The organism is Acidithiobacillus acidisediminis (genome assembly GCF_023277115.1).
Lineage (GTDB): Bacteria > Pseudomonadota > Gammaproteobacteria > Acidithiobacillales > Acidithiobacillaceae > Igneacidithiobacillus > Igneacidithiobacillus acidisediminis.
The window spans coordinates 1,986,146-2,098,817 of sequence record NZ_JALQCS010000001.1; the positions used below are offsets into that span (position 1 = coordinate 1,986,146).

Sequence of the window (112,672 nt, forward strand, 5' to 3'; positions counted from 1 at the left end):
TATACCGAAGGGCAGAGGGAAGCCATACAGATGGCCCTCAGTGGTCGCGAACGACACCAAGGCATCGTGGGTGCGGCCGGCGCCGGGAAAACCACCAGCATGGCCGTCATCGTGGAACAGTATCGGCAAGCGGGATACCAGGTAATCGGGCTCGCTCCTTCGGCCAAAGCTGCGGCAGAGCTGCGATCGGCGGGCTGCGAAACCCAGACTCTCGAGTCCTTTCTGCGGAGTAAGCCCGCAGAGAGCCCTGGGAAGGTCCTCTATGTCGTTGATGAGGCGGGCATGGTGTCCCGCAAGGATCTCCTACGATTTTATCGGCGTGCGGAGCGGGACGGGGGGCGGACACTGGTTGTGGGCGATCCCAAACAACTGCAAGCCGTGCAGGCCGGCAACCCCTTCGAGCAGTTGTTACAGTGTAACGAATTCCGGCAGGCCACTATCAGCCAGATCAACCGGCAGAAGGATAAGGCGCTACTGGCGATCGCCGAGGCTTTCGCCAGCGGAGACGCCCAGAAAGGATTGCAGCTTGCTGAACCGTATATCCGCGAATTTGCAATGCCCACGCCTGAGCAAGGTCAAAAGAAGCTCGACAAAAGCGTCAAGCAGGAAGTGTTGGCGAAGGCTGCAGCAGAAGCCTACTTGCGGCTGTCTCCCGAAGACCGGAACCAGACCTTAGTCCTTGCTGCCACGAATGGCACCCGGCAGGCCGCTAATGCACAGATCCGAAGGGGCCTCATCGAACGGGCAGAATTGGGCCGAGACTCCGTAATGCTCACCGCACTGGACAAGGTCAGCCTGAGCACAGCCCATCAGGGCCAGGCGGCATTCTACCAGTCGGGACAGGTGGTAGAGCTGGGCCGAGAGGAGAAAGGAGTCGGAGCGCGGGGTACCCGTTGGAAGATCGTGGGGACAGAGAATGGAAAGCTGCAAGTCGTCCCACTGCACGAAGAAGGGAAAGTGCCGGCAAACCTCACGCCTTCGACAAAGCTGCAACTGTACAATACGCGGCAAATGGAACTGCGCGACGGTGACAAAGTCCTGTTCCGAAAAAATGACAAGAGTCGGGATATCGATCTCCGAAACGGTGATGATGCTGTAATCGCAATTTCCGATGGCAAATTATTTGCCAACATGGGTGACGGTAAATGGGTGGAATTGAAGTCCAGTGAAGTAATGGATTACGGATACTGCCGAACGGTTCATGCCTCGCAGGGGGCTACAGTAGATCGCGCCATTATCATTGCCGAACAGACTAAAGCCGGCGCAAACCTTGGCTATGTCGCTCTGAGCCGGGAAAAGCATCATCTGGAGATTATCACCGACAACAAGACGAAGCTTGCAGAAAGTTGGGGTAAATATGTCCTACAGGAATCTGCTCGGGATGCGGAAATGCGCGGTACAACACAGGCCGCCAGACAGCAGGCTAGCAAAGTCCTATCTTTCCAAGCCAGCCGCACTCGGGAGGAAGAACAAATTCATCGCGGCGTCGTGGACAAAGAGAAATCGCGCATCGTATCGAACGCCGAAAAAAATCGTAGCCGCGCTCCAGACCAAGGCATGGGCATCTAGCCATTCCACTGCCAAGCCAATGCGAACGTGACTGCGAAGTGAGGGTGAGCGCAGCGAGCTAGGACGGAGCCTGGAGCGGGAATCTGCAAGACGCAGGTTCAGGGGAGCTAGCCGCCAGCCCCGTTCGCGCTCTTCGATGACCCCCACAAGTCCAGCGAGAGGGACGGGTGCAGGGATTCGCGCATTGCGATGTCCCCGCCTCGGTACCCATCGCCCATCCCATGCCGATGACCAAGCCGAGGGTGCTGAGAGCAGAAATCGCGCCGGATTCGTGATTTCGGGACGCAGCACAAATGCAAGCGGAGCGTCCCCCCAAAGGGGTGCGTTTGTGCGGATAAAAGCCCAACCCGAAGGGTGGGCGTATACACACGACATTACATCGGCACCTGCATTATTTGCACGGCAAAACGTGCAATTCCCTCTCCATCGCGAGCCATTCCCGTGTTCCTGCGTGTCAACCAAAAACCAAGCCGTGTTTTCGGTTGACATCCCGCTAGCCATAGGCAAGAGGCGTAAATCAGGCACGGGTCTCAATGTCTCTTACAGGAGGGTCGATTTATGGCACGAACGTTCACGGCAAAGGTGCTTCCATACCTCGAAGCCATCGAGACGGCACATCGGGCCGGTGAATCGTGGAAGGATATTTGTGTACTGCTGGAAGCGGTCATTGACGCCCGGTTTGGGTCGCCGGTTTGCCTCAGCAACGCAGTTCGGCGGGCACGAAAAGGGGTAAACGATGGCCGCCTCTGGACGGAGCAGCGACCGTTGTCCGGTATGGCACCAAAGGCAGTGGACTTACCCGCAACTATCAAAACAACTAGTTCCAACGAAGCACGAAAATCCATCTCGATCGATTTAGATAAACTGTAACAGGAGATTGCAATGAAGCATCTGGTGATTAGTCATGGGGATAAAGGCGGCGTTGGGAAAAGTATCTTTTCCATGCTTGCCGTGGAGTTTGGGTTATTTTCGGGGAGGAATGTCGCAATCGTCGAAGGTGATACCAAAATCGGAGATGTGAAGGCACGGTACGAGAATGTTGTCTCCGTCTTGTCGGTTAATTTGGACAAAAGCGGCAAGGATGCCGAGAACGCGATAGCCACCTTGTTCGGCCATCTGGAAGCGCTGGAAAGTGATTATGTCGTGATGAATGCGCCCGCCAATGCGCACAAGGCACTGGACTCCTACGCGGAGCTCATTGTGCCGGTTGCGCGGGAGTTAGGATTTCAAATCTGCGTGGCGTGGATGATTGGGCGGGAATCCAGCAGCGCGACCCTTGCGAACGAGTCTGCGATTTGCCAAATGGCGGATCGAAAAATGGCCGTCGTCAATCGGCATGAGTCAGATTACGACCTGGATTATTACTGGTTCACCGTTCCGCAATTCAAGGATGCCTGGATAGCGTCTGGAGGTCTGACCGGCGAAATCCCTGAGCTGGCCTCGCGGGTAGGGGCGAAGATCAAGGAACATCAAGGCCGGTCGTTTGCCTCGCTGGCCGGCAGGGAAAGCCCATTGTTCATAGTAGAGCGCCAGATCATCAAGAACTGGCTACGGAAATCCTGGGAAGAATCCATGATCCCATTGGTAGAGGAGAAGTGAATCATGAAAATTGTGACCGAAAAAGAAACGCCGACCACGGAGCCCATGCCTCAAGCTGTTAATCAGCGTGCAAAAGTGAACAGGTGCAGGTAGGAATCAGCGTCGAAAACTGAACACCTGCTACCCTCTCGGGATTTGGCCCGGGAGGTACCTGGAGTGCTTTGCATGGAAACGATTGCCAAGATTCGCCTGCTGTACCACGTTAAGAAGAAGTCCATCAGCGAGATAGCCCGGCAGTTTCGCTTGTCGCGGAACACGGTCTACAAGTACCTGCACCACGATGGAGATGTCCCCAAGTACACCCGCCGGTCCTCGGCGAAGCCCCAACTCGGGCCTCATGAGGCCATTCTGCAGAAGTGGGTGGAGACCGAATCGCATCTGCCCCGCAAGCAGCGTCGGACGGCGCGCCGACTCTTTGAGGATCTGCGCAAGGAGGGCTATACCGGGGCCTACGATAGCGTCCAGCGCTGGGTGAAGCACTGGAAGGTCGTTGAGCATCCGGGCGTGCAGAAGGCCTATATCCCTCTAGTCTTTCGCCCTGGCGAGGCCTATCAGTTCGACTGGAGCACCGAGACGGTCGTTTTGGGCGGCGTGACGCACACCGTGAAGGTGGCGCAATTTCGGCTCACCCATAGCCGGATGTCTTTCGTTCGGGCCTATCCCAGGGAGACCCAGGAAATGGTCTTTGCCGCCCACCAGGAGGCCTTTGCCGCCTTTGGCGGGGTGCCCGAGCGGGGGATTTACGACAACCCCAAGACCATTGTCGACATGGTCTACCGCAAGCTCGTTGAGGGACAAGATCGGGAGTTCAATCCCCGGTTCCTGGCGATGATGAACCACTATCTCATCGACCCCACCGCCTGCACGGTGGCGGCCGGCTGGGAGAAGGGGCAGGTCGAGAACCAGGTGGATACGCTGCGCAAGTGGTTCTTCACCCCCACGCCGCGCTTCGATGACATCGACCAGCTCAATGCCTGGCTCTGGCAACAGTGCGTGGAACGCGCGCAGAGCGAGGCTCACCCCGAGCAGAAGGACCGCAGCATCTGGGAAGTCTTCCAGGAGGAGCAGTCCTCCCTGCGCGCCTTTCGGGCAACCTTCGATGGATACGTCGAGGTGCGGGCGCGGGTGTCCAAGACCTGCCTGGTGACGGTGGATCGGAACCAGTACAGCGTGCCGGCCCAATACGCGGGCCAGTACCTGCAGGTACGCCGCTATGTGGACCGTATCCTGGTCCTGCACGAAGGCCAGGCGGTGGCCAGCCATCGGCGGCATATGGGGCGCGGCCAGGTCTTCACGGATGTCATCCACTACCTGGATGTCCTGGAGCGCAAGCCCGGTGCCCTGCGCAACGGGCGCCCCTTCCAGGAGCTGCCTCGCGCCATCACCTCAGTGCGTCAACGGCTGCAAAGCAAGCCCTTGGGGGATCGGGAGTTCGTCACCGTACTCCTGATGGCACGGGAATACGGCATCGACAATCTGGAAACCGCCTGCGCCATGGCCCTGGAGCAGGGTGCCGTGAATGCCGCGGTGGTACTGAACCTTATGCATCGTTTGGCGAATCCGCTGCCCCCGGCCCCGGTGTGTACGCCGGAGGCTCTGCGTTTGCAGGATGAGCCCCGTGCGGACTGTGCCCGCTACGACTTGCTGCGGGGGAATGCCTATGTCCACTGAGCTGCTGCAATCCCTGCGTGCTCTGCATCTCTATGGCATGGCCCTGGCGGTGGAGGATTGGATGGACCAGCGCCTACCTCAGGATCCCGAGACGTGGTTGGGGCAACTCCTCGCCGCGGAAAGCCAGGAACGCAGCAATCGTAGCCTCCTCTACCAGATGCGTACCGCACGTTTCCCCGCCCAGCGCGGCCTGGAAGACTTCGACTTTACCGAGAGTCCCGTGGACCAGAAGGCGCTACAACGACTTGCCGAGGGCCACAATCTGGGCGCCGCCCACAACATCATCTTCGTCGGTGGTACTGGGACCGGGAAAACCCATCTCGCACTGGCTCTCGGACACGCTGCCATCTACCAGGGCCATCGTGTGCGCTGGTTCAACGTCGTCGATCTGGTCAATCAATTGGAGCAGGAAAAGACCCGTGGCCAGAGTGGCCGCCTGGTCAAAACCCTGCTGAACATGAACCTCGTCGTCCTCGATGAGCTGGGCTACTTACCCTTCTCCGAGTCCGGTGGCGCCTTGCTCTTTCACCTGATCAGCAAGCTCTACGAGCACACCGCGCTGATCGTCACCACGAACCTCTCCTTCGGGGAATGGGTCCAGGTCTTCGGCGACGCCAAGATGACCACCGCCATGCTCGATCGCCTCACCCACCACTGCGACATCATCGAGACAGGGAACGACTCCTACCGCTACAAACAGCGCCGCTCTCTCCCCCTCTGAAACTGTTCAAAATTGGACGCTGACACCTGTTCAAATTTCGACGCTGATTGACATCCAGATGGTTACAGGCTCAGATCTGGTTTTCTTCGGGTTCGTTTTGGAGGGGATGGCTCTTTAGCGTGAGAACCGAACTCCTTTTGTAACTGCTTGAGAACGCCATTTACAGCGGTCTCAAAGTATTTTCCATGCCCAAAGCTCTCAAACGTCCGGTCATACAGAGTTTTTGGTACAAATCTCTTCATTTGATCCTGGAAGTCATGTCCGCTTGCAATGACGGGGATTGCAGCGATAGCTTTCTCCAAAAGCTTTTGGTAGTTCCGCAGACCATAGTCTTCGGCTTTCTTTTCCACTAGCCGTGCATCCATTTGGGCTCCGTGCCCAACCAGCCAGGCAATGTCCCAAATGTCCCTGTGCCTGATACGTGTGGGGGTGAGTTCTATCTCCCCGCCATCCGACCTGGAAATGGATGCTGGCAAGGCAATCAGCTTGTCAGCCAGAATCTCATTCTTTGATTCGACAGGCACCAATGGCTGGCTGCGACCTTCCAGAACAGAATAGTTAGCCCGCAATGGAAGAATATCTCGTGTGTAAGCAGGGATATTGGCGATTTCCATCTTGATCTTCTGTTTCGGGATATCTGGCCTTTCTGGACTGGTTTGAATGGCAACCATCCACTTTTCAACACGTACCAGGTTTGACGATGGCGTCCCACGGGCATCAGAAAAAGAACGAGGCTCGCGCACGGATACATCCAGACCAAATCTCTTACCAATAGTATCGATGATGCACTCTTTGATCGCCACCATGCCTTTGGCGGAAAAATCTTTACCACCAGCGAAGTCCAAATCCTCACTGAACCGCTCCGAACCATAACATAATCGTAATGATGTTCCGCCCTGGAAGACCAGCGACTTGAGCAAGCCTGCACCGTCCATTGCGCTAAAGATTTCATAATGCAGCAACTCCTTTTCAACTACTGGACGAAGGAATCCCAGCCCATCAGCCTGCATGGCCATATTTACATAGCGCAAAAAATCTTCATCATTCATCCTGAACTTCCTCCCAATCAATCAATCCCGTATTGCGTCCAACACGAAGTAAGTCCTTTACAGCAAAAGTTTTCTTAGCAATGCGCAGAGGACGCCCAGGAACAATTATTGTCCGATCCAGAAGGTCGGGAATGCTGCGCTTGGTGTGGGTGAATTCAATTGTGCCAAACGGCGTGGTATGTTCGCCCTTGGCTCCTGTGGTCATGACAGTCAGACGATCCATGGGAATCTGGGAAATTACGCCATACTCAGACAAGATACTTTCTAGTGAAACGTAATTAAAATCACTAGGGCGCAACTTCTTCGCAATGTGCTCGATCAACCATCCCCTGTACCGAGGAATGGCCGGCGCAAAAACATACACGCCCCTGGCAGAGCGCGCCAGAAGACCGTCTCGGCACATGCGCTGAAGCCCTTTCTCAAGCGTTTTCTCATCCTCAGGGAAGATCTTCTCCAGGTCACCCTTGGAGAAGGCGACAATCCCTTTTTGCTCAAAATGGGCAAGCCTCTGTAATAGGTCAATACGATTCATGTCATTAAAAACCAGACTATATATTAGGGTTTATATTGACATAATACCAGATTCCCCAAGTATGTCTATCCAATCTTGCGCAAGTGAACCCACCTCTCACGAGAAACAGCGTTGTCCAACCGCACCGACGGCAGCCGAAACCTGCGATGAAACAGCCGCAATTCCGTCACCGAACACCGGGACTTCCTCACCAACCAGTCTGCGCCAGGCCGGTCCGGACGATCCGGATCAACGACCCCCGTGCCCTGGGGGAAGAGCACGACACCGCCGCCAGCAGCAAGGGTGCGCAGAATGACACGCATGGCCATGGGCGAGCGAGTATCCAGCGGAACCATGTGACGCCCGCCCGTCAGACAACCATAGAGCGCCAGTAGCGGACGAAATACCCGATGGCGGGCATAGTCTGGATCAACCGCAAATAGATAGCCGCGGTGCCCCCCCACCATCTGCAGATAGCGGGCCACAACTGGACCGTCCAGCAAGGACACATGCGGACGCACAAGAATCAGATGGCCTGACATCGATGTCTCCCAAGAGTAGAGGAGGGGATGTCAGGGTATAGATCGGGGGAGGGTTAAATGAGATCTGAACGGGAGAAGGGGATTACAGGTCGATATCCTGTTTTTTTCCTGGCAAGTTTGCCCGCCTAACAAAGACCTATGGTGGCCTGAAGAATCTCTTGCAAAGTCGGAAAACGCTTGTGACGCAGGTTTCCATACAAAGGAATGTCTGTCTGAATGGGCGCTTCCTGCTCCGGCTCCTGCAGGGGGATTAGCTGAATCTGCAGCCCCAAAATTTCGGCAATTTCACCGACTGTGCTTACCGACAGTCCAGCCCCCTGCTCATAGGAGATCAAAGTAGCACGAGAGACGCCGACACGCTCTGCAAGTTCCGCCTGGGTGATTCCCAACGCCCGTCGGGTTCTGCGGATTTCTGCGCCGAAGCTCTTTGCATCCATGTGGCACCTCCTGAATCGGAAGACTCAATGTGCCTCAGACAAGCCTTAATGTCGAGAATATTTGACATGCACAGTTTGGCAGATTGCAGAGCTAGAGGACTGGACGGCGATGGTTGTTGCACCAAGTCCCGGAAGCAACACGAGTGACGGAGCCTGCGACGGCGCGAGGGTTGCGCTGGGACGATACCGGGCGGACGTACTCCTTCTTTATCTTGCATTCATTCTTCTCTCTGATACCATCGGCATCAATACGAATTCATTTTTTTTGCATGTATGTCGTATAGACTAATGCGACTGGGTTGCATAGGTGATTACCAAAATCCAGTGTTCATGAACAACTGGATTGGATTTGGAACGAGCCTAAAACTACAAGCGCAGTCCTCACTCATTCTCGCTATCCCAACTACGAAAGCGCTGCACTGACAGTAAACTCGCAGGAGTTTCTGGGCCTTTGCGTAGAGGATAGCCACGCGTGGTAGCCTTATGTGCTTGGCGTCAAGGTGAGCGCTGCCAACGCCTAGCACAGCAATCTCCTCGTTAGCGCACGGGCCTTCCACGGGAATCCCTATGATAGCCAAACCCTGCACGAGCAACTGGAACAGAGTGCTATCCTGATCCAGGATGTCAGCACCCCGCCAGAGCAGGTCTTCGTCGCTCTGGGCTATCGGGTCGGGGATGCGAACAATCCTGCCGCTCATATAATCCACGAAGGCAAGCAAGCACAAAGCCTCAGCGGCCATAGGTGTAGGTGTTGCAGTACGGCATTTTCTGCCATCTCCTAAGTTTCAGGAATCGCCTTCTGCTCATCTCATTCTCCTTGTAGAACTACCGCAAGCCTAATCTCCGCCGTTGCCAAAGCGCATACAATGCAGGAATCACCAATAGTGCCAGGAGCGTTGCGCTGAACATGCCGCCAATCATCGGCGCGGCAATCCGTTTCATCATGTCGGCACCTGTGCCATGGCTCAGCATAATGGGCAAAAGTCCTATCACGACCAAGGTAAATGTCATCGCTAATGGTCGCAGACGTAGCATTGAGCCCTCAATAATCGCAAGTTGAAGATCGTGCCAATTGTTTAACGAATTTCGCATCTGATGCTTTACCAGTGCCTGATCCAGGTACAGTAGCATCACCACACCGAATTCCACTGCGACGCCCGCGAGAGCGATAAATCCAACGGCGACTGCAACCGATAGTTTATAGTGTAGCGCATAAACCAACCAGAGACCTCCCACCAGCGCAAATGGTAATGTCACTAATATGATAGATACCTCGGCCCAGCGACGAAAATTGAGATAGAGAAGCAGCACAATCACCAATAGTACGGCGGGAATCACCAACATCAGACGTTGCTCCGCCTTTTGCATGCTGCGATATTCTCCGACCCAGGAAAGTGTGTATCCGGCGGGAAGATGAACCTGAGAAGCAATTGCCCGTTGTGCCTGACGCACATAACTGCCGATACTCGTCCCTGGCTTTAGATCAATGGTGATCCAGGTATTCAGGCGACTATTGTCGCTAGTCAACATGGAAGGGCCATTTTCCAACGTGATCCGAGCCACCTGCGCCAATGGAATTTGCGCCCCACCGGGCGTTGCAATGCGGCTCTCGAGGAGAGTCGCAAGGGATTGCCGTAGTCGCCGAGGATAGCGCAAGTTCACTGGAAACCGCTCTACCCCCTGCACCGCCGTAGTAATGACCTGCCCTCCTACGGCAGTAGAAACCAAGCGATTCACATCTGCTATGGAGATCCCGTAGCGCGCTGCGGCGCGTCGGTCCGTATGCACGACGATGTAGCGACCACCAGTGACACGAGTTGCATATGCGGAATCTGTATGCGGGACGCCCAGTAAGACCTTTTGTACTTCCTGACCCAATCGGTTCAGCGTGCCAAGGTCTGTGCCGGTAATTTTTATCCCCAGCGGAGTTTGCAAGCCCGTGGTCAACATATCGACTCGGCCCTTGATCGGCTGGGTCCAGTTGTTTGTGAGGCCAGGAATTTGCAGGGCGGTATTCATCAAGTTCTGCAAATGATGCTGGGTCATACCGGGCGGCCAATGATCCGGGCGCCTTAGCGTTACCACCGTATCAAACATGGAGATGGGTGACTGATCGGTCGCAGTTTGCGCTCGACCCGCCTCCCCAAATACGCTCTTTACCTCAGGGAATGTCTTGAGAATCCGGTCGGTGAGTTGTAGCAGCGCGCCCGCTTCGCCATAGGAGATCGCCGGGTTTTGCGCGACGGGCATATACAGCAAGGTGCCCTCATCGAGGGGAGGCATCAACTGGGTACCAAGACGCTGCCACGGATAGACCAAGCTGGCGGCCAGCAGGGCAGACACTAACAGGACCAGCCAGGGGAACTTCAGGACGCCGCGAATCATAGGCTGATACAGAGCTACCAGCCATCGGTTAATTGGGTTTTTTCGCTCTGCGGGGATATGGCCGCGAATAAACCATCCCATGAGGATGGGAACCAAGGTGATGGAAAGTATGGCCGCTGCGGCAATGGAAAAGGTTTTAGTATAGGCGAGCGGTGCGAAGAGTTTTCCCTCCTGTCCCGTTAGGGCAAATATGGGAAGGAAGGAAATCGTAATGATCAACAGTGAAAAAAACAGCGCAGGCCCCACCTCCAAGGCAGCCATTTGCGCACTATGCCATGGGTTCGCCTCAGCCTGCCGTTCCAGATGCTTATGCATATTCTCAATCATGACGACTGGCGCGTCGACCATCACTCCAATGGCAATGGCAATTCCGCCCAGCGACATGATATTCGCCGGAATATCGAGCCAATACATAATGACGAATGCAACCAGTATACCCACGGGCAGTGCGATGAGCGCCACCAAGGCAGAGCGAACCCGAACCAAAAACAGTAGGGCGACCAAAGAGACGGCAATCATCTCTTCGAGCAATTTGCCGGTCAGAGTGCCAATACTTCGTTGGATGAGCGGACGCTGGCTGTACGTGGTAACTACCTGCACTCCCTTGGGCAGGGCGGGGCGAATTTCTTGCAGCTTTTGTTGAATGCGCTGAATCAGGGCATTGGCATTGCCATTTTGATTCATCATGACGATACCACCGACTACCTGACCCTGCCCATTGAGATCGGCGATACCGCTCGGCAATACCGGGCCCAGTTGAACGCGGGCCACCTGACCGATGGTGATCGGAACGTCATTGGCGACGGTCAAGGGAGCCTGTCGTAGATCCTGTAATGAATGGATATAGCCCGAGGTACGCACAATGTAACGGGCCCCGCCCATGTCCACGACCGAACCGCTGGTCTCACCATTGGCAGCGCGAATTGCGGCTTCCACTTGCTCCAGCGTCAATCCATATGCCAACAACCTATTAGGATCCACGACGACTTGATACTCTTGAGTCATACCTCCTACAGTGGCCACCTGAGCGACTCCAGGGATACCTTGCAAAGCAAATTTCAGAAACCAGTTCTGCAGTGTCGTGAGTTGGGCGAGATTCAGGGTGCCCGAGGGATCCGTCAGAGCATATTCATAAACCCAATCGACACCGGAGCTGTCCGGACCCAAGGCTGGGGATACGCCGGGGGGTAGCTGCGCCTGCGCCTGATCCAGATATTGCAACACTAGGTTTCGCGCCTGGAAAATATTCGTCCCATTCTTGAACAGTACATAAACGTAGGAGTCACCAAACATCGAGTATCCACGCACCGCTTGTGCACCGGGCACCTCTTGCAGCGTGGTTTCGAGCGGATAGGTCACCTGATCCTGGACAATCTGGGGAGCTTGTCCAGGGTAGCTGGTTTTCACAATGACCTGGGTTGGAGAGATATCGGGAATGGCTTCCAGGGGAATGTATTGCAGGGCCAGAATCCCGGCAACGGTGACGAATAGCATAGCCAGCAACACCATAAATGGGTTGTTCATACACCAACGTATCGTGGCTTTAATCATGGGTGCTGCCCCCCATTGCCATCCCTTTCATGCTGGACGCCGCAGGCGTTGCCGGTTGCGCAGCTGTTTTGCTGGGCATTGTAGACGCAGTGTTGACCGTCGCGGCGACGTTACTACCTAACATCCGTGCCTGAACGGACTGAAATTGCGACTCCGAGTAGAGCAGGAACTGGGCATTCTCGACCACTCGCTCACCGGCCTGCAGTCCTTTGGATATTGCGGTCCATCCGTCGGCTTCCGGTCCAAGCTGTACTTGCACAGGCCGAAAATGGCCGCCCGGCTCATGCAGCATCACAAAATCCCCTTCCTGGCTGCGGACTATCGCGCTGCTCGGGATTGCGAGCATGCGCTGGGCTTGTGCGAGTAGGGTGGCATCGGCATACATTCCAGGGCGCAAGGTGCCGCCTGGATTCGGGAAACTGAGGCGCGCTGTCACAGTGCGACTTTGGCTATTGACGGTGGGGTAGAGAAAGCTCACCCGGCCACTCCACGTTTTTCCTGGGTAATCCGGAAGCTGTAGGGTCACCTCGTCGCCTAGGTGTACCCGGGAGAGTTGATATCCATAGAGCGCTACATTGACCCAGATACGTTGGAGGTTAGCCACCTGCATGAGGCTGCTCTGTGGGGTGATATACCCTCCTTGCCGGGCTGACAGGCTGTCGATCACCCCGGAAACGGGCGCATAGACAGGGATCACCTTTTCCGCGGCGCCGGTCTGCCGAAGTTGTTGAATTTGCGCATTGGAAAGTCCCAACAACTGCAACTTGGTCTGCGCCGCAGAAACCAGACCATTCCCCAGGTCGATTCCGGCGGCCTTTTGCGCTACGAGATAGTCCTGCTCGGCGCTGTAAAGTTCTGGCGAATAAATCTCGGCAATCTTCTGACCACGAGATACAGGATCGCCAACGGCTTTGACCGGCAGTTGTTCGACCCACCCGGAAAAGTGTGGATTGATGGCATACAGGCGGTTTTCATCAATGGCCACCGTTCCTACGGTATGGATGGCTTGCCCCATCTGTCGTTCCTGGACTGTAACCAGGCGCACCCCCAAGGTTTGAACCATTCGGGAATCGACGGCGAGGCCTGATGTTGAAGATTGAGCGGTATGGGCAGGCTGAGAATATATTGGAATATATTTCATCCCCATGTTGTCTTTCATCGGATGACTTGAATGAATGGCAGGATTCATGGGATTGGCCCAATACAGGATATGCCTAGGGCTTGGTGTGGTGGTCGCGCGCGGAGAGTGCGAACCTACCGTTGGCGCTGGCCACCACAGAGTCACGGCCGCTCCAATTCCTACACCGATAAGCAATAGCGCGGAGCCCACCAAAACTTGGCGCGTTTTCATTCGCTTCCTCCTTGCACATGTGTTGCCAGGAAATTCAATTCGGCTTGGCTGGCATAGGCATTCTGGCGCAACTCGATCGCCTCGGTCTGGGTCGCGAGAACGCGATCCTGTGCCTGCAAAACCGCCCGAAAGCTGGTATGGCTGGAAGTAAAATCAGCCAAGGTCGCTTGATAGGCCAATTGTGCTTCCGGTACCAGTTTTCGCCGCGTCCGGTGATATTGGTTTTGGTAGGAGATGTATGCTGCAAAAACTCCACGCACCTGGCGTTCCAGTGATAAACGCTCCTCATCGTACTGGTCCTGTGCTGCAATCGACTGTGCCTGCGCTGCCGCAACGGTTTGATCTTGGCGATCTGCTGGGAAAATCGGCAGACTGAGGTTGACGCCCACCGATAACCAATTCGGGCTCCCTGGCGCAAAATCCTGTCCATAAGCGGTACTCAGGGTAATTTCCGGGAGATAGGCCGTGCGTGCTACGCGCACTGCCTCTTGCGCTGCGGCAGATTGCTCCGCAGCAGCACGTAGTAATGGCTGTGCCGCGATCTGCGTTATCAGCTGGGCCAAGGATGGGGGTGAGGGTAATTGTGGCCAGCTTGAAGAAATGTGCGGCGGACTTGGAAGGGCCAAGGTTTCGGCAAGTCGCGCTCTATCTTCTTGATATTCTGCGAATAGTTGAGTTTCATCATTTTGTAACTTCTCCAGAGCAAGCTGCGCTTCTATGACTGAAGCTTCCGTGCCGCGACCCGCACGATAGGCAGCCAGGGCGGTTTGTATGGTTCTTTTAGCCAAGGATTGCTGTGTATGTAGCACGGCAATTTCTCTTTTGATTGCGACTGTCTGCAGCCAGCTACGTTCTAGCAATAGAATCAATGCGGCAGAGCGTCCAGCCAACGTATCCTTCGAAGCCTGTACTTCTAGGTGGAGTTGGCGTCTTTTCCGGGTCAACTGGCCGAATGGGGGAAAAGTTTGGCTCAAACCGATGCTCAACATGCTCATTTGCATGGTATTCATGGAAAAATTATTGGTCGGAAGATTGACTGCGCCAAAGCTCAGGTGCGGATCGGGCAATTGCGCGACTGCCACAGACTGGTGTTGCAGGGTAATAATCTTTTGATTGAGGGCGCCCAAACTGGGGTTTTGTTGCAAGGCAAGTGCCTGAGCTTCCCGAAGCGTCAGGGTGTCAGCAACCGCTGCACATGGCAACAAAACACTCGCACCGAATACCAGAGCGCCGAAATCACGCCATAAGTGATGTCTTTTGAATGCTAAACACAGCATAGGAAACCTCCTGAACCAAAAAGCAGAGGGCCCGCCTAGTTTTCCAGGCAGGTAGCGCTTTGATTGAGGAGGTTTAAATCAAAAGAAGAATGTTTTGTAAGGGAGGAGCCTCTGCGGGACGAAAGAACGGCTTGCACAGAGTTGACACATTGCCGACTTCCATTGGAGTAAGAAGGAAAATTATGATGGCGATCAAGCTTGCTGGGGGAACCAATACATGCGCCAATTGCAGACCCTCTGGAGCATGAGCAGAGGCGAACAATGCAGTACAAGCAGGATTCATCGCAGGGTTTCCAGCGGCATGGTTTGATACCATTGCCGCTTCCATGCTAGCCCCGGATATCATCTCCATCGCCATGCCAGCCTCATTGATACGAGGGCAGTAATCAGGGAAGATTTCTACAAAAATGGAAAGGCACAACAGCAGAATACTGAAACTTGCAATCCAGCGCCGATACCCATACCAAGTTCCCGGCGCACAGCGATAACCCCGATGCCACCGGTTTTTGGCACCGGAGAGACGATCTTGGACTGAAGTGCTGTGCATTGCCGCCCCCGAGATTCACTCTTTTCGACTGGCAGGATATCCAAGTAAGTATGTACCCATGATCTTCGAGGGCTGTCAAGCAACTGCAGCTGCAACGGGCGGTGAAAGGCCCCAACGACCTGCAGGTAGACTACAATGGTCACCCACTTTACCTCTATACTCCGGATGTTCGACCTGGGGAAGCGCTTGGCAACGGTCTGTTTGGCGGGACTTGGCGGGTAGCAAAACCCAATTTGTCAGTCCAAGCCATCAATACCGGGGCCAACACCAAACCTGTAGCCAAGAAAAGCAGTGGTTGGTGATAAGGGGTACACGCCAAATACCAGAACGGTGATGGGGCGGTAGCGGCAGAGTTAAGCCACAAGGGGCGACAGTTGAGGGTCTCTGCAAAAGTGTCCGCCAGCGATTGGTTATTAACCAGGCCCTTAAATATCCAACATAGCGTAACGAGCGGCAGGGTGATGGAAATAGCGAGAGACCTTCTCCGGCAGGAGACAGAGACCATTCATGAAGGCCATGGCCTTTGCCAAGAGGGTGGTTTTGTCTGTGCTCATAGGCCCGTTGCGTAGGGCCGTTTTGAAATCCCGGTTGAGGTATTCATCCGGGTTGGACTCTGGCGCATAAGGCGGCAGAAACACGAGCTCAATGCGGTCCTTCTTATCGGCCAGCCAGGCCGTTACCACCTTGGCGTGATGCACCCGTAAGTTGTCGACGATCAGGAAGATCTTCTGTTCGGCATGGCGGATCAGCTTTTCCAGGAAGGCGATGAAACGCTCGGTGTTGATGCTGCCCTCCACCATCTCAAAGGCAAGTTCTCCGCGCGGTGAGATCGCCGATATCATGGACAGACTGGTCCATCGTGCTGGATGTTCGAGGAGCGGCGTCTGGCCTTGGGGCGCATATCCACGCACCCAATGGGCGTCCTCTTTGACGGCCGTTTCGTCGCCCCAGTACAGCACTGCACCCTCGCGCAGGGCGCGCGCTCGGACTTGGGGATAATCCACTTCCAGCCATTGGCGCACTGCTTCTGGGTTCTGCTCCATCGCTCGCTTGACCGGACGCTGGGGCGTAAAACCCCAGCGCTTGAGGTACTTGCCTACCAGGCGCACCTGCAGATCTATCCCAAAGCGATCCCGGATCAATTGCCGGATGGCCGGCCGGGTCCAGAGGGCAAAAGGCATTTGCAACTGCCGCGGATCCCGTTGCACGATCTGATCCCGAACCCAGGCTTCCGCAGCCAACGTCAATCTGCGACAGGCCCCTACAGGACGCCCTCGCGGCCGTTCATCAAGGCTTTTGCCCCCCTCTCGTTTGGCTTGCGCCAACCACCCGCGAATGGTCGAGGGATGGGCGCCAGAGACCTTGGCCAGGTCTTCCACCCGCATACCAGACTGCTGGCGTAGCCGCAGCACCATCTGCCGAAGCAGATTCCGCCCCTCTACCGTCAACTTGCGCACATCTATCCGTTCCATACTCGCTATTCTACCATAGATAAGTCGGATATTTATGGGCCTGGTTAATAGAGAATTTTCCGGATCTACGGCGGCTGAGCGCAGAAGAGCGGCAGTACCTCACTGTCGCGGCGAGCTCTTTGGTCCTTCCTCCGGATCAGATTCTTTTTACGGCGGGAAGTTTATGCCAGCAATACCTTTTGGTGGTTGATGGCTGCGTCCGAGTGCAACAGATTTCGCGCTCAGGTCGGGAAATACTGCTCTATCGTATTGGTCCAGGCGAGTCCTGCATCCTCACCACGGCCTGTCTGTTCAGCGAACGTCCTTATCCGGCCATGGGCATTACAGAAGGACCTGTAGTTGCGGTGACCCTGAGTCAGGCGGAATTCTCTCAGCTCGTCGGATGCTCTGAAGGGTTCCGGCGTTTCGTATTTCGGAGTTATGGCGAGCGCCTTGCAGAGCTGCTGATGCTGATCGAGACTGTCGTATTCACTCGGCTGGATGTTCGCTTGGCGCGCAGGCTCCTGGAGCTCGCGCCCCATCAAGCCGAACTCTGTGTCACCCACCAGAAGCTTGCGCTGGAATTGGGGTCGGCGCGGGAAGTCATCAGTCGAGCGCTAAAGAACTTCGCCGATCAAGGGTGGATTGAGCAACATCCGCGCCAGATTGTGATTCGGGACCGTGCGGCACTAAAGCGTGTAATCCAGAGTGCTGACTGAACGCCCAGTGACAAAGTCACCGAATTTCCTGTAGGTGCGCGCTAGACTCAGCGAACCGAAACGGATCATGGGAGAGATAGCGTGAATATTTCAGCATTGACAAATGAGGGCGGTCTGGATCGCGCAATTCGCGTCATCGTGGGTGCTATCCTTCTGGCACTGGTATTTGTTGGCCCGCATACGCCCTGGGGGTGGATTGGTTTGGTTCCCCTGCTAACGGGATTGATCGGCTGGTGCCCGGCGTACTCCCTGCTGGGCATGAGGACTTGCCCTCTGCGGCATAGATGAATAGGTGGAGATGATGATGCCCTTGCCCCAGCCAAACAAATGCGCCGGCGCAAGAGACAGGTAACTGAACGGAGGGTCTGTCGATGGACCGAAGGCAATGGCTGAAATCCTTTTTCTCGGCCTTGGCCCTGATGGGCTATGTGCGGGCCGATCCCGCCGCAGCTTCCAGCATGATGGATGGGATGATGTCTGGGGGTGGCATGATGGGTAATGGCGACATGGGCGCCATGATGTCCCCAGAGAATCGTGGTGCCATGCGCACCGGCATGGAGCTTTTCGAGGTCCATGCGCAGGTGCACCGCAAGGTCACCTTTTTGCCCGATGGGGTTCATGCCGTCAGTATTTCCGGAAATCCTAAGGTAGCAGCGCTGCTGCAGGCCCATGTTTCACAGATGTATGCGCGCTTGGCGGAAGATCATCCTTTCCCCTATCCGGCCAGACGCAGTGTGCCCGTCATGTTTGCCCATCCCACGCACTACCGCAGACATCTTGAACTGTTAAAGGATGGCGTGGCTGTGACGGAGACCTCTCGTCTCCCCTGGATGGTTGATGTGACTCACGCACATGCGCGAGAAATCACTCGTTTTGTAAAGGAGGGCATGCCAGCCATGATGCGGGAGATGATGCAGTAATCTCACCACCGCGCGGACGCCGTTTATGCGGATGGCTACTTATGTGGCGGTTCCAGGGAAGTGCTGAGCACAGATCATCACCCAACAGACCCAAGCAGGAGACAGGGCCGAGCATTGCCGGGTCATTCATTGTCAACACTTATTCTCGGCGCCACACCTGCCAGAAATGGAGGAGAACCTCGATTCCTGTATGGGTGGGCAGGGCACAGTGCCATAGGAACAATACACACAGCAGTCCCCCGCTTTGGGCGTAAGCAGGGCCCCGCAACCTTTGCACTGATAGAAGTATTGGCAGGAATCTGTGGGCATTTTTTCTGTCTCGCTATGCCCACAGACTGGGCAAGTAATCATCGACTGCAAGTAAATTTTTGACATAGAAAACGTCTCCCCGAAAACCGTGGGTCTTTCACTTCGAAGACCCTTGGTCAAGTTGATTACCGCACAATCGCCTGGGGGTGCTCCTTGATCAGGCTTACATAGACAGGATTCATCACCTGCTTGGGGAAGAATGCCTTCCACGTATTGACCGAAAGCAACTGCTTTGGGGGCGGCGCGAACACGAAATCCTGGTGACGGACCATCACGTGACAAGCGATGCAGGTGCCTACCTTTCCATAAGCCACCAACGTTCCATTTGGCTTGTAGGCCGCCATCACCCAGTTTCGATCTGACGCATCATACCCGGGGAGTTTGAGCATCGCAGTCACGCCTGTTAATTTTCTCTCCTGGTTGTAGTTATCTTTCACCAACAGGCTATCCTGCGCATAACGGGTCACCTTAATGATGCCACCGGCCATGCGAATGGAGTGAACTGCCGCAGCATTGGCGAGGTCCGTGGTAAAGGCGTCTACCGTTCTGGAACCCACTTGGAATGGATGACTTTCTGGCATGATGGCATGGTTCTTTTGCAGCGTTTGTACCTGCTGCCAAAGCGCTTGTGGCGTAGGAGCACGCACCCCCGCCAGGGCCACGCCTATCCCAACGGCCATTATCCCCGCTGGCACGGACAATAGAACAAAGGTCTTCATGGAAATTTCCTCCCGTACGATTCGTCACGATGATTGCCTCTGCAGTCCATCTACCAAAGCCAGGAAGAGGAGCCGAAAAGGGCGCCGAATCGGACTGGATTCAGTGCCCAGCACAGATCAGAAATATACCAACTCATCCGCCGCACTGATCCACGCCGACAGACCCTTCATGGAGCCCCCGTGCACCCCGGACGGCAGCACCGATAACCCGTGCCGTTTGAGCGAGTTTCCGCAACACTGCACTTCTAGCCCTAAGTCTAGCAGTTCTCGAAATAACGCCTGCGTAGCGCTTGCACTAGCCTCCTGCTCAGCAGCCAGCAGCGTTACACCATCTCCCACCAGAAACAGGCGGACTGCCTTATCCTCAGCCAACATGGCACCGGCGAGACGAATGGCGGTATTGGCTCGCGGATTGGCCTCTGCAATACCACTGTGTAACACGATAAGCGCTGTACTCATCCCTTGACGCACTCCTGTCTCGCTTTTGGATGGGTTTCCTGTACGGCCAGGGCAATCCAGAACCCGGATGCGGCAATGATCGCTGCCGTCAACCAAATCGTCGGCAAGGCGGCATCCGCCCACTGTGCTGCCGCACCCAGGAGCAGGCCGCCAATGGCGTAGCCGGTATCGCGCCAGTAGCGATAGATCCCCAAGGTTTTGCCACGCGTTGCCGCCGGTGCCCGATCCGCCATCGCGGCAATCAGGTTGGGATAGAGCAGTGCCATGCCCATACCCATGACTGCAGCAGCTAGCATCCAGGCGGCAAAATGGTGGACCAGGGCAACGCCGATCAATCCCAAGGTCAGCAAGAAGAAACCGGACAGGATGGGGGCCTTGCGTCCTACGGAATCCGCCAAATGCCCAGTCCAGAACTGGCACAAGCCCCAGATCATGGCATAGATGCCCGTAATCCAGCCGATGTGCACCAGTCCTTGACCCCGAAAATGCAAGTACACCGGGAACATGACCCAGACCAAGGTATCGGCAATCTTGTTGGCCACCCCTCCTTGGCACAGTGCCCGAGATGTCCTGTCCTGAAAGGAAACGTGGACAAAACTCTGCCAGCGTCCTTCTGGTGCTGTGCTGAGTGTGCTTTGGGCCAGCGAATCGCTAGGGCGCTGCCTTTGCCCTTCAGCCTGTGCCCACGGTAGCGTATCGCGCACCCAGGGCAGAAGGAGTAAGGCCAACACCATGACCAGCAAGGCAAAGCCCAGGAGTGCCCAGCGCGGGCCCCAAGCCAGGGCCAGATATCCCGTGCCCAATCCCGCCAAGCCCACGGCGATGTAACCCATGGCTTCATTGATGCCCACGGCAAGACCGCGCTGGCGATTTCCCGCCAGATCGATCTGACTGGTGACCGTCATCGTCCACGTAAACGCCTGATTGATGCCCAAAAAGACGTTGGCGGCAACGATCCACCACCAGTTGGGGGCAAAGAAAATGAGCAGCGGAATGGGGATTCCGGCCAGCCAGCCCCAAAGCAGCACCCGCTTGCGACCTACCCGATCGGAGAGGTCCCCGGCGACAAAATTGAGGGCGCCTTTGACCAAGCCAAAGGAAACGACAAAACTGGCCAAAAAGAAAAAGGCGTGACTCTCCAATCCGAAGAGATGTCGCATGGTGGGCAAAACGTTTCGCTCCATGCCAATGATAAGTCCCACAAAAAACACCTGCACCGTCTGCAAGGCAAATTGTGGGAGATTCTGGCCAATACCGTGCAGATGTACCGCTGTGGACAAACGAAGCTGGGTGCTCACGCCGAACCTTTTTGTGGGAGCCGTACCAGCTCTGCCCGTTGCTGGGTGGTGATTTCCATCTGTTCGAGGATCAACCCGCGCACCAGCTGGCAGGTTTCCAGCACCTTGGGACTGGTCAAGCGATAATGGCAAAACGTCCCACATTTTTCACAATGGACCAGACCGCGAGCCTTCAAGACATTGAGGTGCTGGGAAAGATTGGTTTTCGAGAGCTCCGTCAATGCTGCCAACTCTCCGGCCGTATGTTGTGCCTGGCCCAGAAGATGAATGATTTCCAACCGCTTGGGATGCGAGAGAGCAGCAAAAACTTCGGCGAAGAGGGCAAAGCGCACGGTCCCTAGGCTCATGCCGCACGTCCCATATTCGCTGCGACGATCTGCGCCATCTGCGCCGGTCGCGCCGGGGTGCTGGCCACCAGTTCGCGCACAAAGCTGGCCTCGTCCATCTGTAAATAAGGATCCCAACGTTTCTCGAAAGCGAGCGTGGAGCTCCCTTTGCCCGACAGGCCGGCACCACAGACACTCCCGGCGCTGTGTCCAGGATAGATCTCTAGGGTATCTGGCAAGGGAAGGATTTTCGCCTGCAGGCTCGCATACAGCAATGTCGCCATCTCTTCCGGTGTCCCGCCCAGATCCGGTCGGCCAACAGCCCCCACGAAGAGGGTGTCTCCCGTGAGCAAAAACCACGGCTCCGGTCCGCGCCGCAGGTCCGTCACCAATAAACAGATGCTGTCGCGCGTGTGTCCTGGAGTGTGCAGGATCTGGGTCTGCACATTCCCCGTTTCCAGCACCTCGCCGTCCCGCAAGGGATAAATCGAATAAGAGACCAAGTCAACATCACTCTCATGCAAGCCATAGCGCGCACCGGCCTGCTGCGCCAGTTGTCGTCCACCGGACAGGTGATCCGCATGGATGTGGGTGTCAATGACATAAGAGATCCGCACGCCTTTTTGCATTGCCTGATCCAAATACCAACCCTCGTCGCCGGCAAGCACATCAACGGCTACGGCGAATCCTTTGCCACCACAACCATAGAAATACGACTGCGTGCCATCACTGCTGCTGCGTTGCTGAAAAAACATGATTCACCAATTCAGTAGTTGCAATAATTATGAATTGTAGGTATCTGCTTTTCCCCGTCAAGGGTTTTCAACTACCAACAGATCCGTGACACAATCCTACTGGTTGGGGTTGGTAGAATCATCCTGGGCAAACAAAGGATTGTACCGAGATACCCAGTCTGGAATCTGCTCGGCAGGCATGGGGCGCGCAATGGCGTAACCCTGAAAACACTGGCATTGGAGTTGGTGCAGCAAAGCCGCATGCTCTAGCGTTTCCACCCCCTCGGCAATCACGTCCAGTCCGAGCAACCGCGCGCTGGTCACTACCCCAGACACGATCGCATAGTCTTTGGGATCGTGGAGGATGTCCCGGACAAAACTTTGGTCGATCTTAATGGTATGGGCCGGGAGCTTCTGCAGATAGGTCAGGGAAGCGCTGCCCGTACCAAAATCATCGAGGGCCACCCGCACCCCAAGCTGATGGCAGGCCAATAGCACCTCTTGCGCCTTGCGAAAGTCCTGCAATGGGGCCGTTTCCGTGACCTCGATCTCTACCGCATCTGCGGGAAGATCTGGGTGCGCAGCCAAGGCGGTTTGCAGATCAGAAAAAAAAGCGGGATCCAGGAGATGGTGCGGACTGATGTTGATCGAGACGCGCAGAGGGATGTCTTGCTGATGCCACGACTGATTTTGGCGCAAGGCCGTTGCCAGGACGAATTGCCCGATCCGCCGCGCCAAGCGCGGGGAATCCAGAGCGCTGGCAAAGGCAGCAGGAGGCAAGAGGCCGCGCTCGGGGTGGTGCATCCGCAACAGGGCCTCTACCCCCACCGGACCGCCCTGCGCCTCCACAATGGGCTGATAGTGCAATACCAAACACCCCTGTTCCAGCGCTTCCTCGGTCATTCGACAAATCTCCATACTGCGATCCTGAAACTGATCCATGTGCGCATTCTGTTGATCGTGGGCGGTCATTCTGCTGATCGTGGGCACCCCCCGAAGAGCGAACTTTCTGGCCGGTGCTATTGTATGCCTGGGTGCCCACGATGGGTCAACTTTGGGTGGTCGTGGTGCCCAGGGATGTACGTTACCGTTACCGTGTAAATGGTGTAATGGTCACGACGATTCGGTTGGCTGGTTTTCGTGACGGTCACGGTGACGGCGTAAAGACTCTCCCTTGAGCTCCAGCCGGTGTGCGCTTTGCAGGAGACGGTCGAGGACGGCATCGGCGACGGTGGGCTCGCCGAGATATTCGTGCCAGTGGGACACCGGCAGCTGACTGGTGATCAAGGTGGCGCGCTGGCCGACGCGATCATCGATGATTTCCAGCAGGTCACGGGCATCCTCTCCACCCATGGGGGCGAGGCCCCAATCGTCGAGCAGTAAGAGGTCGACCTTGGCCAGGGTGTTCAGATAGCGGCCGAAGCTCCCGTCACCGTGACGGATACGCAGATCTTCCAGCAGGCGTGGCAAGCGCAGATAGCGCACACTCAAGCCCTGCCGACAGGCTTGATGACCGAAGGCACAAGCAAGCCAGGTCTTGCCGGTTCCGGTGGCCCCGGTGAGGAGGAGGTTCTGCCCCTGGCGTATCCAGGTATTCTGGATCAGGGCGGCGATGCGCGATCGATCCAGTCCCCGAGAACTGCGGTAGTCGATATCCTCGGCGCAGGCATCGTGCTTGAGGTGGGCGAGTTTCAGCAACCGCGTCAGGCGGCGTTGATCCCGGGCACAGAGTTCGCGGTCGAGGAGCAGGCCGAGGCGCTCTTCGAAGGAGAGCTCCTGGTATTGCGGCAGCCGGGTTTGCTCGTCGAGGGCATCGGCCATGGCATCGAGGTGTAACTGCCGCAGGGTGTTCAGGGTCGGTGGTAAGAACATGAGAAACTCCTGGATATTCAATGGTAGTACTGGGAACCGCGGAGGTTGTTGTGCGCGGGCAGAGCCGTGCTTTTGGCCGTCGACTCCGGGACGTGATCCATGCCCTTTTGGAGAATCGACCGGACACTGCGGGTGGTCGGGGCACCAAGGTGCAAGGCCCGACGACAGGCCGCTTCCAGACGGGGCTTGTCATAGCGACGGGCGAGGTGGAGCAAGCCCAAACAGGAGCGATAGCCCTGCTCGGGGTGCGGCTTACTCTCCAGCTGCCAGCGCACGACGTCGCGGGTTGCCGGGCCAATGGACAGTGCCCAACGCAGCAGACGCCCCGGGCTCCATTCCCGGTGGCGCTGATGGGCCTTGGGCAGGTGCTCCGTGCAGGTACTGAAGCGGCCCGGCTGCAACCCACGCAGATGACTGGCCACCCGTTGTTGCTGGTGGAAGATCTCTACCGTTTCGGCACTTATCCGCAGGTCCACCCGTTGCCCGATCAGCCGGTAGGGGACCGAGTAATAGTGCCCCTCGCAAGCGACGTGATAGTCGATACTGACCTTGGCCGTCTTCCATGTGGCAAAGACATAGGGTTGTACGGGCAAGGGCTGCAGTGCCGGCCGGTCCAGCGCCTCGAAGAGGCTCCTGCGACTGCCAGGCAGACGCTTGAAGGGGCGCTGGTTCAGGTCTTCGAGCAGACGATGAATCTCGCGGTTGAGCTCCCGCAGAGAGAAGAACTGGAAGTGCCGCAGGCGCGCGAGAATCCAACGCTCCACCACTTGCACCCCCACCTCGACCTTGGCCTTGTCTTTGGGCTTGTAGGGCCGAGTGGGGAGCACGACCGAGCCATAGTGGGTCGCGAGATCCTGATAGCTGCGGTTGATCTGCGGCTCGTAGCGAGACGCCTTGGTCACGGCCGCCTTGAGGTTGTCGGGGACGAGCAGAACCGGTGCCCCGCCCAGGTAGTTCAGGGCACGAACGTGGGCGCCCAGGAAGTCCCCCAGGCTCTGGCTCCAGGTCGCCTCGCAGTAGGTATAGCTGGAAGCCCCCAGCACCGCCACAAAGATCTGTGCCTGCCGGATCTCCCCGGTACTCGGATCGATGACCGGCACGGTAGGGCCAGCATAGTCCACGAAGAGCTTTTCCCCGGCAACATGGGTCTGGCGCATGCTGAGTTTGAGGCGCCCTCGCCAGCGCCGGTACAGGGTGCAGAACTGCGCGTATTGATACACCCGTTGCCCGGCATGTGCCCCGACGTATTCCTCCCAGAGCAGCTGCAGGGTCATGCCCTTGCGCCGCAGTTCCGTGTGCATCTGGGCAAAATCCGGCAAGACCTTGCTTGATGCCACTGCGGGTTTCCGCTCGGGAAAGAGCCGTCCTTCCAGAGCCGCCTCGCCCTGATCCGCAGGCAGCGGCCAGGACACCGCAGCCTGTTCCGCCCGCTGCAGATATTTGCCGACAGCCCCTTTGGAGAGCCCGCAGGCACGGGCAATTTGCCGCTGGCTCAGGCCAGCCGCGTGTAAACGAAGTACCTCCATGATTGCTTTCATCGTCATCCTCGGTGTCGGCATCCTCAACCTCCCGTAAAAAGAGTGCAGGATGCTCGCTAAGCCAATGAATGACCAAAAAGTTCTGAAATCGCCAAGGGAAAAACACGACACCATTCTGGCATCGTGGGCACCCATTCTGAAAACACCGCAAAACTGCCCACGATCAAAACAGAATCAGTGCCCACGATCGATCAGAATGACCGCCCACCATCGTTCAGAATCGCTGCCCACGATGGTCCAGAATACGCACCATGTCCTCGTGAAAGAAGCGATAGCTGTCTCTGCCCGCATCTTTAGCGGCATACAAAGCGAGATCCGCATGTCGCAATAACTCCGCTGAGACGGTATCGTCTGCGGGGTAATAGGTCAGCCCCAGGCTCGCGGAAAGCAGGACGTTCATCCCCTCTACCTCCAGCGGCGTGCGGAGTGTGTCGAGCACCGCCTGTGCACGGGCTTTCGCCACAGCAATCGACTCGATGCCGGGAAAGAGCACAGCAAACTCATCTCCTCCTAAACGCGCAACGACATCCAGGCTACCCCACGCCAATTGCTGCAATCGTTGTGCCACCTCCTGCAGCAGCGCATCACCGAATCCATGCCCATAGCGATCATTGAGCTGCTTGAAGGCGTCCAGATCCAGGATTCCTACCATCAGGCTTCCTGGATACAAGGTCTGATCGTGATATTGTTCCAGACGCGCGAGGAACAACCGACGATTGGGCAGGTTGGTCAACATATCGTGGGTCGCCTGGTAGGCCAGTTGCTCTTGTAGGCGTCGGTGCTCAGTAACGTCCCGCAAGACCCATACCATCCCGATCTCTCCCCCTTCTCGGTCATGCATGGGCGCTGCGCTGCGTTCAATCCATCGCGGCTCCCCCGTGGCCGAGTTCACTTGGACGGGCGACTGTGTTGTTTGGAGTTCGCGCTGGGGAGACTCCGTTGCTGGGTGCGGCGATCCCTCGTTCTCTACGCTCTCATCCCGCGTCAGAAACTGGTTCAACGTCTGTCCACAGTCTTCGGGACAGTACAGATTCAAGAGACGTTCGGCTGCTGGATTCGCGTCACGGATCTGCCCGTTGTAGTCCGTTACGACAACGGCGTCGCCAATGCTGCGCAAGGTCACCTCGGCGCGCTCTCGATTTTCCCACAGCGCCTGGGCTGCGCCTTCCCGTTCCCGATCGATTGAGCGGAGATAGCGATACCCCAAAATACTGAGACCAAGCAATACCAACAGTCCCCAAAAGGTCCCTTGAAACAGGTCCCACCAGCGGGCCCAGAGTGTCATATAGCCAATCCCGACGCCTGCTACCAGGGGGTATCCGGGCACACGAACCATGGCACCCATACGCCATTGATCAGCCGCCTTGGCCAAGCCGACGAAGGTCCCCGATTGTAGGTTGGGATGGGATTGAAGATAGCGGACCGCAATACCGGATTGTGGTACCGCAAAACTCGTCGCGGTTGGTACCGGGAACCGGGCCTCCAGAAAACCGTTGGTTTGCAATAAATAGAGAGAACCCTCGGTGCGAATTGGCAAGTGTTGCCAAGAAGGCAGTCGACCTTGCGCCAGAGGAAGTAAAATGAGGAGCGCTGGATATCTTCCAATGCTGGGTTGTCGCATCGGGATCGTCCAGATCCCGGCATCCCCCGGCTTTGTGTGGATTTCTACGGGTGGCCCGACACAAAAGCGCGCGCTCTGTAGACAAGCACGTAGGGCGTGTCTCTGCCCCGCTGACAAGGGAATCCCAGTAGGAGATGAAGACCTTGCCGGAGACAACTCTTGCCACAGCGCGGTCAGGGCCTTTCCCTGTTTGCCGGTGGTGAAGATCCCACCATCGGCAGTGGCGATGCCGACGGCAGCCACCTGCGGCTGCATCTGCAGATACCAGTGCAACAGCGGATACGCTTGGGAGGAGGCTCCTCTGCCCGCAATCCCCTCCAACTGGTGATCTAACAGCTGCAATGAAATCTGCAAGCCATGCAGGGTGGCGTGGGTACTCGTCGCTACGGCCACGCTGAGCGTCTGCAGGTGTTCGGATTCGTTGCCAACCACCTCCTCCCAGGTCTGCCATCCCCAATAGAACCCGGCAGCGAGCACCAGTCCAACGAAGACCATCCAGAGATGAAACAAACGTCGGGGGTGAAACAAGATCGACGGCGCTGTTGTTCTAGATGCCGATTTTGCCAAACTCGTCCCCTACCGCGCTAGGAGCGTGGACATTTCCACAGCCGGTATAGGCGGAGAAAACCAGTATCCCTGGGCTTTGCGGATCCCGAGGTCCCGCAACAAGTCGGCCGCCTGTTCATTCTCTACTCCTTTCGCCACCACCTCTAGTGACAGGCCACTCGCCACATCCATCATGGTGCGAACGTGATGGACCTGCGCGGTGTTTTGCACCAAGTCCCGCATTACGTCTTGATCCAGCTTAATCCCGGCGCAGGCCAGCTCCGACAAGTAGCCTAACGCCGTAATGCCACTGCGGTAATCATCCAGCGTAAAATGAACGCCCAAGCGGCGGCAGCGCTGAATGACCGCGGCCGTGGCCGGGATGTCGCGTAAGGCGACCCGCTCGACAACCTGCAGCCACACTCGCGCCGGAGAAATCTTTGGGTGACGCGCCAACTCCGCTTGTACAAAAGCGGAGAAACTGGCCTCCTCGAGCTGCACTGCCGACAGATTGATGTGAATATCTAGGAGATTTTCCGGATTCTGCCAGGATTCTGCCTGCGCTAGCGCGGTGTCCAAGACCCACCGCCCAACCTCCAGAATCATCCGGGAGCGTTCCAGGTTGGGCAAAAAATGTTCCGGACCCAGCAATCCTCGCTCCGGATGTCGCCAGTACAAGAGCGCCTCTGCACCCGTTACGGTATGATCGGTCAGCTCGACGATCGGCTGCCAAAAGAGCTCGAATTCCTGTCGCTGCTGCGCTAGGCACAGCTCTTGATAGAGCGGCTCTTGTGGCTGTTGGGTATCGATTAGGTCGCGCCCATACAGCTTCCAGGTATTGCCTCCTAACTCTTTGGCGGCGTACATGGCCAGATCGGCCTGGCGAGTCAAGTCTTCGGCCCCGCCCTCCGAGAAGGGATAAATCACCGCCCCCATACTGGCACTGACCTGCAATTGGGTTTGCTCCGCTGTTATGGTGCACTGCGCAGCCTGTACAATCCGGGCGGCGACAGCTTCCACTTCTTCGACGTTGGCAATGTCTTCCACGAGCACCACAAACTCATCGCCCGCATAGCGAATCACGCAGTCCTCTGTCCGCACGACGGCGCACAACTGCCCGGCAATGGTGCACAACACGTCGTCACCGCGGTGATGCCCCAACTGGTCATTCACCGGCTTGAATCCATCGAGATCGAGAAAAAAGATGGCTAATAGGCGGTGATGCCGGTCGCAGCGCGCCATGGCGGCACGCAAACGCTCCTGCAAGGCCCGACGATTGAGCAAATTGGTCAGCAAATCTCGGACCGCCAACCCTTCCATCCGCTGCTCTAGGCGTTCGCGGTACAGATTGGCGCCCAACAGATCGGCGAGGAGCCGCAGATGGTCCCAGGAGTCCTCCGGAATCCGCAGCGGCCCAGGCTGCTGAAACCAGGAAATCACCAAAATGCCTGGGGTCTCTTCCGCAGTACGGGCTAAGGGGATCGCCAGACTGGACTGGAGGCCAGCCAACACAAATTCCGCCATCGCCCAGGGGCTGTGTGGATAATCAGGAAGATAGATCGGCTCCTCCCGCGCAAGCGCGGCCCCCGACACCCCTTCTGTCGCGGGAAATTCCCAGTGCTCGAGGTCTCGATACCGCACAGACAAGCCATGGAAGAGCCGATACTGAAGCTTTCCCTCTTCATGCACAATCAATCCCGCACCATCGGCCTCGGCAATGGCACAGGCCAGTTGCGCGGCCTTCTCAAAAAAGGCTGCGAAGTCAAATTCCTGCAACAAATCCCGCAGCTGACGTACGACGGTATGATGCCGCTCTCTTTCTAGCCCAAACTGCTGCGCGGATTGGCAAGCATCCAATACGCGTAGAGCAACCGAGGAGGGGAGAGGGCGGATTCTTGTCTGGGGCGCCCAATCGCTTGCTTCGAGCAAGCAGGTTCGCAACAGGGTAAATGCTTGTGATAGAACTCGACGGGGAACTCCAGACCGCGCTAGTTGTGCACCAAGCGCAATCTGCTCTTCCCAAAACGCCAGATCATAGGACCCCGAACAGAGCCGGCGTAACCACGCTATCGTGTAGGGACATACCGCCTCCCGCTGCTCGGTACCGGCAGGGCTGTTGCAGAACAGGAAAAGTGATGCCAATTGTTGCCTGATTGGGGAAAAGGAACGGGATAAGCTCTTGCGCAGGCGGCAAAGATCCCACTTGTCGGCCAGGGTGAGGGTTGACTCAGGATAGAGCCAATGCAGTTCCTCTGGGAGATCACCCATCTTCATCTCCTGTTTCAGCATGGGGGAAGAGGGTCTCTCCTTTCTCCGTTCCGGGACGCGGCCTAGCGCCATCAACAATCACCTGGAGATAGGCCTCCAACAACAAAGCATCCACGATCTGTTCTGGCGGCATTCGCCAGCGCTTCGACAGCTCCGCCAGACAATGGCGCCGCCAACGCTGGTCCTTTGCTTCGTCGAGGGAAAAAATCTTGCGCACAGCTACAGAATGCTCCCAGAAAAACGGTCCCGGGCGGAGGTGATCACTTTTTTGATCTGTTCTCCCTTCTTACACAGGTACAGATGTTCCGCCTTGCGTTTCTGCGCTTCCGTGAGTGTAAAGTGGATGCCGTACAGGTAAGGGTAGAGCGGGTGCAGGATCGACTCTCGTCGAACCACGGTGGCCACCGTTTCACAGGTGCCACACTCCGGGATCTCGAACTCTACCAAAACGGTCTCTCCAGGCTCCAGAAGCTCTCTATCCAGGAACATCGACGCGCCGCTGGGACTAAAATCATGCAACTTCCCATACAGGGTGCGACCATCCCTCGCTCGCATCAGGATATTCCCTTCGATCGGCACCCGTCGTTGTTTGCGTGCCGATCTCGCAAGGACGCGGGTGGGGATCTCGAAGGAGTGTATTCCCTGGACGCTATGTTTCCAGCCGGCGAAGAAGCCCAGGATATTGGGACGTGCCAAAAGAAAGATCAGGGGTTTGCGCAATGGAGGTTCTTCTCCGAGCGACGGATTCACCGTCTCCAAGAGAAATTCACGCCCCTCCCAGCCACGAAAGTGACACAGCGTGCCAGCGTCGCCAGATTCGGGGGTGTAAAAAATTGCGCTCTGTCCTTCCGCCGCTCCCAGGTCTTCAGGATTCGGCAGTAACAACTCCTGGTACCCCACCAAGAAAACCAAGGGGAGAAAGTCGACCAAGGCTAAGTCTCCCCGCTGGGGGAGCAGCAAGGCCAGTTCGGTGTCATCTTCGCTGAGTGGCATACCCTGCATCCAGGTTTTTGTTCTATCCGAGTTACATCATTGTATCATTTTCGATACATATCATCCTCTCTTTCTCGCCACAATACAAGAAATCCAAATACCCCATCCCCCTCACGCCTAGGCGAGAAGGGCCTAGAGAAACAGTTGTCGGGCGGATTCCTCATGCACAGGTGAGCGATAGAGTCAGCGATTAGAGAAGCATGAGTTCATTACATCAGGTAGCCGCATGCCGGATCCGCAATTGCAATCGCGTTTTGTCTCGGAAGTAATTTGCCTCCAGCTCATAAGCTACGTGGACAATTTGCCCAGCTTCCACAGGCATCACGCCGTCATGGACTGCGCCAAACCAGATGGCATCAAATTGATCTGGCCCAATGCCCATTAACAATTTCAGGTGGCTTCCGTCCCCGACGGCGCGGATTCCGATGATCTGAACCACCCCGGATTTTGAGGAGGCTCCTTTTTCCAAGAGAATGGAGCCATGATGAACAAAGCTAAAGCACCCAAATATTCCCCTGAAGTTCGCGAACGCGCGGTGCGCATGGTGCAGGAACACCGCGGCGAGTATTCTTCGCCCTGGGCGGCAGTGGAGTCTATTGCTCCTAAGATCGGCTGTTCGCCCCATACCTTGCATGAATGGGTTAAACGGCATGAAGTCGATACCGGATTGCGCGACGGCGTCACCAGCGCGGTCGCTTCCTCGAACAATCGCTGTTCTGTCTTCCAGAACAAACTAGGCTGACCCTCCTTCAGGCCCCCGAAGCCCCGAGAGATGTGAACCGCCACTCCACTGTTCATTGGTCGAGGCTCCTTCATCGGTTTAGGGAGCCTCTGAACTGGCACAAAAATTGTGGGGGTTTGCACGGCTTTTGACACATGGAGCCATTTCGGTGACGAAAATCGTCATTTTTTGTCCCCGGATGGGCAAACAGGGAAATCGCGGCCTTTGCACTGGCCCATTTTCCCTCTTTGGACGGATTACGCCTGTAGCCAGCATAACTCTCGTCGCTTCATGTAGAGGTTGACCAGGGCAAACAGCGTGGTCAGCTGGGCGCCATTCTTGGCCAGTCCACGATAGCGGGTCTTGCGGTAGCCGAACTGGCACTTCAGTACCCGAAAGGCGTGCTCCCCCAGGGCCCGTATCCGCGCCACGCTCCGATTATAACATTATAGAGCGGCCAATCCGGTCTTTTGCCCCGGATATCGACGCAAGGCCACAGCATCCTGGGTTCCTTGCTTGGCCAGGCACTCATGGACCGACGGATAGTCATACCCCCGATCGGCAAGGACTACCGCTTCCTCTCCCGTCAGCAATCGGTCCAGCACTTGGTGGTCCGGGACCTTCGCCGCCGTGACCTCCACCGCCTCGACGACGCCTTGCAGATCGGTCGCCACATGGGCCTTCATCCCGAAGTACCACTGGTTACCCTTCTTCGTCGAGCTCATCTCTGGATCCCGGTTCTGGTCCCGATTTTTGGTGGAACTCGGCGCATGGATGAGGGTGGCGTCTACCATCTTGCCTTCGGCAAGCAGCAGACCTTTCTCTCGCAGGACCCCTTGCACCTCGGCGAAGATGGCCGAAGCCAGATCCTGGCGTTCCAGCAGGCGCCGGAATTTGAGAATGGTCGTTTCATCGGGAACCCAGTCTCGGCCCAGATCGATGCCTACGAATTGTCGCAGCAGCGGGATTTCATAGAGTGCTTCCTCCATGCCGGGATCGGAATAGGCGTACCATTGCTGTAGGAAGTGAATGCGCAGCATCCGCTCCAATGGCATCGGTTTGCGCCCACGGCCACCGCGAGGATAGTGCGGCTCAATCAGGGCCACCAGCCGTGCCCAGGGAACGACGGCGTCCATCTCCGCCAGAAAGCGCTCCCGCTTGGTCTGCTTCCGGCGACGGGAAAGATCCTGCTGTTCCGCAAAGGTCATCTGCCCAGACATGTCACTTTCCTCCGCATCCCTGACGCCAATCAGTATACCAGAGCCCTAGATCAGAAACTCCTTAGGGAACCTCTGAACTGGCCCTAAAAATCGTCGGGTTTTGCATAGCGTTTGACACACAGATCGACTTTCGGCGACGAAAATCGTCATTTTCGCCCCCAGAGGGGCAAAAGGGCACCCTGCGGCCTCTGCGCTGGCCCATTTTCCCCTCTTTGGACGGATTACGCCTCTAGCCAGCATAGCTCTCGTCGCTTCATGTAGAGGTTGACCAGGGCAAACAGTGTGGTCAGTTGAGCGCCATTCTTGGTCAGTCCTCGATAGCGGGTCTTGCGGAAGCCAAACTGGCACTTCAAGACGCGAAAGGCATGTTCCCCCCGTGCGCGAAGGCGTGCCACGCTACGATTGAAGCGCTGCAGGGCTTGTAGCCCCTTTTGCTGACCCGGATAACGCCGCCGGGCGACGGCATCCTGAATGCCGTGCCCTTTCAGAAATTCGTGAACCTGGGGATAGTCGTAGCCTCGATCCGCCAGAACGACTGGCTCGTCGCCGGTGAGTAGGTCTTCCAACACTTGATGGTCCGGGACATTGGCAGCCGTGACCTCAACGCTCTGGACCAGGCCTTGGGTGTCCGTCGCCACATGGGCCTTCATGCCGAAATACCACTGATTCCCTTTCTTGGTTTGATGCATCTCCGGGTCCCGTTTGTGGTCACGGTTTTTGGTGGAGCTGGGGGCATGAATGAGGGTGGCATCCACCATCTTGCCTTCCTGGAGAATGAGGTGCGCGGCGTCCAGCAGTTCTTGGACCTCGGCAAAAATCTGTTGCGCCAAGCCGTGCTTTTCCAGCAGGCGACGAAAACGCAGAATGGTGGACTCGTCGGGGATCAGGTCACGGCCAGTGTCGATGCCGGCAAAGGAGCGCAGCAAGGGAATTTCGTGCAGGGCTTCTTCCATGCCAGGGTCGGAGTAGGCATACCACTGCTGCAAGAAATGGATGCGCAGCATCTGTTCTAGGGGCATGGGTTTGCGCCCCCCACGGGGACCGGCCTTGGGATAGCAGGGCTCAATGAGGGCAACCAGCCGTTGCCAAGGAACTACTTGATCCATTTCCCGGAGGAAACGCTCTCGTTTGGTCTCCTTGTGCCGGCGTTCCAACCCTGCGTTTTCCGCAAACGTCATCTGCCCTGCCATGTGTATTGCCTCCGGTCCCTTGCTGCTATGGCTCAGATTATATCAGATTGAGTTGTGCAGAGATTCCTTAGTGGAACATACTATTCCATAACCAGCTAATGTCAATTATATTATTACCAATATCTGAACATTTTTTTGCATCAGTTTCCTTCATTCTGCTCGGACGAAGACTGCCTGCCTGAACTGGTTTCTCAAGTCGTTATTGAAGGTTCATATTGCAGACCCATAAATCCAGAGATGGCACCATTGGTGCCAAGCATGCAACAAGGAACCAACTATGAAATCCGCCAGTGATAAGCGGCAAGCGAAAGTGAAATTTAGAAAAAAAGAAGACTTGGTTAAGTTGCCAAAAATACCAAACAAGCTGATGGATGATATCGGAATATTTCTTGAAAGTGAGATTAACGGAAAAATTCAATAGAAAATAAAATATCTGCAATATATACTGCAATGCAGAGATTTGCGGATGAATTATTTTCATCTTTCTCAGTTTGCCAAAAGGGGTGCAGTCATTGTTGCAAATATGATGTTGTGGTTGGTCGCCTAGAGGCTAAATATATCTCTCTAAAAACCAATAAGAATATTGATATTGGTAATTCTATTACAACTAATCATAACTCGGATTGTCCATTCTTGCTGAAAAAAGGTGAATGTGGAATATATGAATATCGACCAATAGTATGTCGTACTTTACATACCCTTGATGATCCTTCGTATTGCTCTACACCAGATATTCCCCACCAACTGTATGGGGTATCTGGTGGTTTGGGCGTTGGTTTCTATGAAAATGTGCAGCGTGCGTTTTTTATGCTTACTGATAGTGTCTGTGCGCCGCGCGGAAAACGCGATATACGTGATTGGTTCCCGGATTAGTCTTGGAAATGGTTCGCCACCATAAAGTAGTTGTTAGACTTTTTCGCCTCTATGTTCGCCTTATCGGCAGGATGGAATGTAAAAAACGGCTTGCCTTGTTCTTGAATAGTTATCATCCCATATCTGGTCTTTCCAATTACAGCCTTGTGGTTTTTAAGACCTTTCATAGAAAACTGCTTCATTTTCAATTCTCCCTTGCCCGGCCAGGATGCAATTAACCAAAAAAGCCAGCACGGGGCTGGCTAATAGCCGCAAAACAACCGCTACAACACAGGGGTATAGATCAGCGTCTGGCAGGATAGCTTACAGCCATCGTTCTGCCCGGCGCCGGTGGCGGTCAACACCCTCCACCACTGCGCAGGTGATGAACGGGATCTCGTCGTCCGGGTCGTCCCCCAAATACTGAGGGTCAGGGCCTGCAGGGGGAAGGGCGCTTGCACCAGATCCGGACTGTCCGCGATGGGTGCCTGCACTGTTTCCAGATTCAGGATCATGGCGCCCACCAATGAGATTCAGGCGGTCGCACACAATTTCAGTGGTGTATCGATCCTGTCCATCCCGGTCGGTCCATTTCCGGGTCTGAATCCGGCCCTCAACATAGGCTTGACTTCCCTTTCTGAGGTACTCCCCGGCAATCTCTGCCAAGCGGCCCCAAAGTACAACACGGTGCCACTCTGTGCGCTCCTGGCGATTCCCATCACGATCCTTGAAGGACTCGCTCGTTGCAATGGAAAGCGTCGCCACGGCCTTCCCATCTGGCATATATCGCATCTCTGGGTTTTGCCCGAGATACCCCAACAAGATCATCTTATTGACACCCGACATATCCGCGTTCCCTCCTGAATATCAGTCCATTGTGGTATAGATCAACTATGGGTCAGCCAAGCCGTGGCAGGGGATAACCCACTTGCCGGAAAAACGATCCCACCGCTTCTTCCAGCCCGCCAAATTCATGGATGCCATCGGGAGTTTCCTCCTGCTCGCAATACCGAATTCGGGCAATGAATGGCACCATCACATCGCGGGCCTCCACGCAGTGAACCAGAAGATCGTCTGCGAAGAAATGCGGGCGACACTGTGATAGCCCTCCCTTCTTTGTGGCACGCACGGCGATCATCTGCGCGCCGGATAGACCCCAGCGGTCCAAACACCATCGCCGCTGCTGCTCGGCATACTCATTCGGCAGGCAGGTCAACACCGTCACCGAATGACCCATGTCCAAAAGCATCCGGGCAACAGTGATCCCTTCCTGAATCGGGGGTACCCGGCGCCAACCCTCTGTGACATCCCACGCGGCCCACGCTTTGGCGACAGATGCCGTGGGTAAGCCATATCGGGCGCCCAGGTCGTAAACAGGATCAACGACTTCCATGCGGCGATCCAGCACCCTCTCAGTACAGCCGCGCCAGGCGCGGTCAAAATTCAACAATACGCCATCGGCATCCAACACAAAACGGTATTTCCTCAACACGCCGTAGCGTCCTCAAAATCAAAAAGAGATACCTGCCGACGGGTCCCCCTTCCGGCATTCCATTCGGTCAACCTGGGGTTCAGCCACAATCTCTCAATGCGGGATCGGTCAATACCGTCCCTTACCTGTGTAGACCGGTTTGCTCGGCAAACCACATCAAAATCCACGAAGGACCAACCTTTTTCTGTTTCCAGTAAATCCCGATATAACTCCGATGGATAACCAGAAACCGCCACATAGCCATCTGAGTGCTTCAATGTGGACAACAACTGCTCATGATCCAGAGCATCCATTTCATGCTCGTACCCACCATCACTCCTGGTCTCCAGGACATAAGGCGGATCGCAATAGATCACTGCATATTCAGAGTCGTATCGCTGAATCACACGGACAGCATCATCATGCTCGATCACCGTATTGCGCAGGCGATCCCGGACCTGCAACAGTTCCCCGTCAATGACGGCGGACAGTGCTCGCGCCCGGTTGTCTGCAATCCTTGCAAAGGCCCAGGACGGAGTACGCCCCGTGGATTGTCCAGAGAATGCAGATCGAGCGACATAGAAAAAACGTGCAGCCCGTTCAATTTCTGGCAGGGTTTCCGGTATTGCTTTGCGCCAGGCATAAAAGATTTCGCGGGAGTAGGGGGTATTCTGCAGGTACTGGACCAGCTCGTCGGCATGATCCCGCAGCATGCGGAAGAAGAGGATCACTTCCCGGTTGCGATCGTTGATCACTTCAACGCCGGCAGGGTGCTGGGCAAAATAGACGGCGCCACCGCCGAAAAAAGGCTCGACATAGGTCCTCTCCCTGTGTGGCTGGGGGAGCCTCGCTAGTATCTCCCCAGCCAACCGGGTTTTACCTCCAATCCATGGGAAAATTGGGTCCATGATCATGCCCCGCAGGCCATCGCATAGTGTTCGATTTCCTGTTCCGCGATCTCGTCCGAGACATAACGCTTGCAGGCGCTTAGGAGCTGCAAAATTTGCACAGAATCGGTCTTTCTGGGACGCAGGATCTGCTTGCGGATGTCGCTGAGCGGTCGATGTCCCATGAGGTCGCTCAGGATTTGTGCTTGCTCTTCCAGTCCAGGATCTTTGAGCACGCGCAACAAGGCATGAATGGCACGGAACTCATGGGCCTCGATCAGTGCGGGGATCAGGTCTCTGGCGGACATTTCCTTCTCACCAATCTGGAACAGGTAATCCAGAAACGACTGCTCCTGATCCGTAAACACTGGACGATCCACTTCATAGTCATCGTAATAGGCAAGATCCATCAAGTCTGCTGAGGACAGGTGCTGAGAGCGATCCTGATCCTCGCCTTCCTCTTCCAGGAGGGAAAGGCGAATTTCTGAGCGCATGCCATACAGTCGTGCTGTCAATTCCCGTATTTTGTTTTCCGCAGCGACTCTTTCCTTTCCTGTCTTGTGTTTCAGGAGACTCTTTTGCTGGCGGATGTAGGTCTCCAGCAAAAATCCTGACGGAGCGGAATCATTGCTGCCACGGTCTTCCTCTGCAGTGCATCGCTTGTGGTAAACAAAGTGCTCCATGGCTTCTCGCGACAAAAACCGGGTGTTGGCCGCAACAAATGCCAGAATGGATGGATTGGGAATAACCGGTCCACCATTTTGCCCAGAGAAATTGTGGGTTTCGGTCAGGTGCTCAAGGGCTTTCGATGCCACAGACCAGGACAGGTCATCGAGATCCCCGGAAGAGGGTATAAACCAACTGGTGGACCGAATTCGGTGTTTTACAACCACCGATCCCTTCCTGATGGCTGCGTCCAGAATCTGGTTCATGACGTGAGTTTGGATCGGGGTCAGATCTATGGCTCGTGACCAGCGGACCAGGCGTATGGCAACCTGCGTGCTGCAGTCGTAGCCCAGATACTCGAAACGGTTGCCTTGCAGTTTTTCCAGAAAGCATCTTGGGCTCTCGAAAAAGGCTCCAAGGTCCACCAGATGACGACGCAGGTTATCGCGGATGATGTTACTCATTTTGGTTCTCCCTGTGATGTTTCATAATTGCGCCCCGACACGCCTCTATCCCGTTGCGCTACCCATGCGCCGCCCAGAATTTCCTTGAGCTTGCTGCACCATTCGTCAACGACTGCAGGGCTGGTATCACAGGCTTGTGGTGGAAATGCTTTGGGTAGGTCATGCGCAAAGGTTTTGCCGGATCGAATGGCCCGCAAGACCTGGTCGTAGTGGTAGGCAAAAAGGGACTGGCTTTTTTCTGCCGAAGTGATGATCAACGCCAATGCCGTCGCCTGGCGTACCGCCTCAATCACGGCTGCAGGTGTCGCCCGAATTTCCCTGCCATACTGAACGGCGCTGGCGTATGCCATGGCAGCACGATAGGCCATTACCCCCTGAAGTTCCTTGCCATGGTTCGCCATCAGGCAAGCATGGCGAAATTCTGGAAGGGATGGCGGCCACGGGTCGCTACGATCGATAGCACACCACCGGAATCCCGCGGCAAGTTGTTCGCCCGTCAGGTCGGCAAGGGCTGCGGACCAAGACAAGACAGGCTCCAGCCCGTACATGCTGGTCCATTTGTGCCCGTAAATCTCAGTCATGCGAGACCAGATTTGCGCCATGCGCTGCGGATATGTCGATGGTTCTGTCTTCTCTGGTTTGCCGCTCGACCCAGGTATTGCTTGCGTCGCGGACCTGCTCGACAAGCGAGAGCTTAGAACGTGGAGAGTTTTGCTGACGGGTTCCATTGGCAGACTCCATGGCGGTTGTCGGTTGCGGAATTGGTAGAAGTTCGTCGGTCCATCGGTCCTGGTTCAGGTACGTTGCCGGATTCGGGATGTATCCCCTTTGCCAGGCAGGGTCTCTGCTCAGTCGGTCGCTCAGGTCGTGCAAAATGTCATCGGCTAGAACGTCCAACCTTTTGGTTTTCCAACGCCTCATGGCTTCTGGCTTGGCCACTTTCTTCGGGTAAGCGTCCCAGAATTCGGCAAAGCGGGATGCATGCTTCCCAGCTTGCGCCAAAACCCCAGGCGGTGACTGGTCCCCCAGACGAGGTGGATGCCGAGTGTAAGATGGTGGGTCAGACTGTTTCGGAGACGGAGACGGAGACGGAGACGGAGACGGAGACGGAGACGGAGACGGAGACGGAGACGGAGACGGAGACGGGGCAGTGCTCAAGTCTGCCGCGAGCACTGCTGAATTGTGCTGGCAGCACTGCTCGTTTGTGCTGACAGCACTGCTGTGGGCAGAAATGAGCATAACTGATTGTTCTTCCGAGCATTGCTCTTCTATGATTTCCGCACATCTCTTGTCTGCTGATGGCTCTGCCGATGTTTGCTGCGGCTGCTGCTCGATGTGCTTTTCGGCATTGCCCGTCGAAGGTGTTAGCACCGCTGTTTGATGTCCAGAGCACTGCTGGATCATTTGTTCGGCTTTTGCTCGCCCGTATCTTTTTACGAGCGCGGCAAATCGTGCCTGCTGCGATCGATTTTCCGATCCGGCAGCCCATGGGTTGTGGTCCTGCCAGTCGTGGATGAGGTAATGGCCGGGCTCGATTTCATCCAATAGCCGAAGTTGGATCAGCGCCTCGAAAAAAATCCCAGGATCTAGAGGCCAATCGATAGCCAACTCAATGTCGTCAGCATCCATGCCGGCGAGATCGCCATCAGGGCGATTGGCTGCGGCCCAGAGGATCAGCGCGATAAATGACAAGGGACCTTGCGGACCAAATTTCCGGTTCAGCTTTTTGGATTTTGGGTGTTGCAGAATCCCTGTGTTCAGGCGTGCGTCATTGGACATGGTTTTTCAGCCTCATCAGCCAGCAGAATAGGCGCCAGACATGACCGCGCGGCCAAAACACAGTTCGGATGCCCCCGTTTTCTGGCATAGAAGTGGGTCTCATCCGATTCTTCCCCGTGCCAACATCCGCACCTGGGCGGCAGACACAAAGTCATCGATCGATACGTGACCATCACGCTTGAGCAATTGGGAACCCCTTCCCGCCTTTCGGTAGTAATCTGTTGGGCGGCTTCGCGCGAAGCCTGAAGGGCGAGATCCGGGCGGTGGGAAGGTGAGCGATTTTTCATACCTCACCCACGGACAGGATTTTGGCCATCTCGTCGTCGACCAGGACCCGCGACATCCTTTGGCGCAGGAACTGGAGGACTTCAGAACGGATGGTGACTGCATCCTCATCAACAACCTTGAACCCGTTCAGGTAGATCAGGGCAAGGGCATCTTTGAGCGCTTCGTTTTTGCTTTGAGAGACCCCTAGAGCTTTCGCTAATGCAAGTTGGCTGCCTGGCTCTTGCATGGACTGCAAGATGCGCCCATGCGCCTTGCGTGCCATTTCAATCGGGGACCCCGATAGTATGGTCATGGTTTTATCGCGCATATAGGAGCGCCCCCTGCCTACCATTGTCGATCCCGATGTCATCACGCGGCCCCTTGGTCTGGATGTTCCTGTTTCTGCTCTGGCGGCCAGATGTCCGGACGCAAGTCCGACCTAGTCACGAGCCCGCCGGTCGCGGCCTCGATGCGGATGGCACTTAGCACGCTTGGCTGTTTCCTCCCGGTCACCCAACCGCTTACTGCTGGCTGTGTCACTCCGGCAATAAGCGCTAGGGCTTTCTGGGAGCCTGCGAAAGATAGCGCTCTCGAAATTTGGTCGTGAATGCTCATGCGTCAAAAATATAGCTTAGGTTATCGGGCAGATCAATAACCTAGGGGTGTTGATATCTTATAACCGGAGTTATACACTGTGCCCATGAACTTTTCTGAGCGATTAAAGAAGGCGAGGGAGCATGCGGGGCTGTCGCAGCGCTCTTTGTCTGAGTCCGTGGGGATGTCGCAACCCGGATACCAGAAGTTAGAAAATGGGGCTTCTGGGTCAAGATTTGCTGCGCAAATTGCGTTCGCCTGCGGTGTAAGCCCAGAATGGCTGGTGACCGGGAAAGGGGGGATGCTTGACGGGGTTCTGCCTGGCCCAGACATTAGAGCTTGGTATCCAATTCTCGGTTCGGTGCCTTGCGGGGCGCCGGATCAGATTATAGAACGGGCACGGCAGGACCCTGCTGTTCAATGGGCTCCAAGTCCAAAGATGGTTTCATGCTTGGCGTTCTATCTTCGCGTTTCTGGTAACAGCATGTCTCCAACCCTTAGCGAGGGCGATATCGTCTTGATAGATCCTGAAGCGCAGCCTAGGCATAGAGATATTGTCGTGGTTCGGAATGGTGACAATGAGGCGACCATGAAGCGATTGCTTCAAGATGGCGATGAATGGTTGCTGGTTCCAGATAATCCGCAATTCCCAACCAAAGCGTTGGGGGCGTGCGAAATTGTTGGTGTTGCAGTGCATTCATATCGGGACTTGCGATGACTATGGCGGTTCATAAGTCCCATGCCTGAAAACTTGGGATGTTGACTAAACGATAACTAAAGTTATACTTCCTCCATCGCCACTCAGCATGGAGCTAGGCATGAACAACCCGCAGACAACATTCAACTCACTAATCCGAGTGATGGGTTCCCCTCTTGCCCCTCGGGAGATTCTTGACCGGACATCGCCTATCCGTGTGGCAGTTCACTACCACGATGGCGCCACCCTGACTTTTCTCTTTGATCGGGATACCCTCGTCACGAACCTGAACGGCATGATCAGCCGCGCTGGATGGGTGCGGAAGGTGGTGTTGTGATGGTGGATCATCCAGAAACCAGTTCTTTCCTGGGCATCGTGCGCCACCCGAATGGTCGGGTGTTGCCCGTTCGCGAGGCAAAACCTGTTGAAGGCGTCATGTCCTTGCATGTGCAAGGATTGCGTGTGGACTACTGGGCGTCGCCGAGGCAGCTCCAGCGGCGCGGATATACATTGCTCTGCCCAAAGGGTAGCCTTTTGGATTGCTGGGGTGCCTGCCTGGCTCACGCCCCGGATGCGCGTTGCTGGATCGGGTGAGCAATATGGATAGCTTGATTCGAGAAGAAGGGCTGTTGGAGTGGTTGGGATACTCTAGGCGATCCGATGCCATGAAGTGGTTGGATGAGCATGGTGTACCCTACTGGTATGGGCGGGGAGGGCGGATCTGCACTACGCAAGCCGCCATCGATACGGTCATGACGGCTATTGCTACGCACGAGGCCAAGTCCAGTGTCAATCAGCGTCGAAATTTGAACAGGTGTCAGCGTCCAATTTTGAACAGTTTCAGAGGGGGAGAGAGCGGCGCTGTTTGTAGCGGTAGGAGTCGTTCCCTGTCTCGATGATGTCGCAGTGGTGGGTGAGGCGATCGAGCATGGCGGTGGTCATCTTGGCGTCGCCGAAGACCTGGACCCATTCCCCGAAGGAGAGGTTCGTGGTGACGATCAGCGCGGTGTGCTCGTAGAGCTTGCTGATCAGGTGAAAGAGCAAGGCGCCACCGGACTCGGAGAAGGGTAAGTAGCCCAGCTCATCGAGGACGACGAGGTTCATGTTCAGCAGGGTTTTGACCAGGCGGCCACTCTGGCCACGGGTCTTTTCCTGCTCCAATTGATTGACCAGATCGACGACGTTGAACCAGCGCACACGATGGCCCTGGTAGATGGCAGCGTGTCCGAGAGCCAGTGCGAGATGGGTTTTCCCGGTCCCAGTACCACCGACGAAGATGATGTTGTGGGCGGCGCCCAGATTGTGGCCCTCGGCAAGTCGTTGTAGCGCCTTCTGGTCCACGGGACTCTCGGTAAAGTCGAAGTCTTCCAGGCCGCGCTGGGCGGGGAAACGTGCGGTACGCATCTGGTAGAGGAGGCTACGATTGCTGCGTTCCTGGCTTTCCGCGGCGAGGAGTTGCCCCAACCACGTCTCGGGATCCTGAGGTAGGCGCTGGTCCATCCAATCCTCCACCGCCAGGGCCATGCCATAGAGATGCAGAGCACGCAGGGATTGCAGCAGCTCAGTGGACATAGGCATTCCCCCGCAGCAAGTCGTAGCGGGCACAGTCCGCACGGGGCTCATCCTGCAAACGCAGAGCCTCCGGCGTACACACCGGGGCCGGGGGCAGCGGATTCGCCAAACGATGCATAAGGTTCAGTACCACCGCGGCATTCACGGCACCCTGCTCCAGGGCCATGGCGCAGGCGGTTTCCAGATTGTCGATGCCGTATTCCCGTGCCATCAGGAGTACGGTGACGAACTCCCGATCCCCCAAGGGCTTGCTTTGCAGCCGTTGACGCACTGAGGTGATGGCGCGAGGCAGCTCCTGGAAGGGGCGCCCGTTGCGCAGGGCACCGGGCTTGCGCTCCAGGACATCCAGGTAGTGGATGACATCCGTGAAGACCTGGCCGCGCCCCATATGCCGCCGATGGCTGGCCACCGCCTGGCCTTCGTGCAGGACCAGGATACGGTCCACATAGCGGCGTACCTGCAGGTACTGGCCCGCGTATTGGGCCGGCACGCTGTACTGGTTCCGATCCACCGTCACCAGGCAGGTCTTGGACACCCGCGCCCGCACCTCGACGTATCCATCGAAGGTTGCCCGAAAGGCGCGCAGGGAGGACTGCTCCTCCTGGAAGACTTCCCAGATGCTGCGGTCCTTCTGCTCGGGGTGAGCCTCGCTCTGCGCGCGTTCCACGCACTGTTGCCAGAGCCAGGCATTGAGCTGGTCGATGTCATCGAAGCGCGGCGTGGGGGTGAAGAACCACTTGCGCAGCGTATCCACCTGGTTCTCGACCTGCCCCTTCTCCCAGCCGGCCGCCACCGTGCAGGCGGTGGGGTCGATGAGATAGTGGTTCATCATCGCCAGGAACCGGGGATTGAACTCCCGATCTTGTCCCTCAACGAGCTTGCGGTAGACCATGTCGACAATGGTCTTGGGGTTGTCGTAAATCCCCCGCTCGGGCACCCCGCCAAAGGCGGCAAAGGCCTCCTGGTGGGCGGCAAAGACCATTTCCTGGGTCTCCCTGGGATAGGCCCGAACGAAAGACATCCGGCTATGGGTGAGCCGAAATTGCGCCACCTTCACGGTGTGCGTCACGCCGCCCAAAACGACCGTCTCGGTGCTCCAGTCGAACTGATAGGCCTCGCCAGGGCGAAAGACTAGAGGGATATAGGCCTTCTGCACGCCCGGATGCTCAACGACCTTCCAGTGCTTCACCCAGCGCTGGACGCTATCGTAGGCCCCGGTATAGCCCTCCTTGCGCAGATCCTCAAAGAGTCGGCGCGCCGTCCGACGCTGCTTGCGGGGCAGATGCGATTCGGTCTCCACCCACTTCTGCAGAATGGCCTCATGAGGCCCGAGTTGGGGCTTCGCCGAGGACCGGCGGGTGTACTTGGGGACATCTCCATCGTGGTGCAGGTACTTGTAGACCGTGTTCCGCGACAAGCGAAACTGCCGGGCTATCTCGCTGATGGACTTCTTCTTAACGTGGTACAGCAGGCGAATCTTGGCAATCGTTTCCATGCAAAGCACTCCAGGTACCTCCCGGGCCAAATCCCGAGAGGGTAGCAGGTGTTCAGTTTTCGACGCTGATTCCTACCTGCACCTGTTCACTTTTGCACGCTGATTAACATCCCCCCAAATCCCGACTTGTGAAAGGGCCAAAAATCGCCCATTCTTGACTCCGTTCGAGAGCCCATTTCTGGCCATTTGAAGTGGCGCCATTAGGCCGACCCTGGTTGGCGCCATTAGGGTGGCCAATGACAGAGCTCGACGTCGGGTATCAGCAGGGGTGTACCATGGTGCTAGATGGAAATTTATTAACTCTTTATGGTGCCTTATCTGTCACAGCCATGATGATTTTTTATGCGTTGGAGACACGTTCCCCATGGTTTACGCTTCTTTTCAGCATTGGCTGTCTTTGCTCCAGTGCCTACGGCTGGCTTGCAGGAACTTGGCCTTTTGGAGTTATTGAAATGGTCTGGGCGATTATCGCCCTACGGAAATGGATGAATGTGAAGCGGATAGTAACAAAGTAATCAGGAAACCCTAGTTCCAATGAGTGTGGTCAGGGGGTTGATGGGTTTTGGTACGAATATGATCACGTGTCATGATGGGACACAATTTCTGTCCATAGCTTATTATCCCGGAACATTTATATCATCCCAGGATTAGGCCATTGATCTGGACTTAGGACATCACCTATCTGGGCGGACCCATCGCCGGAACCTTTTACTACCTGTACCTGATCGTCGACATCTACAGTCGAAAGATCGTAGGATGGGAGGTGTATAGCAGCGAAAAGACCGAGTTCGCTGCACAGTTGGTGCAGAACGCTGTGTGGCAGGAAGGAATCGGCCGGCCCCGCATCCTGCATGCAGACAACGGTAGTCCCATGAAAGGCGCTACGTTGCGGGCGACCGTGCACCGTCTCGGAATTGCGCCTTCCTACAGCCACCCATGGGTGAGCGACGATAACCCCTACTCGGAAGCGCTATTCCGCACCTGCAAATATCGCCCGGATTTCCCCGAGAGAGGCTTCTCAGACCTGAGCTCGGCCCGTACCTGGGTACAGGGTTTCGTGCACTGGTATAACGAGGAACACTGCCATAGCGGCCTTCGCTTCGTGACGCCGACACAACGGCACTGAACCGCCCCGGGTTTCGTGGAGGCCATTTGCTTTAAGTGCAGGCCGTTAATTCGGTCTGTTCGGCGAGTTGCCGATAGTAGTTTGCCTCCGCTTCTGCCGGAGGGACATAGCCGATGGGTTCGAGCAGCCTGACATGGTTGAACTACGCCACCCATTCGAGGGTCGCCAGTTCCACCGTTTCCCGTGTCCTCCACGGGCCGCGCCTGTGAATTAGTTCCGCCTTGTACAGCCTATTGATCGTCTCGGCCAGGGCGTTGTCATGGCTGTCGCCCTTGCTGCCCACGGAGGGTTCAACATCCGCTTCGGCGAGACGCTCGCTGTAGCGGATGCTGACGTACTGCGAGCCCCGGTCTGAGTGATGCACGAGGCTGCCATCGCATTCGGGATGACGGGCGTAGAGCGCTTGCTCCAGTGCGTCCAGCACGAAGTCCGTCGTCACGCTTCGACTCACTCGCCAGTCAACGATGCGCCCGGCGAACACGTCGATCACGAAGGCCACATACAGCCAGCCCTGCCAGGTCGAAACATAGGTGAAATCCGAGACCCAGAGCTGGTTCGGCCGATCCGCCTTGAACTGGCGATTCACCCGATCCAGCGGGCACGGTTGTTTGGAGTCGGGTACCGTCGTGCGCACGCTTTTACCCCGCACCGCGCCACGCAATCCTAGGCGGTTCATCAGGCGCTCGACGGTGCAGCGTGCGACCTCAGTGCCTTCGCGCTTCATCTGCCGCCAGACCTTGTCCGCGCCGTAGACTTGAAGATTGGCCTGCCAGACGCGCTCGATCTTGGGTATCAATACTTCGTCGCGTTGCGCACGCGCACAACGCAGCGCGGGATTGCGCTGGCGTGCGGCATGAAGCCGGTAGCCTGACGGGGCGATCTGCAAGACACGGCAGATCGGCTCGACCCCGAAAGCATTACGATGCGTATCGACGAAGGTGTTCATGACTTCAGACGGCGGTCGAGCTCCGCCTGGGCAAAAAACGCACTTGCCAGCTTCAGGATTTCATTGGCACGGCGCAATTCCTTGACCTCACGCTCCAGCGCCTTGATACGTTCACACTCTTCGCTGGTGACGCCGTCGCGCAATCCGGTATCGACTTCATGCCGTTTAACCCATTCATGCAAGGTATGAGGCGAACAGCCGATCTTAGGAGCAATAGACTCCACCGCCGCCCAGGGCGAGGAATACTCGCCGCGGTGTTCCTGCACCATGCGCACCGCGCGTTCGCGAACTTCAGGGGAATATTTGGGTGTTTTAGCTTTGTTTATCATGGCTCCATTCTCTTGGACAAAGGAGCCTTCTCAAAATCCGGGGCGGTTCAAACTGCAAGGACTCGCAATACTCTTCGTCAGGCTCGACAAAGCCCATGGGCCTTGCTTGCGCTTTTTCCCAAAGGCGTTTTTCTTTTTCGTGTGACTCCAGTCACTTTTCACCAGAGCCTCTTTTGGAGAGCAAGGAATCCAGACTCCAGCTACCTGCGCCATGGGCAAACAACACCAGAAAGCCACCAGCATCCACCAACTCAGCCATCTGTATAATGCTCCCCGTTTCACTGGTGGGATGCAGGTGAAATATCAGGACCGCCAATATGGTATAGCCCGCCAACAGGAAGGCAAAAAGACGTGTTTTCCAGCCAAATAGCAGGAACACGGCACATCCAATTTCTGTTGCGATAACCAGTGGTAAGAGCCAGCTGGGGACTCCATTGGCGTCCATATAGGCAGCAGTAGCGGCGTAATGGGTGACTTTGCTCAGCCCGACTGGGAAAAACCAGGAGAAGATAAGAATACGCGCCAGAAGCACGGCAGCATCTTGTATGGATTTCATAATTGGCCTCTATCAATGGATTCAGGGAAACTGTACTGTCACTATGACTTCTCTTTACAAAAAGGGGGTATAATGAATCGCCGCCAAAATAGGAGGCCATGGATAGGAACGGGGACAACAGGGCAGATCACCCTGCTGTCTCGTGCCCTATCGCTTTCTCCGTAACTACCCTGGGAACAGTCGTTGCGTAATCTCTGCTACATGGCGCCCTTGGAAGCGTGCAATGGCCAGTTCGTTGGCCGAGGGCTGACGACTGCCATCGCTCTTCGCCAGGGTGCTGGCGCCATAGGGCGTACCCCCACTGATTTCTTCCATGTTGCTTAGCTCAGGGCAGGTGTAGGGGACGCCAACTACGATCATCCCCTGGTGGAACAGAAAGGGATGAAAGCTCAGAATGGTGCTCTCCTGCCCACCATGCTGGGTCGCAGTGCTCACGAAGACGCTGCCGACCTTGCCCGCGAGGGCGCCCTGTTGCCAGAGACCTCCGGTGCGGTCAAGGAAATTGCGCATCTGCCCACTCATGTTGCCAAAGCGGGTCGGGGTGCCAAAGAGAATGCCATCATAGTCGCCCAGCTCGTGGGGATGAGCCTCAGGAGCAGGTTGGGCCTTGACGTGCATGGCTGTCTGCTTTTCCGCATCCATCGTCTCCGGCACGCGCTTGACGGTCACCTGGACCCCCGGAACTGAGCGAGCACCTTCGGCCTCAGCCTCCGCAAGCTGTTCCACGTGCCCCCAAAGGCTGTGATACAACACCAGTATTTTGCTCATGACGGTTCTCCCCTCTGAAAAATAACCTCAGGCCAATCGCCCGGCGCGATAGTCTTCCATGGCTTGCTGCAGTTGCTCCTCGTTGTTCATCACGAAGGGCCCATACTGGGCGATGGGCTCGCCCAGGGGGCGTCCAGCGACCAAGAGCAGGCGGCTCGCCGCATGGGCATGAATTCGCACCCCCGCCCCATCGGAGGTCACGCGGCTGGGCACGATGCTCTCCACCCCGCGCTCTTGCTCTTTCATCTGAGCACTCATTCTGGCCTCTCCTTGCGCAGCTTGTGCGCGTTGTAGTTGCCCCATAGTATGGCTTACGCTTTTTTTTGTAAAGTAGGTATTAACTAGTAACCATGAGAAAGACGATTCAAGAAAGCCCCTGTCCGATGAATGCTCTTTTGCGCCTGTTGATGGGCCCATGGATGACCTACATCCTTTGGGTCCTCAGTAATCAGGGGCCATTGCGTTTTGGCGCCTTGCAGCGGGCGGTCCGCAAGATTGCATATGGGGGACAAAGTTGGACATTATTGGGAATAAATCCCAATAGTTCTGATATTTCATGGATTCAGAGCAACCAATCCAACAACCACGGGCGCCACACTTCAGCGCCTGCCACTGCTATAATTCCTAGACACGCACCGGCCACACCCAAAACACATCAGACCACTTGATCTCGGCACCAGCAGAAGAGTGTTATGCTTCTTGCTTACCCGAAGTCTTGCCCAAAATTCAGACCTACAGCAGAGCCACTTTTTGACTACTCTCCGCTAGTTGAGAATTTATGACGGAGCGCTGATGCAACGTATACTGGTCTCGCAGATCGCGAAGTCTCATCAAAGGAAAATTCGCCATGCGTGACCAAAGCCGCCGGATGCCTGTCCTTTTTTTAGGCCATGGGAACCCCATGAACGCCCTGCGAGCCAATGCGTGGACTCAAGGTTGGATGGCGATCGGTCAGCAATTGCCTCGGCCGCGCGCCATACTTTCCATATCAGCCCACTGGTACTTGCCCGCGACCGCGCTGACTGCGATTGCCATGCCACCAACGATCCATGATTTTGGGGGATTTCCGCGCGAACTCTACGAAGTGCAATACCCCGCACCGGGCGATCCTATGTTGGTGGAGCGCGTGCGCACGCTGCTCGGCTTGACCAACGTGCGCACGGATATCGAGTGGGGCCTCGATCACGGCACATGGTCGGTGCTGCGCCACATATTTCCTGCCGCCGACGTACCGGTGGTACAACTTTCCATCGATGCGACACAGCCACCCGCGTTCCACTATGAGCTGGGTAGTCGACTGCAGCCGCTGCGCGATGAAGGCATCCTGCTGATGGGCAGCGGCGATGTCGTGCACAATCTGCACACCTACACCTGGGGTCGGCAGCCGGCAGTAGTTTTCGACTGGGCGCTGCGATTTGAGGCCACGGTCAGAGAATTGGTTCTGCAAGGCAATCACCAAGTGTTGGTAGACTACACATCGCTTGGCCGCGACGCAGAACTTTCGGTGCCAACGCCCGACCATTACCTGCCGTTGTTATACGTTTTGGGCGCAAGCGTTTCCGGCGAGCCCGTTGCAGTTCCGGTCGAGGGCATGGACGGTGGCTCCATCTCGATGCTGAGCGTGCAATTCGGCTGAGCATTTATGCGGTGCCTGGGAGGTTGCCGAAAAATGGCAACGATCTCTCAGTTGCGCGCCTGGCATCAACAAATTCTCGTGAAATTGGGTAGGCGTAATGTCCTTTTGCCCCCTATTTTCGAGAGGTTTCATCGAATTACCGAGTTTTATGGGTATTGCTCCCATCGGCCTGTCCTCAATCGGGAAATTCGCAGCATATTGTAAGCCTTAGCGGCCAGAGTGAAATGCAGATCCATCCGTTCCCATCCTGGGAATCGTGTTTTTCGCATCCCGCCGGTGGTCTTCATCCACCCGAAGATGGATTCAACCCCTCGCCGGACCTAAATGCTCATGGGATACCCCTCATGGCGGGTCGTGCGACCATAAATAGCCGAGCCTCTCTTCTTGCTGGCGACATAGGGGGTGACATTCCGATCCCGTAACTCCTGGATGAAACCGCTACGGTCGTATCCCTTGTCCGCTCCGGGGTCACTTGCTGGGTGCCGCCCAGCTCGCCCAGCATCAGAACGTGCCCGAGATACGCTGGGCGCGAGGCCTCGCCATCACTCTTCTTGTACAGTCTGGCATCAAGATCTGTTACCGACTCGTGGGTGTCATTGCTATGGCGCTGCCCGCGGAAATCGCTGCTACGATCTAGCGGATTCTCACGATCCTTGGGCTGAAATGACGCTTGAGATGCCCATGCTTCCAGTAGTCTGCACCATCCATGGAAAAGTGTTCTTCAGAAAGGAGATTCCCTGCACGGGCCTGCTCGACCACCGAGCGGAAGATCTGATGAATCGGGCCATGATCCAATAGCCGGTCCCGGTTTTTGGAAAAGACGGGCGGCACTCAGACCGTGGTGTCCATATCCAAGCCGATAAACCAGCGAAAGAGCAAGTTGCATTTAGTTGCTCCATCAATTACCGTTCGGAGAGAATGCTGTAGAACATTTGCAAGAGCAAGGTCCGGAACAGGTGTTCTGGAGGAATAGACGGGCGCCCGAGACCCGAATAAATATCGTCACCCGGAAAGCGCTGAGGGGATGATCTTTCGGGACCCGCTGCTCCGGTGACAGATAGCTGAACATATCCCTCGGCTCCACCGCGGCGCCACGCATACCCGTCCCCTCCAATCCGTAACTCGTAACACAATAACACGGACTTTTTCAGCGGCCTCCCTAACCTTTATGATTTTTTAATGCTTGTCTCCAGCAATGCCAACATGACTAACCAAGGCCCAAATGCCACGTTGTTTTTCGTTGTCGGTAACAATCGCGATGGCATGTCCCGATGGATCTACTTCGGGGGTATGGTGCGTAATCGAGTTTTCTGAATAACTCTGTCAAAAACCTTCAACCTGCTTGTAGAGGGTCGCGGTCATTGGCTACTCGCCACCTTCGACGAGCATTCTCCCGGTCAACCAAATGCCATGCCCAAACGTTATAGTGCGTGACAGAGGCTTGTGCGGGTATCTTTCCGTGTATTGCAGCGACTCTAGTAGGCTTGACGCGAGGGTAGACTTGAATAGTATCGTCTGGCAGAGGCTGTTCTCGCGAATACAGTCTCGCGCCTACCGGATTGCTTGCTTGGAGCTCGGCCAGACAGACCTTGCCTGGGACTTGGTGCAGGAATCTGCCATCGCCTTGATGCGATCGTATGGGGACCGCCCATCGGAGGAGTTTGTTCCGCTTTTCTATCGGATTCTCCAGAATCGGATCCGAGATCAGCATCGCCGACAAAAATTGGAACGGATTTTAGGGTTCTGGTCCGATCGCAAGGAGGGCGACCCCGACCCCATGGACCTGCTAGCCGATCCCACCCCCTCTCCTGAAGGGGTACTGACAAATCAAGAGCTCAGCAAAGCAATCCATGTAGCCATACAGAAACTCCCTTCGCGACAACGCCAAGCCTTTTTGCTACGGGAGTGGGAGGGGCTAAGTATCGAAGAGACCGCGATCGCGATGGGTTGCAGCACTGGAAGCGTCAAGGTCCATCACTTTCGTGCGTTGCGCCACTTACGAGAATATCTGGCCGACTGGACACCGGAGGGATATTTCCATGAACCATAAGCCGTCTACATCCTCTAGCGAGCATCCGGACATCGAGATCCTGGATCGCTGGCGTTCGGGATTGCTGTCTTCGCCTGACGCAGTTTCTGCGCATGTCGCAGAATGTAAACTTTGTCAGCAACGATCTCATTTCAGCGTTGATCTACTGCAAACTTGGTCAGCACATCCGTATTCACAAACAACAGCTCGACGGCGTACAGCGGGCCGCAGGCAGTCCCCCTTGTGGGTGGGCGCGGCAGCTACCTGCTGCCTCCTGCTGGCTGCGGGCTTTTGGCATTTTGCCGCTAGCCCGGTGAATCTCGCGACAAGCTCCCGTAATGCCGATAGCGTCCCGACGGAACAGCAGGTCGTCGCGCACCTCTCTTTCTATGAGTGGTTAAACGCCCATCCCGACCAGCTCGAACAGGTGGCTGACCATGGGTAAGAGAAGATTGATTTTCCTCCTATTAACCTGTTTGGCGAGCTGTTCCTTCGCGGCGAACGCGACACCACTGTGGCAGCGACATCAATTTCCCGAGAAGCCCGGATGGGAGCGGCCCCCTCCTCGGGCAGATTGGCAGCAGCACCTACAGCGCTGGCGACAGCTACCGCCACAACGTCGTGCACGGATTCTGAATCGCGCGCAACGCTTTCAAAAGCTTCCGCCCGCTGCAAAAAAGCGTCTGTGGGAGGAATACCAGCGGTCTCATATGCATCAGCACACGAGGTAGTTATGTTGCCTATTTCCAAAACTCTAGCCCTAAGTATTGTCGTTTCTACTCTTTCACTCCTGACCGTAAATGAGGCGCAGGCCGATGAGGCGTGGGCTCACCACCACCCCCGTCGAACAGAGGTCCTGGATCGCGCGCATCACCTCAATGCGCGCATCAACGAGGAAGCTCGGGAGGGAGAAATCTCCCCAGCTTGGGCAGCGGCTCTGCATTGGCGTGTTCGTCAGGTCGTTGGCAGAGAGAACTGGGACGCGATGCACCAAGGAGGCGTCGTAAATGGATACATCAGCCAGTATCAACAGCAGACGCTCAATCGTCGGGAGAGCATGATCAGTCAAGAGATTGGACGGTAGAGCAATAGGAGCTACGGTCGAAAGACTCGAGCACCGGCATATTCCTTGCTTTTACGTGAGGTATCTTTATATGAATAGGCTACTAATAACCATAAAATTCGCTCTGGTCATCGGGACTATTATGGCACTTTCTGGCTGTTATGTGGTTCCACCCAGAGGCCCGGTGGCCGTCGTGCAGCCTGGACCCGTGATCATTCACCCCTATGGGTATTGGCATCCTGGTTGGTGGGGCCCATGGGGCTGGCATCGGGGTTACTGGCATCGTTGATGGAGAGTCGTTAGGTACATGATGGCTTCATTCTTGGCCGGCGGGAGAGCCATGTTTTCGATCTCCACATCGTATCACCGATCTGTTAGATGGTGGTCTCGTCAGCACAGTGATCAATCCAGGGACGGCCATGTCTCGGGTATGCTTTTGCGCACGCTCCTCCGTCTGGGTGTATTTACCTTCTTGGCTTGTGCGGGAACCGTCGTTCCCGCACAGGGCCAGGAGGCTGAGGTGATTACCACACAAATCGGGCCGATGCGCGTGCTACCACCCGATTTTCTCGGCTACAACCTGGACCTCGGCGCCAGACTCCAGGATTGGCATGCAGCGCCTTTTCTCGCCGCCGTGCGCGCGCTGCAACCCGGCACGCTGCGCTATCCGGGCGGCACGCTGAGCAACTACTGGAATTGGCGCAGCGGCAATTTCGATGCTGCCGGCCGGCAGCGGTATCGCGGCTGGCGGCGCCTTCATCCGCAACTGCACTTCGGCCTGGGTGACCTGCAATCCGGCCTGCAGGCCAGCGGCGCGCAGGCAGTGTTCGATCTGAATCTGCTCAGCGGCACACTGGCCAACGCTGAAGCCGAACTGCACGCGGCACAGGCACAGGGCATCGCCGTGCGCTACGTCGAACTAGGCAACGAGTTCTACCTGTCCACGCCCAATAATGTGCGGGCCTTCCCAGATGCGCAGAACTATGCGGCCAAGGCGACGCGCTGGGCGCAGGCCTTGCACGCGGCATTTCCACTGGCACGGATCCCGGCCATTGGCGCTTATATGTTCGACCCCGCGTGGGCGCAGCGCCACCAGCCGCGTATCGCCGACTGGAACCACCGCGTGATGGCCGCACTGCACGGCGTGGACGCGATGACCATGCACATCTATGTGCCCACTGGCATTTACCTGCGTCGGCATCACCTGCGCTTCGATGCCGCCAGTGTTCCCGCCCTGCTGGGCTACACCTTGCAGCAAATGCACCAGGCGACGACGCAGATGCGCGCCTTCGGCACCTTGCCGGTGTGGGTGACCGAATACAACCAGACTGACTGGCACAAAGTGCCCGCACCCTGGGGTATGCGCGAGCTACCTGGTCCGGTGGATGGCACCTGGACACAAGCGTTGATCGTCGCTGCGCAGACACTGGCGCTGGCGCAGGATCCACAGATGCGCCTTGCCGATGTGCACGCATTGGTCTCGCAGGGCGCGTTCGGCGCCCTGTTCGCCAACGCCCAGGCGTTCGGGCCACAACAGCCGGCGGTGCGACCGCTGGCACGCTCGGCCAGCGGCGTGATGCTGCAGGCCGTCGCGCACGTGCTGCATGGCGCGACACGTCTGGCGCCTTTGTACTTTGCGGGCGCGCCGACGCTGCCCGGCGGCGCATCCAGCCTGATGGGTGTGGAAGTCTGGCGTGGCGACGGCCCGCCCGCATTGCTGGTCTTGAATCTCGGCGTGCAGGCGCAGTCGCTGCAGTTGCCCTCGCTGCCGGCCGGCGCGACGTGGCAAACCCTCAGCGCCGTGCCGACCGATCGTCTGCTCGATGCCGCGCGGCAGATCACGCGGCAGGGGGGCGCGCTGCAGGGCACCCTGAGCCTGCCCGGCTACGCGCTGTTGTCCGTAGGGGTACACCGATGATCATTCACTACTTTTAGTATTGGCACCTTGTTTGGTGGCTCCCGTCGGGCTGGCATCGATGCTGCTGGCATCGCTGAACCGGAGGATGATATGTAGAAGTCACCATCAGGGAATCGACTGGCTCGCCTGTTTATAACCATCGGCTTATTCTTCTCTATTGCCTCCGCCTCAATGATTAGTGCTGAGGGTGATGTTGACCAGACACGCGCAAGGGAACGCCAAAGAATCGCTTACTTGAGGCCAATGCGCACCTGGGGTGTATACCGCTGTCGTGATCCAGGCAACATGGGAGCAACTTGAGCCGAAGCCCGAGATGTTTGATGACAGCGTCATCAACAAGGCACTGAGGAATATCGCTTCGTACAACGCTCGGTATCCAGCGACCCCGATCGTTGGCAAACTGCGGATATTTCCTGGCATCCAAATGTGGCTCATGGCGGTCGTGTCGGTAGCGCCGTGCCAGTGCTCTTGGCCACAGTTGCAGAAAACCACATCGCCGGCACGGATTTCCTTTATGCAACCGCCGTAATACTGGGTCCAGCCACAACCCGAGGTAACGACGAGGTGCTGGCGAAGGGGATGGCTGTGCCGTGCGCTCCTTGCGCCGGGCTCGAAAGTTACCGCAGCGGCCAAGACTCGGCTTGGCTCTTGCGGATCAAACAGCGGGTCGATGCGGACTACGCCAGTGAAGTATTGCTCTGGACCGGTGACTGACGGTCGCGAACCGACTCGATAGATATTCATTTTCATTGAGCTGAGGGGCCAAGCGCCTTGCTGGTGGCAGTCCACTCGAGCGAAGGATTGGGCCGCTCTCAGCAAAGAAACAAGGCGGGCGTGACGAGGACTTCGGACTCAAGCCTCGACATTGGGCCACTGCGCCTGTTGAAGGACGATGCGATAGCCATCTAGGTCTTCGAACGTGCGGCCTCGAACTTCCCAGTAGGGATTGAACGATGACACCTGTTTGAAGCCCGCGGCCAGAATGCGGCTGTGTGCCTCACTCCGCTCGGCAGGCTCTGGAAGGTAGAACACAAGAAGATCTTCGGGTGTTGGTGCCGGCACTACAGGGTGAGTGCGACAGCAAGTGAACTCGAAGTGATGGCTTAAACATTCATGCCCGAGCATGACACCGTCAAATCCTTCGTGGTTTTCGAAGGTGCCGAGAATACGAAGGCCGAGACCGTCGCGGTACATGGCGGTGGAGTTCGCCAGATCAGTGACTGGCCTGGCAATCCGGAGGTGAGCAGACATGGTCTTGCGCAGTGAGCCCTTTGAGCGGTCTAACGTAAAGCTCAGCCGCGGAGGCGCGTTAGCGCCAACGTCGGCTGGAGCGCCTCGTCAGGCTCTTAGGATGTCCATGGTGGGACGCCGGTGCGCTTGTACTCTTCATGTTCGGCATCTGCTTCTTCCTTTGTATTGTGAAGCTTTCCGAACCGAACTATTCGAGTCGGTATCCTCTTTTCGCGCTCGACCAGCCCTGGAATAAAACTTAGCTCCAAAAGCAACGCGGAAACATAAGCCTCGAATCGCTCCCTTGTATTGCGGGGCTCTGGCAAGCTATTCAAGATCGAATGCCTTGATAACGATGCAACAAGATTCTGGACATTTTCTGTCTCAAAGGAGACAGGTGTCCACTGATGCGCGAACTCGTTTCGGATACGCCTCGAGATATTGATCCCGTTGAGCAACTCTTTGTCTAACAACCCAAGTACGTAAGCAAGCTTGATTTTGCTGCCAAATGTACCGATGGGCGCCGCAAACCCCTTGGTCAGTTCTTTTGATTCCGGCACATCTGCAAGGAAACTGAGTAAGATTTCATCAAGTATCTCCTCCGCAAATGCTGCGGCGGCCAATGCTGCACCTCGATCACCCTCCTTTCGAAGCGCGTCGAGAAACTGGTTCAATTGCTCGTTTGGTGTGCCGGCAATTCGCATGGCTGCTTGTTTGGCCTAATGTATATTCAACTGCACAGGATTTGCAGCATAACATCCACCTTTGCCATATAACATTCCCCACCTCGTGTGCCTGTGTCAGTGTATCACGTTGATGATAGAGCGATTTTTTGTGCTTGTGAACCTAACGTTCATCCGCAAACCTATCCTCCCAGAAAGCCTCACCGTCACCCTCCCCCAAACCACCGTTTGACGGACACGAACACAGAGGGCCGCAAAGTCAATGAACCCGGGGGTGCATAGAGGTTTCCGGACAATGTGCCCAAATGATGAGTTTCCGGACAAAAAACACCCCCGCTGGTAGCCGCGCCAAGGGTACACATATTGTGGGTACCTTCGCATCGGTGGCCGTGGAGATCGCTCTCGAAACCCCAATATTTCGGGGGACCGTTAGGGATGCACATCTGTGTAGGCCTCCGCCTTGCCCTGATAGCAAACGACTTCATGCCTCGGCTCGTGGTAGACCACCATCCAGTGCATCAGATGCGCCTAGTTCTCAGTCCTGGCCCGCATCCCTTCAGTTTCGGCGAGCGCGAGCGTCCGCGCGTGCCTGGGCGAGGGCTCCCGCCATCATGGGCCAGAACTCAGCAGCGCCAAATTAGGCGGCGGACGGGGAGCGCAGGAGCCAGACGCGACACGGCATTGTTTTTATTTATGACGGTTGTCTTTTCGCTCCGGTCGATCGCCAAGAGATAGTCTGGATCCAGCCAAAACGATCCAGGTCAGTTGCAAACCACTCACGGCCTGCGCAGCAGTTGACGAAAACGGGGCAGTCCCGACCTTTCCGGGAAACGATACGCCCAGTGTTTTCGCTCCCTTCTCATTCTGATGTTGAGTATGCGCAAACCGTGGGCATGCGGTTTGTATTCGTTGGTTGGATGATAGAACCAGCGTTGCCTTGCAATCTGTAATCGCAAGCGTTTGAGGATGTTTTCTTTATGTATTTTCAGTCGTCTCACGAATTGAAATTGCCTCCGACGGTCGAAACTGGCTGTGGATCCTGTGCATCCACCCATGCCAGCTTATATCAGACTGGAGGCGGCGCGTGGGATTATTCGAGGTGCCCCTAGATAGCGAGCGAACCTGCCGGCCTCGAGTATCGCCGCCGCCTGCCCGTTCCAGCAACGCAAATGATGAACCCATGGCCATGACTGTCCCGCCTGAACACAACGCTTGCGTCAGCGCCATTTGCCCCCCTTTTCTTTTTTTATATATTTATACAGTACATGCGGGAGACCTTTGATGCGATGCAACGAAACCAGAACTACTACCACCCAGGGTACCAGCGTGATCCTGCCCGTTTTCCTTTGGCGGATCCCGGCAGGATTTCCGTCACCAGCGGAGGATTACACAGCAGGCCCCATCAATCTTAATGAACATCTGATCCATCACCCAAATGCCACCTTTCTGCTCCGGGTATCGGGGCACTCCATGCAGGGGGCAGGAATCTTTGATGGGGATGAGATTCTGGTTGACCGAGCCATTCCTCCCTCCGACGGCCGCATTGTGGTCGCCTATGCGAATAGCAAGCTGACCGTGAAACGCCTACGTCTGCGCAAAGACCGCCCACCTGTGTTGTTACCCGAAAACCCAGAGTTTCCAGCGATGGAATTGCGGGAGGGAGAGGAGTGCCAGATCTGGGGCGTGGTGACGCGGGTGCTGCATCAGGTATAGCTTTGTCCAGAGTACTGCCAGGCCCAATCTGGGCTCCAATCATTTTTCAGGGGTGGATGGTGAAATTACCACGCATTTTCCGCAGCCAGATCGAGAATACCGAAAACAAGTTGGGGCATTGGGATTCCTACGTTCGGAGCTTGTATGTGACCGGCCTGGTGTTGGCGGGCTATTTTGCAGGATACGAGATCAACCAACTGGTCCCCGTCCATGCCACAGTAAACTTAATCGGCGCCCTCTGGGCTGCGGCAACCGTCTTGACCGTATACAAAGACCAGCGCGTGGAAAGCCAAAAAAGCTTCTTTGCTACCATCACCGCCGCCCTACTCGGATCCCTGATCGCCGTGGCCTATTTGCTCTGGCTTCCCCAGCATGTATGGGGCTTGGCCCCGATCATCGTGCTCGCCATGTTGCTGAGCCAGGTATTGGGCTTCGCTGACCGGGGCCGACAAATGGTCTCCATGCTGCTCATCATTGTCATCTTCTCTCATATCAGCAAGAACTCCCCCTGGGTCAATGCGGGTATGCGGGATCTGGAAGTCTTCATTGGCGCGCTGGTCGGCCTGATCGGTGGTTATGTTGGTGAACAATTGCCCGGGCTGGATGACACATGAGACGTATCGCCTTGGTCGATGCCAACAACTTCTATGTGCCCTGTGAACGGATATTCCAGCCAGCACTGGAAGGTCGTCCGGTTGTCGTGTTGTCGAACAATGACGGCTGTGCGGTAGCGCGCTCTCAGGAGGCCAAAGATCTCGGTGTTCTGATAGGGCAACCATAACAGGGCATGGAGGGATTCGATCATGCGTGGAGCCAACGTAGAGATGGGGGCGATGTGCAGTTTCTGCTTCCAGAGATCCCGGGGATCGGCAGGGCAACGGCTCTGATTTCCGTGGACAGAAGCGAAACAATGACACCCATGCCTCGGTAATGGACCCCGATTGCCGCCTTTACAAGAAGGCACCGGGGGATGCTGCGCAGCTGATTTATCTGGGGCATGTGCTCATGGATCACCGGCATGGCTTGATCGCTGGAGAGCAGGTTACCACCGCGGATGGAATAGCAGAGGGGGGTGCCAGTACCTTCGGACCGCGTTTTTTCGAGAAAATTAGGTGCCTCGCAGATTTTATCGTAGAATATGTCCGCAGCCTGTCAGGTAATAATCTGTGCTCAGCACTTCCCTAGAGCCGCCGCATACCTAGCCATCCGCATAACCGGCGTCCGCGCGGTGGTGAGATTACTGCATCATCTCCCGCATCATGGCTGGCATGCCCTCCTTTACAAAACGAGTGATTTCTCGCGCATGTGCGTGAATCACATCAACCATCCAGGGGAGACGAGAGGTCTCCGTCACGGCCACGCCATCCTTTAATAGTTCTAGATGTCTGCGGTAGTCCGTGGGATGGGCAAACATGACAGGCACACTGCGGCTGGCCGGATAGGGGAAAGGATGATCTTCCGCCAAGCGCGCATACATCTGCGAAACATGGGCCTGCAGCAGCGCTGCTACCTTAGGATTTCCGGAAATACTGACGGCATGAACCCCATCGGGCAAAAAGGTGACCTTGCGGTGCACCTGCGCATGGACCTCGAAAAGCTCCATGCCGGTGCCCATGGCACCACGATTCTCTGGGGACATCATGGCGCCCATGTCGCCATTACCCATCATGCCACCCCCAGACATCATCCCACCCATCATGCTGGAAGCTGCGGCGGGATCGGCCCGCACATAACCCATCAGGGCCAAGGCCGAGAAAAAGGATTTCAACCATTGCCTTCGGTCCATCGACAGACCCTCCGTTCAGTTACCTGTCTCTTGCCTTGTTCTTGGTACGTCAACCGAAAAGTCAACTTCCACTCGCAACTACACCCCTGCCCCAGCGCATTTGTTTGGCTAGGGCAAGGGCATCATCATCTACACCTATTCATCTACGCCGCAGTGGGCAAGTCCTCATGCCCAGCAGGGAGTACGCCGGGCACCAGCCGATCAATCCCGTTAGTAATGGAACCAAACCAATCCACCCCCAGGGCGTATGTGGGCCAACAAATACCAGTGCCAGAAGGATGACGCCAACGATCACACGAATTGCGCGATCCAGACCGCCCTCATTTGTCAATGCTGAAATATTCACGCTATCTCTCCCATGATCCGTTTCGGTTTGTTGAGTCTAGCGCGCATCTACAGGAAATTCGGTGACTTTGTCACTCGGATGTCAATCCTCGCTCTGAATTACGCGCTTAAGTGCCGCTCGGTCCCGAATCACAATCTGGCGCGGATGTTGCTCAATCCACCCTTGATCGGCGAAGTTCTTTAGCGCTCGACTGATGACTTCCCGCGCCGACCCCAATTCCAGCGCAAGCTTCTGGTGGGTGACACAGAGTTCGGCTTGATAGGGCGCGAGCTCCAAGAGCCTGCGCGCCAAGCGAACATCCAGCCGAGTGAATACGACAGTCTCGATCAGCATCAGCAGCTCTGCAAGGCGCTCGCCATAACTCCGAAATACGAAACGCCGGAACCCTTCAGAGCATCCGACGAGCTGTGAGAATTCCGCCTGACTCAGGGTCACCGCAACTACAGGTCCTTCTGTGATGCCCATGGCCGGATAGGGACGTTCGCTGAACAGACAGGCCGTGGTGAGGATGCAGGACTCGCCTGGACCAATACGATAGAGCAGTATTTCCCGACCAGAGCGCGAAATCTGTTGCACTCGGACGCAGCCATCAACCACCAAAAGGTATTGCTGGCATAAACTTCCCGCCGTAAAAAGAATCTGATCCGGAGGAAGGACCAAAGAGCTCGCCGCGACAGTGAGGTACTGCTGCTCTTCTGCGCTCAGCCGCCGTAGGTCTGGAAAATTCTCTAACCAATCACTAGTGGACACTTTTGCAGAGACCCTCAACTGTCGCCCCTTGTGGCTTAACTCTGCGGCTACCACCACATCACCGTTCTGGTATTTGGAGTGTACCCCTTGTCACCAACCACTGCTTTTCTTGAATGCAGGTTTGGTGTTGGCTCCGGTATTGACGGCTTGGACTGACAAATTGGGTTTTGCCACCCACCAAGTCCCGCCAAACAGACCGTTGCCAAGCGCTTCCCCAGGTCGAACATCCGGAGTATAGAGGTAAAGTGGGTGACCATTGTAGTCTACCTGCAGGCCGTTGGGGCCTTTCACAGTTTGGAATTTGCCCGGGATACCGCGCACCTTGGGTGCTATCACTCCCTTGCTTAGGAGCGGTGGCCACAGGCCACCTCCTACCAATCTACGAATTCCACTACCCATAAGCAAGCGCCAAGACCAGATAAGAAAAGACCTTACGATAGCAGCAGGGATTCTGGGCGATGGCAAGAGGGAGCAAACGGTGGCAACAGCACACAAGGACCGATCAGCTCGAAGATCTGTTTCCACTAATCGGGTTTTTTGTCAGGCTCCGGGGTAACGGTAATGTTTTCGCGATCAATCTTGCCCTGGATTGCCCGTGTTCCAAGTGCCCTATCCAGTTGTCTCTGAGCGGTATCGAAATAGCGCTGCAAGCCTTCCGGGTGACAGAGGTCAATATTGGCATAACCTGCGCTCTCCTCCGGGTTGACGGGATTGGGTTCGATGATGTCCGTGGCTTCGAGTAGTCCCCGATTCTGGGCGATGGCATCGTCCACGGCCTGCCAAAACAACTCCAGCGTGCCCTCACCAAAAACTTTGCTGAGGCTGGCGTGTATTTCCGGGTTCTCGGCGGCGTCTTGCCGAAGCCGGCGGAGCTGCTCCAAGGGCAGGTAGACACCGACACAGTAATTCTCTGAAAAGCACCGCGGCAAGTCTTGGGCAGGCCAGGAAGCGGGAATCAGATTGTGCCAATCGGCCGTATAGGCAGTAAAACGCGGCTCGTCCTCCACCAGAAAGGAAAATGCTCCGCCGCGAATGTAATGATACGGACGCAGCAAACCCAGGGCGACGGCGAGGAAGAAGCCCTGCTCGGAGGCAAAGGGTGGATCGCCATCAATGGACGCCTCTCGGGCCACGGTGAACAGTTCCCGCAGTTTGTCGCCATCGAACTCGTCCAGCTGATAGTCGCGGATCAGCGTGTCTTCGGCCCCCGCTTGTTCGCGGATGGTGAAATAGAGGGAATGCATCTCTTCCGGGGTAACGGGGTGATAAGTGACGTCAAAGCCCATCGGGGATCTCCTGTGAACAAATTGCGCCCAAAAACCGGCGTAATTTGATAAAAGGCACAAACACAGCGCATAAGTCTGGGTCAAAAGTCCATCTGACCACGCTTTGGGGCCAATTAGCCTCGATATTCGCCAAAAATCAGTGGCTGTTCGAGGTTCCCTGACTCCTACTCAGCGGGTCGTGGGTTCGACACCCTCACAATCCACATATAACACAGGCGCTTAGCAAAAAATCCAGATGCCTTTTTCTTTCCTGAAGATACCTCACGAGTCCCAGGGAACAGAGAATGGCTGTTTCTACTCCCAACTCGGGCCGAAGCTTCTAGGACGAGCTGGGAGGGTTGATTCTTACCTAGAGCGAAAACGAACGCGGTCGCTGTTCCCAATCAAAGGCGCTAAGCATATCGTAGGCATCGCGATCACGACGGTTCAACGGTGTCAGACCAAAGCGGGTCTCGATAAACTTTAGGATACTCGCGGTGCTGGCCAGATGGTGGTCCACCAAACCCGAACGTGCCCAGGGACTGATCAACAGGGCTGGAATCCGGGTGCCAAAACCATAGTCATCGACCACCTTGGGCGGTAAGGAATCCCAAAAACCACCGCCTTCGTCATACGTGATAAAGACTGCAGTCTTGTCCCAGGCTGGCCCTTCTCCCACCGCGCGAACCAATTGCTCCACCCAGGCCATACCCTCTGCAGGGGCAGAATCTGCTGGATGTTCGTCATGAGCGGCACTGGCCTTGAGGAAGGAGACACCGGGCAATTTACCCTGGCGCGCGTCTTCCAGAAAGTCATGGGCATCACGAATGTGCCCATTACGCACGTATTCCGGCCAACGCGGGTAGTATTGAAATGGATTGTGGTGAGCGACATAAAGGTGGCTGGTTTCAACGACTGCCGAACCATCGCCGGGACCAAAGGCGCTTTTCAGGGCCCAAGGTTTTACACGGTTCCAGTTTTCATTGTACCAGGCCCAATCCACTTTGGCCGCGCTCAAGCGATCCCCAATGTTATCGTAGTTCTGCGCCGATGGCGGTGGACTGATTTTCAACACGTTGGGCTCACCAGCATTGGTCGGTCCTTGCACCGGGGGCAGGTCATTGACCATGACGCGCTGATGATCATAGGGAAGATCGAAAAACGCGTGCTGTAGCCCCGCCTCGCGTGGATCGAAAGGGGCAACGTGGGCGTCGGCAACCTGCGGATTGACACAGGAACGACAGGCCGCAAGGTACAGGGCATTGCCCGTGCTACCGCCGCTCATCGCCTGATAGAAATGGTCAAAGAGGACAAATTCGTGCGCTGCGCGATGATAGAAGGGAAGATCCACAGCCGTGTAGTGACCCAAGACCGGACCACTGGGACGTGCCAGATCGAAGGCGATCTGCGCAGGGGTCATTTTGCGGAATTCGTCCCTGCTGAGATGAGTATGTGCACCGCCGGCCAATGCCACAAATAAGTCCATCTTGCCGTTATTGACCTCGGCCATCATACGAAAGAAACGATGCTTGGGATCCCAACGGACATTTCCATTGACAGGGATATAGGGCGCCAAATGGAAAGGTTGATTCGCTAGACTCACTTCCGTAAAACCGGGGATCTCCGTGGGTAGAGGCAAATTGGCGTACGAGATCCCTGCTGGATTCTTCTGCAAACCCATAAAACGGGAGTCGATTTTCCCCTCACGATCGAGAAGGTTGATCACTTGTTGACCATTTTTCGGCTGAAACGTGCCAAAGTAATGATCAAAACTACGATTTTCCTGAAAAATCACCACTACATGTTCAATTTTCTGGCTCAATAGCTGTTTTGGGCTAACCCCAGTGGCCTGTGCAATGCCGATCAGCTGCGGTGCGACTGCAGCAGCACCGGCTCCAAAGCCAAGTTGACGCAAAAATTTTCGCCGAGGAATCATGGTTATCAACGTCTCCAATTCTTAAGGAAGGATATGAATGAGTTTGGCGCAATTCCCCTTTCGCCCAGGCATGAAGGACGACGGTTGGGGAAACTTCTGTATGGCGTCGGCTCGAATGGTGATCCAAGCCTCGGTCAGGATCGTGCCCTGACCTCGTAATTCGTGTCCCGTATGATTAGTCTCGCTCTCACAACGCAATTCCAACGAACGCGCATCGGCTAGGTGAAAGGCTCGGGTATACGCTTGCAACAGATCATCCCGTTTCACCCATTGGCCACGGTGATCGCGCACGTAAGCAGTAAAGCTGCTGCCATTGACTGCAGCTAAAAGGCCAAGAGCACGGTGGAAAAAGGCAGTCGGTGGCGTACCAAAACAGGCCTCGTGCTTGTAATATTCGTGCCGATCCAGGCATACCTTGCGCATCGGCATATTCGCAGTCAGCTCAGCGCTCACTGCAGGCGAAAGATCAAGACTTGGCAACGTGCAACTGTCGTGCGGCGCAGTGCTCTGATTCTGAAACCAAAAACAACCATGTTCCCACCAGGTCTTCGGTTGCATACCCGCCGCGAGAAGCTTTTCCGGACGACTTGCCCACAGACCGTGCAAACTCCATTGCTGGCTGGCTTTGGACGTCGGGGTTACCTCTTCACAAGCAGCACCCACCCGCGTCCAGGCAGCGCAGACGCCAGGCTGCCAGAGCATGGCGAAGGTATAGTGCTGAAAACGCATATCGGGCTGTACGGACGACAGCTGCTCTCCGGACATCCCGATGGCACTGGCACAGGCCCAACTGCTCCATATCCAGAGCAGGGCTAGGAAAAAAATCTTCATCGCTCCCTCCAAGCTCGCCTCTCGTAAAGACAAGCAGTGTTTAGATCAGGAATTTGCGGACAAATGGACCTCTACGTCAAATACCGTGGCCTTCTTGGGCATATTCTTGGTGAAGGCTGGGTAACCACCTCCCCTCACCGCCTGCAAAGCCGCACGATCGATGGCGCTGATCCCACTCGAATTGGCAAGCTTCGCCCAGACCAGTTGTCCCGAAGGTAATAACTCAAAACTGATTACCGCAGTACCACTGAGATGCATCAGACGCACTGCCTCAGGGACACGCGCATCACTTTGTACCTGCGTACGGACCAACGCAGCATACTGGGCGATAGCCTCTTGCGCCAATGCCGGACTTGGTGTCGGCGCCGGAGGAGGGGGCGGCGGTGCTGGGAGCGTTGGCGGCACCGTCGGAGCTGTCGGCGCCAAAGTCTTGGCGAGCAGCGGCTTAGGTACAGGGGCGTGGTGCACCACCGGGTGCGGCACAGGACGCGGAACTGGTTTCGGAACCGGATGGGGGATGGGCTTGGGCACAGGCTTCGGGTGCATTACCGGTTTGGGTGGTGGTGGAAGTGGCTTGGGCTTCGCCGGTTGCACCATATGAATGGCGATGCGCTTTGGCTTGGGCGGCGGTGGTGGGCTTTTTTGATTACCGACCCAGATCAGACCAGCCACCAATCCCACCTCGATCAACGCGCCGATAATGAGCGCGCGACCGAAATAGCCCTGGGGTTTCGGGCTCAAACGCGGAGAAGAAATCGCGGCGCTCATCTCAACTTGCATTGGCCGCCAAGCCAATATCACTCGCTCCAGCCTTCTGGCAAGCATCCATCACATGAATGAATTTCTGGTATGGAACGGCCTTGTCGGCGGCGATGGTGACCACCGTTTTGCTGGGATCTCCATCTTGACGAATGAGATTCTGCAGACCAGCAAGATCATAATGCTGATTCTTGACCACCACAGTGCCATCTTCCTGAATGTTGATGGTCATGTGTGGACGCGGCAATTGTTTCGCCTCACTCGAATGCGGTAGTTGGAGATTCAGCCCCTGATCCGGAATCATCTGAATGGTGATCATAATAAAGAACACGAGCAGGAAGAGCATGATATCAATCATCGGAATGATCTCTACCCGCCCCTTCTTACTTTCAAAATAACGTCGCTCCATGGTTCAACTCGCACGCGCGACAGCGAGCACTTGGGCAGTGCGCTCCGACGGATCTGCATCCGGGTGTAACATGGGTTGCCCATCCATCCGGTTCAGCAGCATGGTCTTCACCGAATCCAGCTGCAGCAGGATTAGCCGCACTTGATTATTGAAGGCGTTGAAGGTGAGCAAGCCGAGGATAGCGATGAACAAGCCCGACGCGGTAGCCACCAGGGCATCGGCAACCCCACCGGTGACTTCCGTGGGTGCGTGACCTGGAGCCGCCAGAACATGAAATGCGTGGAACATCCCGACAATCGTGCCGAACAGCCCTAGGAGTGGCGCCAGGGTAATGATGGTGTCGAGCAGCCAAAGACGGCGATCCAGTTGCGGTGCCAGGGTAATCACCGCCTCTTCGAGGCGATTGGCCAAGGCTTCTCCCTTCACGTGCCCAGCATGGGTGGCCGCCATGCGCAACAGACTGGCTTCCGGCAAACCGTCGGCATGTTCTGCAAGCTTATCGAGACTTTCACGATCCAAGCGTCCCTGACCAGATAGTTCATGGACGATGGCGTCACCTCGTGAAAGCGTACGCCGCAGATACCAGAAGCGATCCACCATCACTGCAAGCTCAACGAGCAATAACAACATCAGGACGTAAAGGATGCCATCCGAGTAATTGGCTAGATGTACGATGTAGGCGACATTCACGGGTCTGTTCTCCTGTTTTGCGAAGGGGCCACCATAGCAGCAGAATGTGACACTATGATGAACCTTATATGACAAATATGTGACAACCTAAGGAATCTTCTTCGGTCTCGGCACGCTCAAGCGATAACCAAAACCATGAACCGTCTGTAGCCAGCTCGAAGCCTTCACCTCCTCCAGACTTCTGCGTAGGCGATGAATCTGTGCCGCAACGGTATTCAGCTGCACACAACGCTCGCGCGGTGCGAGATGCTGCGCAATTTCTGTGGCCGATAACGTACGCTCCGACTGCTGCGCCAGATATTGAAATAGGCGGAATATCCGCTTGGTCAGACGTAGCTCCTGCCCATATACACGCACGCGCCGACTCTCTGGATCGATGCGTAAGATCCCTGGAATGTCGATCACGATCTGTTCCCAGGCAAGCCCATGTCGCAGCAAGGCACTCGCTTGCGCCAGGATCAAGTTTTCACTGACCGATGCCCCGACATAGACATCAACCCCCGCATCAAGGGCACTCATCGCCGCTTCGTCACCATCGGGTCCGACCGCCATGACCGCCGTACCATTCTGGATCAGGTACGTCTGACTATCGAACAACGTTTCCACTGAGTTGTGGTTCCAGCCGATAACAATCAGAAGCTGGGGTCGCCATTCAGCCAACTCCCTGTGCAATGCAGCTTTGTCATTGACTCGCCGGGCGGATGCTCTCTGTCCATGCAGATGTCGCACCAAGGGGTCAGCCTGTTGTCCTTCGTCATAGAGCACGATCCGCGCGTGGTACAGGGGATTCACCTCCTCCCAACGGGCAGCGGCGAGCATCGCGAGAGAGTCTTGCAGGTGAAGTGCATGGTGTAGAGTACCGGCGACAAGTGCATAGATCACGGTGGCCCCCAAGCTCACGGCGCAAAATATAGGACTGTGGTAAAAGATACGCCGCAAATATGACAATATTATTAACCTTTTATGACACTTTTGTGACAATCAATCGGCCAGCGTCATCCATCCAAAAACACAAGACAAGACTTTTGCAGCATGCTTATAATTCGTCACGCTCTGCGGATGACCCTCTTCCTCATGACTGACTTCCACCACGTCGGCTCACCAGCTTTATCGTTCAAGAATTGTCGAGCAATCTTTGTCTCCGATATCCATCTGGGAAGCAAAGGCTGTCAGGCGGAAGCTCTGTTGGATTTTTTCCGTCACTATCAAGCCGACCAGTTATATTTGGTTGGCGACATCATCGATTTCTGGGCGCTCAAAAGGCGTTGGTACTGGCCCAGTAGCCACAGTACCGTGGTACAGAAGATCCTGCGGCAAGCGCGCGCTGGGGTGAAGGTCACCTATGTGCAAGGCAATCACGACCCAGTATTGCATCTTTTACGCACCTTTCTAGAGGGTGATGATAAGGGGCTGGCGCTCGGCGAAATTCGCGTTGTTCCTCACTGCCTACATGAAACTGCCGACGGGCGACGTCTCTGGGTAACCCACGGCGATCAATTTGACCTCAGCATGCACTATGTGCGCTGGCTTACTCATCTGGGTGACCGTGGCTACAACCTGCTCCTCGGGCTCAACCGCTGGCATCAGCGTCTCAATCGACTATTCGGAATCCGTAGTCATTGGTCGCTGAGCGCTTTTATCAAGCATCGCATCAAGAAAGCCGTGCAGTTCATCAGTCAGTATGAGGAATTTCTTGCCCGAGAGTGTCATCGAGAGGGTTATGATGGGGTAATTTGTGGGCACATTCACCACGCAGAAATTAAATCTATCAGTGGAACCCAATATTACAACGACGGGGATTGGGTAGAGAGCTGCACTGCCCTGATCGAGGATTACGATGGGCAAATCCATCTCCTACGCTGGCCAGAACTTCTGGCAACGCAGGGCCAACAGCTTCCTCTGGAACATTTGGAGTCCTCATGAAAATCGCCCTGATTACCGATGCCTGGGCACCGCAGATCAATGGGGTAGTGCGCGCACTACAGAGCACCACCGCAGAACTCCAGCAGCGTGGACACAAAGTCCTTGTGCTGCATAGCGGCAAGGGTTCCAGCATGCCCTGCCCCACCTATCCTGAGATCGCGCTCTCTTTGCAACCGCTGTCTCAGGTGCGGGGCGCCTTAGAGGCCTTTCAGCCGGACTGTATCCACATTGCCACCGAAGGGCCACTGGGCTTGGCTGCGCGCGTATGGTGTGCGGGGCATGGCCTGCGCTTCACGACGTCATTTCATACCCGCTTCGCAGAGTATATCTCTGCGCGCTATCCCGTTCCCTTGGCCTGGGGATACCATTTTCTGCGCTGGTTTCACAACGGTGCTGCCAAAACCATGGTATCCAACGCCGCTCTGGCGGAGGAACTACATGGTTGGGGTCTCCGGCATCTGGTCCTCTGGAGCCGCGGCGTGGATAGCAACCTTTTTCGTCCTTGGCCCGAGCAGGATGCGACCCAGCTCTTACCCGGCGCCAGACCCGCATTTGTCTATTTTGGACGAGTGGCGATAGAAAAAAATATCGAAGATTTTCTCAAACTTGACCTGCCCGGAAGCAAGCATGTCATCGGCGATGGTCCACTGGCTGCAGAACTGCGGCAACGCTATCCGGAAGTAACCTGGCACGGCATGATGCAAGGAGAGACTTTGAGCCGTCATGTTGCTGCTGCCGATGTCATGGTCTTTCCCAGCCGTACGGACACCCTTGGGTTAGTGGTGCGGGAGGCCAACGCCTGTGGCGTGCCGGTGGCAGCCTATCCCGTGACGGGACCGCAAGCGAGTATCGATAACGGCGTCAATGGTTTCCTCAGTGAAGACCTCGCCTACGCTGCCCTGCAGTGTCTGCCACTACATCGCGAAGACTGTCGTCAGGCAGCACTGCGCCACGACTGGGCTAGCTGCACCAATGATTTTCTACACCACTTGGTTCCAGTAACTGGCGCAGAAACCGCATAAACCATCACGCGGCGCGGCGCGCCATCGTTGCGTCGTGCCCCGGCGCACCACTCTCAGGAAGGCTTTCCCCGGCCATCTCCACGCCCAGGATCTGAGTTAAAATCGCGCCGAGGAGCCCGGCCGCCGCCAGAATCAACAACAGGCCGCCCACCCCAAAATGCGCCTGGATGATGGGCAGGAAAAAGACGCTCACCGCTGCACCCACCCGACTGAATGCTGTGCCAAAGCCGTGCCCGCTCGCCCGCAGCTCCGTCGGATACAATTCCGTGGGGATGATCCAGGTAGTATTGCCCGGGCCAAAACTGTTGGCGACCTGGAAGAAAATCAGACCAATCGCGACAATGGCAAAGGGCGGTTGACCGGTGAGCGCAAAAGCACCCACCAGACCTAAACCAATCGCGTCTCCCAAAAAACCCCAGATCTGTGCTTTCCGGCGCCCTATCCGATCGATCAGGAGGGCCAGAGGAATCCAGCCGATGACAAAACTGGCGGTGAAGACGGCATTGCCAATGAGCGCCTGAACGTGGCTGTGCAGACCCAGATGGAGCAGCATGATCGGCAGAAAGATCGCCATGGCATAGCCCATCACGTCCATCAGAAACCAGGGGATGGCCGCATAGAGGGTACGCCGCCGATAGGTCTTACCAAAGAGGTCAAACCAGTTGTGCTGGCGTGCCCCTTCCATACTCGCGGCCAGTTCACCGAGGGCGGCCTGACGCTCCAGGGTGTTCAAATGAGGCGCCAACCAAGATACGACTTCATCTGCTTCCTGCCAACGCCCACGGCGCAGGAACCAACGTGGCGATTCTGGTAAGTTGCGCCGCAACCACAACACCAACGCCGCCGGTACCGCCCCCGAGACCAGCATCCAGCGCCACGCATCGGGGCCTACTTGGAGCAGCAACAAGCCAACGATGCTGGATACCAGGGCGCCTCCCATCCAGAGTCCGAAAATCCAGGTCATCGCCGCGCCACGCGACTTTTTCGGCAAGAATTCTGCCATATAGGTCGAACTCAGGGGATAATCGGCCCCCACTCCGAGGCCGAGGAAAAAGCGCAAGACGATGAGCGAAACCGCATCCCAGGCAAAGCCAGACAGGAGCGCAGCGAAGAAGAAGGCGGCAATATCAATGAGGTAAATCGTTTTGCGTCCCCAGCGATCCGCAATCGGACCGCCGAAGAGCCCGCCTACCAAGGCACCCACCAAAGCTGCGGTACCCAAGGCACCCAGTTCGCTGGGAGTCAGGTGCCATTGTTGTTTGAGCAGGATCAGAGCCACGGCCATGATACTGAGGTCATAACCATCCAGAAAAATCCCCAGGCCAGAGGCCCAAAGAATGCGCCGATGTTTGCGGGTAATACTTTGCTGATCGAGGACATTGGCGCTGCTCATGGACGGAATCACTCCTGTCTGCTCGCATATAAGCGGTGAGGGTAACACAGCAATGTTACAGTTTTATGAACCTATCGCCGTTACGCATGCGGTATATTCAGACAATTGCCTTTTCCCGCCATCCTCGCCTACTCTGCGCAAAAATCCAGGAGAGGACGGACAAAACATGCAACAACGGATCTTGGTATTGGGTGGTGATGGTTTTTGCGGCTGGCCGACGACGTTGCACCTTTCTTCCCGTGGACATGACGTCCGTATCGTCGACAATCTGGTGCGCCGGCGTCAGGATGAGGAGCTTGGGGTACAATCGCTGACGCCGATCCGAACCTTGAGCGAACGGGTCGAGACATGGCGGCAACTGGGTGGGCAAGACATTGGTGTCTCCACCCTCGACATTGCCAGAGACTATGCGGAACTCAAGGCTCTCATCGGTGCTTGGCGCCCTGACGCCATCGTCCACTTTGCGGAGCAGCGCTCGGCGCCCTACTCCATGAAATCTCCCTGGCATAAACGCTACACGGTCGACAACAACCTCAACGCTACCCACAACGTGCTTTGTGCTATCGTCGAAAACGGACTCGAGGAACATTGCCATCTGGTCCATCTTGGAACCATGGGGGTCTACGGATATAAGACTTCGCGCTTCAAGCTGCCGGAAGGATATCAGCGCGTACGGCTGCTCAGCCCGGAAGATGGCGAGGAGAGCGAGGATGTGGAAATACTCTACCCCCCGGATCCGGGCTCCATTTACCACATGACCAAGACCCAGGATCAACTCTTCTTTTATTATTACAATAAAAATGATGGGTTGCGCATTACCGACCTGCATCAAGGGATCGTCTGGGGTACCGAGACTGCCGAAACCCTGCGCGACGAACGCTTGATCAACCGTTTCGATTATGACGGCGATTTTGGCACCGTATTGAATCGCTTCATCATGCAGGCAGCCATTGGACATCCCCTGACCGTGCATGGCACTGGCGGCCAGACCCGGGCCTTTATCCACATCCGCGATACCGTCCAATGCATTCACTTGGCTATTGAGAATCCCCCAGTTTTGGGGGAGCGGGTACGGGTTTTCAACCAGACCACGGAAACGCATCGTGTGCGCGACCTCGCGCAATTGATTCATGGCATGACCGGCGCAGAGTTGCAGTATCTCGACAACCCGCGTATCGAAGCGCTGGAAAATGAGCTACGTGTTGAGAACCAGGGCCTGCAAAACCTTGGGCTCGCACCCATCACCCTGTCTGCGGGCCTTCTGGAAGAGGTTTCCGACGTGGCAGGCAAATATCGCGAACGTTGCAAGCTGGGGAAAATCCCGGCGCGCTCGCGCTGGCGCGCACGCCGGTAAACGCATCCCTCAAGCCTCGGCGGTATTACTGCTCTGCTGGAAGGGATTCAAGTCTTGCGGAGAAGTTTCCCCGTACGTGACATGGGCGCGGCTGACGATCGAGTTGCTGCAACTGTTGACGAATATCTGCCACGTCGTCTTCACTCAGGTCCGATTGCAGTATTTTCAAGGCTTGGGCGACGTTGCTCTCGGTCGCTTCGAGGTGCTGCTCGGCGAGATAGCGGCGCACCACTGCGAGATGGTGCTCCTGCGCCATTTCCATCGTGTCATGCACCGCAAAATCGCGGATCCCTGCAGCCAATGGCTCTGGAGGTAAGTCATCGGTGCTGGTTTGACCAGCAAATTGGGAAAGGGAGCTGTTTTGGGCCTTCAGATCCTCGGACATGGGTCACTCCTGCGATGAATTTTCCCTGAAATGATAACAAAGCAGTGTGAACTTTTTATGATACCCCGCCTCGATCGAGCTCCCTCGACGGTAGAGACCCTCTCTATAGTAATAATATCAATTTATATTTTTACTAATAATATCTCGTTAGAACATCAGAATAATGGAATATAAGTTATTATTTTTATATAAGATGGTAAGCGAATCATAGAAAATTCGAGATTGTGTATATAGCTGCTTGTAGGCTATAAACGTCAATGTTCAGACCAAGATATCTCTGGATGACGAAGGAGTAATACATGCCATTCCGCAAAATTTTCCGCCTTGGGCGTTTCGCCCTGGCGCCACTACTCACCCTGCCCCTGGCAGGCTGCGCGAAACACTCTGCCTGGTGGATTTTCAACCCCAAAGGGGTAGGAGCCAGCGCCAGTTATGACTACATGATGATCGACGTGATCGTCATGTTGAGCATTGTCGGCATTACCGGCCTCCTGATTGTCTGGTTTCTTTGGAAATACCAAAAAGGCAGCAAGCGGGGCAAATACGATGGCAAATGGGCACATTCCAACATTCTGGAAGTGCTCTTTTGGGGCATACCCATCGTTGCTGTCGGCTTTCTTTCCTGGGCTGTGGCCATTCATGGCAGCTTTGCCGTAAACCCTTACAACCCCACGGTGGTCACCAAGCACGTGAAGCCCAACGGCGACCCTGTGGATGTCGACGTGATCGCCACCGACTGGCAATGGCTGTTCGTCTACCCGCAGTTCCATCATATGGCCGTAGCCAATGAATTAGTACTGCCGGCCCATACGCCAGTCCTTTTCAAGCTTACCTCCACCGCCGTCACCACAGACTTCTTCGTGCCGCAGTTGCTAGGCATGATCGACGTGATGCCCGGCATGCGCACCAAAGACGCGCTATTGAGCAATACCGTGGGCACCTACCAAGGAATCGCCGCCGACTACTGCGGTGCGGGCACGTCGTGGATGCTGTTCAAGACCCACATCGTCAGCATGGCGGATTTCCAACACTGGGCCAAAGGTGTTGAAGCCAACCCACGGACCATGGACTACAGACAGTTCAACCGGTTTGCCGAACCCTACATCAACGTGCATGAAAAGACGCCGGAATACGGACATGTGGAGCCTGGACTCTTTGACCACGTCATGCTCGAAGTCATGAATGGCAAGAAATGGCCGCTACCCATGTTCATGACCGAAAACATGTTCCACTACTTGAAGATCCAAGCCGCAGAACATCGCGCTTAAATCGCGGGAGAAAACACTATGTTGGTGAACGTACCCGGACCTTGGAGTCCATTACTGGGACGCTTGGCCCTTTCCGAGATTCCCTATACGAATCCCATCCTCGCCCCTCTGTTCGTGGTAATCGTGCTAGCTGGCATCGCCCTGGTCGCCGGTGTGACCTACTACGGCAAATGGGGATACCTCTGGAAGGAGTGGTTTACCACGGTTGACCACAAGAAACTGGGCATCATGTACATCATTCTGGGTCTGATCATGCTCTTCCGTGGCTTCATTGACGGGCTCATGATGCGTACCCAGCAGGCCCTGGCCGTCGGACCAGGCGACAATGGCTTGAAGGTGATGGGCGCCATTCACGGCTATCTGACCCCCTTCCACTTTGGCCAGATCTACAGTGCCCACGGTCTGATCATGATCCTGCTGGCCGCCACCCCCTTGCTAGTCGGTCTGATGAACATCATCGTTCCGCTGCAGATTGGCGCCCGAGACATGGCCTATCCCTATCTCAATGCCTTGGGTCTGTGGATCACCACTGCAGCCGTGTTCTTGATCATGATCTCCCTGTTTGTAGGGGACTTTTCCCACAACGGCTGGTTTGGCTATGCCCCCATCTTCGAGATGGCCTACAGCCCCGGAGTCGGGGTCGACTACTGGATCTGGACTCTGGAATTGGTGGCCTTGGGCACGACCTTGGGCAGCATCAATTTCCTGGCTACGGTGGTCAAGATGCGCGCGCCAGGCATGACCTGGGGTCGGCTGCCCGTTTTCACCTGGACGGCGGTATCGGCCAACATCATCGCCCTCACCTCTTTCCCCTGCCTGCAGGTCGCTCTGGCCTTGGTCGGTGCGGATCGCTACTTGGGCACGCACTTCTTTACGGCGGGCTTTGGCGGCAACCTGATGCTCTACACCAACCTGTTCTGGCTCTGGGGACACCCCGAGGTCTACTTCGTGATCCTGCCCGCCTTTGGCATGCTCTCCGAGGTCATCCCGGCCTTTTCAGAAAAGCCCATCTTTGGCTACGCCACCATGGTCCTGGCCTCCTTTGCCATCGCCGGGGTGTCCTGGATCGTCTGGCTGCATCACTTCTTTACCATGGGCATGGGCCCCTACGTGAGCACGGAGTTCAGTATTGCCACCATGCTCGTCGGCATCCCCACCGGGGTCAAAGTCTTCAACTGGACCTTCACCATGTATCGCGGTCGGCTGACGTTTTCCGCTGCCATGCTGTGGTCCATCGGGGCCTTGTTCCTCCTGCTGATTGGTGGCCTGACAGGCATGATGCTGTCCATTCCGGCCATCAATTACATGGTGCATAACAGCGTCTTTGTGGTCGCTCACTTCCACATGATGTTGCTCTGTATCGTATATGCCGTCTTCAGTGCCATCATCTTCTGGTTCCCCAAAATCTATGGCTTCAAGCTCAGTGAGACCTGGGGCAAGATCATGTTCTGGCTCTTCTCGGGGGGCACCTTCCTGGTCTTTTTCCCGATGTTCATGCTCGGCTTCATGGGCGAAACGCGGCGCTTGGATTGGCCCTTCAACCCCCAGTGGAGTGGCTGGTTTGATGTCCAGGAAATCGGTATTTTCGTCTATGTGCTCTCCGTACTGGCGTTTTTGTGGATGCTGTACGTGAGTATTCGCGATCGCCAAATCAACCGGGTACGCACTGCCGACGCCTGGGGCACCTCCCGCAGCCTGGAGTGGCTGACGGATACCCCCGTGCCTTTTTACAACTTTGCTATGGTGCCCCACATCAACGCCTTAGACGAAGCGGCATGGCGTCGTGAGCATGGGGTGATGGATAAGGGTCCGGATCATTTCAAGGCCATCCATATGCCCAATAACACGCCCATCGCGCTGTATATTGGCGGCCTGACCTTTGTGGTGGGTTTTGGTCTGACCTGGCGGGTCTGGTGGTTGACCCTGGCCGCCCTGATCTTGGCGGTGATCCTGATGATCTACCGTTCCAATCGGGGGGACCCCGGCTACATCATCCCGGCCGAGAAAATGGCCGAGATGGATCGGGAATCCAAGGCCAATATGCTGGATGATCGGGCACACCATGACGTCCCCCATGGGGGCGGCTTCACCGGTGGCACCGTCACGGCGTACAGCCCCCTGGGTAACGACAGCAGGGCATCGTCCGGGACACCACCCACGGAATCCCGACACCCCTAGCAACGCCGGGGACGGGTAAGGGAGTTTCCCAACGCGTCCCCCAATCGGATGAGAAAAAGGAGTTTCTGACAATGCATGCTCACGATCAGGTGGTAGATCCCAACACCGTGACCCTGTGGTCCGATGACTACGAGGGGCACGACCCCATCTCCACCCGCACCTTTGGCTTCTGGATGTACGTCCTCAGTGACGGCATGCTCTTTGCCACCCTGTTTGCGGCCTATGGCGTCCTGAGTTATAGCCATAGCTACTACACCGGGCCCACACCGGCCCACTTTGTTGCCCCTTGGTACACCTTCATCCAGACCATGGCCCTGTTTTTGAGTGTCCTGGCCTACGGGTTGGCCATGACGGCCCTAAAAAAAGGCAGCAAGGCCGGGGTCATCAACGGCATTATCGCCTCCATGGTCCTTGGAGTGGTTTTCCTCGGGCTCGACCTCCACGACGTGCTGCGCATGATCAGCATGGGCGTCACCCCAGAAGTCAGTGGTGGGATTTCCGCTTTCTGGGCCCTCACCCAAGTGCATTCTGCCCACATCTTCATCGGCTTGATCTGGATGTTGGTCATGCTCTACCAGGTGCTGCGCCAAGGGTTTACGGATGACACGGTGGGCCGCCTCTTGAGCCTGCGGATGTTCTGGCAGTTTCAGGCCGTCATGTGGGTGTTCATTTACGTCTTTGTTTATCTCTGGGGGTATATGTCATGAGTCACGGACATCACAGTGATCCCATTCACCATCCGGAAGTGCAGATGGCCAGCACGGGTAATTACGTCACCGGCTTTGTCGTTGCCTCCCTCTTGATGCTGGCGGCCACCATCTTGGTCAATGGGCATATCTTGCCCCCGTTCGGGCTCTTGTTGGCCATCATTGGCTGCGCGGGCATTGCCATCATCGCCCAGGTCTATTTCCTGCTTCATATCGACATCTCGGAGCACAATATCTGGAATACGGTGGCCCTGGTGATGTTCATTCCCCTGTTTGTCATCACCATTGGTCTGACCTGGTGGATGTTCTCACAACTCTATATGCGCACCATGCCCATGATTCCGGGTATGCCGGGGATGCATTGATCCGTAGCCAGATTGTCTGGGGCGCGTCGCGACACGTACCCCAGCTTCTACCTGAGGAAGCCAGCATGAGCACAGAGATCACCATTGGCCTGGCCACTCTGCTCCTCTTGTTCGTTAGTGCCGTGATAGGAGGGTTGATCGTTCTCCGTCGACTCTTGGCGAGAGAGGCAAGCGGATCAGCACCAAAATTTACAGAGCCCTCTAACGCCCACCCCACTGCGCCGGAATAGTCCCCAGCTTGGGTGTGATCTTGGTGAATGTTGCATGAAGCCCTATAATGCGGGCGGCAGTGCCGGCATAGCTCAGCAGGTAGAGCAGCTGATTTGTAATCAGAAGGTCACGAGTTCGATTCTTGTTGCCGGCACCAATTCATTCAACAACTTGCGGTGATTGTGACACAGATTTCAGCTTGGTCTGTGTCTTTTTTGTACCATGAACCGTGCCCAGCACTGACACATTATCGGCATACTGTGCCACATGGTCCGCAGACAGGTGCGCGTACCGCTGCACCATGTCCAAAGACGCCCAACCACCCATCTGCTGCAGAACCATCAGCGGCGTGCCGGCCTGCACGTGCCAGGATGCCCAGGTGTGCCGCAGCCCGTGCCAGGTGAAGTCCTCGATTCCGGCGCGCTTGAGTGCCTTGTGCCAAGCTTTGGTGTTGGTCTGCGTGACCGGATTCCCCTCATAGGTGAATACCCTGACGAGGTGCTTGCCGATCTGCCGACGCAGAACCTGAATAGCCTGGTCATTGAGGCTGACCGGAATCGGCTTGCGCGCTTTCGCCTGGTCTGGATGAATCCAGGCACAACGACGCTGCAGATCCACCTGCGACCATTCCAGCCCAGTGACATTGGACTGACGCAATCCCGTGAGCAGGGAGAACTCGGCCATGTCGGCCAGGTGCTCGGGAAGCTCGCGCAGAAGCCGTGCAGCTTCCTCTTTGGTCAACCAGCGCAGCCTTTGGTTCTTCACCGGATAGGGCTCGAAAGATGGCTGGGTATTCAGCCACCCCCACTTGTGGGCCCGACGCAGGATGCCACGGATCAGCGCCAAATAGTGATTGGCGGTGCTGGCCGAAGTCTCCTCTTTTTTCCGATCCAGAATCTGCTGCACAAGATCCCGGGTGACAGCGCTCAAAGGCTTGCCACTCAGGTACGGCTGCAGCCACTGTAGCTGCTGCAGATCATCCTTGAGGCTTGCCTTGTGTTCCTTTTCCTTGACCCAGCGCAGGGCTGCCTCGTCCCAGGTATGCTCCGGGGCCTCGTTCAGCCGTGACTGGCGCCAGCCTTCTGCCTTGATACGGTCGTGCAGCTCCTGTGCGGCTGCTTTGTCCGTTGTGCCAGTAGAGCGTCTAACTCTCTGGCCGCCTGGTGCGATGAAATCCATCCACCAGGTGTTACCACGTTTGTAGAGCATAGGGTTTCTCCTTTGCCCGTCTGCCGGGGTTGAGTTTGGAGCCTTTTGAGATAAGCGACAAGATCCTCTTCTAGGAAGACCCAGCTGCGGCCAGGCTTGGTGCCCGGGATCTCTCCCGCCTTGGCACGCCGCTGCACCGTGTCCTTGTGCATGTGCAGAAAAGCCGCAGCCTCGTGGATATCTAGTGTCCTGACCATCGATTATCCCCTATCGACCGAATGTAAGCGCACATAAAGAGGCTGAAAAGCGGAATCGAGAACATCGCGAATAACGTATGACGCAAGCATGCCACGAGCCTGCAGCAACAAACCAAACAATTCATCACGCCTTTCTTTTTCATCCTGGAGAGCGCGAACCAGTTCGTTATGATCCCGGATTGACTGACGCAACATTTCGAGGGAATCGATATGTTTTGCCAAAAGCTCCTCGTATTCTTCAGAATAAATCGACATTATGAGTTCTCCCACAATCTTTCAGATGTGGCGCAGATTGTCTCGTTAGCTACTCAATTCTTCCGCGCAATGGCCTACAATCCGCGTCGATCCACCCTTGTCTTTTCAGGCGATCCCAACAGGCAAGTTTTTGTTCTGGGCTGAACCCAATCCAACCATCCACTTCCGCGCAGGTTCTGCCGCAAGATTTGCAGATCTCGTCCCCAAGCGCCGTGGTACAAAACCCACGGCAAGGGGAATCTGGGGCATGAACGACAGACATCAGGCAACCTGTTCCGCCGGAATCTCTTCAAAATCCTGATCGACCAATGCCTTGATCTTCTCGATCTGCTCCGCACTCAGCGTCGCGTGACGTTGAACCGATGCAATGATCGCATCTGCGTTTTTGCGACCAGATTCAATCAGGTCTCGCCACTTCGGGAGGTTTTCCGCGAAGCTCTCTGCTGGGTATTCTGGTAATATCTGCTGCTCCACAACGGTAGCTTTGGCAGCAACCTGCTCAGGGCCACGCACAGAGTGTATCGTGACAATCTCCCCAGTTTCCGGATCAACGACTTCAATGGGAACGGTGACAGTCTCTGTGGCCGCTGGTTGTGCGCTGATTTCCGGGAAAGCCTTGCGCAAGGCCTGCGACTCGGCGCATTTCACGAGTTGTGCATACGGACGGCGCCCCCACATCTTGTTGGGGGCAAGACTATCCTTGGACTTGGTTGCATAATTCTCTTTCCACATTTCCTTGGCAGAGAATTCGGCAATTTCACCGGTCGCCAGCCGACGCTTTACGGCAACCTTGCACCAGGCGGGATAGGTGATTTTCACCCCGCCAAGGTTTTCCTCGACGTCCGGCCCGAACTCCGGCTCACTGACGCCGGCATAGCCGCCAGAGCGTGCGGCCTGGATACGATACAAGCCAATGCCAGGCATGATGACATCCCGCATACGCTTCAGCCTGTCGTCCCACATGGGCACGATATGCACCGGTTTTTGCAGAGGATCCAGCCGGCCGGCGCGGCAATAATCGATGGCCACCTTGATGGATTCCCGCGCCGCCCCTGGATACACGCTGTTTTCCAGTACATGGATGAGGTCATTCTCTGACACATCCAGCGATGGAATGGAGCTTTTTGGTTCTACTCTGGCAAGTTGAGACATGGCATTTCCCCTAAATATTACATTTCGTCCCAAAGACGAACTTTTGTGGTAGAAGTTTGCTGGCTGCGAACAACGAGCCGCAGGCAACCTGCGTCCTGACGGATACAGGTTCCTTGCGGCGCATAGGGCAGGATTTTGCGCAAGAGCCGATCAGCACGATTGCGCTGGTCATGGCCTCCGGTCGAAACGGAGAGAAGAACGGGGTTCACTGCAGAATGACCTTCTGCACCCGCCCTGCCCTTGCGATCTGCGCGTTCAGGTCAGGGATGCGCGTGGAGCGCGGGAAAATGAAAGAAAGGCTGGATCCGTCGGCATAGGCAACGTCGACGCGCACGTGTCCAGGCTTGTTGTGTTGGCCAGCACGTGGCCGAGGCAATGGTTGCATGGCAATCTCCCATCGTGCCGCCGGGGTGGCGGAGTTGATGGGAGAAAGGTTAGCTGTCGCTAACCATTAAGTCAATAGCTAAAGCTGGTCGTGAATAGCCCTACCTTCTCGTCCTGCGTTTCTTGATGCACATCACCATCGTACCTATCACGCGCAAATGCTCAAGATCGGATCTCAAAGGGGCGTAATCCTCATTTAGTGGGATAAGCTCAAAATAATCAATCCCTTGATCATTCTTTCCGCGAGGTCTGTATTTTTTGAATGTAGCCTCTTCTTCATTGTTCTTCGCCACAACGAAATCGCCAGGCAATGGACTGACAGACGGATCAATAATAACTATATCACCATCAATAAATTCTGGCTCCATTGAGTTGCCTTCAATTCGTAGGGCAAAAGTGTAATCTGAAACTTCACCATATACTGGAATGTCTTCTTCCGATGCTCCAGCTTCATATGGATCTGCGACCTCCGTCATGCGCCCTGCTGCAACCTTGCTTATGAGCGGAACCGTACGAATCGCACTTGGAGCAGGACTAACATTTTTATCAAACCCAGGTTTTTTATCCTTATCTCGCACCCACCAGTTCGGGTTCCTGAGTTTCAACCCAATCTTGAGGGCGAGCTCCTCTCCACAGTTTCTATGCCCACTCTTGATCTGAGAGAGCAATGACCTATCAATGTCTAATACATCAGCCACGCGGCGGAGAGCACCCCTAGCTCCACCTATCTGGGCTTCCAACTCAATATACTCAGACAACATCTCTTGTCTTTGCCGATAAATATCGTCTTGCATTTGTTGATCACCCATGGCTGATAAGTTAGCACGAGCTAAACACTAAATCGATTAGCTTGCGCTGTTGACAAGTAGGTTAGCTCTAGCTAACCTTTCTATCATGAATCTGATCTCTTATACGTCCATCCACGGCAACCGCGCCTTAGCTGAAGCGCTTGGCGTTTCTAACTCCATGATCTCGCAGTGGAAAAGTGGACACAGACGGGTATCTCCCGAAACAGCCATCCGGATTGAAATTGCGACTGGCGGAGAAATAACCCGTCAGGACCTCCGCCCAGACATCTTCGGGCCCCTCCCAACAACGATGGCTGAGCCACACCGGGAGTCGGCATGATTCCGCGTCGGCTTTGGGGCTTGGTTGCCTCTCTGCTCCACTGCCGCAACGCCCAGCGTTGCCAGTCCCACACTGCGCTGTTTCCCGAGCCTGCTCGCGGATATGGCGTTTTTCTTTCTTTTGGCGCATGGCGTGGCTCTCTTCTTGTGGCTACCGACATACCCAGAATGCCGGAAAGCTTCTGCAAGAACGATGGAAACTTCACGGCAAATCTTGATTGCAATTGCACGAGGATTTCCTGATGGAACCAAACGCTTCTCAACGCATGCAGTCGCTGATCCTGCGGGCAATTGCCCAAAAGGGACAACGGCCCTGTGCAGATGCAATAGGCGTGCATGAATCGGCGCTATCCCGATTCCTCGCCGGGGACGGCGGTCTCAAGCTCGGCCAACTCTGCGAACTGTTCTCCTACCTGGAGATCCAGCCCGAGTACCTGGGAGACGGTGAGAAAACCACCATCAAGGCGGAGCACCTGAAAGCCCTGCGCATTTTGGCGAGGGCGGCCATGGATGAAGGAGTGGTGCTGTGAGGCGCAGGTCCGCCATCAGGGATCCTCTGGAGGTGCTACGCAAGCACCCGATCGCCGCTCCGGACAGGGCCTTGGAGCGAGCACGGGAAACCCGTCTCAAAAACAGGCAAATCGCGGAAAGGGATGGCGCTGCCAATTCCGACGAATGGATCCAGCGAAAGATCGCGGAATTCTCTCGTAGGGGGCGGACCATATGATCTCGTACCGCCAGAAACCTATTCCCCTGAGCATCGATGGCGCCATTTGGGATTGGCGTAAGCGGAACGAATCCACAGCAAACATGATGGCGATGCTCCGCCCAGCTTTGCAGTTCTGGTATGACTATCCGGGATTTGGCTCAAGGTTTACCCCTGCGCAATCGGCTTTTGAACGAAGATTGCTGGCCGCTGGATACCATATATCGAATGCAGGAAACCGGATTCGACCGAACAAAGCCAACCTCATAAACCTGCGGATTTGGCGATGCCAGTCCACCGGGGCGACTGGCAACCCAACAAACTTTCATGGCAATCCACGGAACCTCTCTTATCTTTGGCTTCGATTTAAGCAACCGAAAAATCCAGGATTCTTTTGGGGCGGATACATACCGCTCCCACGTCTGATTGTGCTGAAGCGCGTCCAGAATCCAATGATAGGTTTGCAAATCTTCCTTGCGCTGATCTTCCTCGCTTGGCAACGGCCGAAGCAACGGTGTGTCTCCATTTGCCATGGTCTTGCTCCATTGGTGCCAAATTCATCTCGTTCCCCATTATACGGGGTTCCGGTATGAGCAAAAAATCTGGAGGAAAAGGATGATAAAACAGCATTGGTCGGTACGCCTTCTTCGGCGCGAGTTGTCGCGGAATCCATATACCGTGCCCTGTCTACTGTTTCGCGAGCGCGTCCTGGTTACAGACCACGGTCCCATGTCTCACGAAAACGACAGGGAACTGTTGGCCCTGCTGGATGGTGGTATTCGCAGCGCCGCGTTCTGGTATGGCCATGTCCTGAAATGCCCCCCCGAAGATTCGGAATCTGACCCCATATGGGTAGCGTTGGTTGTCTCCAGTGAGCGATTCGTAGACGCGCCAACCGTGGACCTGGTGTTTAAGCGCTTTCAATACGCCATGAGGATTCGCGCCGACTATGAACCAGCCGTCATCCAGAACGACGAGGATGCTTTTGCTATGCGTGCCACCTTCGACGATGCCTGCCTGGCATTGGCTGAGATGATTCGCCGATTTGACCAAAAGCTTCGCGAAGTGGCCGTAATTTACGATCCACCAGATTACTACGGCCAGGATGATCTTGCGATCGATTACCATTCACCGGGGCGGGACGATCTGCGCTGTATAAATATTTATGGCCTGAATTGCTGCAAAGACAAAAACGGTGCCTTTCCGCCCATGCCAGGCTATGAATTTTCCGCTACTGAGACGACTAGCAGCGGGGATCAGGCATGATCAGCACAACATTGCCAGATGATCTCGAACAAACTCTTGCTGATCCAAGCAGTGTCCGTCTTGGCTCGCTCTGCGGGATCGTTGGGAATTGGGATCGACCCATTCCGAACCGGATTCCCGGTATCCGCAAAATGCTTTTCCAAAGAGCAGTCCTGTGGGCGCAACCAAATTGCGGATACATCCGTCCTTGCGGGCTTGTTCAGCACAAATCGCAGTGGTTGATTTCTGGCATCGCATGCAGGCAAGTCTATCAGCGTCACCAATACGTAAGGCAACCATGCGGTAGTCAACCCCTTGTAAGCCCAGATATTTCGCTTGTCTCCCTGGCGGCACATTTCCACAAATTCCGGTCCCGTGAGTTTCCTCGTCAAGGCCCGGCAAGCGGCATACACGGACTTGAGCGTTTCTATTTCGCACATATCCGCCCGCAGCCGAACGCCGGAATCCAGATCCAATTCTGCATTTCCAAGGTATGCATATCGTGGATCGGGATGGGACGAACGCTCACAGGTACTCCCATCCGGGTGATCAAAGCGGGATGTCACGTGCATGGAATGCACGCCATACAGATCCAGCGGGCATTTACAGACTGGACAGATTGGATGGACACCTTTCTCCCGATATTGAGGGCCTTCCAGAGCAACAAACTCTTCTGGAGAAACCAATTTACCGCTGCGCTGATGGATGGCTTGTTTGGACATGGTAACCGTCTCCTGTCTGGTTACTGCCATTGCATCACAAAGCACCACTTCTACGCCAGCAACGGGGGCACCCGGACTGACACTCCCTTCGGTCGGTCGCGCTGGCACCTATTCCACAAGAAGGGGAAAGAAGGGAACCAATGAACTACTTCAAACTGTATATCGGTGATTATCAACGCGACACCTCTCACCTGTCATTGGCTGAGCACGGAGCATTTCACATGATGCTGCAGTTCTTCTACGCCACCGAGAGGCCGCTCCCCACCGGGAAGGCTCTGTACCGGATGCTCCGCGCGAACACAAAAGCAGAACAAAAAGCGATCGATTACGTGTCAAAAACGTTCTGGATTTCGGTTCCAGAGGGGCTGATCAACGAGCGCGCAATCCGTGAGATAGAACAGGGGAACAACAGAAAGCTAATCAACCAAGAGTCTGGCAGGCGTGGTGGGCGTCCTCAAAAGACGCAAGCTATTGATTCGCAACAAAACAGCATAACCGATTCGGTTTCTGTTTCGGATACCGAATTGGTTGACAATTCGGTTATGGGTTCGGTTTGTGATTCGGATACCGATATGGTTGGTAGTTCGGTTAGCGAAAACGAAACCGAAACCGAAACCGAGCCAAAACCCACAGAAAACCCTATCCATAGCCATAACCATAGCCATAACCATATACCAGAACCAATACCAAGAAATACACATATAGGCGACAGCCAAAAGGGCGAACAGAAGGCGTCGCCTTCGCGACGCAAATCTGCGTCTTTGTCGACTCTGACAGTTGGCAAGATGATTTCGGACGTGCCCAACCTGTCGGCAGAAATTGCACATGGGTACCTGGAGCATCGGCGGGCAAAGAAAAATCCGCTCACGGATCTTGCCTGGAAGTCCATCGCAAACGAGCTTTTGAAGTACGGCGGAGACCCAAACGAGGCACTTTTGTTTGCGGCGAACAAGGGGTGGACCGGGTTCAGGGCGCAGTGGATGGAAAACGAAAAATCTTCTTTGGCGAGAACAAACGGGAAATCTGCAACCCAGGAAAATTCTGGGGTGAGCGGAAATGGAATACGTGTGTCTGCGCATTCGGGATTCGCACAGCGGGATTACACCAAGGGAATCAATCCAGATGGGAGCTTTTAACCATGGGCCAGCCAGTGAAAGTCAATCCAGAAACCGTTTTGGCTGAGGTTCGATCAGCATCTTGCCCGACACATGGGCCATTTGAGTCGCGGAAATCGGTATTTGCCGGCCAACAAATCTGGACGGATTGCCCGGTGTGCTTTGAGGAATTCGGGCGTCAACAGGTGCGAGACCAGGATTCCGCAAGGCGTGAGGCGATGCGGGCCAGGGTGATGCAAAACGCCGGCATTCCGCCAAGGTTTGCAAACCGTAAGCTGGAAAACTACATCGCCGAAACGGACGGTCAACATCGGGCGTTGCGGATTTCCCAGGACTATGCAGCAAACTTTGCAGATGCGCTTTCCGCAGGGAGAAGCCTGATTTTCTGCGGTTCTCCAGGCACAGGGAAAACACATCTGGCCGCTGGCATTGCCCATGCAATCATCGCGCAAGGCTTCACTGCGACGTTCACTACGGCAATGGATGCCATCCGTATGGTGCGGGAAACCTACCGCAAGGGATCCGAAAAAACCGAGCGGGAAGTGATCCAGCAGTTTGCCGTTCCTGATCTCACGATCATCGACGAGATGGGTTCCCAACTCAACACCGAAGCGGAAAAAGTCACCCTGTTCGATCTGGTCAACGCCAGATACCAAGCGCTCAGGCCCATGATTGTCATGAGCAACCTGACGCTTGGCGAGGTGGAACAGTACATCGGTGAACGTGCCTTTGACCGGCTTCGTGAGAATGGCGGGCATGCCGTGGTGTTCAACTGGGGAAGCTACCGGAGGCTGTCTTGATGCGCGAATGTGCAGCGCAGAATAACAGCCAACCGATATTTCTTGATGCGGGGCTACCTAATGGTGTTTTGGAAAACCTAGATTCAGAAAGAATTTTTGAAAAATTGCTTTCTGAGCATGGACAAAAATCTTTTGCTTTGTGGAGTAAATCCCATCGCTTGATGAAGGAAAAAGAACTGCAACATTGGCCATCACAGGAGACTGAGTAAATGGACATCCCGGTAATTGAACCCGCTGTTATTTCCAGATACGTGCCAGAGCACAGGGAAGAATATCTGCCACCAAAAACATTCAGGAGAACAGACACGCTTGTTCAGGGAGCACCTTCTACCACCAAGGGGAAAGCCAAAGGCAAGGCTCGCGGGGTGCAGAAATGAGTGAGATTTTCGATAACGGTGTGCGCTTTTGCACCTTGTACCGCCAGGACCGAACCCCGCGCGAAGAGGCTGAGTTCAACCGGCTATTCAAGTGGGCCTACGAAGAAGCCTTTGGTGTGGTTTCCTACATTGCCCGCAAGGCGGGACTGTCGGACATCGACATGCTTTCCGACAGTGCAACCACGCTGCTTGACTTTTGCGCCCGCAGCTACGATTGCGAGGGAAAGAAAACGCTATTCGCTTTCTTCCGCAACATTGCGCACGCCTACCTTTTGAAACATCGCGATTTTCTGTCTTTCTCGAAGCGTCTGACCCAGGTTGGATACGAGAGTACCGACTACCTGACACGGCAGATGTACGGGAACCCCGACGAAACCTGCTCCAAGCCCATTCATGCATCGCCGGAAGCAGAGTGCCAGGATGTCTTTGTCAACCTGTCTGAAGACAACCTTGACCCATTGTATGCCGCGGAATGGGGCAATAATGGTCACCTCTACGATGAAGATCCTGAGCCGGAAGGGGACGACGATGATCTTTACTCCGCGGCTACGGCGGAGCCGGTTTCCCTGTCGACCTGGGTGGAGCGTACCATCGCCTATATCGACGTGGCAGATATTCCCCCGCCAACGCTTGCGCGTCGTGCACAACAGATCGTTGATCAACTGCAAGATGTCAGCGGTTCCCCTATCGCGGACATCGCCAAGCGGCTCATGACCCGTGCCGGATCAGGATGCAGCATCTCCAGAACCCTGCTGTTCGCCATGGCTTCCTTTCTTGACCCGAAACGGCATGAGAAGACCGTCGAAAAGATCCGTCCTTTCTTGCTTGCATCCCCAGCGGAGACCATGGACCTGGGATTGCAGATCGATACGGGAGATTTGCTCCATGGCCGGGTGCCTGCGCGTAAGCCGGTGGCCCCGATGAGAGAAGATGCAACGCTCGGGCAGAAAGATGATGTGGCGGAAAAACGCCGCCAGCGACGTCCGGCGAAAAAGTCCGCGGCTTTTGTGCCATCTGTGCAAATCGATCTGCAGTTGGGGTTGGCGTCGTGAAGGGCCCAATCCCTTACCTGGGCGGGAAAGGGAGAGTCGCGGACAAGATTCTCCCGATGCTTCCGCATCCGGATCGCCGGCACACCTATGTTGAGCCCTTTTGCGGCGGTGCCAGCCTGCTATTTGCCCGCAAGCCCATTGGCATCGAGGTCATCAATGACCGCAATGAGGACGTTGTCCATTTCTTCCGGGTCTTGCAAAGACGCGGGAATGAACTGCGCGAATTCCTGCAGAACGTGCCCTATGCGCGGGCAGTGTATCAGCAATGGTCCGATCCGAAGTATGCCGCGGCAGATGACATCGAGCGGGCTGCCCGTACCTTCTTCCTCGCCAGGGCCACTTTCATGGCCGAAGTGCAGCGGCCGGAAGACCGGACGCCTGCAGGATTTGCAGTGGCAAAGTATCTGGACAACCGTGCAAGGTCCATGAAAAACAAGGTGGATGATGACCTTTTGACGATCCGTGACCGGCTGCGTCATGTGGTCATCGAAAATGAAGATGCGTTGGGCATCATCGACCGGTACGACAGCGAATATGCGGTTTTCTATTGTGATCCGCCCTATCTTCCGGAGACCAGAAAGAGCGGTGGATACACCCACGAGTACGACGCAGAAGACCATCAGGCGTTGTTGGAGAAACTGCTGCAAAGCCCTGGGTATATGGCTTTGTCGGGCTACGCCAACCCCCTGTATGCCGATGTCCTGGAATCCCGTGGATGGGAGCGTCGGGACTTCGCCTGGCACTGCAATACCGTGCGCAATTTCAGTGGCGATGTGCCCGATGAGGATGCCAAGCGGACAGAGTCCGTATGGTTGAATCCCCGCCTTTCTGAATATCACCAGAGAAACAACAAGCGCCAGCAATCGTTGCCGTTGCTGGCTTGTGTCTGAGCACCAACTACCAGGAGGAAATCATGTTGGAACTTATTCCAATCCAGCGCAATGCCCAAGGGGAAGCTACAGTCAACGCCAGAGACCTGCACGCTTTTCTTGGCGTTGGGAAGGTCTTTGCAGCCTGGATCAAAGATAGAATCCAGAAATTCGGCTTTGTAGAAGGTCATGACTTTGTTTTTAAGCATGATTTGAGCGTTCCAAATTCGGAAAGCTCAAAAGCCAGAGCTCAACACATCATCGAATATCATCTTTCCCTCGACATGGCCAAGGAGCTTGCCATGGTCGAACGCACAGCCAAAGGAAAAGAGGCTCGGCAATACTTTATCGCCTGTGAGAAGGAATATTGGCGGATGGTGAATAACGAGTCCGCCAAACCGCGGGCGCTGTCCATCAGCGAGCGGTTCTTTGGCGGGCTGCCGAACGATGTTGTCCTGGCGGATTTCCAACTGATCCTGGCCCTGAACAAGGCTAGTCCCGGTGTAGACGAGAATCAGGCGTTTTTGGGTGCCGTGGGGCAGATGGAAGCCATGGGGATCCAACTTCGCCCATTGCTTGGCCCGCAGGCTCTCGCCCTCGAATCTCCACATCGCTATGCCGAACTGCGGCCAACAGATATCGCCAGGCGATTCGGTATCCTGCGTCGGGACGGCAAGGAAGACCCCGCAGCCGTAAACCGCTTGCTGGCTGATCTTGGATTCCAGACGCGCACAGCCAAAGAAACTTTGGCATGGACACCCACCAAGAAAGGCTGGCCGTTTGCCGTTGTAAAGGACGTGCCTAACGCCACGGTGCAAGGCGGCCGCCCCGTACGCCAGCTGTTCTGGAAGGAAACGCTGCTGGAGATGGTCGAGGTACAAGAGTCCTTCGAGCAGTTTGGTCGCCTGCGGATGCGGGAAGTACGCAAGCCGCAGCTTTCCCTGGAACTGCATTAAGGCGAGGTCGTTTTCGCCGCCGCTATACCATCGGCCCCCGTCTATACCCAACCAGACAGCGTTTTGGGGGTGCCACATGGAAAGTCAGACGAAGGAAAAGCGGCGGGATCTGCGGATGGAGCTTGCGGATCGGCTGATCGAACAGATCGAGTCCGGAAATGCGCAATGGCAGCGCCCTTGGGAACCCGGAGAAGTGCTGCCGCCAGTAAATGCAGTTACCGGGAAGCCTTATCGCGGGGTGAATTACCAGAATCTCCTGCTCTTTTCCCCGGACCCGTCTGATAACCGTTGGGCCACCTACAAGCAGGCCGAAGCGCAGGGTTGGCAGGTCCGCAAGGGGGAGCATGGGATTTCCATCGAGAAGTGGTCCGAGTTTGAGCGTAAGCTGACCGAAGCCGAAAAAGAGGAGAAGCGGGCCGCCGGTCTTTCCGAAGTCCCGGATACTGAGAAGCGCTTTGGCGTCAAGTATTACACGGTTTTCCACGCCTCGCAGATCGATGGCATCCCTCCCATCGAGCGTCCAGATCGGGATCATGAACTGGAAGGCAAGCCGGACCCGCGTATCGAGGGCCTGGCAGAAGCCATGGGTGTTGAGGTCCGCAGGGGCGGCAGCAAGGCTTTCTATCGCCCTGGTGCGGATTTTGTGCAAATTCCCATGGCAGAGGACTTCCATACGGCCAAGGGCCACGATACGGTTTTCCTGCACGAGCTTTCCCATGCTACCGGCCACGAAAGCCGCTTGAGTCGTGAGATCAGCAATCCTTTTGGTTCTGAAAAGTATGCCCTGGAAGAACTGCGGGCGGAGATGTCGGCGGCCATGACGGCGGCAGCCTTGGGTATTGGTTTTGACCCTGCCGCTCAGGGCAAAGAGGAAGGCCGCGAAACGGAAACAAGCGCGGCATATCTGGCCGGTTGGCTCAAGGCCCTGCCCGACAAGGACCGCAAGCAGATCCTCATGCAGGTCATCAAGGACGCGCAGGGTATTTCGGATTACCTGCTGGAGCGCACGCCTGAGATCGATCTTGCCGCGCCAGAACAGGCGCGCACAAAGGAAGCCGATAAAGACACCGTTCGCCTCATTCTGACGCATCGGAAGGACTTGAAAGAGCAGGTTGAGCAAGACCTGAGCGCAGACGGCACGCGCATGGAGGTTACGCGCAGCATTCCGGTATCCGAAGTGAAAGGGCGGTTGCTGGATTTTGCGCAAAGTGCCTACCGTATCGAAACGGAAAACTATGGCCCCGTATGGGTGGAAACGGGTTTCCGTCTCGGTGAGATGGAAGACCCCCTGGTTCTCTTTGCTCGTGAGTCCATGCGCGAAGGCCGGACGGTCGCCCTTACTGTCAGCGAAGACGGCAAGACCACAACGCTGGAAGACCCGGAGACTCCCGGACGCGCGTTTGCGACCGTGCATGAACGCCCTGCACGTCCGTTCGCCCTCATGGATGACCTGGTGATTTTGGACAGCAAATCGAACCAGGGCCGTCCCGTAAGCGGAAAACTGGTGGAAGTCTATGCCGAGAATCAGGTAGAGCTGATGCGGGATGATGGTACACACGTTTATGTGGGCGGTCCCGGCCAAGCCTACTCACCGGAACTCATGGAACAGATGGACGCCATGCGTGGCCGGATGGTGGAGGTAGGACTGAATGGGAACGGACGGATGCAGGTGGTTCCCGCTCCCGAAATCGAGATGTCTGCTCCGGTCTTGTCTACAGAAAAGCCTGTCCCGCAGGTTGGTGACCGGATTTTTTTCACCCCTATCGTCAACGGCAAGCCCGACCCAGAGTTTTCTGGGTCTGGGAAAGTCCTGCACATCGAGGACAAAGATGCCGAGCGGTATGGCAGGAAACTCACTGTCGAGCTAGACAACAGAAATGGTCTGAATGCCGTTATCGATGAGCGGTTTGTCGAGATGCAAGTTTTGCAGCAAGCGGCCGAAATCAAGGCGCCAGAGGCAGAAAAGCCTCGACAGGATTTGCAGGCATTGCTGGGTTCCATAAAAGGCAAAGAGATCAGTTTGCACAATGGCAAAGTGGTCGATGCTTACCAGTATCTGGATCAGGGCTTGAAGCGCGGATACGACATCCAGGTCGGTTCTGGCAAGGATGGTGAGATCCGTTGGGCGAATGGTGAAAAGGTTGGGGGCTTGGTGCCAGAGGCTCTGGCTCCGGTTCTGCGGTCTGCGCAACCGGAAGCCGGTAAAAGCCTTGGGGATACCTTGCGTGCAGAGATGGCAAAAATGCAGTCGCTAGAGGTATCGAAAGCTCCGCAAAAGAAAGCGGCAGCTTTGGAAATCGCCTGATTCATTCTGCTGGAGCGAAAAAGATGGCTGACATTACTTTGGAAGACATGGATTTTGGTTTCGATTCTCCGGAGCCAGAAAAATCGGCAATTGCCATTGGCGATTTTGTGGTCTTGCGTGACTTTGATGATCTGCCATACACAACTGGTTACGTTGTGGGGAACGTCATCGATCAGGAAGTATGGCTGATGAAAGTGGCCCGCGCAGCGGACGATGGATTGCGAATCCACCCGGGAGAGATTTTTTCGGCTGATCATGTCCAGGGCCACCTTGTAAGCCAGGTAAAAGGCGTTGTTTCGTCTGACCTTGCTGCAGAATCCGCGCTCGACGTGAACATCAACGGGCAAAGCAGCATCATCGTCCCGAACGCTCCAAAAGCGCAGATCATTTCCTCTTTGATGCGGATGGACGAGCAGGAAAGGTTGCCGATCGAATATCCCGGATCAGACCGGATGGCTTTGCCCATCGTAATCATGACGAATGCCGATTATTATCAGGAACGCATTCGCGATCTCGGCGATGGTTTGACTCGCAGGGTCATCCCGAGCAAAGAAATCTCCGGTGTTCTGGACTTCGTTAATGCGGCCGGATTCGTCCTGGATACCGCAGATGGTCGTGTCTATTTGAGCACGGGGCGGGAGATCTCTGAAGAGGACATGACCTGGCTCAAGTCCATCGAGGAAAAGCATGGGCAGGTAGTTTTCCAGGCGGAAGATAACGGCGTCCGGATACAGGATTTGGAAACTGGCAGATCCATCCTCCAGACTGGGCCTGAGATGATCCATGAGCATCTGATGGACGAAATCATCCTGTATCGTGACGAAGGTGTTTTTGGTGCTTCCAGGACCACAAATACCGTCTCCGGCATTGTCTTTGCCGTGCACAATGAATCCTCTGTCGAGATGGTCGCGGAAGATGGTGGGCATTTTCTGGTACATGGCCCCCGCCCGATGACCCCGGAACAGGAAGAAAGCCTGAAACAGGCTGCGCAGGATGGCGCACGGGTAAAAATCGACTATTCGGAGAGTCACTGGGGTGAGGTCGCAAGGGTGAATGAACTGCAGGCCTCTCGTGATCCACTGCTGACCAGCGTGCCCATGAACCTGGCCCCGTTTATAGGCAATCGCCAGGTAGAGGCGACGGAGCATTTGTTGCGGCGTAGTGAAGAACGGCAGTTCTACTCTGACAAGATGCGGGAGCTTTCTGCCATCGTGCAGTCTATGCCATCCACCTATGAGACGGACGGCAAACCGGATGCTGAGCGCCCTGTCAGCCTGCGCTATTTCGGGCCTGGGGACCAGCAATGGTTCATCATTGAGAAGGACCGCGGAGATCCGGAGAACAAGGATTTTGGGCAGACCCAAGCCTTCGGTCTGGCAGATCTGGGCATGGGTTTCCCCGAGATGGGCTACATCAATATCGAGGAGATCACCCGTCTTGGCGCGGAACTCGATTACCACTTCACGCCCACGACGCTTCTGGAGGTCAAGAAGGAGCATTACCCGGAACTGGTGCAGGACACGGCCCCTGCGCTGGATGCCGATCTGGTGGCGCACCTGGAGACCCGCAATCGCGTTCGGCAGGGAGAATTGGGGGCCGACGGACTGCCGTTCAGCGGTGGATCGGAAGGATTCCCCGGTGGTCTTCCTACCGGGCTGGGCGGCGACCCGATTGCCAATGCAGAAGCATTCTTGCGCAACCATGTCATGCGAAATCCGGAGCAGGCTGCACAATGGGTAGCGGCATTGCGCGGCAACCCCGAGGAATACGCGCAAGCGTCTGGCCTGGAAGGGGATAACATCCGCCTCATCGCCGCCCAGATGGAAGGTGGCATCAACCGAATTCGCAGCCCACGAGTCGGCGATCTGGTGCGCTTCGAACCGCACGACAAAGACCCGTTGCACGGCGAACCCTACTCTGGTCGGGTCATCGACGCGCTGGATACCAGCGGCGGGGACATTCGCTATCACCTGCGGGCGGAGACTGGTCAGGATAGGGGCACAGAGGCCACGGTCTATGGCCTCAATGGCTCGTTCCGCCTGATCGACCTGGAGCAAGCCTATGGCTTTGACCGGAATGCACCGGAACACCTGTCGCCAGAGCAAAAAGCGCTTGCAGAGTACTGGGCATTTTACGACCAGATGCCAGAGCGGGCAGAAAAGCTCATGGAAAGGATGGATGAGCGGGCAGAAAAGCTGGCTCCTGCGGATTTCCGCGGCTACTCGGAATGGATGCGGGATTTCTCCAAAGATGCGGAAAAGGTTTTTGGCATCATAGCTGAAGGACCGAATCGCGGTGCAGCCGAGCCAGAAATGAAACTCTCCGATGCTTTCCCTGGGAAATACATTGGGGACTTTCCAGAAGTGCAGGCGGCGCGTCGGCAGGCTGCGCACGTCGGCGAACAACTCAGCGAGTTTGGGGAAAACTTCCGTGAGCGCTTCCGTGAGCGGCTGAAAGCGTACGGCGCTGACTTGGTGAAAGCCAACGATTTCAAAAGTCAACAAGAAATGATTCTGGCCACCTACTGGAAGCACGGCATTGAGGCCGGGCCAGACAGCCCCATGGTAGGTAAATTGCTTACGGCCGTGGAAAACAAGGACCTCAAGACGATGCTGCCCTGGATTGGGCATAACAGCCAGAATCCTGCCACCGAAGAGGCGTTTACCCGCCTGACCGGCGTTGCTTTGGGCAAAACCCAGAAAGCGCGTGTGGAGCAACTGGAAGCATGGGCCGGGCCCGAGCGCGTGGAGGCTTTGCATAAGGAACGATCCGATCTGGCAAAAGCCAGGGCTGAGGAGGAGCCACGCAAGGACTTGCGTCGGGCTTTCGATGCCTTGTATGGCATGAGCGTTCAGGTTTCCGCGAACAGTACAGAAATATTGGACGGCCAAAAATGGATTGAGTACAAGGTGGCAGAAGGCTACACCCACGTGATAAGCCGCAAGCGGGGAGCTGTGGTGCACCGGTCACTGAAGGATCCGGAAACCGAATTTACTTCATCCTTGAAAGATTCTCGATTCCAGAATTATTGCAAGGCCATACAGGCGCTAGAGCCTTCTGGTGATATCGCCAAGGCCATGGAGATGGCCAAGATTCCGCCGGAGTTGCCAAAGAAATCGGAAGATCTGCAAAAGGAACTGGTTTCTGTAGATGTCCACGGTCGAGACGGTGCCAAATATGTCGTTTCTTTGGCAGAAGGTAAGGACGATACCGTAGTGGCCAAGTTGCAAGCCGGCGAAAAGTCTGCGGTCGCTGAACTTCAGCAGGTGTATACGACCGATACGAGTATCCCCTACCTGGGTGCCCGCATGGAACTGGATGGCAAGAGTGTCGGCGTGCGGATCTCCAATGGGGGGAATGGTGCCCTGAACATCGATGTCATGAGCAGAAAAGGAATGTCCGCTTGGGAAAAACTGAACGTGGATCCCTCTCGTGTCCCGGCGAATAGCATTGATGGTCCCGCCGGAGACTGGATAAAGACCATGCTCAGAATCGAGGAAAAGAGCCCGCAGAAAGCGCAAGGCTACCAGCGGTCTGCCAACCAGGAACTGAATCTGGGAATCTGAGTGCCATGATTTTTCGCTATACCCAGAAAGCAAACTTGCAAGATAGGATGGAATGAATCATGGCGTTTTGGGACAAGCTGCGTGGCAACAAAAAGCAATCCGTTTGCAATCTGTGGATCGGGTCATCTGTTAACGGACAAAAAAGTATCATCCCGGACAAAATAGTTTCATCCTGAACAAAAAAGTATCATCCCTGACAAAAAAGTATCATCCTATGTTTTCAGCTTTGGAGTGAAGGTGTATGCTGATCCACAGATCACCAGGTTGGGGATACCTACTATGGCTCGTCGGCGTTACGCGTTTGATGAAGACTGTTAATCAGCGTGCAAAAGTGAACAGGTGCAGGTAGGAATCAGCGTCGAAAACTGAACACCTGCTACCCTCTCGGGATTTGGCCCGGGAGGTACCTGGAGTGCTTTGCATGGAAACGATTGCCAAGATTCGCCTGCTGTACCACGTTAAGAAGAAGTCCATCAGCGAGATAGCCCGGCAGTTTCGCTTGTCGCGGAACACGGTCTACAAGTACCTGCACCACGATGGAGATGTCCCCAAGTACACCCGCCGGTCCTCGGCGAAGCCCCAACTCGGGCCTCATGAGGCCATTCTGCAGAAGTGGGTGGAGACCGAATCGCATCTGCCCCGCAAGCAGCGTCGGACGGCGCGCCGACTCTTTGAGGATCTGCGCAAGGAGGGCTATACCGGGGCCTACGATAGCGTCCAGCGCTGGGTGAAGCACTGGAAGGTCGTTGAGCATCCGGGCGTGCAGAAGGCCTATATCCCTCTAGTCTTTCGCCCTGGCGAGGCCTATCAGTTCGACTGGAGCACCGAGACGGTCGTTTTGGGCGGCGTGACGCACACCGTGAAGGTGGCGCAATTTCGGCTCACCCATAGCCGGATGTCTTTCGTTCGGGCCTATCCCAGGGAGACCCAGGAAATGGTCTTTGCCGCCCACCAGGAGGCCTTTGCCGCCTTTGGCGGGGTGCCCGAGCGGGGGATTTACGACAACCCCAAGACCATTGTCGACATGGTCTACCGCAAGCTCGTTGAGGGACAAGATCGGGAGTTCAATCCCCGGTTCCTGGCGATGATGAACCACTATCTCATCGACCCCACCGCCTGCACGGTGGCGGCCGGCTGGGAGAAGGGGCAGGTCGAGAACCAGGTGGATACGCTGCGCAAGTGGTTCTTCACCCCCACGCCGCGCTTCGATGACATCGACCAGCTCAATGCCTGGCTCTGGCAACAGTGCGTGGAACGCGCGCAGAGCGAGGCTCACCCCGAGCAGAAGGACCGCAGCATCTGGGAAGTCTTCCAGGAGGAGCAGTCCTCCCTGCGCGCCTTTCGGGCAACCTTCGATGGATACGTCGAGGTGCGGGCGCGGGTGTCCAAGACCTGCCTGGTGACGGTGGATCGGAACCAGTACAGCGTGCCGGCCCAATACGCGGGCCAGTACCTGCAGGTACGCCGCTATGTGGACCGTATCCTGGTCCTGCACGAAGGCCAGGCGGTGGCCAGCCATCGGCGGCATATGGGGCGCGGCCAGGTCTTCACGGATGTCATCCACTACCTGGATGTCCTGGAGCGCAAGCCCGGTGCCCTGCGCAACGGGCGCCCCTTCCAGGAGCTGCCTCGCGCCATCACCTCAGTGCGTCAACGGCTGCAAAGCAAGCCCTTGGGGGATCGGGAGTTCGTCACCGTACTCCTGATGGCACGGGAATACGGCATCGACAATCTGGAAACCGCCTGCGCCATGGCCCTGGAGCAGGGTGCCGTGAATGCCGCGGTGGTACTGAACCTTATGCATCGTTTGGCGAATCCGCTGCCCCCGGCCCCGGTGTGTACGCCGGAGGCTCTGCGTTTGCAGGATGAGCCCCGTGCGGACTGTGCCCGCTACGACTTGCTGCGGGGGAATGCCTATGTCCACTGAGCTGCTGCAATCCCTGCGTGCTCTGCATCTCTATGGCATGGCCCTGGCGGTGGAGGATTGGATGGACCAGCGCCTACCTCAGGATCCCGAGACGTGGTTGGGGCAACTCCTCGCCGCGGAAAGCCAGGAACGCAGCAATCGTAGCCTCCTCTACCAGATGCGTACCGCACGTTTCCCCGCCCAGCGCGGCCTGGAAGACTTCGACTTTACCGAGAGTCCCGTGGACCAGAAGGCGCTACAACGACTTGCCGAGGGCCACAATCTGGGCGCCGCCCACAACATCATCTTCGTCGGTGGTACTGGGACCGGGAAAACCCATCTCGCACTGGCTCTCGGACACGCTGCCATCTACCAGGGCCATCGTGTGCGCTGGTTCAACGTCGTCGATCTGGTCAATCAATTGGAGCAGGAAAAGACCCGTGGCCAGAGTGGCCGCCTGGTCAAAACCCTGCTGAACATGAACCTCGTCGTCCTCGATGAGCTGGGCTACTTACCCTTCTCCGAGTCCGGTGGCGCCTTGCTCTTTCACCTGATCAGCAAGCTCTACGAGCACACCGCGCTGATCGTCACCACGAACCTCTCCTTCGGGGAATGGGTCCAGGTCTTCGGCGACGCCAAGATGACCACCGCCATGCTCGATCGCCTCACCCACCACTGCGACATCATCGAGACAGGGAACGACTCCTACCGCTACAAACAGCGCCGCTCTCTCCCCCTCTGAAACTGTTCAAAATTGGACGCTGACACCTGTTCAAATTTCGACGCTGATTGACATGAAGACAAAATCGCGCGCTTCCAGAAAGAAGGGCGAGGGCGAGGCCGCGGTACAAGTTACAAGCCGTGGCTGACCATACAGGATGTGGCCTCCCATGGCCGCTCACATCGAATTGCCGGAATCAAGACCGGCCGCGTACACCACCTCCTCTCCGACATCGAGCGGGATGCTTTTTACCAGTTTGACTGGGCGGATACCGTTACGGACATCCGCGAGCAGTATCCCCTCGACCGTGAATACACCCGCCGTATTGCCGCGGATCTCGATATAAAGCATCCGCGAGACGCCGCTACGGAAATAGTCATGACTACGGATTTTTTGGTCGATATCGCTTATGAAGGGAAGCTGAGGCAGTTGGCCCGTGCCGTCAAGCCCGCCAGCGAACTCGAAAAACCTCGCGTCATCGATAAGTTGGAAATCGAACGGCGCTATTGGGTACAGCAGGGCGTGGACTGGGGAATCATCACTGAGCGAGATATCCCCGAAGCAATGGTCACCAACATTGCATGGCTGCATCCCTATATTACACTTGACCAATTGACCGCGCCTTACGAAGGTTACTATCAAGAAAAGGCACGCCTGCTGTTGCGGGCACTCCCGTCCCATCCCGCAACCACCTTGAGGCAATTCTGCCTGGCCATGGACCAGAAACTTGCTATGCATGTGGGCGACAGTCTCCTGCTTGTCCGTCACCTCTTGGCACGGAAGGCGATTTCCTGTCCCATGGATACGGCTATTACGGACACCTGGCCATTGCGTCAATTTCAGGTGCCCACGGAGGAATCCAGGAGGGCCAGCGGATGAAGGATTTGTCTGTGAATCTTTTGCTGGAGTTTCCGGAGGAACACCGAGTTGAGCGTGTGCTCTGGATTGATCCGGGAATGCGGGGTCTATATGCCATCGACATTCGCGATGCCAATGCCCTGCCAGAATTCTACCAAGCGGAAGAAATAGAGAAGATGCGCGATGCCGGCGAGTGGCGTGTGGTTGAGAATGACCCATGGCTACTCGCACTGGCGGATGAAAACATATCAGAGATCTACCGGGACAAACGCGACTCCGCTTGGGAGACGATTCGTCCGCTGATTTTTGATCAACCGGCCATTTTCGATGCCATTGCCCGTAGTGAAGCGGTTAAAAGGGGCATGGAAGAATCTGGAGTAACCAAGCAAACGATTTACCGTTTTCTGCGCCGGTATTGGCAGCGCGGCATGACACCCAACGCTCTGCTGCCCGATTATGCGCGGTGTGGTGGGCTGGGCAAAGACAAATCCGTTTCTGAAAAAAAACGCGGGCGCATTCCTGATCGAGACGATCTGGGCGTCAACGTGACGTCAGAGATGCGGCAGCTATTTCGCGCTGTTGCCACAAAGAAGTTCATCACCAATAGTCAGTTGGATTTTCGAGGTGCCTACGACGAGCTGATCGCCGATAATTTTTGCGAACGCGTCATCAACGAACACACCGGCCAGCAGGAACTGGTTCCGCAAAAAGATATTCCCAGCTTGCGGCAATTCCGCTACTGGTATGAGAAGGATAACGACGTCTTCCGTCTGGATCGTATACGCCGCACCCCCAGAGTATATGACAAGGATATGCGGGCAATCCTGGGATCCTCCACGGCCGAAACCGTTGGCCCGGCATCGCGTTATCAGATTGATGCCACCATCGCGGACGTATACCTGGTTTCCAGATACGACCGCACCATGATCGTGGGGCGACCCGTACTCTATATCGTGATAGACGTCTTCAGCAGAATGATTGCGGGCGTATACGTGGGCCTGGAAGGTCCGTCCTGGGTCAGCGCGATGATGGCGCTGACGAACGCCGTAACGTCAAAAGTGGCCTATTGCCGTCAGTTCGGTGTTGATATTCAGGAAGCGGATTGGCCGTGTCAGGCCATGCCCGACGTATTGCTGGGCGATAAGGGAGAAATTGCGGGCAAGACCATAGAGACGCTCATCAAGAATTATCAGGTGCACGTCGAGAATGCCGCACCGTACCGTGCGGACTGGAAAGGCATCGTGGAACAGCGGTTTCGTTTGCTTCCCGCGCGTTTCAAGGCCTTTACGCCGGGCTTTGTTGCTCCGGATTACCAAGAGCGCGGCGCCAGGGACTACCGCCTCGACGCGACTCTCGATATAGACCAGTTCACCCGCATCATTCTCTACTGCATCCTGTATTACAACAATCAGCACCCGCTCAGTGAATATGAAAAGTCACCGGATATGATCGCCGACCGGGTACCGGAAATTCCTTGCGAGTTGTGGGAGTGGGGTGTTGCCCGTCGTAGTGGCAGCTTACGCGCATTCGCGCCGGAAAAAGTCCAGTTGAGCTTGATGCCGAGCGACGATGCGACCGTCACCGCTACAGGAATCCGCTATGCGACCTGCTTTTACACCTGTGAAAAAGCGATGGAAGAGCACTGGTTCGAACGCGCACGCCAAAAGGGACGCTGGAAAGTTCGAATTTCCTATGATCCTCGCCACATGGACGAGATTTATCTGCACGAAGACGTCAAGCGCGGGAAATTTATCCCCTGCACGCTCACAGAGAAAAGCCGTCATCATCGGGGTCGAATGCTATGGGAAATTCTTCAGGTAAATGGCGAAGAGAGGCGAAGCCAAAGGAATCATGAGCCGCAAGTCCTTCGTAGCCGCATCAACTTGAATGAAAAAATTAAGGGGATCGTGAATGAGGCGGAAGCCATGCGATCGGAAGCACCTCCACCCTCTGGCAGCGCGCGTCAGCGGACAGGAAACATCCGCGAAAATCGTAGCAAGGAGAGTCAGGAAAACAGAAAGCGGGAGGCTTTCAGGATGCTTCCTCCCAGTGAGGAAGCGCCGGGAACTGCGGCAGTGCTGCCTTTTCCCAAAACAAAAGAGGCCGACGATTATCGTCTCCCCGGGATAGCGGATATTATGCGCGGGCAACGGGAGGATCAGGGTGATGACGACCACGGCGGATGAGGACCTCACGTTGCCCGAATATCGGGATAACCCCTTTATCGCGAAATTGCCGCCTCCCATGTCAACGCATGACGCCTTGCTGGCCATGGCGGCTCCACCCACCTTCAACGCGGCGGAGCGCGGTTATCCCGCGCATCTGCGCGCCCATTGCATCTCGCGGCTTAAAGGCTATTTTGAGCCGCTGGAAACCCACCTCAGCCTGGAAGCAAAATTTGGCCTTCTGATCCGTCAAGGTTATCTGTGCCGCAACCCCACCACGGCTGACTATACCCGCCGCGTCCGGGAAGGCGCTACCCGGGTATTTGAAAAGGATCTCATGGCCGGCGGACGTTCTGTCCGGTCAACCGCGAGCAGTTTTGCGCTGATTGGATGTTCCGGCATCGGCAAAAGCTACGGCATGGCCAGAATATTGGAGTTATATCCGCAAAAAATTCACCATGCCGAGCCCCGCAGTATCGACCAAGTGGTTTGGCTCAAGCTGGATAGTCCGCACAAAGGGTCGCCCAAGCAGCTTTGCATCAGCTTCTTTCGGAGCATGGATGACTTGTTGGGCACGCGTTATAGCGCGCAATTTGGGAGTAGCCGGCGATCTGTCGATGAGATGATGGTGCATATGGCGCATGTCGCGAACTTGCACGCATTGGGTGTGCTGATTGTCGATGAAATCCAGCACATTCGGGAAGCGCCAGGTACTGGGGCAGAAGCGCTGTTGAACTTCCTCGTGACCCTGGTGAACACCATTGGTATCCCGGTGATCCTCATCGGCACGATGGGCGCGCTGCCCCTGTTGCAGGGAGATTTCCGGCAGGCACGTCGAGCGAGCGGTCTGGGGAGTCTGGTTTGGGAGCGCATGGAGAACGAGCCGACCTGGAATTACTTTGTCGAGCGAATGTGGACCTACCAGTGGACGCGGGAGATATCCCTGCTTACCGACGAAGTCCGTCGGGTATTATACGAGGAGAGTCAGGGAATTGTGGACGTGTTGATCAATCTCTTCATGATGGCGCAGCTGCGCGCCATTCAGCTCGGGGTTCTGAACCGTCGCCCTGAACGTATCGACGCTGGTCTGTTGCGGCAGGTGGCTAGTGAGCACATGCGGCTTATCGCGCCCATGATCAATGCGTTGAAACGTGGGGATCGCGAGGCGATCGCACAATATGATGATATCCGCCCCATGCAGGACCAGGTTCTGCAGGTGTTCAGCGACGCGCTGAGTTGCATGCCAGGGCAACCTGTCCTCGCCATCCGCTCTCCGGTGGCTTCGGTCACGACCGAAAAGGCGGCAAGCACGCATCTGGATGTGCGCGGCATCCTTCTGCCTATCTTGGCGCAGCTCGGGTTGGCTGGGGACATCGCGGAAATCCTGGTGGCGGAAGCCGAAGCAGAGCATCCGGGCCTGTCTGCGCTAGATCTCGTGGGCATTATTACGGCTAAATTACGTGATCGCGCACCCGCCAATCCCTCTAAGAAACCGCACAAGTCGACTACAATCGCTACTAAAACCGCGAAAACACCCCTTCCCGTGGATGCGCAGGACCTCCGGACGATCATCTCGGCCAAAAAAGAGGGCGTATCCGCTTACGACGCATTGCTTGCGGCGGGCGCCGTTAAACCGCCGATGGCCGATCTCGCGAGCTGAAAAAGCCGCCCGTGTTGGCCTATTTCCCGGAAATTTATCCCGACGAACTGTTATACAGCGCGCTTGCGCGTTATCATCGCCACGTTTGTTCCAGAAGCCCGAAACACACCCTGTATGATCTCTTTGGTGAAACCGGGGTGCGGGCGACGGCGGGATTGCAAAGCCGCGTGGCGGCGTTGAGCCAAAGAATACCGGCCGATCGCGGACTCGGTCCGGAAAGGCTGACCAAGGATTTTACCCTCTACCGTTATTACACGGCATTCGAGCCGAAGTCAGTGGGACAATCCGTACTGGCGTCATTAACGGACGGCCCGGCGGATGCCGTGCATGTGCGTCTGGGTATTGCGGCGAGCGCGATTTCGGCTCCGGCATACTTACGGTATTGTCCCATCTGCCTTGGCGAGATGTTGAACCGCTATGGAGAAGGATATTGGAGGCGCAGCCATCAACTCCCCGGCGTTCTGGTTTGTCCGGAACATGGCGCGGCCCTGGCGGACAGTGCGGTCTCTCAAGGCGCCAGTAACCAGCACGAATTCATCGCCGCGGATCAAAAGAACTGTTCGCCTGTGGCGGTACTCCCTTCTTGGGCGGGTAGCCCGCGCCAAGTGACGCTGTTGCAAGAGATCGCCAAGCGGAGCGCGGCGTTGCTCGATCATCCGCCAGTGCGCTTTCGTGATTGGGGTGCGTATTATCGGAGCGCAGTGATTGATCGCGGCTTCGACAAAGGCAAGGAGAATGTCGCTCAGAACCTTCTCAGGGAAGCAATTTTAAGCCTGTTTGAACCAGTAATCGACCTTATCCCCGGTGGTCTCGGCGGCGATTGGCCTACGGCCATGGTACGGAAACACAGAAAGGCATTTCATCCGTTGCGGCATGTTCTATTCCAGATTTTTTTGGACAAACGGTCGTCGCAACGGCGGACGGCACCCCCCTTCGGCAAGGGACCGTGGCCCTGCTTCAATCGTCTGGCAGACCACTATGGGCAGAATGTGATCCACGAGATTGCTGTTCGCCATGATCAGGATCGGGTGATTGGTCGATTTTCCTGCGCCTGCGGATTTGTGTACAGTCGAGAGGTGGGATCAAGGAGTTCGCCGCGCATTTTGGACTTTGGCCCCCTACTGGATGATCAAATCCGGCAGAAAGTGGCGGAGGGCCTGGGACTCAGGGCGGTAGCCGGATATCTTGCCATTGATCCGGGGACGGTGAGGTTGCACGCCTCCCGACTCGGGTTGAACGTGCCCTGGAAGCCCTTAGCCGCACGACATTCCCGAACATTGGTGCCAGACTGTGATGCCATAAGAACACGGTGGTTGGACATGCAGCAGAATTACGCTGATTTGTCACGTCGGCAACTGGCGCTCCTGCTACCCAAAGAACACTCGTGGTTGTACCGCCATGACAGGGAGTGGTTGGAGCAACACTCACCAACGGCACTGCACAAGAAATGGTCTGATCAGCGTGTGGACTGGGAGACATTGGATCGTAGCATGGCGATCCAACTGCGTAAGGCTGCGCGGGAAATCACTCGGGAGGTTCCGCCGCAACGCGTTACTCAGGCTGCTTTGGAGCGCAAGTTGGGGCGGCCACTCCGGATGTCAGAACGACAGGTAAAACTGCCTAAAAGTATCGGCGTGCTTGGCGAGGTCATGGAAACTACCGATGCGTTTCGGTTGCGTCGCATTGTCTGGGCTACTGCAGAATTGCATCGCCAGGCGTTGCCTGTGCGATCGTGGCGGGTACGCCGCTTAGCAGGGCTGCCTTCGATAGCTTCACCGAGCGTAGAAACCGCCTTGGCCGCCTTGGAAATAATGGCTGGATCCTCTGAGGTATAAATTGATCAGAATAGACGTATTGCGCAAAGTGCCTGAAGATTTGACGCTACACTGGCTGGTTGGAGTCGAACAAGACGATAAAAAGGGGTGGCGGGTACGTATAGTCACCTGCGGCGTGTCGTCAGGCAAATTTGCCATGTGGAGCGTACCTATTGGGCTGTTCCCGGTGCTGGCACTCGGTTATCGCTTCTCCGAAGGTTGGTTGCTCCCGATAACCTACGGCGAATATTCGGAAGTGATTATTCCCAATCTGGCGGCAGGAGAGGAAATCAACTCGTCGGACATTCCGCCAGAATTATATTCGTTTGAAGGCAAATCACAGGGGGTGCAGCGGCTCTTGCGTTATCGAGTGGATCAGATGGAGTATTTGGTCCCGACCATGGAACTCATCCGTAGCCTGTTCCTGCATAATAAAACGCTTGCCAATCATATTATGCAGCCTGGAGGCGTCATGACGCTCTTCAGGCCGGTCGAACCTGGGTTTCATCCTCGTCTGCAACTCGATTATACCCAGCAAATGCCGGTGAGATCACTCAAGAGGTCATTTATCTTGGAATTTTCTTGGCTGGCGGTGGATACTGAGGGGCAACGCGCCTGGGACAGTGTCTACGAACGGACATTCAAACAAAAGTATATGACCTTTGATCCTCCTGATCTGCATGACTGTGGAATTAAGTTTCGTGGAGTGCGGAAAGGAAATCAGTGGCTTATCTTAGAAATCTCCGAGTTCACGGGGAAGAGGGTACCCTGTGATGTTTTGTATTTTTCTCATCCGTCGCTGGGGAAAACGATTACGGTGCGGATGCCAAAAAGCCAGCCCAAAAGGCGTGGACCAGGCGGTGGGTCGTCATCCGGTGACGTTCCTGTCATAGACACGGTAGGTTCGGGTAGTAGGACGGATGTTCATCAGCCAGCCCTGCCGATATTGACCAGAACCAGCATTTTCGACCGGGAAATCGAAGTGCGTCGGGTGGATAAAAAAGATCGGATACGCGTTATCAGGCGTAGAAGCAAGAGTGCCGCGGGTACCAGTGAAAATGGAGGAAAGACCCGAAAATATCGGGGAAGTGGAAAAACGCCACCGCCTAAAGTGAGCGTTTCCCCTGAGTCTCTGCACGACGATCTCCTGCCCATGGAGTTTCAGGTGCTTGCGGTCGAGAAAGGTGAAGGTACGGACGATCTAAGGCGATTGATGCAGGTGATCCGGACCATGGCGAATGGGCTAATAAATGTCCGTGTTTTGACGGCGCTGTGTCGGCTTGAAACCGGGCAGGCCTTTTCCATGGTTGGAAAGCGCCAAAGATTATGCCTGGTTGCCGTATTTTTCCAGGAAAAGGCGTTCCCGGTGGTGTTGCTGGATGTGGAGCATAGTAACAAAATGGCCTTGTCTACGCTGTTGCTGCGATTCAAGGGTAGTATCGGGCTTCGAGATATCGAAAACCATATCCTGTCGATTCTCCACCGGCTGGATTGTCGGGGAGGGCGTTGGGACATTACAGAGAATGAAGGCGACCAGCTTGCCCGATATGAGCGGCTGCGGAAGGTGATGAGACCTGATCCGGGAGGTAATGAGCAACAACAGAATGGCGTTTGGGCAGCAAAACTGAGGAAAAAGCTCTTTGAGTTTCCCGGCCCATCCGCTTCCACGTAGTGATGAGTATCGCGAGGCTTTCATGCCCCAGCCTTTGGTTACCGAAGAAGGCGGATTGTGAAAAGTTCTCCATCCTCAATTAGCTGAGGCTCGGTGCCATTGTGTTCCCTCCCCGATGCATTTGATGAGGGTTGGCAGCTATATCTTTCGGCATTCAGCACCCGGTAAAGGATGTCAAAGTCGAAAAGGGCGGTGCGGCGACTGGTGCTCATCGCCGAATCGTGGGTTGTTGAGTCGGTCTGGAGGCCTTGCAGGTGATTCGGCTGACCAACGGGCAGTCACTGGAGTTTATTCTGGCCGTGCCTGCGCGCTTTGCCCGCCGCCGAGTGGCGCCCGCCCTTCATTGTCGTCACTGATGTAGGGCGATCTCTGGATCTCTACGCGGAGTTCACTCGTTCCGGCGGCACCTACGTCCCCTATCCCGATCCCGGCCATCACCGTATCCGTTTGCAGGACCTGCGCGATCCCGTCGTAGTCCAGCGTTTACGCCAACTCTGGAACGACCCGGACAGTCTTGATCCCAGTCGCCATGCCGCCCGCGTCACCCGCGCCATTGCTGACCGCCAGCGGTGCTGCTCCCGGCGCGGATCGGACCGCGTTCACACGGGATATGGGCGAAGCCTTGGAGCAGTACTATGCCGTGGCGGCGGCTCAGGCGCCTTCCTTCGCTGAAATCGTGAACCAGTTCAGCCGATTGGGTCAGCGTTACAAGCTCCGAATACTGCGCCAGTTCTTGTTCGCTTTCAGGGCCTTTATCATTGTGGAGTCGGTGGCGCGCGACCTGGATGCTCGTTTCAACATGCTTGCCACCTTACAGGCCTTTACGCCGCACTTGCTTGCGCGGCAATTCCTCCCCGACATGACAGAAGCCTTTCCCGGCGCCTATCGGGCGCTCTTCACTTTGCGCCGGGCCCTGACAAGGTTGCCTGTTTCACTCACCCGTGCGTTACAGCAGTTGGCTAAGGGTGAACTGACCGTAACGGTTGCCAACGCGCCTATGGAAGAGATCCCGCAACACCTTGATCGCGCCAGCAACCGCCTCAGCCTGAGCCTGATCATTGCGGCCGTTATCATCGGGTCATCCCTGGTCATGGCCTTCCACACCGGTCCCCACTATCTGGGGATTCCGCTCCTGGGCCTCCTAGGCTATTCGGTGGCCAGCGCACTCGGCCTGTGGTGGGTGATAGCGATCCTGCGTTCGGGGAAGTTCTGATCAGCGACATGCTGACTGCTTCCCGACCCATGCGCTAGGCGGTGAGCCGAACCTTCTGAAGGAGCTTGGCGTTGACGGCGACGATCACGGTGGAAACGGACATCAGGGCCGCCCCCACGGCTGGGGACAACACTATGCCGATGCTGTAGGCCACCCCCGCCGCAAGCGGGATCGCTACGATATTGTAGCCGGCACCCCACCACAGGTTCTGAATCATCTTGCGATAGGTCGCCCGGGAAAGTTCAAGGATGGCCGCCACATCCCGAGGATCGGAACGGACCAGCACGATGTCCGCCGACTCGATGGCGACATCCGTACCCGCCCCGATGGCGATCCCGACGTCGGCCTCCACCAGGGCGGGCGCATCGTTGACACCGTCGCCAACCATGGCCACGCGCAATCCTCGCGCTTTTACCTCCTTGATCTTCTCCGCCTTCTGCTCAGGGAGCACTTCGGCGAAATAGTCGTCAAGCCCCATTTCCTGGGCCACCCAGCGGGCCACCGCTGCCGAGTCGCCGGTCAACATCATCACCTGCACGCCCATTCCCTTTAGCCGCGCGAGCGCTTCCCGCGATTCCGCTCGAATGATATCGGCCAGCGCGACCGCCCCTGCCGGTTTCTCGTCGACGAGCAGGTATACCACCGTTTTGCCCTGGGATGCCAAGGCCCCGATCCGCCCATCGCTGACATCGAGGCCGTGCTCCTTGAGATAGCCGGGACTTACGACTTTCACGTTGCGTCCTTCCACGATGGCTTGCGCGCCCTTCCCGGGGATGGCCCTGAATTCCTTGGGAGACTCGAAGCTGATACCCCGCTCTTGGGCATCTGTCACGATGCCGGCTGCGATGGGGTGCTCCGACTGACTTTCGAGGGCCGCGGCGAGCCGCACGACCTCGTCTTCGGCGTATCCGCCCAGCACGACCACATCCGTGACGCCGAACCGCCCCTCCGTCAAGGTCCCGGTCTTGTCGAACACCACCGCCTGCAGTTGGCGCGCCCGCTCAAAAGCAGACCGGTCCCGGATAAGCAGCCCATGCTGCGCCGCCATGGCGGTGGACACGGCGACGACCAGCGGAATCGCCAGGCCCAGGGCATGGGGACAGGCAATCACCATAACGGTCACCATGCGGGCCAGGGCAAACTCGAAGTGCTGGCCAAGGATCAGCCAAGTGGCAAGGGTAAGCCCCCCGACACTCAACGCGGTAAGTGTCAGCACCAGGGCCGCGCGGTCGGCCAGGTCCTGGGTCCGGGAGCGGGACTCCTGTGCCCGGCGCACCATCTCGATGACCTGTGAAAGATAGGTTTCACTGCCGGTCTTGTGGACCTCGACGGTGATACTCGACTCTCCGTTGACCGAACCGCCGATCACTTCGTCGCCGCCCCCCTTCTCCACGGGCTGGCTTTCGCCGGTGAGCATGGCCTGGTTGACGGTGGTTCGCCCCTCGACGATCAGACCATCTGTAGGGATTTTTTCGCCGGGCTTCACCAGCACCCGGTCACCGCGCTGCAGATTGGCGACCGGCACGTCTTTCATACCGTCCGGGGCCACGAGATGGGCCTCGGAAGGCATCATTTGCACCAGTTTTTCCAGTGCGCCGGATGCCCCCATGACCGATTTCATCTCGATCCAGTGGCCGAGCAGCATCACATCGATCAGCGTGGCGAGTTCCCAGAAGAACACTTCGCCCTGAACCCCGAACACGACGGCACTCGAGTAAAAATAGGCCACGCTGATGGCCAGGGCGATCAGCGTCATCATGGCTGGCTTGCGGGTTTCGAGTTCGGCAAACAGCCCCTTCAGGAAGGGCCAGCCGCCGTAGAAATACACTCCACTCGACAACGCGAAAAGCACATAGGACGACCCCGTAAAGGCAAGAGTAGCCTCCAGTTCCAGCAGATGCTGGATAAGCGGCGACAAAAAAAGGATAGGGATCGTCAGTGCCAGTGACACCCAAAACCGCCGCCGGAAATCGGCGATCATGGCGGCATGGTTGTGACCGCCGTGCGCACCGGGATGAGCGGTATCCATCCCTTGTTTCTGATGTCCCGAATGGTCCATAGAGTCCTCTCATTTTACCGCCGCAGGAGCTTACAACGCCGGTTGCCGATTTCCAACCTTAGTGCGCGTTGAGCCTAATTCCGTAGGTTAGGTATGCTAATGGGACAAACGTCCGATGAGCGGCGGAGCAAAAATAGAATGTCACGCCCTATACACGGCTACGGCCTCGGCATCTGGAGATCCACATCCATGCCCCAGACTGGACCCTTAACCAACGAGATAAGCTTTCCACCGCTGCCCCACCTGTTGGTAGCGCATCCGGACCAGCTTCGGCGGATGGGGAAGCGCTATTGTTCCAGGTCGCGGCGCCTTTCCAGGTACTCATCCCTTCCAATTTCCCCACGAGCATAGCGCTCGTGGAGTACATCCAGCGCGGTGGTTTTCTCGCCACTCCGACTCCCGCGACCTGGGAAGGCCCGCACCAGCGACACGATCCCGGCAACAATGCCAAAAATCAGCAAGAGGCAAAGCAAACCCCAAAACAGGATCATGAATGCCGACCCGACCCAGCCGTAACCATTGAAAAACCACCCATCATATAAGGCCACATTTTCTGTTCCTCATCGTGCTCGCTACACCATGGACGCAGAACTAACTCTCGCCGATGACCACCTCACTTAAGGCTTCAGTGTAGTAGGCAGTGTCCACTTATTCCATCTTCTTTCAGGCTATCCAATGGATGGGGCCAGCCATCGGCGTCCTGGCGACTGAGGATATGGTCTGCGGCAAGATCTTCGGCCACCCGTACCTTTGCTGCCAATGGCCTTCCCCCGGTTGACCGTTAGATATCTCCTCAGCTCACCCCTGCCTCGCGGTAACTTCGGTCGACATGTTGGTAACGGCGCCACACATAGATTGCCCAGATGCGATAGCGTTTCTCGCCGATCATGGCAACAGCCTCTTCCTTGTGTTCCTCCAAGCGCCGGACCCAGTGGGTGAGGGTTTGGGCGTAGTGGGGGACAGAGGTTTTTCACGTCCAGGACTTCAAGGTGCTGGCCGGCCATTTCGTGGACCACCCGCCAGAGATGGGGAATCTCGCCGTCGGGAAAGACTTACAAACACCGACGGTTGGGGCGGTAGAAAAAACCGTAGATAAGGGGCACGTCAGTAAGGGCGGGAAGCGCGGCACTCAGTCGCGGCAGCATTGACATTTGATGGCCGTTGAATTTTAATGACCAAACTAACGTCTTGAGATTGGGGTACTGTGCGCGTTTTTCGCCCGTTCGTTCGCCGGATAGCCTTTATGGCCCTGCTTCTACTGCTGCCTTGGATGGTGGCACCCGTAGACGCTGCCCCGGCGCTGTGCGCCCTGTCGATGACAGGGGTAGCCGCACACGGCACACAAATACCGCGTTGCGAACAGGCCCTTGGTGCTCCGGCCCAGCAGCAAGGAGCCTGCCTGACTGCTTGCTGCCACCACGATATGATGATGCCGGTAGCGGAGAGTGCCTACAACATCACCCCCGCCATGCCAGCCTTCGCCGTTTCCGTTGCATCCTGGATTACCCTCTCTTCTCCTAAGCCCGTTCCACACTTTCTCCGCGTTGCGGCCCACACTGGTCTTCCCCCACTCTCCGCAGTTCGTTTTCTCATTTAGCCTCCCACCTGAATCCGTAGCCCCGCGCGCATAAGCGCGCCGGACAGGAAATTCGCGTCTTCGGCCCTAACTCGGGCCGTATGTGGAGGTTATATGAGCGATGTGCAAATAAGTTCTGGAAATAAATATTTTCTAAAGTGGGTTGCGGCTATTCGCAGGGGCGCGGGGCCACTCCCCCTTCCCATCATGCTGATGATGGTGTTCAGCCCTTACGCCAGTGCCGCCTCATTAAGCCTGCAGGGCGCGGAGGCAATTGCCCTGCGCCAAAATCCCGGGCTTGGCGCCCTGACCCAAAAGATTGCGGAATTACGGCACAAAGCCGTGGCCGTTGCCCAGTTGCCCGATCCGCATCTCGCCCTCGGCGCCGTGAACGTGCCCCTCAACAGCTTCTCCATGAACCAGCAGCAGATGAGCATGCTGAGCGTGGGCCTGAGTCAGACCTTTCCCTCCTTTGGCAAACTGGGGCTGGAAGGACAGCAGGCAGGGATAGAAGCACGAGAAGCCACCGACACGCTGCGCGGCCAGTCTGCCGAGTTGG

General features: G+C 56.1%; 120 protein-coding genes, 2 tRNA genes, 7 pseudogenes and 1 other annotated feature (2 of these 130 cut by a window edge). Of the genes and pseudogenes, 58 read left to right on the forward strand and 71 right to left on the reverse strand.

Annotated features, from left to right (window positions below):
• The 5 genes from mobF to istB (M5D89_RS09950) all read left to right on the forward strand — a co-directional run.
• Window positions 1–1,569, forward strand: the 3' portion of a protein-coding gene (mobF, locus tag M5D89_RS09930) for a MobF family relaxase (protein ID WP_248885654.1). Its footprint begins 1,305 nt before the window's first position; only the last 1,569 of its 2,874 coding nucleotides appear in the window; its start codon lies beyond the left edge, outside the window; its stop codon occupies window positions 1,567–1,569.
• A gap of 558 nt (window positions 1,570–2,127) precedes the next feature.
• Window positions 2,128–2,439, forward strand: a complete 312-nt coding sequence (locus tag M5D89_RS09935) for a hypothetical protein (RefSeq protein WP_248885656.1) — start codon at window positions 2,128–2,130, stop codon at window positions 2,437–2,439.
• 12 nt (window positions 2,440–2,451) lie between these two features.
• On the forward strand, window positions 2,452–3,168 hold the full coding sequence (locus tag M5D89_RS09940; protein WP_248885658.1) for a hypothetical protein: 717 nt from the start codon (window positions 2,452–2,454) through the stop codon (window positions 3,166–3,168).
• 165 nt (window positions 3,169–3,333) lie between these two features.
• Complete coding sequence (gene istA / locus M5D89_RS09945; RefSeq protein ID WP_248885659.1) at window positions 3,334–4,839, forward strand: IS21 family transposase; 1,506 nt, start codon at window positions 3,334–3,336, stop codon at window positions 4,837–4,839.
• Window positions 4,829–5,560: an IS21-like element helper ATPase IstB gene (istB, locus tag M5D89_RS09950; RefSeq protein WP_283102980.1), complete on the forward strand. Its 732-nt coding sequence runs from the start codon at window positions 4,829–4,831 to the stop codon at window positions 5,558–5,560. The genes istA (M5D89_RS09945) and istB (M5D89_RS09950) overlap by 11 nt, the downstream gene beginning before the upstream one ends.
• A 62-nt stretch (window positions 5,561–5,622) precedes the next feature.
• Here the strand turns inward: istB (M5D89_RS09950) and M5D89_RS09955 are convergent, their stop codons facing one another.
• From M5D89_RS09955 to M5D89_RS14520, 7 genes are all read right to left on the reverse strand, one after another.
• On the reverse strand, window positions 5,623–6,609 hold the full coding sequence (locus M5D89_RS09955) for a nucleotidyl transferase AbiEii/AbiGii toxin family protein (RefSeq protein ID WP_248885662.1): 987 nt from the start codon (window positions 6,607–6,609) through the stop codon (window positions 5,623–5,625).
• Window positions 6,602–7,141, reverse strand: coding sequence for a type IV toxin-antitoxin system AbiEi family antitoxin (gene abiEi / locus M5D89_RS09960; RefSeq protein ID WP_248885663.1), 540 nt, complete (start codon window positions 7,139–7,141; stop codon window positions 6,602–6,604). Before abiEi ends, M5D89_RS09955 begins: the two co-directional genes overlap by 8 nt.
• A gap of 65 nt (window positions 7,142–7,206) precedes the next feature.
• Window positions 7,207–7,662, reverse strand: a complete 456-nt coding sequence (locus M5D89_RS09965) for a 1-acyl-sn-glycerol-3-phosphate acyltransferase (protein ID WP_248885665.1) — start codon at window positions 7,660–7,662, stop codon at window positions 7,207–7,209.
• 125 nt (window positions 7,663–7,787) lie between these two features.
• Window positions 7,788–8,099: a helix-turn-helix transcriptional regulator gene (locus M5D89_RS09970; protein WP_248885666.1), complete on the reverse strand. Its 312-nt coding sequence runs from the start codon at window positions 8,097–8,099 to the stop codon at window positions 7,788–7,790.
• An 825-nt stretch (window positions 8,100–8,924) separates the two neighbouring features.
• Window positions 8,925–12,035 (reverse strand): efflux RND transporter permease subunit, encoded by a 3,111-nt coding sequence (locus M5D89_RS09975; protein ID WP_248885668.1) that lies wholly within the window; start codon window positions 12,033–12,035, stop codon window positions 8,925–8,927.
• A complete protein-coding gene (locus M5D89_RS09980; protein WP_431307156.1) occupies window positions 12,028–13,098 on the reverse strand; it encodes an efflux RND transporter periplasmic adaptor subunit in 1,071 nt (356 codons plus the stop codon). The genes M5D89_RS09975 and M5D89_RS09980 overlap by 8 nt, the downstream gene beginning before the upstream one ends.
• Window positions 13,099–13,382: 284 nt before the next feature.
• Window positions 13,383–14,195: a TolC family protein gene (locus tag M5D89_RS14520; protein WP_488796115.1), complete on the reverse strand. Its 813-nt coding sequence runs from the start codon at window positions 14,193–14,195 to the stop codon at window positions 13,383–13,385.
• Between the two features lie 156 nt (window positions 14,196–14,351).
• Between M5D89_RS14520 and M5D89_RS14525 the strand changes: the two genes are divergently transcribed.
• Window positions 14,352–14,633: a hypothetical protein gene (locus tag M5D89_RS14525; protein WP_488796116.1), complete on the forward strand. Its 282-nt coding sequence runs from the start codon at window positions 14,352–14,354 to the stop codon at window positions 14,631–14,633.
• A gap of 103 nt (window positions 14,634–14,736) precedes the next feature.
• On the opposite strand, the gene M5D89_RS09990 is transcribed toward M5D89_RS14525, so the two are convergent.
• Window positions 14,737–15,210 carry a hypothetical protein gene (locus M5D89_RS09990; RefSeq protein ID WP_248885671.1) on the reverse strand — a complete coding sequence of 158 codons (474 nt, stop codon included), beginning with the start codon at window positions 15,208–15,210 and terminating at the stop codon, window positions 14,737–14,739.
• 101 nt (window positions 15,211–15,311) lie between these two features.
• Here M5D89_RS09990 and M5D89_RS14455 point away from each other — a divergent pair, with 101 nt between their 5' ends.
• Window positions 15,312–15,512, forward strand: coding sequence for a COG4315 family predicted lipoprotein (locus tag M5D89_RS14455; RefSeq protein ID WP_431307157.1), 201 nt, complete (start codon window positions 15,312–15,314; stop codon window positions 15,510–15,512).
• A gap of 123 nt (window positions 15,513–15,635) precedes the next feature.
• On the opposite strand, the gene M5D89_RS09995 is transcribed toward M5D89_RS14455, so the two are convergent.
• Complete coding sequence (locus tag M5D89_RS09995; protein ID WP_248884388.1) at window positions 15,636–16,682, reverse strand: IS630 family transposase; 1,047 nt, start codon at window positions 16,680–16,682, stop codon at window positions 15,636–15,638.
• Between the two features lie 119 nt (window positions 16,683–16,801).
• Here M5D89_RS09995 and M5D89_RS10000 point away from each other — a divergent pair, with 119 nt between their 5' ends.
• The 3 genes from M5D89_RS10000 to M5D89_RS10010 all read left to right on the forward strand — a co-directional run bounded on the left by M5D89_RS10000 (window position 16,802) and on the right by M5D89_RS10010 (window position 18,300).
• On the forward strand, window positions 16,802–17,380 hold the full coding sequence (locus M5D89_RS10000; RefSeq protein ID WP_283102981.1) for a Crp/Fnr family transcriptional regulator: 579 nt from the start codon (window positions 16,802–16,804) through the stop codon (window positions 17,378–17,380).
• A gap of 81 nt (window positions 17,381–17,461) precedes the next feature.
• On the forward strand, window positions 17,462–17,668 hold the full coding sequence (locus tag M5D89_RS10005; RefSeq protein WP_248885672.1) for a YgaP family membrane protein: 207 nt from the start codon (window positions 17,462–17,464) through the stop codon (window positions 17,666–17,668).
• A gap of 83 nt (window positions 17,669–17,751) precedes the next feature.
• Complete coding sequence (locus tag M5D89_RS10010) at window positions 17,752–18,300, forward strand: hypothetical protein (RefSeq protein WP_248885674.1); 549 nt, start codon at window positions 17,752–17,754, stop codon at window positions 18,298–18,300.
• 132 nt (window positions 18,301–18,432) lie between these two features.
• Here M5D89_RS10010 and M5D89_RS14250 read toward each other — a convergent pair whose 3' ends face one another.
• From M5D89_RS14250 to M5D89_RS10075, 14 genes are all read right to left on the reverse strand, one after another.
• Window positions 18,433–18,675 (reverse strand): GDCCVxC domain-containing (seleno)protein, encoded by a 243-nt coding sequence (locus tag M5D89_RS14250; protein ID WP_283102982.1) that lies wholly within the window; start codon window positions 18,673–18,675, stop codon window positions 18,433–18,435.
• Window positions 18,676–18,734: 59 nt separating this feature from the next.
• The gene (locus M5D89_RS10015; RefSeq protein ID WP_248885676.1) at window positions 18,735–19,328 is read right to left on the reverse strand and encodes a cytochrome P460 family protein; all 594 of its coding nucleotides are present in this window, start codon (window positions 19,326–19,328) and stop codon (window positions 18,735–18,737) included.
• A gap of 117 nt (window positions 19,329–19,445) precedes the next feature.
• On the reverse strand, window positions 19,446–19,787 hold the full coding sequence (locus M5D89_RS10020; RefSeq protein WP_248885678.1) for a DsrE family protein: 342 nt from the start codon (window positions 19,785–19,787) through the stop codon (window positions 19,446–19,448).
• Window positions 19,784–21,085 carry an MFS transporter gene (locus tag M5D89_RS10025; protein WP_248885681.1) on the reverse strand — a complete coding sequence of 434 codons (1,302 nt, stop codon included), beginning with the start codon at window positions 21,083–21,085 and terminating at the stop codon, window positions 19,784–19,786. Before M5D89_RS10025 ends, M5D89_RS10020 begins: the two co-directional genes overlap by 4 nt.
• Window positions 21,082–21,432, reverse strand: a complete 351-nt coding sequence (locus M5D89_RS10030) for an ArsR/SmtB family transcription factor (protein WP_248885682.1) — start codon at window positions 21,430–21,432, stop codon at window positions 21,082–21,084. The genes M5D89_RS10025 and M5D89_RS10030 overlap by 4 nt, the downstream gene beginning before the upstream one ends.
• On the reverse strand, window positions 21,429–22,166 hold the full coding sequence (locus M5D89_RS10035) for an MBL fold metallo-hydrolase (protein WP_248885683.1): 738 nt from the start codon (window positions 22,164–22,166) through the stop codon (window positions 21,429–21,431). The genes M5D89_RS10030 and M5D89_RS10035 overlap by 4 nt, the downstream gene beginning before the upstream one ends.
• 96 nt (window positions 22,167–22,262) lie before the next feature.
• Window positions 22,263–23,117, reverse strand: a complete 855-nt coding sequence (locus M5D89_RS10040; RefSeq protein ID WP_248885684.1) for a putative bifunctional diguanylate cyclase/phosphodiesterase — start codon at window positions 23,115–23,117, stop codon at window positions 22,263–22,265.
• A 141-nt stretch (window positions 23,118–23,258) separates the two neighbouring features.
• Window positions 23,259–24,017, reverse strand: a complete 759-nt coding sequence (gene istB / locus M5D89_RS10045) for an IS21-like element helper ATPase IstB (protein ID WP_248883931.1) — start codon at window positions 24,015–24,017, stop codon at window positions 23,259–23,261.
• Window positions 24,018–24,034: 17 nt separating this feature from the next.
• Entirely contained in the window at window positions 24,035–25,555 is a 1,521-nt protein-coding gene (gene istA / locus M5D89_RS10050) for an IS21 family transposase (RefSeq protein ID WP_248886415.1), read from the reverse strand.
• 214 nt (window positions 25,556–25,769) lie between these two features.
• Complete coding sequence (locus M5D89_RS10055; RefSeq protein WP_248885687.1) at window positions 25,770–27,743, reverse strand: diguanylate cyclase domain-containing protein; 1,974 nt, start codon at window positions 27,741–27,743, stop codon at window positions 25,770–25,772.
• 9 nt (window positions 27,744–27,752) lie between these two features.
• A complete protein-coding gene (locus M5D89_RS10060; RefSeq protein WP_248885688.1) occupies window positions 27,753–29,990 on the reverse strand; it encodes a putative bifunctional diguanylate cyclase/phosphodiesterase in 2,238 nt (745 codons plus the stop codon).
• Entirely contained in the window at window positions 29,983–30,207 is a 225-nt protein-coding gene (locus M5D89_RS10065) for a hypothetical protein (RefSeq protein WP_248885689.1), read from the reverse strand. Before M5D89_RS10065 ends, M5D89_RS10060 begins: the two co-directional genes overlap by 8 nt.
• A 2-nt stretch (window positions 30,208–30,209) precedes the next feature.
• On the reverse strand, window positions 30,210–30,983 hold the full coding sequence (locus M5D89_RS10070) for a PilZ domain-containing protein (protein WP_248885691.1): 774 nt from the start codon (window positions 30,981–30,983) through the stop codon (window positions 30,210–30,212).
• A gap of 214 nt (window positions 30,984–31,197) precedes the next feature.
• On the reverse strand, window positions 31,198–31,539 hold the full coding sequence (locus M5D89_RS10075) for a hypothetical protein (RefSeq protein WP_346347715.1): 342 nt from the start codon (window positions 31,537–31,539) through the stop codon (window positions 31,198–31,200).
• On the opposite strand from M5D89_RS10075, the pseudogene M5D89_RS10080 reads away from it, so the two are divergent.
• A pseudogene (locus M5D89_RS10080) lies at window positions 31,468–31,674 on the forward strand (transposase); the annotation flags it as partial. The gene M5D89_RS10075 and the pseudogene M5D89_RS10080 overlap by 72 nt on opposite strands.
• Window positions 31,675–31,961: 287 nt before the next feature.
• Here M5D89_RS10080 and M5D89_RS10085 read toward each other — a convergent pair.
• A pseudogene (locus M5D89_RS10085) lies at window positions 31,962–32,924 on the reverse strand (IS5 family transposase).
• 221 nt (window positions 32,925–33,145) lie between these two features.
• Window positions 33,146–34,102, reverse strand: a complete 957-nt coding sequence (locus M5D89_RS10090) for an IS5 family transposase (RefSeq protein ID WP_248886464.1) — start codon at window positions 34,100–34,102, stop codon at window positions 33,146–33,148.
• 289 nt (window positions 34,103–34,391) lie between these two features.
• Here M5D89_RS10090 and M5D89_RS10095 point away from each other — a divergent pair, with 289 nt between their 5' ends.
• The gene (locus tag M5D89_RS10095) at window positions 34,392–34,535 is read left to right on the forward strand and encodes a hypothetical protein (protein ID WP_248885693.1); all 144 of its coding nucleotides are present in this window, start codon (window positions 34,392–34,394) and stop codon (window positions 34,533–34,535) included.
• A gap of 29 nt (window positions 34,536–34,564) precedes the next feature.
• Entirely contained in the window at window positions 34,565–34,987 is a 423-nt protein-coding gene (locus tag M5D89_RS10100; RefSeq protein WP_248885695.1) for a YkgJ family cysteine cluster protein, read from the forward strand.
• Here M5D89_RS10100 and M5D89_RS10105 read toward each other — a convergent pair.
• The 9 genes from M5D89_RS10105 to M5D89_RS10145 form a co-directional block, all read right to left on the reverse strand.
• Window positions 34,984–35,169: a hypothetical protein gene (locus M5D89_RS10105; RefSeq protein WP_248885697.1), complete on the reverse strand. Its 186-nt coding sequence runs from the start codon at window positions 35,167–35,169 to the stop codon at window positions 34,984–34,986. The two genes, M5D89_RS10100 and M5D89_RS10105, sit on opposite strands and share 4 nt — an antisense overlap.
• A 121-nt stretch (window positions 35,170–35,290) precedes the next feature.
• Complete coding sequence (locus tag M5D89_RS10110; protein WP_248885699.1) at window positions 35,291–35,812, reverse strand: single-stranded DNA-binding protein; 522 nt, start codon at window positions 35,810–35,812, stop codon at window positions 35,291–35,293.
• A 52-nt stretch (window positions 35,813–35,864) separates the two neighbouring features.
• Window positions 35,865–36,458, reverse strand: coding sequence for a hypothetical protein (locus M5D89_RS10115; protein WP_248885700.1), 594 nt, complete (start codon window positions 36,456–36,458; stop codon window positions 35,865–35,867).
• Window positions 36,452–37,351 carry a DNA adenine methylase gene (locus M5D89_RS10120; RefSeq protein ID WP_283102984.1) on the reverse strand — a complete coding sequence of 300 codons (900 nt, stop codon included), beginning with the start codon at window positions 37,349–37,351 and terminating at the stop codon, window positions 36,452–36,454. The genes M5D89_RS10115 and M5D89_RS10120 overlap by 7 nt, the downstream gene beginning before the upstream one ends.
• Window positions 37,348–38,454 (reverse strand): hypothetical protein, encoded by a 1,107-nt coding sequence (locus tag M5D89_RS10125; protein WP_248885707.1) that lies wholly within the window; start codon window positions 38,452–38,454, stop codon window positions 37,348–37,350. Before M5D89_RS10125 ends, M5D89_RS10120 begins: the two co-directional genes overlap by 4 nt.
• Entirely contained in the window at window positions 38,451–38,981 is a 531-nt protein-coding gene (locus tag M5D89_RS10130; protein ID WP_248885708.1) for a hypothetical protein, read from the reverse strand. The genes M5D89_RS10125 and M5D89_RS10130 overlap by 4 nt, the downstream gene beginning before the upstream one ends.
• A gap of 46 nt (window positions 38,982–39,027) precedes the next feature.
• The gene (locus M5D89_RS10135; RefSeq protein ID WP_248885710.1) at window positions 39,028–40,233 is read right to left on the reverse strand and encodes a hypothetical protein; all 1,206 of its coding nucleotides are present in this window, start codon (window positions 40,231–40,233) and stop codon (window positions 39,028–39,030) included.
• A 283-nt stretch (window positions 40,234–40,516) separates the two neighbouring features.
• Complete coding sequence (locus M5D89_RS10140; protein ID WP_248885711.1) at window positions 40,517–40,828, reverse strand: hypothetical protein; 312 nt, start codon at window positions 40,826–40,828, stop codon at window positions 40,517–40,519.
• A gap of 41 nt (window positions 40,829–40,869) precedes the next feature.
• Window positions 40,870–41,115, reverse strand: coding sequence for a transcriptional regulator (locus M5D89_RS10145; protein ID WP_248885712.1), 246 nt, complete (start codon window positions 41,113–41,115; stop codon window positions 40,870–40,872).
• 85 nt (window positions 41,116–41,200) lie between these two features.
• On the opposite strand from M5D89_RS10145, the gene M5D89_RS14460 reads away from it, so the two are divergent.
• Window positions 41,201–41,812 carry a LexA family protein gene (locus tag M5D89_RS14460; protein WP_431307158.1) on the forward strand — a complete coding sequence of 204 codons (612 nt, stop codon included), beginning with the start codon at window positions 41,201–41,203 and terminating at the stop codon, window positions 41,810–41,812.
• An 819-nt stretch (window positions 41,813–42,631) separates the two neighbouring features.
• Here the strand turns inward: M5D89_RS14460 and istB (M5D89_RS10150) are convergent.
• Window positions 42,632–43,363, reverse strand: a complete 732-nt coding sequence (gene istB, locus M5D89_RS10150; RefSeq protein WP_283102980.1) for an IS21-like element helper ATPase IstB — start codon at window positions 43,361–43,363, stop codon at window positions 42,632–42,634.
• Window positions 43,353–44,858 (reverse strand): IS21 family transposase, encoded by a 1,506-nt coding sequence (gene istA / locus M5D89_RS10155; RefSeq protein WP_248885659.1) that lies wholly within the window; start codon window positions 44,856–44,858, stop codon window positions 43,353–43,355. The genes istB (M5D89_RS10150) and istA (M5D89_RS10155) overlap by 11 nt, the downstream gene beginning before the upstream one ends.
• A gap of 236 nt (window positions 44,859–45,094) precedes the next feature.
• Between istA (M5D89_RS10155) and M5D89_RS10160 the strand changes: the two genes are divergently transcribed.
• Window positions 45,095–45,373 carry a hypothetical protein gene (locus tag M5D89_RS10160; protein ID WP_248885713.1) on the forward strand — a complete coding sequence of 93 codons (279 nt, stop codon included), beginning with the start codon at window positions 45,095–45,097 and terminating at the stop codon, window positions 45,371–45,373.
• Window positions 45,374–45,528: 155 nt separating this feature from the next.
• Window positions 45,529–45,981, forward strand: a pseudogene (locus M5D89_RS10165) (transposase); the annotation flags it as partial.
• Window positions 45,982–46,015: 34 nt separating this feature from the next.
• Here M5D89_RS10165 and M5D89_RS10170 read toward each other — a convergent pair.
• The 4 genes and pseudogenes from M5D89_RS10170 to M5D89_RS10185 form a co-directional block, all read right to left on the reverse strand.
• Window positions 46,016–47,259: pseudogene (locus tag M5D89_RS10170) on the reverse strand (IS3 family transposase).
• Window positions 46,856–46,972, reverse strand: a sequence feature (AL1L pseudoknot). Its footprint overlaps the pseudogene before it by 117 nt.
• 151 nt (window positions 47,260–47,410) lie before the next feature.
• Window positions 47,411–47,815 (reverse strand): DoxX family protein, encoded by a 405-nt coding sequence (locus M5D89_RS10175; RefSeq protein ID WP_248885715.1) that lies wholly within the window; start codon window positions 47,813–47,815, stop codon window positions 47,411–47,413.
• Between the two features lie 165 nt (window positions 47,816–47,980).
• Window positions 47,981–48,583, reverse strand: a complete 603-nt coding sequence (wrbA, locus tag M5D89_RS10180) for an NAD(P)H:quinone oxidoreductase (RefSeq protein ID WP_248885716.1) — start codon at window positions 48,581–48,583, stop codon at window positions 47,981–47,983.
• A 27-nt stretch (window positions 48,584–48,610) separates the two neighbouring features.
• A complete protein-coding gene (locus M5D89_RS10185; RefSeq protein ID WP_248885717.1) occupies window positions 48,611–48,841 on the reverse strand; it encodes a pirin-like C-terminal cupin domain-containing protein in 231 nt (76 codons plus the stop codon).
• 610 nt (window positions 48,842–49,451) lie between these two features.
• Here M5D89_RS10185 and ygiD point away from each other — a divergent pair.
• The gene (gene ygiD, locus M5D89_RS10190; protein ID WP_283103142.1) at window positions 49,452–50,219 is read left to right on the forward strand and encodes a 4,5-DOPA-extradiol-dioxygenase; all 768 of its coding nucleotides are present in this window, start codon (window positions 49,452–49,454) and stop codon (window positions 50,217–50,219) included.
• Between the two features lie 146 nt (window positions 50,220–50,365).
• On the opposite strand, the pseudogene M5D89_RS10195 reads toward ygiD, so the two are convergent.
• Window positions 50,366–51,318: pseudogene (locus tag M5D89_RS10195) on the reverse strand (IS5 family transposase).
• A gap of 402 nt (window positions 51,319–51,720) precedes the next feature.
• Here M5D89_RS10195 and M5D89_RS10200 point away from each other — a divergent pair.
• From M5D89_RS10200 to M5D89_RS10210, 3 genes are all read left to right on the forward strand, one after another.
• Window positions 51,721–52,269: a sigma-70 family RNA polymerase sigma factor gene (locus M5D89_RS10200; protein WP_248885720.1), complete on the forward strand. Its 549-nt coding sequence runs from the start codon at window positions 51,721–51,723 to the stop codon at window positions 52,267–52,269.
• A 220-nt stretch (window positions 52,270–52,489) separates the two neighbouring features.
• Window positions 52,490–52,693, forward strand: a complete 204-nt coding sequence (locus M5D89_RS10205; RefSeq protein WP_248885721.1) for a hypothetical protein — start codon at window positions 52,490–52,492, stop codon at window positions 52,691–52,693.
• A complete protein-coding gene (locus M5D89_RS10210) occupies window positions 52,686–52,979 on the forward strand; it encodes a DUF3106 domain-containing protein (RefSeq protein WP_248885722.1) in 294 nt (97 codons plus the stop codon). The genes M5D89_RS10205 and M5D89_RS10210 overlap by 8 nt, the downstream gene beginning before the upstream one ends.
• 53 nt (window positions 52,980–53,032) lie before the next feature.
• On the opposite strand, the gene M5D89_RS10215 is transcribed toward M5D89_RS10210, so the two are convergent.
• Entirely contained in the window at window positions 53,033–53,278 is a 246-nt protein-coding gene (locus M5D89_RS10215; protein ID WP_248885724.1) for a hypothetical protein, read from the reverse strand.
• Between the two features lie 553 nt (window positions 53,279–53,831).
• On the opposite strand from M5D89_RS10215, the gene M5D89_RS10220 reads away from it, so the two are divergent.
• Complete coding sequence (locus M5D89_RS10220) at window positions 53,832–55,229, forward strand: hypothetical protein (protein ID WP_248885726.1); 1,398 nt, start codon at window positions 53,832–53,834, stop codon at window positions 55,227–55,229.
• Window positions 55,230–55,397: 168 nt separating this feature from the next.
• Here the strand turns inward: M5D89_RS10220 and M5D89_RS10225 are convergent, their stop codons facing one another.
• From M5D89_RS10225 to M5D89_RS10235, 3 genes are all read right to left on the reverse strand, one after another.
• Entirely contained in the window at window positions 55,398–55,973 is a 576-nt protein-coding gene (locus M5D89_RS10225) for a cupin domain-containing protein (protein ID WP_248885728.1), read from the reverse strand.
• Between the two features lie 108 nt (window positions 55,974–56,081).
• Window positions 56,082–56,480: a VOC family protein gene (locus M5D89_RS10230; RefSeq protein WP_248885729.1), complete on the reverse strand. Its 399-nt coding sequence runs from the start codon at window positions 56,478–56,480 to the stop codon at window positions 56,082–56,084.
• Window positions 56,481–56,575: 95 nt separating this feature from the next.
• Window positions 56,576–57,163: a hypothetical protein gene (locus M5D89_RS10235; RefSeq protein WP_248885731.1), complete on the reverse strand. Its 588-nt coding sequence runs from the start codon at window positions 57,161–57,163 to the stop codon at window positions 56,576–56,578.
• Between the two features lie 1,260 nt (window positions 57,164–58,423).
• Between M5D89_RS10235 and M5D89_RS10240 the strand changes: the two genes are divergently transcribed.
• From M5D89_RS10240 to M5D89_RS10255, 4 genes and pseudogenes are all read left to right on the forward strand, one after another.
• Window positions 58,424–58,855: a LexA family protein gene (locus tag M5D89_RS10240; RefSeq protein ID WP_248885733.1), complete on the forward strand. Its 432-nt coding sequence runs from the start codon at window positions 58,424–58,426 to the stop codon at window positions 58,853–58,855.
• A gap of 56 nt (window positions 58,856–58,911) precedes the next feature.
• Window positions 58,912–59,469, forward strand: coding sequence for an FUSC family protein (locus M5D89_RS10245; RefSeq protein WP_431307160.1), 558 nt, complete (start codon window positions 58,912–58,914; stop codon window positions 59,467–59,469).
• Window positions 59,466–59,636, forward strand: coding sequence for a Y-family DNA polymerase (locus M5D89_RS10250; protein WP_431307161.1), 171 nt, complete (start codon window positions 59,466–59,468; stop codon window positions 59,634–59,636). Before M5D89_RS10245 ends, M5D89_RS10250 begins: the two co-directional genes overlap by 4 nt.
• Window positions 59,637–59,707: 71 nt before the next feature.
• Window positions 59,708–59,938 (forward strand): annotated as a pseudogene (locus M5D89_RS10255) (IS5/IS1182 family transposase); the annotation flags it as partial.
• 154 nt (window positions 59,939–60,092) lie between these two features.
• On the opposite strand, the gene M5D89_RS10260 reads toward M5D89_RS10255, so the two are convergent.
• The 5 genes from M5D89_RS10260 to M5D89_RS10275 all read right to left on the reverse strand — a co-directional run bounded on the left by M5D89_RS10260 (window position 60,093) and on the right by M5D89_RS10275 (window position 63,023).
• Window positions 60,093–60,641 (reverse strand): hypothetical protein, encoded by a 549-nt coding sequence (locus M5D89_RS10260; protein WP_248885736.1) that lies wholly within the window; start codon window positions 60,639–60,641, stop codon window positions 60,093–60,095.
• Window positions 60,642–60,780: 139 nt separating this feature from the next.
• Entirely contained in the window at window positions 60,781–60,987 is a 207-nt protein-coding gene (locus M5D89_RS10265) for a YgaP family membrane protein (RefSeq protein ID WP_248885737.1), read from the reverse strand.
• 81 nt (window positions 60,988–61,068) lie between these two features.
• Complete coding sequence (locus M5D89_RS10270; RefSeq protein ID WP_248885739.1) at window positions 61,069–61,737, reverse strand: Crp/Fnr family transcriptional regulator; 669 nt, start codon at window positions 61,735–61,737, stop codon at window positions 61,069–61,071.
• A gap of 90 nt (window positions 61,738–61,827) precedes the next feature.
• The gene (locus M5D89_RS14470; protein WP_431307162.1) at window positions 61,828–62,136 is read right to left on the reverse strand and encodes a COG4315 family predicted lipoprotein; all 309 of its coding nucleotides are present in this window, start codon (window positions 62,134–62,136) and stop codon (window positions 61,828–61,830) included.
• Window positions 62,137–62,261: 125 nt separating this feature from the next.
• Window positions 62,262–63,023 (reverse strand): hypothetical protein, encoded by a 762-nt coding sequence (locus tag M5D89_RS10275; RefSeq protein WP_248885741.1) that lies wholly within the window; start codon window positions 63,021–63,023, stop codon window positions 62,262–62,264.
• A 133-nt stretch (window positions 63,024–63,156) separates the two neighbouring features.
• On the opposite strand from M5D89_RS10275, the gene M5D89_RS10280 reads away from it, so the two are divergent.
• Window positions 63,157–63,226: transfer RNA gene (locus tag M5D89_RS10280), tRNA-Arg, on the forward strand.
• A gap of 146 nt (window positions 63,227–63,372) precedes the next feature.
• Here M5D89_RS10280 and M5D89_RS10285 read toward each other — a convergent pair.
• The 6 genes from M5D89_RS10285 to M5D89_RS10310 all read right to left on the reverse strand — a co-directional run bounded on the left by M5D89_RS10285 (window position 63,373) and on the right by M5D89_RS10310 (window position 68,509).
• Entirely contained in the window at window positions 63,373–64,938 is a 1,566-nt protein-coding gene (locus M5D89_RS10285) for an alkaline phosphatase family protein (protein ID WP_248885743.1), read from the reverse strand.
• A gap of 21 nt (window positions 64,939–64,959) precedes the next feature.
• Entirely contained in the window at window positions 64,960–65,769 is an 810-nt protein-coding gene (locus M5D89_RS10290; protein ID WP_248885746.1) for a ribonuclease T2 family protein, read from the reverse strand.
• 45 nt (window positions 65,770–65,814) lie between these two features.
• A complete protein-coding gene (locus M5D89_RS10295) occupies window positions 65,815–66,537 on the reverse strand; it encodes a TonB family protein (RefSeq protein WP_248885747.1) in 723 nt (240 codons plus the stop codon).
• 1 nt (window position 66,538) lies between these two features.
• The gene (locus M5D89_RS10300; protein ID WP_248885748.1) at window positions 66,539–66,937 is read right to left on the reverse strand and encodes an ExbD/TolR family protein; all 399 of its coding nucleotides are present in this window, start codon (window positions 66,935–66,937) and stop codon (window positions 66,539–66,541) included.
• A 3-nt stretch (window positions 66,938–66,940) separates the two neighbouring features.
• Window positions 66,941–67,567 carry a MotA/TolQ/ExbB proton channel family protein gene (locus tag M5D89_RS10305; protein WP_283103146.1) on the reverse strand — a complete coding sequence of 209 codons (627 nt, stop codon included), beginning with the start codon at window positions 67,565–67,567 and terminating at the stop codon, window positions 66,941–66,943.
• A gap of 147 nt (window positions 67,568–67,714) precedes the next feature.
• Entirely contained in the window at window positions 67,715–68,509 is a 795-nt protein-coding gene (locus M5D89_RS10310; RefSeq protein WP_248885750.1) for a winged helix-turn-helix domain-containing protein, read from the reverse strand.
• A 192-nt stretch (window positions 68,510–68,701) separates the two neighbouring features.
• On the opposite strand from M5D89_RS10310, the gene M5D89_RS10315 reads away from it, so the two are divergent.
• Window positions 68,702–69,550, forward strand: coding sequence for a UDP-2,3-diacylglucosamine diphosphatase (locus tag M5D89_RS10315; protein WP_248885751.1), 849 nt, complete (start codon window positions 68,702–68,704; stop codon window positions 69,548–69,550).
• Entirely contained in the window at window positions 69,547–70,572 is a 1,026-nt protein-coding gene (locus tag M5D89_RS10320) for a glycosyltransferase family 4 protein (protein WP_248885752.1), read from the forward strand. The genes M5D89_RS10315 and M5D89_RS10320 overlap by 4 nt, the downstream gene beginning before the upstream one ends.
• A 4-nt stretch (window positions 70,573–70,576) precedes the next feature.
• Here the strand turns inward: M5D89_RS10320 and M5D89_RS10325 are convergent, their stop codons facing one another.
• Complete coding sequence (locus tag M5D89_RS10325; protein ID WP_248885753.1) at window positions 70,577–71,965, reverse strand: MFS transporter; 1,389 nt, start codon at window positions 71,963–71,965, stop codon at window positions 70,577–70,579.
• Between the two features lie 166 nt (window positions 71,966–72,131).
• Between M5D89_RS10325 and M5D89_RS10330 the strand changes: the two genes are divergently transcribed.
• A complete protein-coding gene (locus tag M5D89_RS10330; protein WP_248885754.1) occupies window positions 72,132–73,319 on the forward strand; it encodes an NAD-dependent epimerase/dehydratase family protein in 1,188 nt (395 codons plus the stop codon).
• Between the two features lie 25 nt (window positions 73,320–73,344).
• On the opposite strand, the gene M5D89_RS10335 is transcribed toward M5D89_RS10330, so the two are convergent.
• Complete coding sequence (locus tag M5D89_RS10335; RefSeq protein ID WP_248885755.1) at window positions 73,345–73,704, reverse strand: hypothetical protein; 360 nt, start codon at window positions 73,702–73,704, stop codon at window positions 73,345–73,347.
• 299 nt (window positions 73,705–74,003) lie between these two features.
• On the opposite strand from M5D89_RS10335, the gene M5D89_RS10340 reads away from it, so the two are divergent.
• The 5 genes from M5D89_RS10340 to M5D89_RS10360 all read left to right on the forward strand — a co-directional run bounded on the left by M5D89_RS10340 (window position 74,004) and on the right by M5D89_RS10360 (window position 78,589).
• Window positions 74,004–74,972, forward strand: a complete 969-nt coding sequence (locus tag M5D89_RS10340; protein ID WP_248885756.1) for a ubiquinol oxidase subunit II — start codon at window positions 74,004–74,006, stop codon at window positions 74,970–74,972.
• A gap of 18 nt (window positions 74,973–74,990) precedes the next feature.
• On the forward strand, window positions 74,991–77,150 hold the full coding sequence (locus M5D89_RS10345) for a cbb3-type cytochrome c oxidase subunit I (RefSeq protein ID WP_248885757.1): 2,160 nt from the start codon (window positions 74,991–74,993) through the stop codon (window positions 77,148–77,150).
• A gap of 71 nt (window positions 77,151–77,221) precedes the next feature.
• On the forward strand, window positions 77,222–77,857 hold the full coding sequence (locus M5D89_RS10350) for a cytochrome c oxidase subunit 3 (protein WP_248885758.1): 636 nt from the start codon (window positions 77,222–77,224) through the stop codon (window positions 77,855–77,857).
• Window positions 77,854–78,222 carry a cytochrome o ubiquinol oxidase subunit IV gene (locus M5D89_RS10355; protein ID WP_248885759.1) on the forward strand — a complete coding sequence of 123 codons (369 nt, stop codon included), beginning with the start codon at window positions 77,854–77,856 and terminating at the stop codon, window positions 78,220–78,222. The genes M5D89_RS10350 and M5D89_RS10355 overlap by 4 nt, the downstream gene beginning before the upstream one ends.
• Window positions 78,223–78,513: 291 nt before the next feature.
• Window positions 78,514–78,589: transfer RNA gene (locus M5D89_RS10360), tRNA-Thr, on the forward strand.
• Window positions 78,590–78,591: 2 nt separating this feature from the next.
• On the opposite strand, the gene M5D89_RS10365 is transcribed toward M5D89_RS10360, so the two are convergent.
• The 7 genes and pseudogenes from M5D89_RS10365 to M5D89_RS10390 form a co-directional block, all read right to left on the reverse strand.
• Entirely contained in the window at window positions 78,592–79,641 is a 1,050-nt protein-coding gene (locus tag M5D89_RS10365; RefSeq protein WP_248885760.1) for a tyrosine-type recombinase/integrase, read from the reverse strand.
• 53 nt (window positions 79,642–79,694) lie between these two features.
• Window positions 79,695–79,838 (reverse strand): annotated as a pseudogene (locus M5D89_RS14530) (helix-turn-helix domain-containing protein); the annotation flags it as partial.
• Between the two features lie 3 nt (window positions 79,839–79,841).
• Entirely contained in the window at window positions 79,842–80,093 is a 252-nt protein-coding gene (locus M5D89_RS10370; protein WP_248885761.1) for a hypothetical protein, read from the reverse strand.
• Window positions 80,094–80,142: 49 nt separating this feature from the next.
• Window positions 80,143–80,355 carry a DUF1289 domain-containing protein gene (locus M5D89_RS10375; protein ID WP_248885762.1) on the reverse strand — a complete coding sequence of 71 codons (213 nt, stop codon included), beginning with the start codon at window positions 80,353–80,355 and terminating at the stop codon, window positions 80,143–80,145.
• Window positions 80,355–81,245: a phage recombination protein Bet gene (gene bet / locus M5D89_RS10380; protein WP_248885763.1), complete on the reverse strand. Its 891-nt coding sequence runs from the start codon at window positions 81,243–81,245 to the stop codon at window positions 80,355–80,357. The genes M5D89_RS10375 and bet overlap by 1 nt, the downstream gene beginning before the upstream one ends.
• Before the next feature lie 205 nt (window positions 81,246–81,450).
• A complete protein-coding gene (locus tag M5D89_RS10385) occupies window positions 81,451–81,630 on the reverse strand; it encodes a hypothetical protein (protein ID WP_248885764.1) in 180 nt (59 codons plus the stop codon).
• A gap of 100 nt (window positions 81,631–81,730) precedes the next feature.
• Window positions 81,731–82,423: a LexA family protein gene (locus M5D89_RS10390; RefSeq protein ID WP_248885765.1), complete on the reverse strand. Its 693-nt coding sequence runs from the start codon at window positions 82,421–82,423 to the stop codon at window positions 81,731–81,733.
• A 100-nt stretch (window positions 82,424–82,523) separates the two neighbouring features.
• Here M5D89_RS10390 and M5D89_RS14340 point away from each other — a divergent pair, with 100 nt between their 5' ends.
• Together M5D89_RS14340 and M5D89_RS10395 are read left to right on the forward strand one after the other, a co-directional pair.
• On the forward strand, window positions 82,524–82,757 hold the full coding sequence (locus M5D89_RS14340; protein WP_346347716.1) for a transcriptional regulator: 234 nt from the start codon (window positions 82,524–82,526) through the stop codon (window positions 82,755–82,757).
• A 241-nt stretch (window positions 82,758–82,998) separates the two neighbouring features.
• Window positions 82,999–83,286: a CII family transcriptional regulator gene (locus M5D89_RS10395; RefSeq protein ID WP_248885766.1), complete on the forward strand. Its 288-nt coding sequence runs from the start codon at window positions 82,999–83,001 to the stop codon at window positions 83,284–83,286.
• A gap of 337 nt (window positions 83,287–83,623) precedes the next feature.
• On the opposite strand, the gene M5D89_RS10400 is transcribed toward M5D89_RS10395, so the two are convergent.
• A complete protein-coding gene (locus tag M5D89_RS10400; protein WP_248885767.1) occupies window positions 83,624–83,995 on the reverse strand; it encodes a hypothetical protein in 372 nt (123 codons plus the stop codon).
• A gap of 82 nt (window positions 83,996–84,077) precedes the next feature.
• Here M5D89_RS10400 and M5D89_RS10405 point away from each other — a divergent pair, with 82 nt between their 5' ends.
• The gene (locus tag M5D89_RS10405) at window positions 84,078–84,728 is read left to right on the forward strand and encodes a hypothetical protein (RefSeq protein ID WP_248885768.1); all 651 of its coding nucleotides are present in this window, start codon (window positions 84,078–84,080) and stop codon (window positions 84,726–84,728) included.
• On the opposite strand, the gene M5D89_RS10410 is transcribed toward M5D89_RS10405, so the two are convergent.
• On the reverse strand, window positions 84,719–85,429 hold the full coding sequence (locus tag M5D89_RS10410; RefSeq protein ID WP_248885769.1) for a hypothetical protein: 711 nt from the start codon (window positions 85,427–85,429) through the stop codon (window positions 84,719–84,721). The two genes, M5D89_RS10405 and M5D89_RS10410, sit on opposite strands and share 10 nt — an antisense overlap.
• Before the next feature lie 140 nt (window positions 85,430–85,569).
• Between M5D89_RS10410 and M5D89_RS10415 the strand changes: the two genes are divergently transcribed.
• From M5D89_RS10415 to istB (M5D89_RS10465), 11 genes are all read left to right on the forward strand, one after another.
• Window positions 85,570–86,565 carry a YdaU family protein gene (locus M5D89_RS10415; RefSeq protein WP_248885770.1) on the forward strand — a complete coding sequence of 332 codons (996 nt, stop codon included), beginning with the start codon at window positions 85,570–85,572 and terminating at the stop codon, window positions 86,563–86,565.
• A gap of 2 nt (window positions 86,566–86,567) precedes the next feature.
• Window positions 86,568–87,344: an ATP-binding protein gene (locus M5D89_RS10420; protein WP_248885771.1), complete on the forward strand. Its 777-nt coding sequence runs from the start codon at window positions 86,568–86,570 to the stop codon at window positions 87,342–87,344.
• On the forward strand, window positions 87,344–87,553 hold the full coding sequence (locus M5D89_RS10425; RefSeq protein ID WP_248885772.1) for a hypothetical protein: 210 nt from the start codon (window positions 87,344–87,346) through the stop codon (window positions 87,551–87,553). Before M5D89_RS10420 ends, M5D89_RS10425 begins: the two co-directional genes overlap by 1 nt.
• Window positions 87,554–87,721: a hypothetical protein gene (locus tag M5D89_RS10430; protein WP_248885773.1), complete on the forward strand. Its 168-nt coding sequence runs from the start codon at window positions 87,554–87,556 to the stop codon at window positions 87,719–87,721. It abuts the gene before it with no gap.
• On the forward strand, window positions 87,718–88,773 hold the full coding sequence (locus tag M5D89_RS10435) for a hypothetical protein (protein ID WP_248885774.1): 1,056 nt from the start codon (window positions 87,718–87,720) through the stop codon (window positions 88,771–88,773). The genes M5D89_RS10430 and M5D89_RS10435 overlap by 4 nt, the downstream gene beginning before the upstream one ends.
• Window positions 88,770–89,663 carry a DNA adenine methylase gene (locus tag M5D89_RS10440; protein WP_248885775.1) on the forward strand — a complete coding sequence of 298 codons (894 nt, stop codon included), beginning with the start codon at window positions 88,770–88,772 and terminating at the stop codon, window positions 89,661–89,663. Before M5D89_RS10435 ends, M5D89_RS10440 begins: the two co-directional genes overlap by 4 nt.
• 23 nt (window positions 89,664–89,686) lie before the next feature.
• Window positions 89,687–90,598 (forward strand): antA/AntB antirepressor family protein, encoded by a 912-nt coding sequence (locus tag M5D89_RS10445; RefSeq protein ID WP_248885776.1) that lies wholly within the window; start codon window positions 89,687–89,689, stop codon window positions 90,596–90,598.
• A 76-nt stretch (window positions 90,599–90,674) separates the two neighbouring features.
• Entirely contained in the window at window positions 90,675–92,903 is a 2,229-nt protein-coding gene (locus tag M5D89_RS10450) for an ArdC family protein (RefSeq protein WP_248885777.1), read from the forward strand.
• Window positions 92,904–92,926: 23 nt separating this feature from the next.
• Entirely contained in the window at window positions 92,927–96,469 is a 3,543-nt protein-coding gene (locus M5D89_RS10455) for a DUF2958 domain-containing protein (RefSeq protein WP_248885778.1), read from the forward strand.
• A gap of 421 nt (window positions 96,470–96,890) precedes the next feature.
• On the forward strand, window positions 96,891–98,396 hold the full coding sequence (istA, locus tag M5D89_RS10460) for an IS21 family transposase (RefSeq protein ID WP_248885659.1): 1,506 nt from the start codon (window positions 96,891–96,893) through the stop codon (window positions 98,394–98,396).
• Window positions 98,386–99,117, forward strand: a complete 732-nt coding sequence (gene istB, locus M5D89_RS10465; RefSeq protein ID WP_283102980.1) for an IS21-like element helper ATPase IstB — start codon at window positions 98,386–98,388, stop codon at window positions 99,115–99,117. The genes istA (M5D89_RS10460) and istB (M5D89_RS10465) overlap by 11 nt, the downstream gene beginning before the upstream one ends.
• Before the next feature lie 156 nt (window positions 99,118–99,273).
• Here the strand turns inward: istB (M5D89_RS10465) and M5D89_RS14345 are convergent, their stop codons facing one another.
• Complete coding sequence (locus M5D89_RS14345) at window positions 99,274–99,447, reverse strand: hypothetical protein (protein WP_248886485.1); 174 nt, start codon at window positions 99,445–99,447, stop codon at window positions 99,274–99,276.
• Here M5D89_RS14345 and M5D89_RS10475 point away from each other — a divergent pair.
• The 7 genes from M5D89_RS10475 (at window position 99,421) to M5D89_RS10505 (ending at window position 108,478) form a co-directional block, all read left to right on the forward strand.
• Window positions 99,421–99,975 (forward strand): TnsA endonuclease C-terminal domain-containing protein, encoded by a 555-nt coding sequence (locus M5D89_RS10475; RefSeq protein WP_248886466.1) that lies wholly within the window; start codon window positions 99,421–99,423, stop codon window positions 99,973–99,975. The two genes, M5D89_RS14345 and M5D89_RS10475, sit on opposite strands and share 27 nt — an antisense overlap.
• The gene (locus tag M5D89_RS10480) at window positions 99,972–102,140 is read left to right on the forward strand and encodes a transposase family protein (RefSeq protein ID WP_248885779.1); all 2,169 of its coding nucleotides are present in this window, start codon (window positions 99,972–99,974) and stop codon (window positions 102,138–102,140) included. Before M5D89_RS10475 ends, M5D89_RS10480 begins: the two co-directional genes overlap by 4 nt.
• Entirely contained in the window at window positions 102,121–103,779 is a 1,659-nt protein-coding gene (locus tag M5D89_RS10485) for an ATP-binding protein (protein WP_248885780.1), read from the forward strand. Before M5D89_RS10480 ends, M5D89_RS10485 begins: the two co-directional genes overlap by 20 nt.
• 11 nt (window positions 103,780–103,790) lie before the next feature.
• On the forward strand, window positions 103,791–105,614 hold the full coding sequence (locus M5D89_RS10490; protein WP_248885781.1) for a TnsD family Tn7-like transposition protein: 1,824 nt from the start codon (window positions 103,791–103,793) through the stop codon (window positions 105,612–105,614).
• 1 nt (window position 105,615) lies between these two features.
• Complete coding sequence (locus tag M5D89_RS10495) at window positions 105,616–107,265, forward strand: hypothetical protein (protein WP_248885782.1); 1,650 nt, start codon at window positions 105,616–105,618, stop codon at window positions 107,263–107,265.
• A 312-nt stretch (window positions 107,266–107,577) separates the two neighbouring features.
• Window positions 107,578–107,937 (forward strand): hypothetical protein, encoded by a 360-nt coding sequence (locus M5D89_RS10500; RefSeq protein ID WP_248885783.1) that lies wholly within the window; start codon window positions 107,578–107,580, stop codon window positions 107,935–107,937.
• Window positions 107,876–108,478 (forward strand): hypothetical protein, encoded by a 603-nt coding sequence (locus tag M5D89_RS10505; protein WP_141738605.1) that lies wholly within the window; start codon window positions 107,876–107,878, stop codon window positions 108,476–108,478. The genes M5D89_RS10500 and M5D89_RS10505 overlap by 62 nt, the downstream gene beginning before the upstream one ends.
• Before the next feature lie 34 nt (window positions 108,479–108,512).
• Here M5D89_RS10505 and M5D89_RS10510 read toward each other — a convergent pair whose 3' ends face one another.
• The 3 genes from M5D89_RS10510 to M5D89_RS14255 form a co-directional block, all read right to left on the reverse strand.
• Window positions 108,513–110,537, reverse strand: coding sequence for a heavy metal translocating P-type ATPase (locus M5D89_RS10510; RefSeq protein WP_248885784.1), 2,025 nt, complete (start codon window positions 110,535–110,537; stop codon window positions 108,513–108,515).
• A gap of 287 nt (window positions 110,538–110,824) precedes the next feature.
• On the reverse strand, window positions 110,825–111,085 hold the full coding sequence (locus M5D89_RS10515; RefSeq protein WP_248885785.1) for an SHOCT domain-containing protein: 261 nt from the start codon (window positions 111,083–111,085) through the stop codon (window positions 110,825–110,827).
• Between the two features lie 77 nt (window positions 111,086–111,162).
• Entirely contained in the window at window positions 111,163–111,297 is a 135-nt protein-coding gene (locus M5D89_RS14255; RefSeq protein ID WP_283102985.1) for a hypothetical protein, read from the reverse strand.
• Window positions 111,298–111,526: 229 nt separating this feature from the next.
• Here M5D89_RS14255 and M5D89_RS10520 point away from each other — a divergent pair, with 229 nt between their 5' ends.
• The 3 genes from M5D89_RS10520 to M5D89_RS10530 all read left to right on the forward strand — a co-directional run.
• Window positions 111,527–111,685 carry a hypothetical protein gene (locus M5D89_RS10520; RefSeq protein ID WP_215862138.1) on the forward strand — a complete coding sequence of 53 codons (159 nt, stop codon included), beginning with the start codon at window positions 111,527–111,529 and terminating at the stop codon, window positions 111,683–111,685.
• A 95-nt stretch (window positions 111,686–111,780) separates the two neighbouring features.
• Complete coding sequence (locus tag M5D89_RS10525) at window positions 111,781–112,134, forward strand: hypothetical protein (protein ID WP_215862137.1); 354 nt, start codon at window positions 111,781–111,783, stop codon at window positions 112,132–112,134.
• Window positions 112,135–112,227: 93 nt separating this feature from the next.
• Window positions 112,228–112,672, forward strand: partial view of a TolC family protein gene (locus tag M5D89_RS10530; protein WP_248885786.1) — the 5' portion only. The gene runs 866 nt beyond the window's last position; the window shows 445 of its 1,311 coding nt (coding positions 1–445); its start codon is at window positions 112,228–112,230; the stop codon falls past the right edge of the window.

Coding starts and splice junctions, on each gene's coding strand:
- M5D89_RS09935 (WP_248885656.1), top strand. CDS start 2,128: ATGGCACGAACGTTCACGGCAAAGGTGCTTCCATACCTCGAAGCCATC.
- M5D89_RS09940 (WP_248885658.1), top strand. CDS start 2,452: ATGAAGCATCTGGTGATTAGTCATGGGGATAAAGGCGGCGTTGGGAAA.
- istA (WP_248885659.1), top strand. CDS start 3,334: ATGGAAACGATTGCCAAGATTCGCCTGCTGTACCACGTTAAGAAGAAG.
- istB (WP_283102980.1), top strand. CDS start 4,829: ATGTCCACTGAGCTGCTGCAATCCCTGCGTGCTCTGCATCTCTATGGC.
- M5D89_RS09955 (WP_248885662.1), bottom strand. CDS start 6,609: ATGAATGATGAAGATTTTTTGCGCTATGTAAATATGGCCATGCAGGCT.
- abiEi (WP_248885663.1), bottom strand. CDS start 7,141: ATGAATCGTATTGACCTATTACAGAGGCTTGCCCATTTTGAGCAAAAA.
- M5D89_RS09965 (WP_248885665.1), bottom strand. CDS start 7,662: ATGTCAGGCCATCTGATTCTTGTGCGTCCGCATGTGTCCTTGCTGGAC.
- M5D89_RS09970 (WP_248885666.1), bottom strand. CDS start 8,099: ATGGATGCAAAGAGCTTCGGCGCAGAAATCCGCAGAACCCGACGGGCG.
- M5D89_RS09975 (WP_248885668.1), bottom strand. CDS start 12,035: ATGATTAAAGCCACGATACGTTGGTGTATGAACAACCCATTTATGGTG.
- M5D89_RS09980 (WP_431307156.1), bottom strand. CDS start 13,098: ATGGTTCAAACCTTGGGGGTGCGCCTGGTTACAGTCCAGGAACGACAG.
- M5D89_RS09990 (WP_248885671.1), bottom strand. CDS start 15,210: ATGCACAGCACTTCAGTCCAAGATCGTCTCTCCGGTGCCAAAAACCGG.
- M5D89_RS09995 (WP_248884388.1), bottom strand. CDS start 16,682: ATGGAACGGATAGATGTGCGCAAGTTGACGGTAGAGGGGCGGAATCTG.
- M5D89_RS10010 (WP_248885674.1), top strand. CDS start 17,752: ATGGACCGAAGGCAATGGCTGAAATCCTTTTTCTCGGCCTTGGCCCTG.
- M5D89_RS14250 (WP_283102982.1), bottom strand. CDS start 18,675: ATGTCAAAAATTTACTTGCAGTCGATGATTACTTGCCCAGTCTGTGGG.
- M5D89_RS10015 (WP_248885676.1), bottom strand. CDS start 19,328: ATGAAGACCTTTGTTCTATTGTCCGTGCCAGCGGGGATAATGGCCGTT.
- M5D89_RS10020 (WP_248885678.1), bottom strand. CDS start 19,787: ATGAGTACAGCGCTTATCGTGTTACACAGTGGTATTGCAGAGGCCAAT.
- M5D89_RS10030 (WP_248885682.1), bottom strand. CDS start 21,432: ATGAGCCTAGGGACCGTGCGCTTTGCCCTCTTCGCCGAAGTTTTTGCT.
- M5D89_RS10035 (WP_248885683.1), bottom strand. CDS start 22,166: ATGTTTTTTCAGCAACGCAGCAGCAGTGATGGCACGCAGTCGTATTTC.
- M5D89_RS10040 (WP_248885684.1), bottom strand. CDS start 23,117: ATGACCGCCCACGATCAACAGAATGCGCACATGGATCAGTTTCAGGAT.
- istB (WP_248883931.1), bottom strand. CDS start 24,017: ATGTTCTTACCACCGACCCTGAACACCCTGCGGCAGTTACACCTCGAT.
- istA (WP_248886415.1), bottom strand. CDS start 25,555: ATGAAAGCAATCATGGAGGTACTTCGTTTACACGCGGCTGGCCTGAGC.
- M5D89_RS10060 (WP_248885688.1), bottom strand. CDS start 29,990: ATGGGTGATCTCCCAGAGGAACTGCATTGGCTCTATCCTGAGTCAACC.
- M5D89_RS10070 (WP_248885691.1), bottom strand. CDS start 30,983: ATGCCACTCAGCGAAGATGACACCGAACTGGCCTTGCTGCTCCCCCAG.
- M5D89_RS10090 (WP_248886464.1), bottom strand. CDS start 34,102: ATGACGTTTGCGGAAAACGCAGGGTTGGAACGCCGGCACAAGGAGACC.
- M5D89_RS10095 (WP_248885693.1), top strand. CDS start 34,392: ATGAAATCCGCCAGTGATAAGCGGCAAGCGAAAGTGAAATTTAGAAAA.
- M5D89_RS10100 (WP_248885695.1), top strand. CDS start 34,565: ATGCAGAGATTTGCGGATGAATTATTTTCATCTTTCTCAGTTTGCCAA.
- M5D89_RS10105 (WP_248885697.1), bottom strand. CDS start 35,169: ATGAAGCAGTTTTCTATGAAAGGTCTTAAAAACCACAAGGCTGTAATT.
- M5D89_RS10110 (WP_248885699.1), bottom strand. CDS start 35,812: ATGTCGGGTGTCAATAAGATGATCTTGTTGGGGTATCTCGGGCAAAAC.
- M5D89_RS10120 (WP_283102984.1), bottom strand. CDS start 37,351: ATGATCATGGACCCAATTTTCCCATGGATTGGAGGTAAAACCCGGTTG.
- M5D89_RS10125 (WP_248885707.1), bottom strand. CDS start 38,454: ATGAGTAACATCATCCGCGATAACCTGCGTCGTCATCTGGTGGACCTT.
- M5D89_RS10135 (WP_248885710.1), bottom strand. CDS start 40,233: ATGTCCAATGACGCACGCCTGAACACAGGGATTCTGCAACACCCAAAA.
- M5D89_RS10140 (WP_248885711.1), bottom strand. CDS start 40,828: ATGCGCGATAAAACCATGACCATACTATCGGGGTCCCCGATTGAAATG.
- M5D89_RS10145 (WP_248885712.1), bottom strand. CDS start 41,115: ATGAGCATTCACGACCAAATTTCGAGAGCGCTATCTTTCGCAGGCTCC.
- M5D89_RS14460 (WP_431307158.1), top strand. CDS start 41,201: ATGAACTTTTCTGAGCGATTAAAGAAGGCGAGGGAGCATGCGGGGCTG.
- istB (WP_283102980.1), bottom strand. CDS start 43,363: ATGTCCACTGAGCTGCTGCAATCCCTGCGTGCTCTGCATCTCTATGGC.
- istA (WP_248885659.1), bottom strand. CDS start 44,858: ATGGAAACGATTGCCAAGATTCGCCTGCTGTACCACGTTAAGAAGAAG.
- M5D89_RS10160 (WP_248885713.1), top strand. CDS start 45,095: ATGACAGAGCTCGACGTCGGGTATCAGCAGGGGTGTACCATGGTGCTA.
- M5D89_RS10175 (WP_248885715.1), bottom strand. CDS start 47,815: ATGAAATCCATACAAGATGCTGCCGTGCTTCTGGCGCGTATTCTTATC.
- wrbA (WP_248885716.1), bottom strand. CDS start 48,583: ATGAGCAAAATACTGGTGTTGTATCACAGCCTTTGGGGGCACGTGGAA.
- M5D89_RS10185 (WP_248885717.1), bottom strand. CDS start 48,841: ATGAGTGCTCAGATGAAAGAGCAAGAGCGCGGGGTGGAGAGCATCGTG.
- ygiD (WP_283103142.1), top strand. CDS start 49,452: ATGCCTGTCCTTTTTTTAGGCCATGGGAACCCCATGAACGCCCTGCGA.
- M5D89_RS10210 (WP_248885722.1), top strand. CDS start 52,686: ATGGGTAAGAGAAGATTGATTTTCCTCCTATTAACCTGTTTGGCGAGC.
- M5D89_RS10225 (WP_248885728.1), bottom strand. CDS start 55,973: ATGAATATCTATCGAGTCGGTTCGCGACCGTCAGTCACCGGTCCAGAG.
- M5D89_RS10230 (WP_248885729.1), bottom strand. CDS start 56,480: ATGTCTGCTCACCTCCGGATTGCCAGGCCAGTCACTGATCTGGCGAAC.
- M5D89_RS10235 (WP_248885731.1), bottom strand. CDS start 57,163: ATGCGAATTGCCGGCACACCAAACGAGCAATTGAACCAGTTTCTCGAC.
- M5D89_RS10240 (WP_248885733.1), top strand. CDS start 58,424: ATGCGATGCAACGAAACCAGAACTACTACCACCCAGGGTACCAGCGTG.
- M5D89_RS10245 (WP_431307160.1), top strand. CDS start 58,912: ATGGTGAAATTACCACGCATTTTCCGCAGCCAGATCGAGAATACCGAA.
- M5D89_RS10250 (WP_431307161.1), top strand. CDS start 59,466: ATGAGACGTATCGCCTTGGTCGATGCCAACAACTTCTATGTGCCCTGT.
- M5D89_RS10260 (WP_248885736.1), bottom strand. CDS start 60,641: ATGGACCGAAGGCAATGGTTGAAATCCTTTTTCTCGGCCTTGGCCCTG.
- M5D89_RS14470 (WP_431307162.1), bottom strand. CDS start 62,136: ATGGGTAGTGGAATTCGTAGATTGGTAGGAGGTGGCCTGTGGCCACCG.
- M5D89_RS10275 (WP_248885741.1), bottom strand. CDS start 63,023: ATGGGCTTTGACGTCACTTATCACCCCGTTACCCCGGAAGAGATGCAT.
- M5D89_RS10285 (WP_248885743.1), bottom strand. CDS start 64,938: ATGATTCCTCGGCGAAAATTTTTGCGTCAACTTGGCTTTGGAGCCGGT.
- M5D89_RS10290 (WP_248885746.1), bottom strand. CDS start 65,769: ATGAAGATTTTTTTCCTAGCCCTGCTCTGGATATGGAGCAGTTGGGCC.
- M5D89_RS10295 (WP_248885747.1), bottom strand. CDS start 66,537: ATGAGCGCCGCGATTTCTTCTCCGCGTTTGAGCCCGAAACCCCAGGGC.
- M5D89_RS10300 (WP_248885748.1), bottom strand. CDS start 66,937: ATGGAGCGACGTTATTTTGAAAGTAAGAAGGGGCGGGTAGAGATCATT.
- M5D89_RS10305 (WP_283103146.1), bottom strand. CDS start 67,567: ATGTTGTTATTGCTCGTTGAGCTTGCAGTGATGGTGGATCGCTTCTGG.
- M5D89_RS10315 (WP_248885751.1), top strand. CDS start 68,702: ATGACTGACTTCCACCACGTCGGCTCACCAGCTTTATCGTTCAAGAAT.
- M5D89_RS10320 (WP_248885752.1), top strand. CDS start 69,547: ATGAAAATCGCCCTGATTACCGATGCCTGGGCACCGCAGATCAATGGG.
- M5D89_RS10325 (WP_248885753.1), bottom strand. CDS start 71,965: ATGAGCAGCGCCAATGTCCTCGATCAGCAAAGTATTACCCGCAAACAT.
- M5D89_RS10330 (WP_248885754.1), top strand. CDS start 72,132: ATGCAACAACGGATCTTGGTATTGGGTGGTGATGGTTTTTGCGGCTGG.
- M5D89_RS10335 (WP_248885755.1), bottom strand. CDS start 73,704: ATGTCCGAGGATCTGAAGGCCCAAAACAGCTCCCTTTCCCAATTTGCT.
- M5D89_RS10340 (WP_248885756.1), top strand. CDS start 74,004: ATGCCATTCCGCAAAATTTTCCGCCTTGGGCGTTTCGCCCTGGCGCCA.
- M5D89_RS10345 (WP_248885757.1), top strand. CDS start 74,991: ATGTTGGTGAACGTACCCGGACCTTGGAGTCCATTACTGGGACGCTTG.
- M5D89_RS10350 (WP_248885758.1), top strand. CDS start 77,222: ATGCATGCTCACGATCAGGTGGTAGATCCCAACACCGTGACCCTGTGG.
- M5D89_RS10355 (WP_248885759.1), top strand. CDS start 77,854: ATGAGTCACGGACATCACAGTGATCCCATTCACCATCCGGAAGTGCAG.
- M5D89_RS10365 (WP_248885760.1), bottom strand. CDS start 79,641: ATGCTCTACAAACGTGGTAACACCTGGTGGATGGATTTCATCGCACCA.
- M5D89_RS10370 (WP_248885761.1), bottom strand. CDS start 80,093: ATGTCGATTTATTCTGAAGAATACGAGGAGCTTTTGGCAAAACATATC.
- M5D89_RS10375 (WP_248885762.1), bottom strand. CDS start 80,355: ATGTCTGTCGTTCATGCCCCAGATTCCCCTTGCCGTGGGTTTTGTACC.
- bet (WP_248885763.1), bottom strand. CDS start 81,245: ATGTCTCAACTTGCCAGAGTAGAACCAAAAAGCTCCATTCCATCGCTG.
- M5D89_RS10385 (WP_248885764.1), bottom strand. CDS start 81,630: ATGCAACCATTGCCTCGGCCACGTGCTGGCCAACACAACAAGCCTGGA.
- M5D89_RS10390 (WP_248885765.1), bottom strand. CDS start 82,423: ATGCAAGACGATATTTATCGGCAAAGACAAGAGATGTTGTCTGAGTAT.
- M5D89_RS14340 (WP_346347716.1), top strand. CDS start 82,524: ATGAATCTGATCTCTTATACGTCCATCCACGGCAACCGCGCCTTAGCT.
- M5D89_RS10395 (WP_248885766.1), top strand. CDS start 82,999: ATGGAACCAAACGCTTCTCAACGCATGCAGTCGCTGATCCTGCGGGCA.
- M5D89_RS10400 (WP_248885767.1), bottom strand. CDS start 83,995: ATGGCAAATGGAGACACACCGTTGCTTCGGCCGTTGCCAAGCGAGGAA.
- M5D89_RS10405 (WP_248885768.1), top strand. CDS start 84,078: ATGATAAAACAGCATTGGTCGGTACGCCTTCTTCGGCGCGAGTTGTCG.
- M5D89_RS10410 (WP_248885769.1), bottom strand. CDS start 85,429: ATGTCCAAACAAGCCATCCATCAGCGCAGCGGTAAATTGGTTTCTCCA.
- M5D89_RS10415 (WP_248885770.1), top strand. CDS start 85,570: ATGAACTACTTCAAACTGTATATCGGTGATTATCAACGCGACACCTCT.
- M5D89_RS10420 (WP_248885771.1), top strand. CDS start 86,568: ATGGGCCAGCCAGTGAAAGTCAATCCAGAAACCGTTTTGGCTGAGGTT.
- M5D89_RS10425 (WP_248885772.1), top strand. CDS start 87,344: ATGCGCGAATGTGCAGCGCAGAATAACAGCCAACCGATATTTCTTGAT.
- M5D89_RS10430 (WP_248885773.1), top strand. CDS start 87,554: ATGGACATCCCGGTAATTGAACCCGCTGTTATTTCCAGATACGTGCCA.
- M5D89_RS10435 (WP_248885774.1), top strand. CDS start 87,718: ATGAGTGAGATTTTCGATAACGGTGTGCGCTTTTGCACCTTGTACCGC.
- M5D89_RS10445 (WP_248885776.1), top strand. CDS start 89,687: ATGTTGGAACTTATTCCAATCCAGCGCAATGCCCAAGGGGAAGCTACA.
- M5D89_RS10450 (WP_248885777.1), top strand. CDS start 90,675: ATGGAAAGTCAGACGAAGGAAAAGCGGCGGGATCTGCGGATGGAGCTT.
- M5D89_RS10455 (WP_248885778.1), top strand. CDS start 92,927: ATGGCTGACATTACTTTGGAAGACATGGATTTTGGTTTCGATTCTCCG.
- istA (WP_248885659.1), top strand. CDS start 96,891: ATGGAAACGATTGCCAAGATTCGCCTGCTGTACCACGTTAAGAAGAAG.
- istB (WP_283102980.1), top strand. CDS start 98,386: ATGTCCACTGAGCTGCTGCAATCCCTGCGTGCTCTGCATCTCTATGGC.
- M5D89_RS14345 (WP_248886485.1), bottom strand. CDS start 99,447: ATGCTTTATATCGAGATCCGCGGCAATACGGCGGGTGTATTCACGGTC.
- M5D89_RS10480 (WP_248885779.1), top strand. CDS start 99,972: ATGAAGGATTTGTCTGTGAATCTTTTGCTGGAGTTTCCGGAGGAACAC.
- M5D89_RS10485 (WP_248885780.1), top strand. CDS start 102,121: ATGACGACCACGGCGGATGAGGACCTCACGTTGCCCGAATATCGGGAT.
- M5D89_RS10505 (WP_141738605.1), top strand. CDS start 107,876: ATGGGCGAAGCCTTGGAGCAGTACTATGCCGTGGCGGCGGCTCAGGCG.
- M5D89_RS10510 (WP_248885784.1), bottom strand. CDS start 110,537: ATGGACCATTCGGGACATCAGAAACAAGGGATGGATACCGCTCATCCC.
- M5D89_RS10525 (WP_215862137.1), top strand. CDS start 111,781: ATGGCCCTGCTTCTACTGCTGCCTTGGATGGTGGCACCCGTAGACGCT.